The organism is Arsenophonus nasoniae (genome assembly GCF_004768525.1).
In the GTDB taxonomy this organism is placed as follows: Bacteria; Pseudomonadota; Gammaproteobacteria; order Enterobacterales; family Enterobacteriaceae; genus Arsenophonus; species Arsenophonus nasoniae.
In genome coordinates this window covers 1669128-1782924 of sequence record NZ_CP038613.1, presented here as the reverse complement: position 1 = coordinate 1782924, position 113797 = coordinate 1669128, and the positions used below count along the sequence as shown (strand labels likewise).

Annotated in this window: 130 protein-coding genes and 6 pseudogenes (1 of these 136 running past the window's edge); 47 read left to right on the top strand and 89 right to left on the bottom strand. The window is 38.1% G+C overall.

Features of this window, described 5'->3' with window-relative positions; genetic code table 11:
* The first annotated feature begins 177 nt into the window (after positions 1-177).
* On the top strand, positions 178-1521 hold the full coding sequence (locus ArsFIN_RS08825; protein ID WP_051297054.1) for a basic amino acid/polyamine antiporter: 1344 nt from the start codon (positions 178-180) through the stop codon (positions 1519-1521).
* Between the two features lie 380 nt (positions 1522-1901).
* Here the strand turns inward: ArsFIN_RS08825 and ArsFIN_RS08820 are convergent, their stop codons facing one another.
* Positions 1902-2855: an NADP-dependent oxidoreductase gene (locus tag ArsFIN_RS08820; RefSeq protein ID WP_026823210.1), complete on the bottom strand. Its 954-nt coding sequence runs from the start codon at positions 2853-2855 to the stop codon at positions 1902-1904.
* A gap of 191 nt (positions 2856-3046) precedes the next feature.
* On the opposite strand from ArsFIN_RS08820, the gene ArsFIN_RS08815 reads away from it, so the two are divergent.
* From ArsFIN_RS08815 to ArsFIN_RS08790, 6 genes are all read left to right on the top strand, one after another.
* Positions 3047-3490 carry a MarR family transcriptional regulator gene (locus tag ArsFIN_RS08815; RefSeq protein ID WP_026823211.1) on the top strand — a complete coding sequence of 148 codons (444 nt, stop codon included), beginning with the start codon at positions 3047-3049 and terminating at the stop codon, positions 3488-3490.
* A 1238-nt stretch (positions 3491-4728) separates the two neighbouring features.
* Complete coding sequence (locus tag ArsFIN_RS08810) at positions 4729-5172, top strand: fimbrial protein (protein WP_135677644.1); 444 nt, start codon at positions 4729-4731, stop codon at positions 5170-5172.
* 441 nt (positions 5173-5613) lie between these two features.
* Entirely contained in the window at positions 5614-6132 is a 519-nt protein-coding gene (locus ArsFIN_RS08805) for a fimbrial protein (protein ID WP_026823212.1), read from the top strand.
* A gap of 61 nt (positions 6133-6193) precedes the next feature.
* Complete coding sequence (locus tag ArsFIN_RS08800) at positions 6194-6883, top strand: fimbrial biogenesis chaperone (RefSeq protein WP_034249799.1); 690 nt, start codon at positions 6194-6196, stop codon at positions 6881-6883.
* Between the two features lie 91 nt (positions 6884-6974).
* Positions 6975-9272 carry a fimbria/pilus outer membrane usher protein gene (locus tag ArsFIN_RS08795; protein ID WP_167876676.1) on the top strand — a complete coding sequence of 766 codons (2298 nt, stop codon included), beginning with the start codon at positions 6975-6977 and terminating at the stop codon, positions 9270-9272.
* Positions 9273-9283: 11 nt separating this feature from the next.
* Positions 9284-10252: a fimbrial protein gene (locus tag ArsFIN_RS08790; RefSeq protein WP_026823213.1), complete on the top strand. Its 969-nt coding sequence runs from the start codon at positions 9284-9286 to the stop codon at positions 10250-10252.
* A 30-nt stretch (positions 10253-10282) separates the two neighbouring features.
* Here ArsFIN_RS08790 and hrpA read toward each other — a convergent pair whose 3' ends face one another.
* Both hrpA and ArsFIN_RS08780 read right to left on the bottom strand, forming a co-directional pair.
* Positions 10283-14182, bottom strand: coding sequence for an ATP-dependent RNA helicase HrpA (gene hrpA / locus ArsFIN_RS08785; RefSeq protein ID WP_026823214.1), 3900 nt, complete (start codon positions 14180-14182; stop codon positions 10283-10285).
* A 107-nt stretch (positions 14183-14289) separates the two neighbouring features.
* Positions 14290-14556 carry a YdbL family protein gene (locus ArsFIN_RS08780; RefSeq protein ID WP_051297053.1) on the bottom strand — a complete coding sequence of 89 codons (267 nt, stop codon included), beginning with the start codon at positions 14554-14556 and terminating at the stop codon, positions 14290-14292.
* Positions 14557-14637: 81 nt separating this feature from the next.
* Between ArsFIN_RS08780 and ArsFIN_RS28175 the strand changes: the two genes are divergently transcribed.
* Positions 14638-14763 (top strand): hypothetical protein, encoded by a 126-nt coding sequence (locus ArsFIN_RS28175; protein ID WP_276489419.1) that lies wholly within the window; start codon positions 14638-14640, stop codon positions 14761-14763.
* A gap of 29 nt (positions 14764-14792) precedes the next feature.
* Here ArsFIN_RS28175 and istB (ArsFIN_RS08775) read toward each other — a convergent pair.
* Positions 14793-15552 (bottom strand): annotated as a pseudogene (gene istB / locus ArsFIN_RS08775) (IS21-like element helper ATPase IstB).
* Positions 15539-16574: pseudogene (gene istA, locus ArsFIN_RS08770) on the bottom strand (IS21 family transposase). The pseudogenes istB (ArsFIN_RS08775) and istA (ArsFIN_RS08770) overlap by 14 nt, the downstream one beginning before the upstream one ends.
* Positions 16575-16661: 87 nt before the next feature.
* On the opposite strand from istA (ArsFIN_RS08770), the pseudogene ArsFIN_RS08765 reads away from it, so the two are divergent.
* A pseudogene (locus ArsFIN_RS08765) lies at positions 16662-17775 on the top strand (IS91 family transposase); the annotation flags it as partial.
* A gap of 239 nt (positions 17776-18014) precedes the next feature.
* Here the strand turns inward: ArsFIN_RS08765 and ArsFIN_RS08760 are convergent.
* Complete coding sequence (locus ArsFIN_RS08760; RefSeq protein ID WP_026822565.1) at positions 18015-18209, bottom strand: YnbE family lipoprotein; 195 nt, start codon at positions 18207-18209, stop codon at positions 18015-18017.
* Entirely contained in the window at positions 18209-20830 is a 2622-nt protein-coding gene (locus ArsFIN_RS08755; protein WP_026822564.1) for a YdbH family protein, read from the bottom strand. Before ArsFIN_RS08755 ends, ArsFIN_RS08760 begins: the two co-directional genes overlap by 1 nt.
* A gap of 220 nt (positions 20831-21050) precedes the next feature.
* Between ArsFIN_RS08755 and ArsFIN_RS08750 the strand changes: the two genes are divergently transcribed.
* Positions 21051-22049 (top strand): 2-hydroxyacid dehydrogenase, encoded by a 999-nt coding sequence (locus ArsFIN_RS08750; RefSeq protein WP_026822563.1) that lies wholly within the window; start codon positions 21051-21053, stop codon positions 22047-22049.
* A gap of 71 nt (positions 22050-22120) precedes the next feature.
* Here the strand turns inward: ArsFIN_RS08750 and ArsFIN_RS26980 are convergent, their stop codons facing one another.
* From ArsFIN_RS26980 to ArsFIN_RS08720, 8 genes are all read right to left on the bottom strand, one after another.
* Entirely contained in the window at positions 22121-22693 is a 573-nt protein-coding gene (locus ArsFIN_RS26980) for an MFS transporter (protein ID WP_246067426.1), read from the bottom strand.
* Complete coding sequence (locus ArsFIN_RS26975) at positions 22683-23459, bottom strand: MFS transporter (RefSeq protein ID WP_210409107.1); 777 nt, start codon at positions 23457-23459, stop codon at positions 22683-22685. The genes ArsFIN_RS26980 and ArsFIN_RS26975 overlap by 11 nt, the downstream gene beginning before the upstream one ends.
* 325 nt (positions 23460-23784) lie before the next feature.
* Positions 23785-24129 carry a GNAT family N-acetyltransferase gene (locus ArsFIN_RS08740; protein WP_210409106.1) on the bottom strand — a complete coding sequence of 115 codons (345 nt, stop codon included), beginning with the start codon at positions 24127-24129 and terminating at the stop codon, positions 23785-23787.
* 13 nt (positions 24130-24142) lie between these two features.
* Positions 24143-24574, bottom strand: a complete 432-nt coding sequence (locus tag ArsFIN_RS08735; protein WP_026822562.1) for a YcgN family cysteine cluster protein — start codon at positions 24572-24574, stop codon at positions 24143-24145.
* Positions 24575-24594: 20 nt separating this feature from the next.
* A complete protein-coding gene (locus ArsFIN_RS08730; RefSeq protein ID WP_246067401.1) occupies positions 24595-25200 on the bottom strand; it encodes a fumarylacetoacetate hydrolase family protein in 606 nt (201 codons plus the stop codon).
* 92 nt (positions 25201-25292) lie between these two features.
* Positions 25293-26096 carry a lytic murein transglycosylase gene (locus tag ArsFIN_RS08725; protein ID WP_338023351.1) on the bottom strand — a complete coding sequence of 268 codons (804 nt, stop codon included), beginning with the start codon at positions 26094-26096 and terminating at the stop codon, positions 25293-25295.
* 60 nt (positions 26097-26156) lie between these two features.
* Positions 26157-26348 carry a hypothetical protein gene (locus ArsFIN_RS27400; RefSeq protein ID WP_246067397.1) on the bottom strand — a complete coding sequence of 64 codons (192 nt, stop codon included), beginning with the start codon at positions 26346-26348 and terminating at the stop codon, positions 26157-26159.
* A gap of 37 nt (positions 26349-26385) precedes the next feature.
* The gene (locus tag ArsFIN_RS08720; RefSeq protein ID WP_026822561.1) at positions 26386-26688 is read right to left on the bottom strand and encodes a YcgL domain-containing protein; all 303 of its coding nucleotides are present in this window, start codon (positions 26686-26688) and stop codon (positions 26386-26388) included.
* Positions 26689-26822: 134 nt separating this feature from the next.
* On the opposite strand from ArsFIN_RS08720, the gene minC reads away from it, so the two are divergent.
* Genes minC through minE form a run of 3 tightly spaced genes read left to right on the top strand, consistent with a single transcriptional unit; the run spans position 26823 to position 28614 of the window.
* The gene (minC, locus tag ArsFIN_RS08715; RefSeq protein WP_026822560.1) at positions 26823-27509 is read left to right on the top strand and encodes a septum site-determining protein MinC; all 687 of its coding nucleotides are present in this window, start codon (positions 26823-26825) and stop codon (positions 27507-27509) included.
* A 22-nt stretch (positions 27510-27531) separates the two neighbouring features.
* Positions 27532-28344: a septum site-determining protein MinD gene (gene minD, locus ArsFIN_RS08710; protein ID WP_026822559.1), complete on the top strand. Its 813-nt coding sequence runs from the start codon at positions 27532-27534 to the stop codon at positions 28342-28344.
* Positions 28345-28347: 3 nt separating this feature from the next.
* Entirely contained in the window at positions 28348-28614 is a 267-nt protein-coding gene (gene minE, locus ArsFIN_RS08705) for a cell division topological specificity factor MinE (protein ID WP_026822558.1), read from the top strand.
* Between the two features lie 299 nt (positions 28615-28913).
* Here the strand turns inward: minE and ArsFIN_RS08700 are convergent, their stop codons facing one another.
* From ArsFIN_RS08700 to ArsFIN_RS08670, 7 genes and pseudogenes are all read right to left on the bottom strand, one after another.
* Positions 28914-29528, bottom strand: coding sequence for a filamentous hemagglutinin N-terminal domain-containing protein (locus tag ArsFIN_RS08700; protein WP_026822557.1), 615 nt, complete (start codon positions 29526-29528; stop codon positions 28914-28916).
* On the bottom strand, positions 29519-29839 hold the full coding sequence (locus tag ArsFIN_RS08695) for a hypothetical protein (RefSeq protein WP_026822556.1): 321 nt from the start codon (positions 29837-29839) through the stop codon (positions 29519-29521). Before ArsFIN_RS08695 ends, ArsFIN_RS08700 begins: the two co-directional genes overlap by 10 nt.
* A gap of 222 nt (positions 29840-30061) precedes the next feature.
* Entirely contained in the window at positions 30062-31186 is a 1125-nt protein-coding gene (gene rnd, locus ArsFIN_RS08690; RefSeq protein WP_026822555.1) for a ribonuclease D, read from the bottom strand.
* Between the two features lie 107 nt (positions 31187-31293).
* Positions 31294-32992 (bottom strand): annotated as a pseudogene (fadD, locus tag ArsFIN_RS08685) (long-chain-fatty-acid--CoA ligase FadD).
* A 391-nt stretch (positions 32993-33383) separates the two neighbouring features.
* Positions 33384-33986, bottom strand: coding sequence for a Slp family lipoprotein (locus ArsFIN_RS08680; RefSeq protein ID WP_026822554.1), 603 nt, complete (start codon positions 33984-33986; stop codon positions 33384-33386).
* A 40-nt stretch (positions 33987-34026) separates the two neighbouring features.
* Positions 34027-34722, bottom strand: a complete 696-nt coding sequence (gene tsaB, locus ArsFIN_RS08675) for a tRNA (adenosine(37)-N6)-threonylcarbamoyltransferase complex dimerization subunit type 1 TsaB (protein ID WP_026822553.1) — start codon at positions 34720-34722, stop codon at positions 34027-34029.
* Between the two features lie 110 nt (positions 34723-34832).
* A pseudogene (locus ArsFIN_RS08670) lies at positions 34833-36746 on the bottom strand (ATP-dependent DNA helicase).
* Between the two features lie 168 nt (positions 36747-36914).
* Here ArsFIN_RS08670 and ArsFIN_RS08665 point away from each other — a divergent pair.
* Positions 36915-37268, top strand: coding sequence for a RidA family protein (locus ArsFIN_RS08665; protein WP_026822552.1), 354 nt, complete (start codon positions 36915-36917; stop codon positions 37266-37268).
* A 163-nt stretch (positions 37269-37431) separates the two neighbouring features.
* Here the strand turns inward: ArsFIN_RS08665 and ArsFIN_RS08660 are convergent, their stop codons facing one another.
* The 6 genes from ArsFIN_RS08660 to zwf form a co-directional block, all read right to left on the bottom strand.
* Entirely contained in the window at positions 37432-39084 is a 1653-nt protein-coding gene (locus ArsFIN_RS08660; protein ID WP_051296990.1) for a M10 family metallopeptidase C-terminal domain-containing protein, read from the bottom strand.
* 558 nt (positions 39085-39642) lie between these two features.
* Positions 39643-40683 (bottom strand): lytic polysaccharide monooxygenase, encoded by a 1041-nt coding sequence (locus ArsFIN_RS08655; RefSeq protein ID WP_071846858.1) that lies wholly within the window; start codon positions 40681-40683, stop codon positions 39643-39645.
* 576 nt (positions 40684-41259) lie between these two features.
* Entirely contained in the window at positions 41260-41706 is a 447-nt protein-coding gene (locus ArsFIN_RS08650) for a hypothetical protein (RefSeq protein ID WP_026822550.1), read from the bottom strand.
* Positions 41707-42391: 685 nt separating this feature from the next.
* Complete coding sequence (gene mdtI, locus ArsFIN_RS08645) at positions 42392-42724, bottom strand: multidrug/spermidine efflux SMR transporter subunit MdtI (RefSeq protein ID WP_026822549.1); 333 nt, start codon at positions 42722-42724, stop codon at positions 42392-42394.
* A 1-nt stretch (position 42725) separates the two neighbouring features.
* Positions 42726-43136, bottom strand: a complete 411-nt coding sequence (gene mdtJ, locus ArsFIN_RS08640; RefSeq protein ID WP_026822548.1) for a multidrug/spermidine efflux SMR transporter subunit MdtJ — start codon at positions 43134-43136, stop codon at positions 42726-42728.
* A 424-nt stretch (positions 43137-43560) separates the two neighbouring features.
* Positions 43561-45036 carry a glucose-6-phosphate dehydrogenase gene (zwf, locus tag ArsFIN_RS08635; protein ID WP_026822547.1) on the bottom strand — a complete coding sequence of 492 codons (1476 nt, stop codon included), beginning with the start codon at positions 45034-45036 and terminating at the stop codon, positions 43561-43563.
* A gap of 341 nt (positions 45037-45377) precedes the next feature.
* Between zwf and ArsFIN_RS08630 the strand changes: the two genes are divergently transcribed.
* The 4 genes from ArsFIN_RS08630 to ArsFIN_RS08615 all read left to right on the top strand — a co-directional run bounded on the left by ArsFIN_RS08630 (position 45378) and on the right by ArsFIN_RS08615 (position 50278).
* Positions 45378-45959 carry a MurR/RpiR family transcriptional regulator gene (locus ArsFIN_RS08630; protein ID WP_026822546.1) on the top strand — a complete coding sequence of 194 codons (582 nt, stop codon included), beginning with the start codon at positions 45378-45380 and terminating at the stop codon, positions 45957-45959.
* Between the two features lie 190 nt (positions 45960-46149).
* Positions 46150-47592, top strand: a complete 1443-nt coding sequence (gene pyk, locus ArsFIN_RS08625; RefSeq protein WP_026822545.1) for a pyruvate kinase — start codon at positions 46150-46152, stop codon at positions 47590-47592.
* 276 nt (positions 47593-47868) lie between these two features.
* Positions 47869-48975 (top strand): two-partner secretion domain-containing protein, encoded by a 1107-nt coding sequence (locus ArsFIN_RS08620; protein ID WP_026822544.1) that lies wholly within the window; start codon positions 47869-47871, stop codon positions 48973-48975.
* 250 nt (positions 48976-49225) lie between these two features.
* Entirely contained in the window at positions 49226-50278 is a 1053-nt protein-coding gene (locus ArsFIN_RS08615) for a two-partner secretion domain-containing protein (RefSeq protein WP_026822543.1), read from the top strand.
* A gap of 44 nt (positions 50279-50322) precedes the next feature.
* Here the strand turns inward: ArsFIN_RS08615 and lpxM are convergent, their stop codons facing one another.
* From lpxM to znuA, 3 genes are all read right to left on the bottom strand, one after another.
* Positions 50323-51297: a lauroyl-Kdo(2)-lipid IV(A) myristoyltransferase gene (lpxM, locus tag ArsFIN_RS08610; protein WP_026822542.1), complete on the bottom strand. Its 975-nt coding sequence runs from the start codon at positions 51295-51297 to the stop codon at positions 50323-50325.
* Between the two features lie 136 nt (positions 51298-51433).
* Positions 51434-52789 carry a murein DD-endopeptidase MepM gene (gene mepM, locus ArsFIN_RS08605; RefSeq protein WP_026822541.1) on the bottom strand — a complete coding sequence of 452 codons (1356 nt, stop codon included), beginning with the start codon at positions 52787-52789 and terminating at the stop codon, positions 51434-51436.
* Positions 52790-52803: 14 nt separating this feature from the next.
* Positions 52804-53778 carry a zinc ABC transporter substrate-binding protein ZnuA gene (gene znuA, locus ArsFIN_RS08600; RefSeq protein WP_026822540.1) on the bottom strand — a complete coding sequence of 325 codons (975 nt, stop codon included), beginning with the start codon at positions 53776-53778 and terminating at the stop codon, positions 52804-52806.
* Positions 53779-53852: 74 nt separating this feature from the next.
* On the opposite strand from znuA, the gene znuC reads away from it, so the two are divergent.
* Both znuC and znuB read left to right on the top strand, forming a co-directional pair.
* Entirely contained in the window at positions 53853-54617 is a 765-nt protein-coding gene (gene znuC, locus ArsFIN_RS08595; protein WP_026822539.1) for a zinc ABC transporter ATP-binding protein ZnuC, read from the top strand.
* Positions 54610-55395, top strand: a complete 786-nt coding sequence (gene znuB / locus ArsFIN_RS08590) for a zinc ABC transporter permease subunit ZnuB (protein ID WP_026822538.1) — start codon at positions 54610-54612, stop codon at positions 55393-55395. Before znuC ends, znuB begins: the two co-directional genes overlap by 8 nt.
* A gap of 93 nt (positions 55396-55488) precedes the next feature.
* Here the strand turns inward: znuB and ArsFIN_RS08585 are convergent, their stop codons facing one another.
* Positions 55489-56049 (bottom strand): Ail/Lom family outer membrane beta-barrel protein, encoded by a 561-nt coding sequence (locus ArsFIN_RS08585; RefSeq protein ID WP_026822537.1) that lies wholly within the window; start codon positions 56047-56049, stop codon positions 55489-55491.
* A 284-nt stretch (positions 56050-56333) separates the two neighbouring features.
* Positions 56334-56534 (bottom strand): annotated as a pseudogene (locus tag ArsFIN_RS08580) (lytic polysaccharide monooxygenase); the annotation flags it as partial.
* Between the two features lie 309 nt (positions 56535-56843).
* On the opposite strand from ArsFIN_RS08580, the gene ArsFIN_RS08575 reads away from it, so the two are divergent.
* Both ArsFIN_RS08575 and ArsFIN_RS08570 read left to right on the top strand, forming a co-directional pair.
* A complete protein-coding gene (locus ArsFIN_RS08575) occupies positions 56844-57032 on the top strand; it encodes a hypothetical protein (RefSeq protein WP_026822535.1) in 189 nt (62 codons plus the stop codon).
* A gap of 14 nt (positions 57033-57046) precedes the next feature.
* A complete protein-coding gene (locus ArsFIN_RS08570) occupies positions 57047-57820 on the top strand; it encodes a Rha family transcriptional regulator (RefSeq protein ID WP_026822534.1) in 774 nt (257 codons plus the stop codon).
* A gap of 21 nt (positions 57821-57841) precedes the next feature.
* On the opposite strand, the gene ArsFIN_RS27395 is transcribed toward ArsFIN_RS08570, so the two are convergent.
* The 10 genes from ArsFIN_RS27395 to ArsFIN_RS08520 all read right to left on the bottom strand — a co-directional run bounded on the left by ArsFIN_RS27395 (position 57842) and on the right by ArsFIN_RS08520 (position 67584).
* Positions 57842-59200, bottom strand: coding sequence for a phage tail fiber protein (locus tag ArsFIN_RS27395; RefSeq protein ID WP_246067396.1), 1359 nt, complete (start codon positions 59198-59200; stop codon positions 57842-57844).
* A gap of 36 nt (positions 59201-59236) precedes the next feature.
* Positions 59237-60322 (bottom strand): hypothetical protein, encoded by a 1086-nt coding sequence (locus tag ArsFIN_RS08560; protein ID WP_026823710.1) that lies wholly within the window; start codon positions 60320-60322, stop codon positions 59237-59239.
* Positions 60319-63495, bottom strand: a complete 3177-nt coding sequence (locus tag ArsFIN_RS08555; RefSeq protein WP_034250102.1) for a host specificity protein J — start codon at positions 63493-63495, stop codon at positions 60319-60321. Before ArsFIN_RS08555 ends, ArsFIN_RS08560 begins: the two co-directional genes overlap by 4 nt.
* Positions 63496-63547: 52 nt before the next feature.
* Positions 63548-64156, bottom strand: a complete 609-nt coding sequence (locus ArsFIN_RS08550; protein ID WP_026823711.1) for a tail assembly protein — start codon at positions 64154-64156, stop codon at positions 63548-63550.
* The gene (locus ArsFIN_RS08545; RefSeq protein WP_026823712.1) at positions 64153-64866 is read right to left on the bottom strand and encodes a C40 family peptidase; all 714 of its coding nucleotides are present in this window, start codon (positions 64864-64866) and stop codon (positions 64153-64155) included. The genes ArsFIN_RS08550 and ArsFIN_RS08545 overlap by 4 nt, the downstream gene beginning before the upstream one ends.
* On the bottom strand, positions 64863-65606 hold the full coding sequence (locus tag ArsFIN_RS08540) for a phage minor tail protein L (protein ID WP_026823713.1): 744 nt from the start codon (positions 65604-65606) through the stop codon (positions 64863-64865). Before ArsFIN_RS08540 ends, ArsFIN_RS08545 begins: the two co-directional genes overlap by 4 nt.
* Complete coding sequence (locus tag ArsFIN_RS08535; RefSeq protein WP_026823714.1) at positions 65603-65944, bottom strand: phage tail protein; 342 nt, start codon at positions 65942-65944, stop codon at positions 65603-65605. Before ArsFIN_RS08535 ends, ArsFIN_RS08540 begins: the two co-directional genes overlap by 4 nt.
* A gap of 61 nt (positions 65945-66005) precedes the next feature.
* A complete protein-coding gene (locus ArsFIN_RS08530; RefSeq protein WP_051297132.1) occupies positions 66006-66569 on the bottom strand; it encodes a BRO-N domain-containing protein in 564 nt (187 codons plus the stop codon).
* On the bottom strand, positions 66566-67357 hold the full coding sequence (locus ArsFIN_RS08525; protein ID WP_081700698.1) for a phage antirepressor KilAC domain-containing protein: 792 nt from the start codon (positions 67355-67357) through the stop codon (positions 66566-66568). The genes ArsFIN_RS08530 and ArsFIN_RS08525 overlap by 4 nt, the downstream gene beginning before the upstream one ends.
* Positions 67358-67431: 74 nt before the next feature.
* Positions 67432-67584, bottom strand: coding sequence for an Arc family DNA-binding protein (locus ArsFIN_RS08520; RefSeq protein WP_026823716.1), 153 nt, complete (start codon positions 67582-67584; stop codon positions 67432-67434).
* 103 nt (positions 67585-67687) lie between these two features.
* Here ArsFIN_RS08520 and ArsFIN_RS08515 point away from each other — a divergent pair, with 103 nt between their 5' ends.
* Complete coding sequence (locus ArsFIN_RS08515; RefSeq protein WP_026823717.1) at positions 67688-67930, top strand: Arc family DNA-binding protein; 243 nt, start codon at positions 67688-67690, stop codon at positions 67928-67930.
* 99 nt (positions 67931-68029) lie between these two features.
* Positions 68030-68269, top strand: a complete 240-nt coding sequence (locus tag ArsFIN_RS08510; RefSeq protein ID WP_081700699.1) for an Arc family DNA-binding protein — start codon at positions 68030-68032, stop codon at positions 68267-68269.
* 176 nt (positions 68270-68445) lie between these two features.
* On the opposite strand, the gene istB (ArsFIN_RS08505) is transcribed toward ArsFIN_RS08510, so the two are convergent.
* Together istB (ArsFIN_RS08505) and istA (ArsFIN_RS08500) are read right to left on the bottom strand one after the other, a co-directional pair.
* Positions 68446-69207, bottom strand: coding sequence for an IS21-like element helper ATPase IstB (istB, locus tag ArsFIN_RS08505; protein WP_135677409.1), 762 nt, complete (start codon positions 69205-69207; stop codon positions 68446-68448).
* Positions 69194-70234: an IS21 family transposase gene (gene istA, locus ArsFIN_RS08500; protein ID WP_135677417.1), complete on the bottom strand. Its 1041-nt coding sequence runs from the start codon at positions 70232-70234 to the stop codon at positions 69194-69196. Before istA (ArsFIN_RS08500) ends, istB (ArsFIN_RS08505) begins: the two co-directional genes overlap by 14 nt.
* An 82-nt stretch (positions 70235-70316) precedes the next feature.
* Between istA (ArsFIN_RS08500) and ArsFIN_RS08495 the strand changes: the two genes are divergently transcribed.
* Entirely contained in the window at positions 70317-70523 is a 207-nt protein-coding gene (locus ArsFIN_RS08495) for an Arc family DNA-binding protein (protein ID WP_026823581.1), read from the top strand.
* 451 nt (positions 70524-70974) lie between these two features.
* Here the strand turns inward: ArsFIN_RS08495 and ArsFIN_RS08490 are convergent, their stop codons facing one another.
* From ArsFIN_RS08490 to ArsFIN_RS08340, 34 genes are all read right to left on the bottom strand, one after another.
* Positions 70975-71598 carry an Ail/Lom family outer membrane beta-barrel protein gene (locus ArsFIN_RS08490; protein WP_051297113.1) on the bottom strand — a complete coding sequence of 208 codons (624 nt, stop codon included), beginning with the start codon at positions 71596-71598 and terminating at the stop codon, positions 70975-70977.
* Positions 71599-71701: 103 nt separating this feature from the next.
* Complete coding sequence (locus ArsFIN_RS08485) at positions 71702-74665, bottom strand: phage tail tape measure protein (RefSeq protein ID WP_026823580.1); 2964 nt, start codon at positions 74663-74665, stop codon at positions 71702-71704.
* 54 nt (positions 74666-74719) lie between these two features.
* Complete coding sequence (locus ArsFIN_RS08480; RefSeq protein ID WP_246067395.1) at positions 74720-74992, bottom strand: DUF1799 domain-containing protein; 273 nt, start codon at positions 74990-74992, stop codon at positions 74720-74722.
* Positions 74993-75018: 26 nt separating this feature from the next.
* The gene (locus ArsFIN_RS08475; RefSeq protein ID WP_026823578.1) at positions 75019-75324 is read right to left on the bottom strand and encodes a phage tail assembly chaperone; all 306 of its coding nucleotides are present in this window, start codon (positions 75322-75324) and stop codon (positions 75019-75021) included.
* Positions 75325-75337: 13 nt separating this feature from the next.
* Complete coding sequence (locus ArsFIN_RS08470) at positions 75338-75988, bottom strand: phage tail tube protein (protein ID WP_026823577.1); 651 nt, start codon at positions 75986-75988, stop codon at positions 75338-75340.
* 49 nt (positions 75989-76037) lie between these two features.
* Entirely contained in the window at positions 76038-76439 is a 402-nt protein-coding gene (locus ArsFIN_RS08465; protein WP_026823576.1) for a phage tail terminator-like protein, read from the bottom strand.
* Positions 76436-76921: a hypothetical protein gene (locus tag ArsFIN_RS08460; protein ID WP_026823575.1), complete on the bottom strand. Its 486-nt coding sequence runs from the start codon at positions 76919-76921 to the stop codon at positions 76436-76438. Before ArsFIN_RS08460 ends, ArsFIN_RS08465 begins: the two co-directional genes overlap by 4 nt.
* 1 nt (position 76922) lies before the next feature.
* Positions 76923-77276, bottom strand: a complete 354-nt coding sequence (locus ArsFIN_RS08455) for a hypothetical protein (RefSeq protein WP_135677643.1) — start codon at positions 77274-77276, stop codon at positions 76923-76925.
* Complete coding sequence (locus tag ArsFIN_RS08450) at positions 77276-77761, bottom strand: DnaT-like ssDNA-binding protein (RefSeq protein WP_026823573.1); 486 nt, start codon at positions 77759-77761, stop codon at positions 77276-77278. Before ArsFIN_RS08450 ends, ArsFIN_RS08455 begins: the two co-directional genes overlap by 1 nt.
* 47 nt (positions 77762-77808) lie before the next feature.
* The gene (locus ArsFIN_RS08445; protein ID WP_071846895.1) at positions 77809-79026 is read right to left on the bottom strand and encodes a major capsid protein; all 1218 of its coding nucleotides are present in this window, start codon (positions 79024-79026) and stop codon (positions 77809-77811) included.
* A 12-nt stretch (positions 79027-79038) separates the two neighbouring features.
* A complete protein-coding gene (locus ArsFIN_RS08440; RefSeq protein WP_026823572.1) occupies positions 79039-79806 on the bottom strand; it encodes a hypothetical protein in 768 nt (255 codons plus the stop codon).
* A gap of 96 nt (positions 79807-79902) precedes the next feature.
* A complete protein-coding gene (locus ArsFIN_RS08435) occupies positions 79903-81024 on the bottom strand; it encodes a phage minor head protein (RefSeq protein WP_026823571.1) in 1122 nt (373 codons plus the stop codon).
* Entirely contained in the window at positions 81021-82391 is a 1371-nt protein-coding gene (locus tag ArsFIN_RS08430) for a DUF4055 domain-containing protein (RefSeq protein ID WP_026823570.1), read from the bottom strand. The genes ArsFIN_RS08435 and ArsFIN_RS08430 overlap by 4 nt, the downstream gene beginning before the upstream one ends.
* The gene (locus tag ArsFIN_RS08425) at positions 82391-83878 is read right to left on the bottom strand and encodes a terminase (protein WP_135677642.1); all 1488 of its coding nucleotides are present in this window, start codon (positions 83876-83878) and stop codon (positions 82391-82393) included. Before ArsFIN_RS08425 ends, ArsFIN_RS08430 begins: the two co-directional genes overlap by 1 nt.
* 2 nt (positions 83879-83880) lie before the next feature.
* The gene (locus ArsFIN_RS08420; protein WP_135677641.1) at positions 83881-84393 is read right to left on the bottom strand and encodes a terminase small subunit; all 513 of its coding nucleotides are present in this window, start codon (positions 84391-84393) and stop codon (positions 83881-83883) included.
* A gap of 21 nt (positions 84394-84414) precedes the next feature.
* Complete coding sequence (locus ArsFIN_RS08415) at positions 84415-84612, bottom strand: hypothetical protein (RefSeq protein WP_135677640.1); 198 nt, start codon at positions 84610-84612, stop codon at positions 84415-84417.
* A 14-nt stretch (positions 84613-84626) separates the two neighbouring features.
* Positions 84627-85043: a hypothetical protein gene (locus ArsFIN_RS08410; protein ID WP_135677639.1), complete on the bottom strand. Its 417-nt coding sequence runs from the start codon at positions 85041-85043 to the stop codon at positions 84627-84629.
* A 4-nt stretch (positions 85044-85047) separates the two neighbouring features.
* A complete protein-coding gene (locus ArsFIN_RS08405) occupies positions 85048-85581 on the bottom strand; it encodes a KilA-N domain-containing protein (RefSeq protein ID WP_135677638.1) in 534 nt (177 codons plus the stop codon).
* 173 nt (positions 85582-85754) lie between these two features.
* The gene (locus ArsFIN_RS28795) at positions 85755-85820 is read right to left on the bottom strand and encodes a hypothetical protein (protein ID WP_407062037.1); all 66 of its coding nucleotides are present in this window, start codon (positions 85818-85820) and stop codon (positions 85755-85757) included.
* The gene (locus tag ArsFIN_RS08400; RefSeq protein WP_135677637.1) at positions 85810-86211 is read right to left on the bottom strand and encodes a hypothetical protein; all 402 of its coding nucleotides are present in this window, start codon (positions 86209-86211) and stop codon (positions 85810-85812) included. The genes ArsFIN_RS28795 and ArsFIN_RS08400 overlap by 11 nt, the downstream gene beginning before the upstream one ends.
* Positions 86212-86276: 65 nt before the next feature.
* The gene (gene lysC / locus ArsFIN_RS29140) at positions 86277-86501 is read right to left on the bottom strand and encodes an Rz1-like lysis system protein LysC (protein WP_425322476.1); all 225 of its coding nucleotides are present in this window, start codon (positions 86499-86501) and stop codon (positions 86277-86279) included.
* Positions 86416-86796 (bottom strand): hypothetical protein, encoded by a 381-nt coding sequence (locus tag ArsFIN_RS26290; protein WP_167876642.1) that lies wholly within the window; start codon positions 86794-86796, stop codon positions 86416-86418. The genes lysC and ArsFIN_RS26290 overlap by 86 nt, the downstream gene beginning before the upstream one ends.
* Positions 86766-87248, bottom strand: coding sequence for a lysozyme (locus ArsFIN_RS08390; RefSeq protein WP_135677635.1), 483 nt, complete (start codon positions 87246-87248; stop codon positions 86766-86768). Before ArsFIN_RS08390 ends, ArsFIN_RS26290 begins: the two co-directional genes overlap by 31 nt.
* Positions 87208-87462 (bottom strand): phage holin family protein, encoded by a 255-nt coding sequence (locus ArsFIN_RS08385; RefSeq protein WP_246067394.1) that lies wholly within the window; start codon positions 87460-87462, stop codon positions 87208-87210. The genes ArsFIN_RS08390 and ArsFIN_RS08385 overlap by 41 nt, the downstream gene beginning before the upstream one ends.
* Before the next feature lie 338 nt (positions 87463-87800).
* Positions 87801-88598: an ORF6N domain-containing protein gene (locus ArsFIN_RS27390; protein ID WP_246067393.1), complete on the bottom strand. Its 798-nt coding sequence runs from the start codon at positions 88596-88598 to the stop codon at positions 87801-87803.
* A gap of 245 nt (positions 88599-88843) precedes the next feature.
* Positions 88844-89191, bottom strand: a complete 348-nt coding sequence (locus ArsFIN_RS08375; RefSeq protein ID WP_135677634.1) for an antiterminator Q family protein — start codon at positions 89189-89191, stop codon at positions 88844-88846.
* A gap of 67 nt (positions 89192-89258) precedes the next feature.
* Positions 89259-89732, bottom strand: a complete 474-nt coding sequence (locus tag ArsFIN_RS08370) for a hypothetical protein (RefSeq protein ID WP_135677633.1) — start codon at positions 89730-89732, stop codon at positions 89259-89261.
* Entirely contained in the window at positions 89733-90176 is a 444-nt protein-coding gene (locus ArsFIN_RS08365) for a recombination protein NinB (RefSeq protein ID WP_135677632.1), read from the bottom strand.
* A gap of 16 nt (positions 90177-90192) precedes the next feature.
* Positions 90193-90435, bottom strand: coding sequence for a DUF1187 family protein (locus ArsFIN_RS08360; protein ID WP_135677505.1), 243 nt, complete (start codon positions 90433-90435; stop codon positions 90193-90195).
* Between the two features lie 39 nt (positions 90436-90474).
* Positions 90475-92364 (bottom strand): toprim domain-containing protein, encoded by a 1890-nt coding sequence (locus ArsFIN_RS08355; protein WP_407062029.1) that lies wholly within the window; start codon positions 92362-92364, stop codon positions 90475-90477.
* A 114-nt stretch (positions 92365-92478) separates the two neighbouring features.
* The gene (locus ArsFIN_RS08350; RefSeq protein ID WP_135677631.1) at positions 92479-93222 is read right to left on the bottom strand and encodes a helix-turn-helix domain-containing protein; all 744 of its coding nucleotides are present in this window, start codon (positions 93220-93222) and stop codon (positions 92479-92481) included.
* The gene (locus ArsFIN_RS26285) at positions 93215-93388 is read right to left on the bottom strand and encodes a hypothetical protein (RefSeq protein WP_167876675.1); all 174 of its coding nucleotides are present in this window, start codon (positions 93386-93388) and stop codon (positions 93215-93217) included. Before ArsFIN_RS26285 ends, ArsFIN_RS08350 begins: the two co-directional genes overlap by 8 nt.
* Before the next feature lie 73 nt (positions 93389-93461).
* Positions 93462-93827, bottom strand: a complete 366-nt coding sequence (locus tag ArsFIN_RS08345; protein ID WP_135677630.1) for a hypothetical protein — start codon at positions 93825-93827, stop codon at positions 93462-93464.
* Between the two features lie 106 nt (positions 93828-93933).
* A complete protein-coding gene (locus tag ArsFIN_RS08340; protein WP_026824218.1) occupies positions 93934-94170 on the bottom strand; it encodes a transcriptional regulator in 237 nt (78 codons plus the stop codon).
* A gap of 106 nt (positions 94171-94276) precedes the next feature.
* Between ArsFIN_RS08340 and ArsFIN_RS08335 the strand changes: the two genes are divergently transcribed.
* From ArsFIN_RS08335 to ArsFIN_RS08325, 3 genes are all read left to right on the top strand, one after another.
* Positions 94277-94684: a helix-turn-helix domain-containing protein gene (locus tag ArsFIN_RS08335; RefSeq protein WP_051297211.1), complete on the top strand. Its 408-nt coding sequence runs from the start codon at positions 94277-94279 to the stop codon at positions 94682-94684.
* A 418-nt stretch (positions 94685-95102) separates the two neighbouring features.
* On the top strand, positions 95103-95360 hold the full coding sequence (locus ArsFIN_RS08330) for a hypothetical protein (protein WP_135677628.1): 258 nt from the start codon (positions 95103-95105) through the stop codon (positions 95358-95360).
* 124 nt (positions 95361-95484) lie between these two features.
* Positions 95485-95901: a hypothetical protein gene (locus ArsFIN_RS08325; RefSeq protein WP_026824152.1), complete on the top strand. Its 417-nt coding sequence runs from the start codon at positions 95485-95487 to the stop codon at positions 95899-95901.
* A gap of 309 nt (positions 95902-96210) precedes the next feature.
* On the opposite strand, the gene ArsFIN_RS08320 is transcribed toward ArsFIN_RS08325, so the two are convergent.
* Positions 96211-96429, bottom strand: a complete 219-nt coding sequence (locus ArsFIN_RS08320; RefSeq protein ID WP_026824107.1) for a transcriptional regulator — start codon at positions 96427-96429, stop codon at positions 96211-96213.
* A gap of 129 nt (positions 96430-96558) precedes the next feature.
* On the opposite strand from ArsFIN_RS08320, the gene ArsFIN_RS08315 reads away from it, so the two are divergent.
* On the top strand, positions 96559-97260 hold the full coding sequence (locus tag ArsFIN_RS08315) for an XRE family transcriptional regulator (protein WP_026824108.1): 702 nt from the start codon (positions 96559-96561) through the stop codon (positions 97258-97260).
* A 408-nt stretch (positions 97261-97668) separates the two neighbouring features.
* On the opposite strand, the gene ArsFIN_RS08310 is transcribed toward ArsFIN_RS08315, so the two are convergent.
* On the bottom strand, positions 97669-98010 hold the full coding sequence (locus ArsFIN_RS08310) for a bssS family protein (protein WP_246067392.1): 342 nt from the start codon (positions 98008-98010) through the stop codon (positions 97669-97671).
* Between the two features lie 201 nt (positions 98011-98211).
* On the opposite strand from ArsFIN_RS08310, the gene ArsFIN_RS08305 reads away from it, so the two are divergent.
* The 4 genes from ArsFIN_RS08305 (at position 98212) to ArsFIN_RS08290 (ending at position 100496) form a co-directional block, all read left to right on the top strand.
* Positions 98212-98556, top strand: a complete 345-nt coding sequence (locus ArsFIN_RS08305; RefSeq protein WP_135677627.1) for a transcriptional antitermination N peptide — start codon at positions 98212-98214, stop codon at positions 98554-98556.
* A 56-nt stretch (positions 98557-98612) separates the two neighbouring features.
* Complete coding sequence (locus ArsFIN_RS08300; protein WP_167876674.1) at positions 98613-99095, top strand: protein kinase domain-containing protein; 483 nt, start codon at positions 98613-98615, stop codon at positions 99093-99095.
* A complete protein-coding gene (locus tag ArsFIN_RS08295; protein ID WP_135677625.1) occupies positions 99092-99829 on the top strand; it encodes a PP2C family protein-serine/threonine phosphatase in 738 nt (245 codons plus the stop codon). The genes ArsFIN_RS08300 and ArsFIN_RS08295 overlap by 4 nt, the downstream gene beginning before the upstream one ends.
* A gap of 409 nt (positions 99830-100238) precedes the next feature.
* Complete coding sequence (locus ArsFIN_RS08290) at positions 100239-100496, top strand: hypothetical protein (protein WP_135677624.1); 258 nt, start codon at positions 100239-100241, stop codon at positions 100494-100496.
* Positions 100497-100569: 73 nt separating this feature from the next.
* Here the strand turns inward: ArsFIN_RS08290 and ArsFIN_RS08285 are convergent, their stop codons facing one another.
* Positions 100570-100929 carry a CCDC90 family protein gene (locus ArsFIN_RS08285; RefSeq protein ID WP_026824221.1) on the bottom strand — a complete coding sequence of 120 codons (360 nt, stop codon included), beginning with the start codon at positions 100927-100929 and terminating at the stop codon, positions 100570-100572.
* A 101-nt stretch (positions 100930-101030) separates the two neighbouring features.
* On the opposite strand from ArsFIN_RS08285, the gene ArsFIN_RS27385 reads away from it, so the two are divergent.
* The 14 genes from ArsFIN_RS27385 (at position 101031) to ArsFIN_RS08220 (ending at position 107598) form a co-directional block, all read left to right on the top strand.
* Positions 101031-101828 (top strand): antA/AntB antirepressor family protein, encoded by a 798-nt coding sequence (locus ArsFIN_RS27385; RefSeq protein ID WP_246067391.1) that lies wholly within the window; start codon positions 101031-101033, stop codon positions 101826-101828.
* Between the two features lie 9 nt (positions 101829-101837).
* Positions 101838-101975 carry a hypothetical protein gene (locus ArsFIN_RS26280; RefSeq protein ID WP_155847027.1) on the top strand — a complete coding sequence of 46 codons (138 nt, stop codon included), beginning with the start codon at positions 101838-101840 and terminating at the stop codon, positions 101973-101975.
* Entirely contained in the window at positions 101965-102126 is a 162-nt protein-coding gene (locus ArsFIN_RS26275; protein WP_155847026.1) for a hypothetical protein, read from the top strand. The genes ArsFIN_RS26280 and ArsFIN_RS26275 overlap by 11 nt, the downstream gene beginning before the upstream one ends.
* Positions 102123-102371, top strand: coding sequence for a hypothetical protein (locus tag ArsFIN_RS08270; protein WP_026824022.1), 249 nt, complete (start codon positions 102123-102125; stop codon positions 102369-102371). The genes ArsFIN_RS26275 and ArsFIN_RS08270 overlap by 4 nt, the downstream gene beginning before the upstream one ends.
* Positions 102368-103099, top strand: a complete 732-nt coding sequence (locus ArsFIN_RS28580; protein ID WP_071846913.1) for a Sak single strand annealing protein — start codon at positions 102368-102370, stop codon at positions 103097-103099. Before ArsFIN_RS08270 ends, ArsFIN_RS28580 begins: the two co-directional genes overlap by 4 nt.
* Positions 103041-103391 carry a YqaJ viral recombinase family protein gene (locus tag ArsFIN_RS28575; RefSeq protein ID WP_338023343.1) on the top strand — a complete coding sequence of 117 codons (351 nt, stop codon included), beginning with the start codon at positions 103041-103043 and terminating at the stop codon, positions 103389-103391. The genes ArsFIN_RS28580 and ArsFIN_RS28575 overlap by 59 nt, the downstream gene beginning before the upstream one ends.
* A 36-nt stretch (positions 103392-103427) precedes the next feature.
* A complete protein-coding gene (locus ArsFIN_RS28570) occupies positions 103428-103625 on the top strand; it encodes a hypothetical protein (RefSeq protein ID WP_338023342.1) in 198 nt (65 codons plus the stop codon).
* The gene (locus ArsFIN_RS08255) at positions 103577-104011 is read left to right on the top strand and encodes a single-stranded DNA-binding protein (RefSeq protein ID WP_135677623.1); all 435 of its coding nucleotides are present in this window, start codon (positions 103577-103579) and stop codon (positions 104009-104011) included. Before ArsFIN_RS28570 ends, ArsFIN_RS08255 begins: the two co-directional genes overlap by 49 nt.
* A 17-nt stretch (positions 104012-104028) precedes the next feature.
* Complete coding sequence (locus ArsFIN_RS08250; protein ID WP_167876650.1) at positions 104029-104205, top strand: hypothetical protein; 177 nt, start codon at positions 104029-104031, stop codon at positions 104203-104205.
* A gap of 22 nt (positions 104206-104227) precedes the next feature.
* Entirely contained in the window at positions 104228-104473 is a 246-nt protein-coding gene (locus tag ArsFIN_RS08245) for a hypothetical protein (RefSeq protein WP_034250100.1), read from the top strand.
* An 86-nt stretch (positions 104474-104559) separates the two neighbouring features.
* Complete coding sequence (locus tag ArsFIN_RS27375; protein ID WP_246067207.1) at positions 104560-105336, top strand: KilA-N domain-containing protein; 777 nt, start codon at positions 104560-104562, stop codon at positions 105334-105336.
* Positions 105337-105727: 391 nt separating this feature from the next.
* The gene (locus tag ArsFIN_RS08230; RefSeq protein ID WP_135677601.1) at positions 105728-106339 is read left to right on the top strand and encodes an MT-A70 family methyltransferase; all 612 of its coding nucleotides are present in this window, start codon (positions 105728-105730) and stop codon (positions 106337-106339) included.
* Between the two features lie 16 nt (positions 106340-106355).
* On the top strand, positions 106356-106598 hold the full coding sequence (locus ArsFIN_RS08225; protein ID WP_051297073.1) for an excisionase: 243 nt from the start codon (positions 106356-106358) through the stop codon (positions 106596-106598).
* Positions 106555-107598: a tyrosine-type recombinase/integrase gene (locus tag ArsFIN_RS08220; RefSeq protein WP_026823380.1), complete on the top strand. Its 1044-nt coding sequence runs from the start codon at positions 106555-106557 to the stop codon at positions 107596-107598. The genes ArsFIN_RS08225 and ArsFIN_RS08220 overlap by 44 nt, the downstream gene beginning before the upstream one ends.
* Positions 107599-107654: 56 nt before the next feature.
* Here the strand turns inward: ArsFIN_RS08220 and ArsFIN_RS08215 are convergent, their stop codons facing one another.
* From ArsFIN_RS08215 to aspS, 7 genes are all read right to left on the bottom strand, one after another.
* Positions 107655-108098, bottom strand: coding sequence for a lytic polysaccharide monooxygenase (locus ArsFIN_RS08215; RefSeq protein ID WP_051297072.1), 444 nt, complete (start codon positions 108096-108098; stop codon positions 107655-107657).
* Between the two features lie 400 nt (positions 108099-108498).
* Complete coding sequence (gene ruvB, locus ArsFIN_RS08210; protein ID WP_026823379.1) at positions 108499-109515, bottom strand: Holliday junction branch migration DNA helicase RuvB; 1017 nt, start codon at positions 109513-109515, stop codon at positions 108499-108501.
* Between the two features lie 22 nt (positions 109516-109537).
* Positions 109538-110152, bottom strand: a complete 615-nt coding sequence (gene ruvA, locus ArsFIN_RS08205; protein WP_026823378.1) for a Holliday junction branch migration protein RuvA — start codon at positions 110150-110152, stop codon at positions 109538-109540.
* A gap of 71 nt (positions 110153-110223) precedes the next feature.
* Entirely contained in the window at positions 110224-110745 is a 522-nt protein-coding gene (gene ruvC, locus ArsFIN_RS08200; protein ID WP_026823377.1) for a crossover junction endodeoxyribonuclease RuvC, read from the bottom strand.
* Positions 110746-110834: 89 nt separating this feature from the next.
* A complete protein-coding gene (locus ArsFIN_RS08195) occupies positions 110835-111578 on the bottom strand; it encodes a YebC/PmpR family DNA-binding transcriptional regulator (RefSeq protein WP_026823376.1) in 744 nt (247 codons plus the stop codon).
* Between the two features lie 30 nt (positions 111579-111608).
* On the bottom strand, positions 111609-112046 hold the full coding sequence (gene nudB / locus ArsFIN_RS08190) for a dihydroneopterin triphosphate diphosphatase (RefSeq protein ID WP_026823375.1): 438 nt from the start codon (positions 112044-112046) through the stop codon (positions 111609-111611).
* A 5-nt stretch (positions 112047-112051) separates the two neighbouring features.
* Positions 112052-113797, bottom strand: partial view of an aspartate--tRNA ligase gene (gene aspS, locus ArsFIN_RS08185; protein ID WP_026823374.1) — the 3' portion only. The gene runs 18 nt beyond the window's last position; only the last 1746 of its 1764 coding nucleotides appear in the window; its start codon lies beyond the right edge, outside the window; its stop codon occupies positions 112052-112054.

The window sequence follows — 113797 nt, the reverse complement described above, 5'->3', positions numbered from 1 at the left end:
GTAAAATTCTGCTAAATTTTCTCTTTCTATCTAATTCAAGCCAGTTTGGTTTTTTACTATCGAAACAAATTGTTATTAACGGCATAAACCAAATTATGGCAAATAGATTTTAGGATATTTTCTTTGAAAAATAAAAAATTAAATCTGACCGCTTTAACCGCATTAGTTTTAAGCTCAATGGTTGGAGCGGGTGTTTTTAGTCTGCCGCAAAATATGGCTGAAGTCGCTAGCCCCTTAGCACTTATGATAGGTTGGAGTATCACAGGTATTGGCATTTTATTTCTTGCCATATCTTTGCTGTTACTTTCTCGCATTAGACCTGATCTAGATGGAGGAATTTACACTTACGCTAAAGAGGGTTTTGGCGAACTTGTTGGTTTCTGTTCCGCCTGGGGCTATTGGCTATGTGCTGTTATCGCTAATGTTTCCTATTTGGTCATCGTCTTTGCCGCCCTGAGTTTTTTTACTGATCACTCAGATAATATTATTTTTGGTGATGGGAATACTTGGCAATCTTTGATTGGTGAATCTATCTTACTTTGGATCATTCACTGGTTAGTATTAAGAGGTACACAGACTGCCGCCGGTATCAATAAATTAGCAACTTTCGCTAAATTGATTCCTCTTAGCCTGTTTATCATTCTAGCGATTTTTGCGTTTAAGATAGATATCTTTCAATTTGATTTTAGTGGCGTTGAAATAGGCAAACCCATTTGGCAACAAGTCAAAAATACTATGTTAATTACGCTATGGGTATTTATTGGTATTGAAGGGGCTGTGGTTGTTTCAGCGCGTGCTCAAAGACGTAAAGATGTTGGTTTGGCAACGTTACTTGCTGTAATTTCTGCCTTAAGTATTTATATATTAGTTACCTTGCTCTCCTTAGGCATAGTTCCTAGAGCTGAACTTGCTGAAATGAAAAATCCCTCGATGGCATCACTTATGATCAATATGATGGGAAATTATGGCGAGATTATCATTGCAGCTGGTTTAATTCTTTCTGTTTGCGGTGCTTATTTGAGCTGGACAATTATGGCGACAGAAATTCCTTATATTGCTTCACTACATGGCTCATTTCCTAAAATATTTAAATATCAAAATAAAAATAACGCCCCCTCTTCATCTCTTTGGCTTACAAACGGCGCTGTACAATTATCATTAATATTAATTTGGTTGAGTGGTAGCAACTACAATATGTTATTAACCATAGCCTCTGAAATGATTTTAGTGCCTTATTTTCTAGTGGGTGCTTTCCTAATCAAAATCTCTTTTGAGCGCAATAACAAAGGATTACTGATTATCGGTACAGTAACCAGTTTATATGGTTTATGGCTTCTTTATGCTTCAGGAACCATCAACCTGCTTTTATCTGTTATTCTTTACATGCCTGGTTTATTTATCTTTCTCTATGCTCAAAAGCAAAATAATAATAAAAAATCACTTAGCCGCTTAGAAAAAAGTGCAATAGTAATAATTATTTTCTCTTCTATTCCTGCATTTTGGTATTTACTTCATATTTAATCAAAGAAATTTAATGATAATCAACATAATCACCTAGTTGTAATTATGTTGATTATTGCCATTTAAATAACAAATTTTCTACTTAGAAAAAATCTATCTCGTTGCTTATTAAGATAGGTTTTAGTTTTACCAATAAAAGCATGTTGTAACTAAAATGCAGTTTGCCTTATGATTTGGAATAGATGGAATTCATTTGGAAAACGGAAAAACTGTTTTCATACAGAGTTGGATCAGTTGCCTATATCGATCAATACTTGTCAGAACAAAAAACCAGAAACTCTTTTGGCCTCTATTCTTTAATAGCAATTATCAGATATGTAGTCTTCAAACATCTAACATTTTTATGTTTACATTTCTTAGCATCTAAATGTATGAGTAGTTTAAAAAGAACTAAGATCCATGACAATCTTACCGAAGCGTTCATTTTCCTGAAGTGTCTTTAGTGCTGTTTTGTAGTCTTCCACACTAAACACACTCTCAACTGCCGGCTTAATTTCACCAGTGGTTACTTTATCAATAATTTGGTTTAGTATTGTCGATGAACCGTGAGCAACAAATAAGTATGGAACGTGTTTATCTGATACTTTAGCTTGAGCTTCTGAGTCAATATCTAATTGCGGATTACTATTAACAAATACACCATTATTATTAAGCAAATGAATTGCCTGTTCAAACTTAAGTACTTTCGCTAAGTCAAATATAATGTCAAAGGAATCATTAAGTTCAAATACACTTTTTTCTCTGTAAGAATAAATTTTATCTGCACCCAACTCTTTTAAAAATGGGACAGCAGATGGCCCCCCAATAGCAGTGACTTTTGCTCCCGCATTTTTTGCTATCTGAACCGCATAAGAACCGACTCCTCCATTTGCTCCTATAATCAAGACATTATCACCGTTTTTAATTTTAGCTAGCTCAACCAGTCCTTTATAAGCAGTTTCACTTCCGATCGGCAATGACGCTCCATTTGTGAACTTAATAGATTCTGGCAAAATTGATAAATAATCCTCATTTGCCGCAACTAATTCTGCCATTGCTTTTTCATCTTTTGTAAAGTCTATACTGCCGGCTACACGATCACCCTTTTTAAATTTCTTACCGTCCGTTAAAACCACTCCTGAGAACTCCAGACCAAGATAGATATTGCATCCTTTAATGTACTCCTTTAGGCTTAGCTGATCATTATTCCTAATAAAATCCAATTCCCATGCACTTAAAGGCACAGCCATAACCTTAATCAGAACTTCTCCTGCTTTTACGACTGGATCTGGTACTTCTCCAATCATAAATTTCTCCACGCCTTTCTTATTAAAATCAATTACAAAACCTTTCATTAAAGAGATCCTCATAATTCATATGTGAACATAACAGAGGGTTATATTTCCCAGGACACAAAGTAACACCACGAAAAATAGTTGTCAAATGATAACTATTATTTGACACTTATTGCCCTTATAGCCATGCTACATCAAAAAGACGCTTATCTTTTTTTATGTTAATGTATAGGCTATTTTAAGGAGTACCCATGCATCATCTTTACAAACAGTTTATGCTTTTTACCACCTCTTTTTATGAGGTTATAGATGTACTTACACGTGATCTTGAGCTGGACGGTATGACGAGGGTTCAGTTTAATATTTTGCAACAAATTGCTCTTGAACAACCAATTACATTAAGTCAAATTAGCTATTGCCAAAATATGTCATTACCTAATGTAAGTCGTGAAATTAGAAAATTTATCAAAAATGGATGGGTTTACAAATTTAAAGATAATCAAGATAAACGAAAAACATTTTTGATGCTTGATCAGGCTGGAATAAAAATTACCAAAATTATTTTCTCTCAAATGGAAAAACGATTTTTAACCACTATAGATAAGAGATGTGATACTAATCAGATTAATATCTCAAACTCAATTGATAATATATCTGAACTTCTTTTTAAACCAATCATATCCTCGAAAAAATAAATTAAACGTAATTTGTAGGAGGAGCTCACAATTGTTTTAATTTATGACTTTCACTCTGAGAATGGTTTATGGTGTAGTGTTAAATTCTCTGACTATTGCGCTAATGCTTGTGGCCGAATTAATACGCTCTATAACGCTTGCTGCTATTCTGGATTAAAAACTGGACGATGATTTAAAACGTTTTCATATTACTTATACCCTCACGAATCCAGAATGTCTGCATTCATGCAGCAGATCGCGTTCAAATTCAGTGACTGCAGCTCATTTTCTCCTCTAGTCTGGTAAGAACTACGCTTCTAATAGCCAGAAAATACACGCAAATTTCTAAATCTAAAGTCACAAGTTGCTGAACCGTTTTTCTTATGTCTAGCGCATGACGCCCAAAACGTTAAAAATTCGTTATGATTAGTAAATTTTCTGATCAATATTTTTCATCGTGGCATAAATACTTCCCTCAAATATAGTTTTTCTTAGTTACGATCTTTACACTGAACGAAACCGACCGGTTTTGTACATGCTTTCGTACAGAAAATAACACTAGCAAATAACAGAGTAGGACAGTAAAGCCTAAACGATTTGTAGGTCGTAAACCCAGCATTATGCAAAAACTCGTGACATGGACCAAGATTCTTGCTGACAAAAACAATACTTCTCACAAGGTCATAGTACCCAGAGTAGCTTTCTGATTAAGGATTGAAGCTGATTTATGGTATGAATATGCATTCAGTTAATAAACTGGCTGGGAACGTATTAATCTAAGAAAAATTATATCTGACGTAATAACTTCTTAACTGGGATTAGTAAAATACTGTCCATTACGCGCTGTCGACATCGTTCTGTACAAAAATAGTCTTGACGTGAAATATTGTCAGATTTCCAACTGAACCACAGATTAATTGCTATCTTTCATATTTTATAAAATAACTATCATTCAATATGACAGGATAATTATTTTATAGTAAGGAAATTAGTTTTTAATTCTATGCATTTAATATTATTTTCAATACCTTATATTACTTTATTTCACTTATATTAAAGAAAAGATAATTGTTATTTTTTTGTTAAAAATACCTCTTATCTTAAATAAAAATAGCAGTATTCTTACAATTTAAAATAGTAATAATATTCGTTGTTCAATTCCAAAAATAAAGGTAAAACTTATGTATAACTTATTGATGGCAAGCTTATTGTTAATGTTTTCTTTGTTTCAATTTTCTGTTCATGCCTAGGATGGAAATATTAAATTTACCGGTGAAATTATTCAGTCATCTTGTACATTTAAAGCACTTACTAAAGATCAGACAGTATCATTAGGTACGGTGGCAACCAATAGTTTTAAAAAAGCACATGACACTGCCTCACCAACCGCTTTTAATATTGAAATCAACAATTGCCCGCATAATAGTCAAGAGGTTTTTGTCATATTTGATGGTGTTAAAGATGAAATAAATAATGAGTTGTTAGCTATTAAAGAAGGTAATGGTTATGCGACAGGCGTTGCAATTGGTATCTATAATAATGATAGTGAACGCCATATCCCAATAAATAATAAAACCAATGTTTATTCTATTACTGATAAGCTAGCTAGCCTAAAATTTATTGCAAAATATGTAGCGACAGAAAATATTGTTTTACCTGGAAGAGTAGAAGCTAATGCTCATTTTACATTAGTCTATAATTAAATAGGAAAAAATTTTCTATTTTTCTGCACTATTTATTTTCTAATTAAATAAAATCATTAGATAGAAATAGGATTACTTTACCATCTAAATATTTTTATTATTTGATTTAGTCTAATATGAATAAATTCATTAATTCAACAAACAAATAATATTTATAATTAAATTAATATGCAAAAATTTATTTATAATAAAAATTTAACGCTCCCTTATTTGTCATTTCATTTGCACTAATTATATTTGTTTATAAAAAATAACATTAATCATTAAATAAAATTTGTTATCTATTAAAAAATACCTATTGTTTTTTTAAAAAAAAGTATTAATATTCTCCTGGCTGAAAATAGTATGTTAATTTTTTATAAAATTAGCTGGTTTTATAATTTTATAATATAAATCATTTGATTAAATTATGTTTTTATTAAATTAAGGATTAGTAATAATATGCGTAAGTTATTAATGGCATTATCATTGTCAGTGACTTTTTTGTCTCAATTTTCTGCTTATGGCAGTAGTGGCTCGATCATTTTAAATGGACAACTTATTGGTTCTACCTGCCAAGTCACCGCAAATACGAAAAATCAAACCGTTATCTTAGACACATTATCAATAAACAATTTTCAGAAGAAAAATGATACATCAATTGGCAAATCTTTCAATATTGCATTATCGCAATGCCAACCGACAGATAATATCAGCGTTGTTTTCCATGATGCTAAAAATGGTCTTACAGAGGATGGATTAATAGCTAATCAAACTGGTAATGATTATGCAAAAGGTATCGCAATTGGCATTTATGATAATGATAATAACCCCATTAAAATGAATGAAAAAATAGCGGTAGATGTAGATAATAACAATAGTACCCGCAATTTAGCACTTATCGCAAAATACGTCGCTACAGGAAATGAAGTTGAAGCAGGAAAAGTGACTTCAACGGTTAACTTTACCATAACTTATTAACTAGCTAATAGCAGGAACAATAGAAAATTTGTTATTGTTCCTATCTTGCCGAGATAAGAAAATGCAATATCTTTTATTATCATTAATTATAGTTATATTTTCTTCGTCATCACTTGCTAATGTGATTATCGGAGGCACCCGCGTTATTTATCCTTCAGATAAACGTGAGGTTTCGATTGCGATAAACAATTTAGACAAAGAGAATTTATTTTTAATTCAATCATGGATTGAAGACAAAGATGGTAATAAAGTTGATGATTTTATTATAACGCCACCCTTATTCAAATTATTGCCAAAAAAAGAAAATAAAATAAGAATCATTAATTCAACAAATCAATTACCAAATGATAGAGAGACTGTTTATTGGTTAAATATAAAATCAATTCCGGCATTGAAAAAAAGTGATGAGAACCGCTTAAACATTATATTAAAATCAAGGCTTAAACTTTTTTATCGGCCCAAAGAAATAATTAACGAATCAACTGAAATATATAAAAAAATAGAATTCAAACAACTAAATAAACAACTTGTTGTTCATAATCCAACAGCTTTTTATATTAATTTTAATTCGATAAAAATAGGAAAATTTAAAATAGAATCCCATGGTATGTTACCACCATATAGTCAGAAGAAATGGCAAATTAAGCCAAGTACAAATAACAAAATAGACTGGTCATTTATTAATGATTACGGTGCCATTGTAGAAACAATTAGCCTATTAAATGATAATAACAATGAACAAAAAAAATAAAATCAGATATTATACCTCTCCCATATATTTTAGTTTATTATTTAATATTTCCTCTAATTTATACGCTAAGAATGATGATTACTATTTTGATGTGGAAGCAATTGAACATGATAAAAAATCATCCATTAACCTTGCTTATTTTCTAACAGATAATAATCAGTTAGCGGGCGTATATAGAGTAGATATTTTTATTAACAACAAAAACGTGGCCACCCAGGATATTACTTTTATCAATGATGAACAAGGCAAGCTTTATCCTATCGTCAATAGCAATCTATTAAATAATTGGGGAATTGATGAGAATTTTATTAAGCAAAAAATTATTAATCAATTAGCTGCCGATACGATAATTGATTTCTGGCAACAAAATAAATTAGCTATTAGCGCTGAATTTGATTTTAATCAGCAAAGTTTATATCTCACTTTTCCACAAATAGCGTTAAGAAAAAATCAACAAATATTAGCATGGCAATCAGGGGTGCCGGCGTTTTTTGTTAATTATCGTTATCAAGGTGCCAATACTTGGATAAAAAATAGTTCTGATAAGCAAAATCATTTTATGGGTTTACTGATAGGCGCTAACTGGCAAGCCTGGCGATTACGCCATTATGGTAGCTATTCTTCCCACTATCACTGGCAAAACTATCGCACCACACTTTCGCGTGATATTCATGCAATCCATAGCCAATTAAGTTTAGGTGAAAATTATACTTCTTCAATACTGTTTGAGCGTTTTCAATTTAAAGGCTTACAATTACAAAGTGACGATAGCATGCTACCCGACAATGCCAAAGGCTACGCTCCAATAATCCAGGCTATTGCCGAAACCTACGCAACTGTCACTGTATTACAAAATAATATTCCCATCTATCAAACCTATGTGCCGCCGGGTCGTTTTGTGATTAACGATCTGCTTCCATCTTATTCTAATGATAGACTTAAGATAATTATTGATGAAAGTAATGGTAAACAACGAATAATTTATCAACCATACACGACTTTACCCAATATGTTACGGGTCGGTCGTTTCCGTTATGCGCTTAATCTTGGTCAATATTCCCCTTCAACTATCAGTGCCTATAAAGCCAAATTTATTCAGTTTGATTATCAATATGGTTTAACAAATTACCTAACGCATTATGGTGGAATAATTATTGCCAACAATTATTATTCGAATGCGTTAGGATTTGGGGGTAATGTAGGTGAATTGGGTGCGGTTACTTTCGATGCTATCTATGCAAAGGCAAAAGAAGTAAAAAAATCCTATGACGGCGGTTACGCCTATCGTTTTCAATATGGCAAATATTTTTCTACCACCAATACCCAATTAACATTAGCAGGCTACCGATATAGCCAAAAAGATTTCTTAACATTTAGTCAGGCTAATAAACTTAAAAATAGCCCTTTTCCGCACTTTTACTACGCTAAGAAAAGTCAGTTGCAACTTAATATTAGGCAACATTTAGCTAGCTGGGGCGCTATCTACTTATCCGCTTATCAGAAAAACTATTGGAATTATGATGATACAGAGGAAAGCTACGCGGTTAATTATAGTTCGAGGATCTGGGATTTAGATTATACGATTAACTATAGCTATACAAAATCTAGGCGCGAACAATCAGCGGATCAAATTCTGTCTATCAACTTACAAATTCCCTTTAAGCGATGGTTAAAACGAACCTGGGGAAGCTATGGTATACAAAATAGCTTTGATCAACGCCTTATTCAGCAAATTAATATTCACCACTCTCCATTTGCTGACGAAAGTTTATTTTTAACGCTGCAGCAAAACTATGAACGACACTATAAAAATCATACTAACGCTATCAGTGGGGCACTTTATAGCCAATATCGAAATCAATATACAACCTTTAATTTAGGCTACAATCACGACCCCTATCAAAACCAATTAAATTATGGTCTACAAGGCAGCCTGGTTGCTCATCCTTATGGATTAACCTTAGCACAACCTATAGGTGAAACAGCAGCATTAGTGATCGCGAAAAATGCGGTTGGGGTAAAACTAGAAAATCATTCGGGTATAAAAACTGACTATCAAGGTATTGCCATCATTCCCAATATTAGTAGTTATCGAACAAACCAAATTGCGTTGGCAACTGAAACCCTGCCTGATGGTGTTGATATTGAATCTAATATACAAACAGTAACTCCCACTCGTGGCGCAATGGCAACTTTAACCGATAAAACCACAATTACCACCTCTGGGATCGTTGATGATCAACAGCAACTTTATTTAACTGGGGTGCCTGTTCAAGGTGAATTCCTCATCACAGCCGGAAACAACCATAACAATTATTGCTGCACATATGCACTACCTCATGACGCGATACTAGCTAAAGTTCACAAAATTACTGCCGTCTGTCAATAAAAGGAGTGAAAATGACAAGCCTTTTAGCTAAAACAATAAGTCTGTTTTTTTTACTGCTTGGCTTATTTTCTTTAACCGCTCATGCTTCCAACTGTAACTACATGCCAGGTTCACAACCAATACAGGTTTTTATTCCCTTGCCAAATGAAATTGAGGTCTCGCCCACCTTACCTGTAGGCAGTATTATTAAGAAAGCTTATGGATCACTTACAAGAGGCAATTATGAAGGTTTTATCATTTGCCAATCAGAGCAAATCAAACACCAATGGAGAAATAGTCATCAATACGCAATATTGCCGTCATCAGATGATATTTACCCAACAAATTTAAAGGGAATCGGATTAAAAATTATTTATCATGCGGGCAACATACAACCTTATGTTGCACCCTGTTATAACCAGTCTACCAATAAAGTATTTTGCGGAGAAACATTCTATCAAATCGAATTACAATTGATAAAAACAGCTGAGCAGATAGAAACAGGTAATATTTCTCAACAACAATTAACTGAAGCAACGATTGGTGATTTACCTATAGTAAATTTCAACTTAACAAATACACAAATTATTGTTCCTAAATTAAGCTGTTTTATCAATAATAACGCATTAGAGATCAATTTAGGTCGTCTAAAAACCACTGTTTTTAATGGCATATATAGTACAGCAGGCAAAAAAGGATTTTATCTAGAATTAAATTGTAGTCATCCCTCAACGGTAGAAATGAAAATGGATGGAGATACATTACCATCAAGCGATGATAGAATTTTAGCCTTAAATAAATATAATGCTGCACAGGGTATCGGTTTACAGATTTTGTATAAAAATAACCCTATCAAATTCAACGACTGGTTTATATTAAAAAAAGTGCCTGGCACTGAAAGTATTCAACTATTTTTTTACGCGCAATATATTCAAGTGGCAGAACAAGTAACACCAGGGCAAGCGAATGCCCTTGTCACTTATCATATTAAATATCATTAAAATGGCGGTGGTAACACCGCTTTTTTAGTCTTACTCTGACGGTAATGAAATTTGTGTCATGGCTTGTAAAATACGTTTATCGGAAATAGGATATAGTGTGCCCAACTGTTGAGCAAATAGGCTTACCCGTAACTCTTCTATCATCCAGTATATTGCTTGTACTTCAGGTAGTTGTCTTTGTACGATTGGCAACCTAGCTAGCCAATTCTGCCATTGCTGTTTAATATGCTCAATACGTACCATATGCGCCCGATCACGGTTAGGATCAATAACTAACTTCTCCAAACGACGCTCTATCGCATTGAGATAACGAATAATATCAGCCAGTTTTTGCCAGCCATGAGAGGTAACAAAACCTTTAAATATTAATCCGCTAAGTTGGGTTTTAATATCAGAAAACGGCAGTGCCAAATGAATATCTACCCGCCCCCTTAAACGCTTATTAATTGCAAATGCGCGAGTTAAAATTATTTCAACCTGTTTGGCAATCTCAACTACGACATCATTAAGCTCAGCACGAACATAAATTTGCAAGCGCTGATAGTCTTCTGCTGTCCATACTAGACCACCAAATTGAGCAATTAATTTATCGACCCCGCAGCTGATACAATCATCTATTAGTTCAAGAACTTTACCAAAAGGATTGAAATAGAGTCCCAGTTTAGATTTATTTGGCAATTTTTCATGTAGGTATTTTATTGGTGAAGGAATATTGAGCAATAGTAGTCGCCTTAACCCTTTACGCATAGCCTGTTGTTGCTCTAATTGGGTTTCAAACATGCGGATTGCAACACTATTTTTTTCATCTACCAGCGCCGGATAAGCTTTAACTAGATAACTCCCACGTTTTTGCTCATAAAGCTGAGGTAGATCACCGAAACTCCATATATCTAATCCACTTTGCTCTATGCTATTATTAATAACCGCAGATAATGTTTGTTGAACTTGTTGTTTTAATTGTATTTTTAATGCTGTTAAATCACGGCTTTCGGCAATAGTCTGGTTATTTTCATCGACAATGCGATAGGTCATTTTCAGATGAGAAGGCAATTGATCCCACGGCCAGGCATCAGCGTCAATACTAACCCCCGTCATAAGTCGCAACTCTCTCGTTAGGCAATCTAACAATTTGCCCTGTGGAGTAGGTAGCCGTTGTAAAAATGCTTGTGCATAATTTGGCGCCGGCACAAAGTTACGCCGTAACGATTTAGGTAATGATTTAATCAACGCTATAATTAGTTCTTCGCGTAATCCCGGTATTTGCCAGTCAAAACCCTCCTCTTTCACTTGATTAAGTAGCGATAATGGAATATGAACGGTTACACCGTCTGCCGCACTGCCAGGTTCAAACTGATAGGTTAACGGCAATTTAAGTGCTTCTTGTTGCCAATAATTGGGATATTCTGCTAGGGTAACGTTATTAGTCGTTTCCCTCATTAGCATATCTTTATTGAATGTCAGTAAGTCAGGCTGTACTTTACTAACCTGTCTCCACCAGCGATCAAAATGACGAGATGAGACAACCTGACTGCCAATTCGTTGTTCATAAAAATCAAAGAGCGCATCATCGTCAACCACGATATCGCGGCGGCGAGATTTATGCTCTAGCTCTTCCACCTCAGCTAATAATGTTAAGTTTTGTTGGTAAAAAGTGTGGCGGGTTCGCCAGTCCCCCTCAACGAGTGCATGGCGAATAAAAAACTCACGGCATAATAATGGGTCAATCTTACTATAATTAACTTGTCGGCCCGCCACGATAGGTAAACCCAATAGAGTGACACTTTCCGACGCCATAACAGCACCTTGCTTTTTTGACCAATGTGGCTCGCTATAATGATATTTCACTAAATGCCCGGCCAGTGGTTCTACCCAGTCAGGTTCGATTATCGCCGCAATACGAGCCCAAAGTTTATTGGTTTCAACTAATTCTGCCACCATGACCCATTTAGGTGGTTTTTTAAATAAACCGGAAGCGGGAAAAATCATAAATCGTGCATTGCGAACGCCCAAAAAGTCAGCTTTATCCGTCCCTTTTTGACCGATGTGAGAAAGCAGACCAGCAAGTAGCGAAATATGAATAGCTTGATAATCAGCGGGTTCGCTGTTGATAGCGATACCTAATTCTTTAACAACCTGGCGCAACTGGCTATAAATGTCCTGCCACTCCCTTAAGCGCATAAAATTAAGCAGCTCTTGTTTACATTGCTTACGAAATTGCGCATTGGATAAAATAGTTTGTTGCTGTTTAACAAAATCCCATAAATTTAGGTACGCTAGAAAATCCGAACCTTTATCGATAAAACGATGATGCTTCTCATCGGCAATTTGTTGTTTATCTAATGGCCTTTCGCGAGGATCCTGGATAGAAAGTGCAGAACTGATCACCATTATCTCACGTACACAGCCATGTTTTCTCGCCTCTAAAATCATACGACCTAACCGCGGATCGAGCGGCAGTTGTGCCAGTTGACGGCCAATTTGAGTCAGTTGATAATCGCCATTAACGCTTTTATTGGCAATGGCGTTTAGTTCCTCGAGTAAGCGAATACCATCTTGAATATTGCGCTTATCAGGCATTTCAATAAAAGGAAATTGATTGATATCACCTAATCCGACAGCCATCATCTGTAAAATAACCGAAGCAAGATTAGTACGTAAAATTTCAGGATCGGTATACATTGGTCGTGCTAAAAAATCTTCTTCCGAGTACAAGCGGATACAGATCCCAGCAGAAACACGGCCACATCGTCCTTTACGTTGTTCAGCAGAAGCTTGTGAAATCGGTTCGATCGGCAAACGCTGTACTTTTGTACGATAACTATAACGGCTAATACGCACATAACCGGTATCAATCACATATTTAATACCAGGAACGGTTAATGAAGTTTCTGCTACGTTAGTCGCTAATACGATCCTTCTGCCTGAATGAGATTGAAAAATACGGTTTTGTTCATTGTTAGATAAACGAGCAAAAAGCGGTAATATTTCTGTATGCTTTAAATTCAGTTTATTAAGTGCTTCGGCCGTATCTCGGATCTCACGCTCACCACTCATAAAAATCAAAATATCGCCGATAGCTTGTTGACTTAATTCATCAACCGCATCAATTATGCCATCAATTTGATCGCGACTACTATCGTTGCTCTCGCCAATAATTGGCCGATATCTAACTTCTACTGGATAAGTTCTTCCTGATACCTCAACGATCGGCGCGCGAGCAAAATGTTGGGAAAAACGCTCGGGATCGATGGTCGCGGATGTGATAATAACTTTTAAATCAGGGCGTTTAGGTAACAATTGACGCAAATAACCCAAAATAAAATCAATATTTAAGCTACGTTCATGCGCCTCATCGATAATTATCGTGTCATATTGCAGTAATAATTTATCATTATGTAATTCTGCTAATAAAATTCCATCTGTCATTAATTTAATGAACGTATTATCGCCTATCTGATCATTAAAACGAACTTTATAACCAACAGCACTACCTAATGGGACATTAAGCTCTTCAGCAATCCTGTTAGCCACTGAGCGAGCAGCTAATCTGCGCGGTTGGGTATGGCCAATTAAGCCTTTTACTCCTCGGCCTAGTTCTAGACAAATTTTTGGGAGCTGAGTTGTTTTGCCCGACCCCGTTTCACCAGCAATAATGACGACTTGATGATCACGAATCGCCTGATAAATTGCCTGTTTTTTCTCAATAACAGGTAGATTATCTGGATAAATAATTGTTGGACGAGCCCTTTGCCGATTGGCAATTTTTTTTTGCCCAGTGACAATATCCGTTTTAACTAATTCAATAATCGATTGGCGGGATTTTTCATTTTTTATCTTCTTTATCCCGGCTAAGCGCTTTCTTAATAACAATTGATCACGCAATAATAGCTGATCAATATCAGCATATAGTGCTGTTAAATCAGATTTCACTTTTAATAAGACCTTACTGAAGGGGCTTTTTTGCTGAGTTGACCATCAAAACACGACATAACTAACACTTACTCATCTTTGCCCAAATAATAGGGCGCTATAGTAACTTATTTTTGTGTCCAGCGGCCATTTATACCTAATACATATTCACCCTTTTTTGCCCCATCGATTAATTTTTCGCCAGCGATTTTTGCCACTTGCTCCGTCTTAAGTTGGTTACTTTGCGCAATTTCAGCGTACTTTTGTTCACGAGCCTGATTAATACTCTTGACCAATGAGTTCACTTCAGCATTATCTTTTACCACGGCTGCCAGATAACCACTTAGTGTTTCACCAACCAGCCCACGCTGCTTAGCCTCACTAATTGAGAACATAAGCACGCCTTTGGCGTGAGCATCGCGGCAAAGGCGCTCTATTTCTAGGCAATTCCCTTCTCGTCTTTTATACTCTGCTCTATGTACATCCCCAGACCTGCAAAACTGCTATTTCAATACGATGACGGATGGAACCTTTTCATCGAAAATAATCACGTGGATGAATGGTGTCAACGATCACCGAAAACTGATCCACTTTTTATCTAAATCCGATCAATCAAAATTGATCCACTGTTTTACTCAGTTATTGCTCCTGAGCGCCGCTTATCTTTCAATCGGTAGCTTTCACCGCTTAATTGCAGTACATGCGAATGATGAAGTAAACGATCAAGCATAGCGGCAGTTAATGTTGCGTCATCAGCAAAAGCACTTGGCCATTGCCCAAATGATAGGTTACTCGTCAATATGACACTGCCATGCTCATAACGCTTGGCAATCACATTGAAAAACAGGTTTGCTTCTTCTCGCCCAAACGGCAGGTATCCAATCTCATCGATAATCAACAACTTCGGGGCCATCACCGAACGTGATAGATATTGTTTGAGCTTATTTTGTCGTTTGGCAGTTGAGAGTTGCAACATCAGTTCAGCTGCCGTGGTAAAGCGGGTTTTCTTCTTGGCCTGTACTGCTTTTAATCCTAACCCAATAGCTAAATGCGTTTTGCCTACACCGCTTGGGCCAAGCAACACGACATTTTCATTACGTTCAATAAACGTTAATGCGCTTAATTCCTGTATGTGTTGTTTGGGATCCCCGTTGCAAACTTAAAATCGAACGTATTAAGTTCTTTATGTGCTGGGAATCCTGCCATCCGACTCAAAAGATTACGAGTTCGTTCATCTCGTTGTTGTTGCTCACATTTTAACAGGGACAGTAAAACTCTCCGTAGCTTTTGTCTTGGGCAATGCATTTTTCGGCAAGTGATGACCAATGAGTCGGAATAGAATTTAATTTCAATGACTCACACAGGTGTTCAATTTGTTCATGCAATAACATGTTCACCTCCCAGTAATGCTTCGTATACGCTGATTGAGTGTTGCAAACTGACAGATTCAAGGGGCGGTACGATAGGGATATTAAGCGTATTAGTCTGTGGGATAGATTGGCAAACCCTGCTGGTAAGGGTAGAAGAGACTTAACTTCCTTAGCTAATCTATCTGCTGGCTTCTCTAACGTTGTTCCATGAATTCGCTGATGGGCAACGCGTTGTAACCATGGACCCACTTTTGCATTAGCTATTTCAATATCCAGTTCAAGATTATGAGCACGAAGGTCGGTGTTTAATGGCACGATAAAGCTGTTTTTAAATAGTGGTTAAAGCGCTCTACTTTCCTTTCGTTTTGCCCTGTAGGGCTTGCAAGCCTTCAATTTAAACCCGTAATCTTTCGACATTTGAAGCATTTCGACATGTAATTTATGCTCACCTTCTGCATAAGCATCCCGTTCGATGATGAGGGGTTTTGCGTTATCAAACAATACTTCCTATGGTACACCACCAAAGTAGTCGAAAGCTTCTTAAACCTTGCTGCCACGATTCTGCTCGTTCATTATCAAAGAACTTTACATAACTCGCACGCGAATAGCCTAGCGTTGCAACAAACGCTTTCAGCGATTTTTTTACCTCGCCGGATGCTGGTGAAGTCGATTTGCATTTGTTGACCTGGCTGTGTTTCAAAACGGACGACTACTTCGGGAACAATGCTTGGTTTAAATTGACAAACAAATCGGCGTAATTGAGCAATACCACCTTGATAGCCGTTTTCAACTACCTCATCAAATAAGACTGTTGCAGGGATCCAATCAGGTTTAGCCAGTTCAATTCGCTGAAGCAAATAAGGTTTAAAGGGGGATAATTTAGTCGGTTGTTGACTTCTTTTAGCATAAGTTGGCATTGTCTGTTGTTGTAAATGATGTTTTACGGTGTTACGGGATATACCCAACTCACTGGCAATTTTTCGAAGGCTTTGTCCTTGTGCAAAGCGAACATGAATATCCACAAATATCTCCTTGGTTAACATAAATTATCCGTACAAAAATGTGCGAATAATACCAAGTGGATCAGTTTTAGATGATCGTTAGTGGATCAGTTTTGCATGATCGGTGACAAATGGCAACTACTCTCTGTCGAAAAGATGCTCGCCTGCAGCACCTGCGCTATGGGCGTTCGCCGTTATTGCTGTTCTTCACCTGAATGCTCTCATTCACGCTTCTTTTGTCAAACCTGTAAATCCAAAGCCTGCAGTGCGTGTGGCCTCAAAGGCACCGAACAGTGGATTGCCCAGCAGCGCCATATTTTGCCGGATTGCGAATGGCAACATATTACCCTCACTATGCCTCACCTACTTTGGCCTTTTTTAACAATAACTGGTACTTGCTCAACCAACTCTTTCGCTGTAACCTGCGCCATGCTCAAAACGCCAAGCGCCAAGGCCTCGAAATTGGCATTTTTGTGCGCTGCATACTTACGGTCGCCAACTCAATCAACATCCGCATATTCATTTATCCGTCACGCGTGGGGGACTCACTCAATATGACACCTGGAAACCGATTTTCTTTAAAAAGAAAGACGTTGAAAAGGTCTGGCGCAGTGCGGTCATTCGACTCCTTAGGGATAACTATTTTCAGTTACAACCCAATAAATTGCCTGGCTTCGGGCACATTCGCAATTATCAGACCTGGTGCCGTTACCTCAATGCCCAGTTTCAACGTTATTGGAAAGTACATTTTGCCAAAAAGACACGCGGGGCCTGGCATAATGTGAAATATCTGGGCCGTTATCTTAAACGTCCCCCTATCTCCGCTTCTCAATTGAAACACTACAGCGGCGGCACCGTGGTTCATCATTACTATGACCACCACAGCCAACAATACAGACGACAGACCTTATCCCAAGAAGAAATGATACGGCGTTATGTCAGTCATATCCCTGCGCGACATTTTAAGATGATCCGTTATTACGGTTTTTTAGCCAATCGCAAACGCGGGGGCTTATTACCGAAGGTGTATGAGGCGTTAGACATGATATCTCCTAATGTGCCTGAAAAACCTGGGTTTGGGGCCCTTATCAAAGGTTTTTTAAATACTGACCCGTACCAATGTATTTTATGTGGAAACCGATTGCGGTTTATGAGTGCGGAAAAAGGAATACACGCCGTCACTTTACTGTCAGAAAGGCGGGATAAAATGGTCAAAAAACGATGGTTACAAACCGCAGCCTAGGAGCAGTGTGCCTATTATTAGGCTTTTAGATGATAATTTAACCGAATTACTGTTCTCATGGTTAATCAACGAGAAAACTGTCAGAATTTAATAGAAATATTGAGTTCAAAACACCTCCATTAATGCCTTACTGTATTGATTGAGATTCCTAACCATCAAGCTTAGCGCGGAAAAACTGACAATCACACTCATTAATATCAATAAAAAAGGTAAAATATATTTTTTCATCATATCATCTGTTATCCAAAAAGATCGCTATTATTTTTTAGTAATCCCTCAACCTGACGATCAACTTTAATTTTAATTTCATGTTCAATTTTGACATTCATATTAATATTTATTGGTTTATCCGGTGTTGCTACCTCTAACCGGACACAACTTGTTAATAAAAATGCTCCTGACAACATCAGCATATACCAAATTTGCGTTTTCATTACTGGTTTTCACCTTTTTTGATCGAAATATTTTTTTCTAACCAATCACCCAAATTATTACCAAACTGTAAACTGCGCCACAATTGAAAGATATTTTCTTGATGGCAATAATTTAAATGAACTTGCCGATTTTTGCTCTCTAAAGGATTAAAGCCATAAATTTGAGCATTGATGTTAATGTCCCCCAGATTACTCAGGCTAATTTTGGCTTGACTTCGATTTATTTCCAAATAACGTAACCATGCCATAGCAACTCTAGCAGATAAATTATTTTCACCGATAGAATCCACTAACTCTTTTCCTAATCTTAAAGTAATATTGCCTGAATTTGCTAACCACCCTTCTTTCACGATCCAATCGGGATTATCCAGAAAGAAAGGTAATTGGCCACTTATTTTTCCTGACATCGCAACCTGAGAAGAGGTTCTAAGGCGAGTTAATAGTTGACTTAAATCTATCCGATCAATAGTCAGTATGGCTGGTGCTATTTGTGGCCAACGCAACTTAGCCAATCGAACAGCACCGCCTAACAGATCAATGTTAACTTGCCGTAGCTCTAGGGGAAATTGTGCCGTTGCCGGATAATAACCATACAGATCGGCCGCTATATTTTGCATATCAAACAGACTCTTAATCTGTTTGATCCTAATTTTTACTGGCAATTTCGTGCCCAACTGCCAGCGACTATTTTGTAAACGCCACGGTAAAATAAAATCAATCCCATTAATACTCCCCTCTTTTAACCATAATCCAGCATTAGCAACCGACCAATGTCCACCAGCAATCACTCCTTGACCTCGTGCTACCGAAAACGCCGCTTGAGCATAAAAATTACCTTCTCGCAAAGTGATAGCCAAATCTGGCGGGATCAAAGATTGAAAAGCTAAGACACTCTGCTTTTGCCAACGGGCATTTCCGCGTAATCTCACGCCATCCCAACGAATAAAAAATGGAATCGGACCGATTTGTTGTGCTGAGAGTGCACCGGTTAATTGAAAATCAGCTGGATTGTGGCCAATTAATTTAGCTGAGATTGTTGAGGCAGGCAAAAAGCTCTCATTACCAAACTGTATTCTATCAGTATGTAAAATAAGTTCACCGGCAAAGTTAGCTTGTTTAGCATCGCGTTGCCATTTCAATGGTTTTAAAAGTGTTAAACGGGGTTGAATCATATTGAGCGTGCCATACTGAATTTTATCAAATCCGGTATTCAATCTGTTTACAACCAGTAAAGAGTTAATCCAGTAACCATCACCACTAAGATCCCAATTAGCTTTAAGGGGATGCAATTGGGCATTTCCCCAATAATGCCATCGCCATTGACCTTGGTCTGGTTTAAAATTATTGGCTTGACCATCAAAATGTAATTTTACTTTACCCCAATAACTATCTGTTGTCGTTGCAATTGCTTGCAAACGACCTGTTACGCCTTCCGCCGTCAAATAAGTACCCGCTAGTGGCAAACGTAGTTCGTTAAGAGTTAATGTTTTATTTATCTCGCCATACATTCGGATTAACGATGATGGTAAAAAAGTAATACGCGGCGAGAGCAATGGTCCAGAAACTAAGCTTGGTACTCGCATATCAATAATCAGATCATTAATCTTAATCTGTCCCATTAAATGAAATGGAATATGACTATTTAGCCAATCTAATTTACCCTGCTCAACAACAAGCACTAAATTAGCTTTGCCTTTTCCCCCGGTTGTCAGCATATTAGCGCGACCACTAATACGCATATTGGTTAAACTGTCACGCCAATTAGCTAGCTGAAAATCAATTTTTCCTGATAATAATTGATCACCATTTTGCCAACGCCACTTTCCTTCCTTAATAGTCAAATTCTGATCATCTAATTGCCAAGGCAGATCGAGCAATGGCCTTTGCGACTGTTGTTCTGTTAATTGCAAAGTGCCTGAGCCATTTGACCAACTTAACTGCCCAACTAGCGGTTTAGCGTAGTGATTAGTGATTAAAGTTGCGTCAATTTTTCCATGTTCTGGTATTAATGTTGCATTCAATGGTAGCGCGACATTACCGGTTAAATTAACCGTATCTCCATTCAATCGAAGAAAAAAATGCGTTATATTGAAATAATCTGCCGCTGTTGTTCGTGCGACAAGTTGTATATTTTCACCTTGATAATTGATATCTAACCGATGACTTGGGCTTACTTGTAACTGAAGTTTTCCAGCTAAAAATGGCCAAGGCTGTAAAACGAATTGCTCAATAGTTAATTCTAATGCCGGAATTGCTGTTAGGATCTGTTTTATATCTATTTCAGCTGGAGCGGTTTGATTATCTTTTAACTGGGATAAGCAATTATTATCACTCACTAAAGATTGAGTATGAATTATCCATTTTGTTGGCCATTTAGCCCTAGTAGAAGCGGTTAATTGATTTACCTTGATCCATTCACAGTTGCCTAATGTGACTTTAATATCGGCCACCACAATTCCTTTACCTGTGATTTTTGGTACAGACAATGACAGTATTGCACCTTTAGGTAGCCATAGTTGACTGACTCTAGGTAGCCAATGAGGTATTGAAAGCCAGCTGATAAGAGTAATAAAAAGTAAGGTAATGAATAGCAAAATAATATATTTTATTAATTTAGGCATTCTACTATTCCTTTGTTTAGCTCAAGCTTACTAAAACCATAATAATGGATTTTTAATATTCATCCATCATATTGATACTTGATCACCTGCGTTAAGCATAATATCAACAAATTTTTATCCATCAATTCATATTATTCTCTATTTGTGCCATTCTATTAACAGCCAGCATATTTATCGCTACAGGTGCAAAAGTGATACTCATTTTATATTGGAGCCTGCAATGAAAGTCGTTTCTTATAGTACAAAACAATACGACCGCATCCATTTCGATCAAATCAATAAACAGGGTAATTTTAATTTTGATATTGAGTACTTTGATTTTCCACTCACACCACAAACCGCTAAAAATGCCGCTGGCGCTGATGCTGTTTGTATATTTGTTAATGATGATGCCAGTCGCGCAGTCCTAAAAGAGCTGGCGAAGCTGGAAGTCAAAATTTTAGCTTTACGTTGCGCCGGATTTAATAACGTCGATTTAGCGGCAGCAAAAAAACTGGCTATTCAAGTCGTGCGCGTACCCGCCTATTCTCCCGAGGCTGTTGCTGAACATACGGTGGGTTTGATGCTTTGTCTAAATAGACGTATTCACCGTGCTTACCAACGTACTCGAGATGCCAATTTTTCACTGGAAGGATTAACCGGTTTTAACATGCATAATCGTACCGCTGGCATTATCGGTACAGGTAAAATCGGTTTAGCGACATTACGTATTCTTAAGGGTTTTGGTATGAAATTACTAGCCTATGACCCCTATCCAAGTGAGGCAGCATTAAAACTTGGTGCTAAATATGTTGATTTAGATGCTTTATTAAAGCATTCAGATATTATTAGCCTTCATTGTCCATTAACAAAGGAAAATCATCATTTACTTAACGAACAATCCTTCAATAAAATGAAAGACGGGGTTATGGTGATTAATACCAGCCGCGGCGGTTTAATTGATTCTAATGCTGCTATAGAAGCGCTAAAAAAACAAAAAGTTGGCGCCTTAGGTATGGATGTATACGAAAATGAACGTGAGCTATTTTTCGAAGATAAATCGAATGATGTGATCCAGGATGACGTTTTTCGTCGTTTATCTGCCTGCAACAATGTTCTATTTACTGGCCACCAAGCTTTTTTAACCGAAGAAGCACTCAATAATATTAGCGAAACAACCCTACAAAATATCAAACAAATCGCGAAAGGAAAGCCGTGTGCTAACAAAATTGAAGCTTAATTTTTTACCGTAGATTATTGGCAAATGACGGCTTAATCGCACTCATTTGCCGATAATAACAGCATAAGTTCTTAACATAAATTTTGCGATACTTGTTTAGCACTTTTTTTATTAGCTAGCGCTTTTACTATAAATATTTTTAAACAACATGAAACTAATAATCCGATAAACATGATCACCGCAAAAATCATCATCATTGTTATATAACTTCCCGTTTTACTATGTAACAAAGATGCCAACGAAGAACCGGTTATACCTGCAATCGCCCAAGAGGTTAAGATATAACCATGGATTGCACTAACTTGTCGCGTACCAAATAAATCACCAATATAGGCGGGTAACGTAGCATAACCACCACCGTAACAGCTGGCAATAAAATATAATATACATTGAAATATTACGATACTGTTTATTGCAGGTAAAAAATAAAAAGCAATAATTTGACCAATAAAAAATAGGATATAAGTACTAGGCCGACCAATAAGATCCGAAAAATATGCCCAACCAATTCGTCCTAAACCATTAAACAATCCAAATATGCCAACAATACCACCTGCAACCACTGCCGATACTCCCGTAATTTCCTGCGTCATAGGGGATATCACCGAAATTAAGGCGATACCACACAGAATATTAATAAACATCATTAACCATAATCCGTAAAAATGGCCATGTTTTAACCGCTTCATTGGCCATCATTGGAAAAAGTCCATTACGTAATTTGTTTTTAGGTTGCTTACCCATTTTTAATTCTGTTTGCAAAAATTTGCCATCATTGGCAGGTACTTCTAGATACAATGCAGAAAATAACATAACCACCGCGCAAATAATGGCTAGCACTGCGAACGTTGCTGAAACACCTAATGTTGGTATGGTAAATGGTAGTATAAGGTCAAAATTAAGAATTGAAATAATTTGCCCGCCACTTATCATAATGGCCATAATTGGCGCCCCCAAGAACGCACCCAATCCGAATCCCATTATTGCTAAACCCGTTGCCAATCCTCGCCGATCTGGAAACCATTTCATCAATGTTGCTACTGGTGTCACATAACCAGTTCCTAAACCTATTCCACCAATAATGCAAAATAGATAAACAAGCCACATGCGTAATGTATTGTCAGCAATAAAATCTGAGGTTACCAAACTAATTCCACCCTGACCTATTGCCCATAAAACACATGCTACTAAACCGGAAAAACGCGGTCCTCTTTTCTCAACAACATGTCCTATCATAGCGGCAGAAATGCCCAAACAAAAAATCGACAAACCAAAAGGAATGCCAGCCTGAAACTCACTCCAACCAAATTCATCCATGAAAGGGGCTTTAAATACACTCCAAGCATAAATAATACCTAAAGAAGCATGAATACCAACAGCAGAAAGCGCAATACCCCAACGATTTTTCATTTCATTCCTTATTATCATAATTAATAATGAAATTATCTTACCGCGTTACTATAAACATAAGATGATCTAACTCATTAAAAATGATAATGATTTTTGCAATGTAATATTTTAATTCCTAGATTGCCCTAATAGTTAGACATTGATAATTAATGGCTTATTTTTACGGCAAAAATGAGTGGAAATGTGAGGTTGCTGATAAGATAATGTAATAAAAAATATTAATGAATTAATTTTTCAAGCCGTATTTCTCCATTTTGTAAATTTTCAACCGGCATCCAACCCAGTTTTTGATAAAAACCACAGGCACGGCTTGCCGCATCAGTCGTTAACCAAATTTTTTGTGTTGTTGAAAAAGAAATGTTTCCGCTTTGATCAATAAAGTTTTACCAAAACCTTGCCCTGCAAACTCAGGACGAACAAATAAAGCAAAAATACTGCCTTGCTGCCTATCGGCCATAGAAAAGCCGATAGGATTGCCAGCCATTTCAGCAATCCAAGCACAAGGAGCCGCCAGCAAAATATCGCGTAATGTGTCAGGCGTAATTCCTTTATCAGTAAGTTGTTTTCTTGAAAGATGATTTTCTTTTACACTGGTTCGAATAGCAAAAAGTGACGCAATATCATTAACATTAGCTAATCTTACAAATTGCTCTAAATTATGGTTTGTCATTTTTTCTCTAACATCAAAGGGTATTGATAATATGCTCTTCCCAATCCATCACTTCAATTTCTCTAACCGCAATATGCCGAACGGATATTTTGGCCTGATGCATGGCTAATTTTGAACCGGTTTTTAATGGATGCCAGGCTGGCAACGATTTTCCTTCAGCAATTAAACGATAGGCACAAGTGAGCGGTAACCAACGAAAGGTAGCCAAATTATCCCGTGTTAGTTTGATACAATCGGGTTCATAACGAAATCTTTCTGCATAGTGTTTGCACTGACAGGTTTTAAGATTTAATTGTTCACATGCCACGTTGGTGAAATAAATTTCATCAGTATCTGCATCCAGTAATTTATGCATACAGCATTGCCCACAACCGTCACATAATGATTCCCACTCTTCATCGCTCATCTGTTCTAAGGTTTTGCGCTGCCAAAAAGGTTGAGACATATAAAATAAAAATCCTCTTATTAGATAACACGTGTTTTTAATACACGATCGTTTAAATGAAGGGTAAGTTCGTCATTAACTTTTAATGGGCCAACACCTTTAGGTGTGCCAGTTAAAATAACATCACCTGGGCGTAAAGTAAAAAAACGCGATATATAACTGATCAAAGGTAATATGGCTGTCAGCATATCAGCGGTATTTCCTTCCTGCCGTATTTGGTTATTAACCAATAAACTTAAACGCGCTTTTTGAGGGTCATCAAACTCATGAGCAGCAATAAATCCAGATATTGGACACGCGCCATCGAAGGCTTTAGATTTTTCCCATGGCTGGCCAGATGCTTTTAATGTTTGCTGTAAATCACGTAAGGTCAAATCAAGTGCTACCGCAAACCCTTTAATTGCTGTTTTAATTCTCTCTAGATCATTTTCCTGCTTTAATGTTGTACCAATCAAAACGGCTAACTCGATTTCATGATGTACCGTCCCTAGCCCTTTTGGCAGCAAAATGGGTTGTGCGATATCACAAAGCGCAGTTTCCGGCTTAATAAAAATGACCGGCTCTTTATGCTGCTTCCCGCTCATTTCTTGCACATGTTCAGCATAATTACTACCTACACAAACCACTTTATTAGCCGATACATCAAGTAAAGCTCCCTGCCAATCATGATGCTAATACATAAACTTACTCCTATTTATTGTTCGCTATACTCAATTTATTATATTTGTTGAGCAATACCGTCAGCCATTAAACAAACAGATAATGAAAAATAGTAAGAGCGATTCCAATGCATGATAGTACGAAAATTATCTGTCACCAGATAGATCCTGCCTTGTGGATCTTTTGGAATAATTAACCAAGTCGGTGTAGTTGACGCTAAATTAGCCATCACAGGAACTTCCACGCCAAGTTTTTTCCATTGCTCAATGGATTTACCGTTTTTCTTTACCCCTGCCAAACCAATATCGAAACCTGCTGGTAACTTAACCTGGGTACCCCAAGGTAAATAGGTTTGCCAGCCTTCATATTTAAGATAATTGGCAATTGAAGCAAAAACATCTGCTTTGTTGTGCCAGATATCAATCTGACCATTACCACTACCATCTATAGCATATAGTAGAAAAGAAGCAGGCATAAATTGCGTTTGTCCCATTGCACCGGCCCAAGAACCTTTTAAACGACGGTTTTTCGGCACATACCCATTGTCCATAATTTTCAGTGCAGCCATCAGTTGTTTACTAAAAAAACGTTCTCGACGGCCATCAAAAGATAGCGTTACTAATGCGAAAATGACATCTTCTTGTCCTTGAATTTGACCAAATTTACTCTCTAATCCCCAAAGCGCAACAATATATTGCACTGGAATACCAAACCGCTTACTCGTTATATCCAATTGATGCTTATTATTATGGTATTGCTGTACTGCCATGCTGATACGTGATGATGGTAAAACTTTTTGTAAATAATTTTCTAAATTGACGCTAGCACGCCTTTCCGGTTGTCTACGATCTGCGGCCACTATTCGCTGAACAAAATAAATATTGGCAAAAGCCCTTGCAATCGTTGCTTCACTTATGCCTCGCTACCTTGCCATTTGCTTTAAATAGGCAACATAAGCTGGAAATTGAGCCAGGCTACGTTTTTTTTCACTGGATGGCGCAGCTATTACTTGCGGTACTGATATTAATAAAACCACTTTAGGCAGCATTGCTATGAGCAAATCACCTATCAATAAGAAACTACCAATAACTACATAAATAAGTTTGAGTCTCATACAGATAATCCTCAAAAATTTTTAATTCAGTATTATCTTATTTTTGCTCTGCCAGTAGTTGAGTTTCCAATTTATCAATTAGGTAGCCATAATCTTCCATCATATTTTCAACTGGAGGCGGAAACTGGAGATAATAACCAACCTCGATGAGTTCCCTTTTAACCCTGTCAATATCAGCATTGGCTAATTTTTGGCGTTCTGTCAAACAGAGGGTCATGACAAATCGGGGAGTACCAAATTGCTCTAATAATGGTTTAGGAACTCGTGAAAAATTGTCTTTTTTTTCTACAAAAAGATAAGTTTGTTCTTTTTTTGCACTACAATAAACTACACAAAACATTCAATTTAGCTCTTTTTTATTAACATGTTTGACTTGCCGGACTAACTAAGTAACTATAACATAATATTGTATTTCCTAATATCATCATCCAAAATTCCACTATGGATCAGTTCAATATGCTGAGTCGAATTCAGATGGCACAATCATCAATCGAACTAAAAGGCAGTAGCTTCACTCTCACCGTTCTTCATATTCATGATGAAGATCCTGAGGCTATTAAAAAAGCAATTCAGGAAAAAATTGACCAAGCGCCTGAGTTTTTGAGAAATGCCCCTGTTGTTTTCAATGTTACTGGTCTATTAAATGCAAATACTATTTTATCTTGCTATAAAATTATTAGTGAGGCAGGTTTAAAGATAGTTGGTGTCAGTGGATGTACCAATACCAAATTGCGCCAAGCGATTACTGATATTGGTCTACCTTTACTTAGTGAAGGCCAAAATCAAAAAACACAAAATAAAAAAACTGCCAATATAGCTCCCACTGAACATGGCAAGACCCGTATTATTACCACCCACGTTCGTTCAGGGCAACGCATATATGCCGCTAATTGTGATTTGATTGTTAACGCTAATGTTAGTGCTGGTGCTGAATTGATTGCTGATGGCAATATACATATTTATGGAATGATGCGAGGTAGAGTTCTTGCCGGCGCATCTGGCGATAATAATTGTCAAATTTACTGTACCCACTTACAAGCTGAATTAGTTTCTATTGCTGACCAATTTTGGTTAAGTGAACAAATTCCTGCTGATTTTATAGGGAAAGCAGCTAGACTTTGTTTGGTAAATAATGAATTGACGATTGATAATATCATTTAGACCTTATTACAGGAATGACTCCATGGCACGCATTATTGTTATAACCTCGGGTAAAGGTGGCGTAGGTAAAACCACATCCAGCGCAGCCATTGCTACCGGCCTGGCCCAGAGAGGGAAAAAAACCGTTGTGATCGATTTTGATATTGGTCTGCGTAACCTCGATTTAATTATGGGATGCGAACGCCGCGTAGTATATGATTTTGTAAACGTGATCCAAGGTGATGCTACGCTCAATCAAGCACTTATTAAAGATAAACGGACTGAAAATCTTCATATACTTCCCGCTTCACAAACGCGTGATAAAGATGCATTAACACGCGAAGGGGTTGAAAAAGTGCTAAATGGACTGAAAAAATTAGATTTTGAATTCATTATCTGCGATTCGCCCGCAGGCATTGAAAGTGGTGCATTGATGGCACTTTATTTCGCCGATGAAGCAATTATTACCACCAACCCTGAAGTCTCTTCTGTTCGTGATTCAGATCGCATTCTTGGTATCATCGCTTCTAAATCACGCCGTGCAGAAAGTGGCGAAGAACCCATCAAGGAGCAACTTTTGCTTACCCGTTATAATCCAGGTCGTGTCACCCATGGTGATATGCTGAGTATGGAAGACGTACTTGAAATTCTCTGTATCCCACTTATTGGTGTGATCCCTGAAGATCAATCCGTATTACGTTCTTCTAACCAAGGAGAACCTGTTATTCTTGATCCTAAATCCGATGCAGGTAAAGCATACAGTGACTGCGTTGACCGAATTTTAGGTAAAAATCGCCCTATTCGTTTTATTGAAGAAGAAAAAAAAGGCTTCTTAAAGCGCTTGTTTGGAGGATAAAACATGGCCTTATTAGATTTTTTCCTGTCGAAAAAAAAATCAACGGCCAATATTGCCAAGGAAAGGCTACAAATTATTGTTGCCGAACGCCGACGTAATGACTGTGGGCCGGCTTACCTACCCGCAATGAAACGTGATATTTTAAAGGTAATCTGCAAATATGTCCAAATTGATCCGGAAATGCTTACGGTACAATTTGAACAAAAAGATGATGATATCTCGGTTTTAGAGTTAAATGTAACTTTACCGGAAATGGACGAAAAAAAATAAATTTGCCAGTTTTTAACACCAAAGTGCCCATCAATAGTGATGGGCATGTAATATAATAATTTAAAAATAAATATCTTTTCACTTGATTATTATCGTTCCACTACCTGCGTTTATCATTTCGTTAGTAAAAAAATTTCCGTTAATAAAATCATCTGCCATTATTTTTCCTCTATTAACGATGCCATAATTTTTTTTTGGCTTGCCTTAAAATCTCAGATTGACTTACTACCTTATTATTAAACTGATAATCTTTTGTTATACGATGAATGACTTCGCCAATATGTCTTATTTTATAAACATTAAAATAAGGAATTAATATCTATCTCACCTTCATTTCTAAATGAGCCAACCGTTACATAAATATTTATTTCATTGGCACTTATTTGGCTACCTTTTTTTACTTGAAATTTTGAATAACCAAAATCATCAACTAACCAAGGTTTGAAATACGCTAAATTATTGTGTGTATTTTTATTATTGATATGATCATATTTTATAAAAAATGGCATGCTACCAGTTCGATAAGTTATGCTGTTTGCTTTAATTTGCGTATTAGCATTAATAATATTATTATAGGCTAATACTTCAACATCCTTAATATTTTTAAAATTAATATTTCCCGAAAAACGCATTGATTTATTCATTGATTGAATTAATTTAATATCACCTATTTTTTGATATTGCTCACTATTAATTTTTCCTACAGCAAGAGTAACACGGTCAGTACCGGAAAATGAACAACTTATACAATTAATTCCTACTGGGTTTGCAATAATAATAGCAGCTTTTGAGCCTAAAATAGCTAATTCGCCAAAAAGCCGAGTTTTTTCTTTACTAGCAATTTCAGCAATAATTAGCTTAGCGCTATGTTCAATATTATTATTGAAGTAAATGCCCTTTTTACCTATATCCATTTTGTTAAAAAAATATGTGATACCCCTATATTATCAACAGGATTAATATTAATAACGGGTTTTAGCTTATTAGCACAATCAGGTAATAAATTATTTAATTTACTATAATCTTTATATTTTGTAATATTGGCGGTAGAATTTTTTATATTATTTTTATCAATAATTATATATGTTCCCTCATTTCTGTATTTATTATTATTTTTTGATTTTTTATCTTCAATTACTAGTTTTGATTTTACAAGATAAAATTGATCTGCATAAATATCAAAAGCCATAATGACCATTATTATAAATATTAATGTTTTTTTCATTGCATCCTCTTCATTAAGATAGTGATGATAAAATAATATTATTTATATTTTTATAAAAATTTATTTTAATTAATAGAAAGAGAAATACAGAAAGGAAAGATATTTTATCTCTAATATTTCAAGATATCGGTTTAAATTAATTACACGATATCTTATACAAATTTAATTCAATATTTATTACGGACTAATTAACCGATTTGTTCTTCAATGTATATCTACACGTTAACAATATAATGCTAATAATTGTTTCAAAGGGTTAGTTAATAGTTGACCACGCCATCCAGCAAGCAGATCGGGTGTATTATGGCTCTTTTTTAATCCCCAATGAATTGCCAATAACTGATTAATTTGACGTCGTGAGGCTAATAACTCAGTATTCAATTTTTGTTGCTCACTAATTTGTTTGGTTAATGTTTTAACTGCCATAAAAGCTTCTCGATATTTAGGGTGATCGATAAGATGATAAAGTGGCTGTGGACACGCTTTTTCTTCAAGGGCATGACACTGGGTAACGATTTGCAATAAATCCTGTCCATGGCATCGGATCTCTTGTCCTGTTAGCCCTATTGTCTGTAGTTCCGTTAAAGAGTTAGGTAAGTAACGCGCTATTTTCCACAGATGCTCTTCTCTAACAACAAAATTGATCGCCAGATCACGCCGACGAGCCTGGTTAAGACGCCAGGCAGCTAATTGCTTAAGACAAGCCAGCTGTTGAGCCCGCAGTTGCCAACTATTTTTGATACTTTTATATGCTTCTGCCGGGGTTAATATCTCTTGCCGACGTAATAAAATACGCTGGCATTCATCTGTTACAGCCGGTAGATAGCCTAATTTATCAACAAGCTGTTGTAGTTTTTCAGCTAAAGGCAATAAAAAAAACACATCAGCGGCCGCATATTGACACTGTTTATCACTCAACGGCCGAACAAGCCAGTCTGTACGTGATTCACTCTTATCTAATGCAATGGTTAAATACTTATTTACTAAGCTAGCAAATCCGCTTGAAATTGGATGGCCAACAAATGCTGCCATGATCTGTGTATCTAACATCGGTTGTGGCACACAAGCTAAATGATGAAAAAATACTTCTATATCCTCACTACCGGCATGTAAGATTTTAGTAACTTTGCCATCGGTTAATAAATTTTTAAACGGCTCCATGTTAGTAATGGCAATAGGATCAATTAATGAAAGTTGCTCACCATCATATAACTGAATGAGACTAAGCTGTGGATAATAAGTTTTTACCCGCACAAATTCTGTATCTAGTGCTATTTTGCTAGCTTTAGATGCTGCTTGACAAACTTCTTTAAGTTGAGCATCTGTCGTAATCAAGTGATAATTCAAAACGTCTTTCTCTTTATGATTTATTTTTAACAACATCGGTTTAGCTCACCACGCAACCGATGCTGTTTTTCTAATTAGCTAAATTAACTTTCAACTGTCTGTGTTATTTAATGATTTTCTGCGGAATTTTGATATTTTTTCTGCTCTTCTTCTCTTAATTGTCGCCGTAATATTTTACCTACATTTGATTTGGGTAATTCAGTACTACGAAATTCAAAAAATTTAGGTACCTTATAAGCGGTTAAATATTGACGACAAAATATTTTTAATATCATCGGCAGTCAGATTCGGATCACTTGCTACCACAAAGACTTTTACTGCTTCACCGGTATTTTCATCTATCACGCCAATTGCTGCATTTTCAATGACTTTGGGGTGATTAGAGATAACTTCTTCAATTTCACTTGGATAAAAATTAAAACCAGAAACCAAGATCATATCCTTTTTGCGATCAACAATTTTGATAAATCCTTTTTCATCGATTGTTGCAATATCACCGGTTGCTAACCAACCATCCTGCAGCACTTCGTCAGTCATAATAGGAGAGCGCCAGTAACCCTTCATGACTTGAGGACCACGCACCAACATCTCACCAGGCTGACCAATTGGAACTTCATTACCATTGTTATCAACAAACTTAACATCAGTAGAAGGCATAGGAAGACCAATACTACCATTATATCGATCTAAATTGTATGGATTAACTGTTACTAATGGCGAGCACTCAGTTAAGCCATAGCCCTCCAGTAAACACTTGCCCGTTATTTGTTGCCACTCTTCTGCCACCGCCTTTTGTACCGGCATTCCACCACCGATAGAAACATGCAAATGTGAAAAGTCAAGCTTTCTAAATTCTTCATTACGTAACCAGGCATTAAATAATGTATTAACGCCTGTAATGCCAGTAAAAGGATAACGGGCAAGTTCTTTGACCGTTGCTGCAATATCCCGCGGATTAGTAATTAGTAAATTTGTCCCACCAATCTTAACAAATAATAAACAATTTACGGTTAAGGCAAAAATATGATACAGCGGCAGCGCCGTCACAATAATTTCTTTACCTAACTGCATAGCTGGCAGGTAAGTTGCTCTGCCCTGCTCAACATTTGCCAACATATTATAATGGGTAAGCATCGCCCCTTTCGCTGCACCAGTAGTTCCACCGGTATACTGGAGAAAAGCCAAATCTTCGCCAGAAATTTCAGGTTTGACATATTGCATACGATATCCCAATTGCATAACACGGCGAAAAGAGATCGCTTGTGGCAAATAATATTTAGGTATCAAACGTTTTATATATTTAACAACAAAATCAACAATAGTTGCTTTTGGCCGAGAAAGTTGATCGCCTAAACGTGTCAGAATGACATGTTTAACTTTTGTATTAAAAACCACTTTTTCTAATGTATGGGCAAAATTTGATACGATGACAATTGCAATAGCCTCACTATCATTGAGTTGATGTTCTAATTCTCTTGGGGTATAAAGCGGATTAACATTAACGACAACCATACCTGCACGTAAAATACCAAAAAGTGCGACTGGATACTGTAATAAATTGGGTAGCATAAGCGCAATACGATCACCTTTTTGCAGACCTAAACCATTTTGTAAATAAGCCGCAAACGCTCGACTGCGTTCTTCCAACTTACGATAGGTCATTATTTCACCCATATTAATAAAAGCAGGGCGATCTGCATATTGAGTAACCATATTTTCTAATAAGTCTGCTAATGATGTTTCAGATACCGGTGCTATTTCTGCCGGAACATCTGATGGATAATTTTTTAGCCAGATTTTTTCCACTGTAATACTCCTGATTTGAAACTAAGTGAAGTAACCGACAAAAATTAATTTGTTAACAAAATACTAACTCAGCATACTAGTTTGAGAACCGTTCTATATTAATGCTGAGATATGTATCACTATTTAATTTCAAATCTCGAATAAGTTTAAGCTAAGCTAACTTATCAGTTGCTATGTTTTGATTAATTTTCAGTTAATTATAAAGGCTAGCAAAATAATTATATATAATATTAATTATAAACTGCTTGGCTTTTATCGAAAACCTAAATACCTTTTACCTTTTTTAGTGCCCAACAGCTCTGAGTAGCACGGCAAAATTTTACTCAACATAAAAACTAGTCAGGGTAAATATAACAAAATATTTACCCTGACTAATTAATAAAAATAACAGTTATTCGGTTAGATAAGTGCGTATTTCAGCCTCACCAACAGGATAACCCCAAGGCCCCCAATTCCAATAATAAGGCGAATTAGGATAATTTGGATACCATGGCGATCCATATCCCCAACCGGAAGGTGGTAATACAACTGATTGCATTTGATTCCAACGTTGATAACCTGACACCGAAATTTTGACATACTGATAGGAAACTAAATCAATTTTTCCTAATTCAATGCCAGTAATTGTCCCAACAACCGTAATATAGCGCCCATTAAAATCGGATGGCTCTAAAAAACGGCCGATATAGGCATATATACGTCCTACTGATGGTGTATTTAATCTTGGTGCAGCATCATATTTACTTAATGGCATCACTGCAATTTCAAGCCGAGTTTGGTTATTACTGTTTAAAACAGAGATCACCTTACCACCAAAGCGCCCTTCTTGACCAATATAAAGCTCAGGAGCCTCGCGCACTGCTGATAAATTTTCAACCGGTGTTGGCGTGGTTCCTTTAATTGAAGCAGGAATAGAGACACACCCAGTTAAGAAAACAACACCAGCCAACAGAGCAACCTTTGTGGCAACCTGGTAGTTTAACTTTATTTTCATAAACCACCTCTTTAAACGGCATAATAATTTAAAACAAGTATCAACGACCGGGTAATTTTTTCCAACTAACCTCATTACGTAAATAAACCGGCTGGGCCTCTTCAACCTTAACTGTTTTACCTTTTTGCCACGCTTGTAAGGCTAAAAGCAACATATCTTGCGCATCCGGTAGATAAATACTACTTTCCAATAAATTTAAATTTGTCGTTCTTAATATAGGATAGGCTGACCAACCTGTCCCGGCAATAGCCCACTGCCCACTTAAACCATTTATTTTAGTTAAAAACTGTTCTGGCTTAAGTACTGCTTCAGTCTCTTCACCCTGCCAAAACCCATCTGGTTTAAGTTGATAACAAGCAGAATAAATTTCTCCCATTCTTGCATCTATCGCGACTAATACTTTTTCTACGCCGGATTGACGATAAGCACCTTGCGCCATCGTTAACAGAGAAGAGATGCCGATCATTGGCAAATCAGCCCCAAATGCTAATCCCTGAGCAATACCGACAGCAATACGAACGCCGGTAAAACTACCTGGACCACGCCCAAAAGCTAAAACATCGATATGTTGTAAATTCAATTGTGCATTAATAAGACACTGTTCTACCATCGGCAATATTTTTCTGGTGTGCTCACGTGGTGAAACGGCATATTGAGTAAAAATTTCACCATCGCGCAACAATGCGACAGAACACGCTTCAGTGGCCGTATCAATCGCTAATATATGGGTTGCCATATTTTAGATCCTGGCTATTTTGATGACCAAATAATTGCTAATACTAACATATTTTGTTGAATAAAATGGTATCAGCAAGAAAAAAGCGGTATGTTATCGCCACTATTTATTTAATTAGTTGATGGCGTTTTTGCTAAAAAGTTAATTACCACTTGTAAACTACGCGTTCTAGGCGAAGGTGGTAAACTATTCAAAAAAACTTCACCATAAGGTCGCGAGACTAAGCGTTTATCACAAATAATAATCACTCCAGAATCATTAACATCACGAACTAACCTGCCAATCCCTTGCTTTAAATTAAGCACCGCATCAGGCAATTGAACATCATAAAACGCATTGCCACCATGTAGTTGGCAATCTTGCATACGCGCTCGCAATAATGGTTCATCTGGCGAAGTGAAAGGCAATCTATCAATAATGACACAAGAGAGAGCATCACCCTTAACATCAACCCCTTCCCAAAAACTGTTGGTTGCTATCAACAATGCATTACCTGCTGCGGTAAATTGTGACAACAATCGTGCTTTACTGGTTTCTCCCTGCATCAAAACAGGTAAGTTCAAACATTCACGAAACATGGCTGTTAATTCACGCATCATATGAAGTGACGTACATAAAAAGAAACAACGTCCTTGATTATGCTCAATAACTGGTTTTAGCATAACAACTAATTGCTCAGCAAAGTCAGCTTGATTTATGTCTGGCAAATAACGCGGTACACAAAGTAATGTTTGGCGTTGATAGTCAAATGGACTCGGTAAGATTAAACTATTGGCTTTTTCTAATCCTAAACGTTGGCTAAAATAACTTAGTTTATCACTGACTGCTAGCGTAGCAGAAGTAAAGATCCAGCTGCCTTTTTCCGTCGTTATCATATCATGAAATTTATCCGCCACCGTTAAGGGTGTTAATGCTAATAAAAAATGGCGACCAAAACTTTCAAACCAATAACTAAAACCAGGGATAGTTGTTTCTTTCAACCGATTTAAACGATTACAATAAGTCGTTGTTCGATCAAAAATAGCATCCAAAGCGGCAGAACGACCCAGCGATAGTTTTATCACTTCGTAGCTAAATTCCAACGCATCTTCAAGACGCTACAACGCACTACTAACTGACTGTTGATTAAGTAATTGTTGCAAATCCCCTCTAAATCCATTTTCACCTAACATTAATCGAAAATCTAAAGTAGCCTAGCTAATACTATCGGCACACTTTTGTAATTGTATCTGATCACGAATTTCAGTTCGGTAAACGAGGATAATATCACAAGCAAGGTCAAATAACTGACGGCTACTGAGCTGTTGGCCAAAGTATTGACTGGCAATATCAGGGATCTGATGCGCCTCATCAAAAATAATTACCTCCGCCGACGGAATTAACTCGCCAAATCCAGTATTTTTTACGACCTTATCCGCCATAAATAGATGGTGATTAACCACCACCACATCAGCTTCTAACGCTTTTTTGCGTGCCTTAAGCACAAAACAACGCTGATAATAGGGGCAATGGCTACCGATGCAATTATCATTAGTGCTGGTCACTAATGGCCAAACAGCGCTGTCCTCTGCTACCTGATGACAATGACTGATATCACCATCCTCCGTTTCTATTGCCCAACTACGTAGGCGAACAATCTCTGCAATCATTTCAGCAATAAGTTGTTCTCCCGCTAATGATTGCTGTTCAAGCCGCTCCAAACACAAATAATTAGCACGCCCTTTTAACAAAGCCACATGGCCTGAATAGGCTAAAGCGGCTTTAATAATCGGTAAATCACGATAATAAAGTTGATCCTGCAAAGTTTTTGAGCCTGTTAAGATCACGACTTTTTTATTAGAACGTAAGGCCGGTACTAAATAGGCATAAGTTTTACCCGTTCCTGTACCGGCTTCAACCACAAGCGTCTGTTGAGATTGAATTGCCGTCGTAATGGCGCGAGCCATTTCAATTTGCGCATCACGTGGTCGAAATCCAGGGATGGCATCAAACAGTGGGCCTTTAATAGAAAAATCGTCTAACACTTTAGTCTCATTATTTAAATTAGCGAAAATATTTTACTCATGCCTGGTTAGTGGTAATAAAAGCTCACTTTGTACGATTTATTATTAAATAAACGTATTACCATGACAAAAAATAGATTTTAGTAGACAATATAGCAATGACTTTATGTTTAAAAATCAGGAATAATGATGTCTATTCAATATATTGATCCAGAAAATCGCTGGTCAGAAGCGACCTTATTTAACAATACCCTCTATTACACCAGTGTTCCTGAAAATCTTGAGGGTGATATTATTCAACAAACAACTAGCGCGTTGCAGGCTATCGATAATATTTTAACCCGAGTTGGTTCAAATAAAAGTAAGATCCTTGATGCAACTATCTTTCTCGCTGATAAAGCTGATTTGGCGGGTATGAACCAAGCCTGGGATAGCTGGGTTGTACCGGGTAAAGCGCCTGTTCGCTGTACAGTGGAAGCTATTTTAATGAATCCTAAATATAAAATAGAGATCAAAATTGTTGCTGCAATCGCGGATAAATAATCTTAAAGGCCTTTAATAGAGCCTGCCAGCCGGCTCTATTGCTTAATAAATATAAATTAACATAATGTTAAATAGAGAAATAACTTTATCTTAGTTATGTTGATAAAAAAAAGAGTGAGCAAGTTGCTGATAACCGCCTTTTTCGCTATCACAAATAGGCGCTCTATTGATGTAAGATAAAGTCGGTGAAAGGATTAATATAACCATAAACATCAATAGCGAAATCAGCTATATCATCATTATTTACAGTTATCAGGACTCTACTCCATTGACTTACTGGCTCGTAAGTGATTTTTATTTGGCCCGGCTGGCCGTTAAATTGATTAACAAAAGTCAGGGAACTTTGGCCATTAGAGTTATCATACAAATTTTTATTTAGACAAGACAGGTCAATTTTATCTTCTCCTGTTTGAAAATCCATGATCCTATCAGATGCACCCACGGTTGAATCTTCAAATGACAGATAAACAAAAGTATTTCTTTCTACTGGGCCAGTTATCGATGGTAAGGAATGCGCTTGCTGGTCACTATTTTCTACGCTATTAGTATAATAACTGTAAAACGGAGGCAAATTGGAAGAACGATTATTTGTTGCTATCATCTGCCTTACTGTTTCATCTCTACCCCAAAGTATGTCTTGCCCTAAACCGCCATAAATAATATCTTCGCCAGCACCACCTTTAATTATATTATCAACACTATTACCAATTATAGTGTCTTGGCCATAACCACCGAACGCGTTTTCAATAACCGTATTTTTAGCAATTGAGACATTCTTTATCCATCCACCCACATTTGAAAAGGTACCCGCATTTAAATTAATTAGTTGAAGTTTAGAGTAACCAGAAAAGTCTAATGTATCATTACCGCCTGCATCCCATACTGAGAAAATACAACCGATACGTGGGTCGCTAATTGTGTACCAATCTTTATTGGTAGTAGAATTAAAACCATAGACATCATCACCGGTTCGTGTGCGCATATTCGCGCCATACAACGCTTGAACAGCAGCAATATCATCGATAAGTGGCGCGGATGCATAATGACCGTGAAAATTACCGCCAGTATGATATTCTGACCAATAACTCATGACACTAAACTGACGGCTATCTTCTTCATAAGGTGCATTGGCCGAATAACTCAGTGCACTATCTGTATTTCTAGTCCATTTAAGTGTCTGGGTTTGCTGATCAATTGATGCCCAATTGTAGTCGCCTGGGTGGGAAAGCCCTATTGCATGACCTATTTCATGTACCAGAACCAATCGACCGTAATTTCCCGGTTGAGGATCTAAATTTTCAGGGTGATCCTCGGCATTAAACCAACATTGTCCGGCCTGTGCTCCGCTCTGGGGTAAATATGCAAATGCCTGACCTTGCATGCTGTGAAAATTACCAAAATTAATATTTGTTGTTTGCGTGGCATCTTCAGTAAAAGTGATATTAGCCACATCAGCCCAGCTATCCAGTGCAATTCTTGCCTGTTGCTGCTGTTTTTCGGTTAGTTGGTGGTAACCAGTATAATATTCTTGCCATCGACTAAAGGAATAAGTAACGGCCGCAGGTTGCCCAATTTGCTGTTCACTATTCCAGGTGGCCTGTTGACGTATAATTTGTTGCCCGGCTTGATCAATATCATAAGAATCCTTCCACATGGTCTCTTTATCTTTGCCACGTTTATTTTCACGCAAAGCATTATTTACCCATTGCGATATATCTGAGACTTGAAAAGGTGGTAGGGTTTGAGACGATGATGATGATATTAATACCGTTCCATTCTGTTTAAAATAGGTATGTGACCCAGTTATTACCGTCATAATTATTCTGGCTCTTTAATAAATATTGAAAAAATAAATAATTAATTAAATTTATGCTTGTTTTTTTATTTTTCCAATTTTAGTTGTAATTTCTCGATTTTTTACATTAAGAGCGGCCGAATTAATTCGGGACAATAAATAGCTTTGGCCGTTAAGATTTAAGGTACAAAGGAACCAATCAACATCAAATACTTATCATGGCGACACTAAACAAATCAGCTACCTATATCATCAATGATCACCACATGAAAGGTAGCTATTTTGATACGTCATTAGACATTATTAACATGTTCCAAGCAATAATCTCGCCTCCTCACATGAAGTAACGAGGCAAGATATCTGTTTCATTATCATCAAATGTAAGAGCTGAATCAGTAGCCGTAGCTGATGCAACAGTTGGTATTGTATTCGCCACACTATTCAACAACGTATTGGAACCTTTACTCAGTGTGGTACTAGAACCTGTACTCAGCGTGGTACTTGTAGTATTAGAACCTGTACTCAGTGTGGTATTCGAACCTGTATTCAGTGTGGTAACTGTTTCAGTGGGTTGACTGGTTACTTTCTTGTCCGTAATAACCGGTTCACCCGGTTGGTTGGTTGCGTAACCACGGAGCCAGTTGCCGGCTTGGTGCCGGTTACCGTTGTATCCGTCACCACCGGTTCACCCGGTTGATTGGTTGCCGTTTCGGTTGGCTGCGTAACCACGGATCCGGTTGCCGGCTTGGTACCGGTTACCGTCGTATCCGTCACCACCGGTTCACCCGGTTGATTGGTTACCGTTTCGGTTGGCTGCGTAACCACGGATCCGGTTGCCGGCTTGGTACTGGTTACCGTTGTATCCGTCACCACCGGTTCACCCGGTTGATTGGTTGCCGTTTCGGTTGGCTGCGTAACCACGGATCCGGTTGCCGGCTTGGTACCGGTTACCGTTGTATCCGTCACCACCGGTTCACCCGGTTGATTGGTTACTGTTTCGGTTGGTTCTTTGATATCAGGTTCGGTAGGTTGCTTCTTATCATTATCAGGAAAAATTACATCTACCACTTGATAGAAACTATTACTCGTATCAGCAATCTGCCAAACACCATAAATGATATGATAACCAATACGATCAACAGGCACTTCACAAATTATGCTAACGTCTGCTTTGGGTATTGCCCCGCCATCATATTGGGTACAGAAAGGTTTTAAATCGAATGCTGCACGGGTTAATGGTACATTAGGATTCCAACCATTTTTGGTAATATAATAACGCCAATTAGCTGTACTGTGTCGAGCTGTAAGATACCAGGAAAAATTATTGTCTCCCACGTGCATCTGAGTTTTATGCCATCTATTTTCACCCGCTTCATCTAACTTAGCAAATCTTTGAATACCCCCACTGGCTAATTTACCATCTATTGGGAAATTCTTGTCAGGAAATCCGGAGCGTTGTTCTACACTTTGCGGTTCATATTTTATATCACCACAATCTTTATTTATTCCCTGTGCACATTTATATGCTCGGCTTGCTGGCGATTTTATATAGCCATGAGCCCATAGAGTTGAAGATGCCGTTAATATAATGCTCATTATAAAAATTTTTTTTAATTTCATAGGTTTTTCCTATTTAAACATTAAATTAGTTTTATATATTAATTAATAAAATTTTTTGCCAAAAATATTATCATTAACATATTTTCTTTAAAGTTTTTAAAGAAATCCCTATAAAACACACACCAATAAAAATCATTAATCTATGATAAAATTCCACCCTGAAATTTTATTTATTTTATAGAATAATTTTTCATTTAATAATAGTATAGCTCAATTATTTTAACACGAATAATTAATACTATTTTCCTAATAGAATATTTTTTGGTGATTAATTTACTACTGGACGATTGCTATTAGCATAATAAAAAAATATTTTTGATACAACTCATGTCAATCACACAAAGTTAAAAACATACTGATTTATTGTATTAAATTAATGTAGTTCATCCGCTGTATAATTAATAAAAAATCACAAACCATCTAAAATAAAAAAGCAATTTAATTTATTATTTATAATATGAAAAATCCTGACCATTATAATAACTTTATAGTCAGGATTAATTATGATACTGATTGGTATTTTATTTTGTTATAATAGTGCAGTTATTTTTATTTATTGATATTGAATTATATGCTTTAGCATGCAGTTATTGTCATTAAAAAATCCCAGCTAGGATTTTGATCACTACCTTCAAACAGTGGTTCTAAAAGCAATTTAAGTCCACTATTGGTGTTATATTTGAAATCAATAAGTTCAACTTTGCCCGTGTCTTTATTTTTTGCAGATGTATAGCTGCCGGTAATTAAGTCATTACCATTTGGATTATCTTGTGTACTGATTGCAAAATAGAAAGAGGCAGATTTACCGTCCTCTATGGTGTACAGCTTAAGTTGGATTGGGCCGTTATCTTTTTTGGGTTGCGCAATAAAATCGTGTCCAGGTTTATCACTTCCATCCCTATGTATTTTTACGTTAAACCCTTGCCAAATATTTAAAGCATGATCATAGACTGCCATACCTACATTATAGTGTTTAAAACTAATATTACTATTCTCTTTTGCTTGTATATATATTTTTTCCATCGGTAATGTCCTATTTAAAATTCATTTATTAGTAATTGCATACATAAGTCAAAATAATTCAAACCTTTCACATTAGTTTATTTTATTATTGAACTGACACATTTATTATATTATAAATAAAGAGTTACAAAACATATTATTACTTATTTTTAAGGAATATAAATAAAAAAGAGTAGCAATCTCATTTATAAAAAAAATAAACAAAGAAAAAATATTATAATAAAATGACATTATTATTTTTTATAAATATTAAGATATAAATCAATAGATAACCATTTGGAATGATATGTAATAACAAATAAAATAGTTGATAAATAGGCATGATAAATAACAATCCGATTTTTTATCCATTTAAAGTATGGAAAAAATATTTTGATTAAAAAATTGAGAATAAATAAAATTTATTAAATTACTAAATAATTGAAGTCTTGACCTTCCAATAAAAATCGGTTAGAGCAGAAAATAACTTGTTAAACCTGTGTAAATAATTGCTCTTCAATCACCTTCCCTCAGATGAATTTTAATACTAATTTTGCCTATCAAGTATTAATTAATATAAATAACCCCTCAATGATGGGGTTATTTATTATTAAAAAGGTCGATATATAGACAGCGATAAAAAATTCTTTAGCACACTCTATTGGCAATCACTAAACTATGTTCTGTCCTGGCAGGTGAAATAGGATTATGCCAGTTTGATAACAACCATCCCAGTGATTAATAAAATAATACCACCCCAACCTTTATAATTTAACCGTTGATTAAATAAAATCCAACCGGCGGCAACCGTGGCTACCACACCAAAAGCTCCCCAAAGTGCATAAGCAATGGAAAGTTCAATACCCTTTACCGCTACTGCTAATGCACTAAAGGCACCCAAAACGGCAATTAAAGATAAGACGCCAATCCAAAGTCGCTTAAATCCATTTGAAAACTTTAAAAAAATATTAGCTACTATTTCTAAAACAACGGCTAGAAACAGAAAGGCACCATGCCACCATTGATATTCTGCTAACATATTATGCCTCCTTTACGACTTTAGTCATTCTATTTAATGGCATTTTTGGCGTGATTTTTTTTTCCTGCTTGATCGCCTGTAATGAACTTGCTTTTTTTGTACCCGATTTTATAAGCGCTATCCCCACAATAAGTAACGCTAATCCAATAATTTTCATTGGCGATAATGATTCATTAAATAACAGAACACTAAATGCTGTTATAAAAATGACCCCAATACCTTCCCAGAGAGCGTAAGCCACTCCAAGAGCAACTTTTTTTACCGCCATCGCCAGTAATATATAAGATGACGCAATCATAAAATACATTACCAATAAACCAGTCAGATCACCGCTGACGCTGGAATGTTTCATTGATAAAGTACCAATAACTTCTGCGACAATTGCTAATGCTAAAAATATCCAATAAATCATTATATTCTCCTGTTATTGACAATCATCAAAGCAATAGATAAATACCTAACGTGGTAATAACTCAGTGATGATTTAAATTAAAAACCAATTATCGATAAAACCGATTAGCGACAGGAGACGCTACAAAGCACCACACCAGTGATGTTCACTAGAAATAATGGATATATTTGATAAGAAAAGATGATAGCTACTACGTTGATTTTTGACGCTTTTGGCGCTAGACATGATATTTTATTCATGCATCACACGGCCATCCGTATGATATACTATGAATCCTCACTATTGATAGAATAAATACTAAGCTATTTATATCATAACCATTGTATTTACTCAAATAATTATAATAAATTCCAGCTAAAATGCAAAAATCTTACCACTGTAAGGGTAATAAACCTCAGCATATTACCCTACAAATAGATTAAAACTATTCAAACGCATTCCATGAGCGGCCATCTTTGGTGATCATCACATCAGAAGCATCCGGTCCCCATGTACCAGCTTGATAGGGTTTAGGCGGTTCATTATCCTTTGCCCAAGCTTCCATAATAGAATCTACCCATTTCCATGCTTCCTCTACTTCATCTCGACGGACAAACAGTGCTTGGATGCCCCGCATAGCTTCTAGTAATAAGCGTTCATATGCATCAGCCAAGTGGATTTGATTAAATGTTTCAGAAAAACTCAGATCTAATTTTGTCGTCTGTAAATGATGTTTATGCTCAAGCCCCGGCGCTTTATTTAAAATTTCTATATCTATTCCTTCATCAGGCTGTAACCGAATAGTTAATTTATTTTGTGGTAGATCCTGATAAGAATCAGAAAAAATATTTAACGCCGGTTTTTTAAAATAAACCACTACTTCAGAACATTTTGCCGCTAACCGTTTGCCTGTTCTTAAATAAAATGGTACACTCGCCCACCGCCAATCATCTATATCAACCCGAATGGCCACAAAAGTTTCGGTTTTACTTGATGTATTTGCACCTTCCTCTGCAAGATAGCCGGCTACTTTTTTACCTTGAACAGAACCTGATGTATATTGACCTCGTACGGTTTTTTCACGCACATTACTATAATCAATGCGTCGTAATGAACGCAATACTTTAACTTTCTCATCCCGTATACGATCTGCAGTTAATTCCGCAGGCGGTGACATAGCAATCATCGTCAGGATTTGTAATAAATGATTTTGAACCATGTCACGCATCTGCCCAGCCTGATCAAAATAACCCCAACGTCCTTCGATACCAACTTCTTCAGCAACCGTGATCTGGACATGATCAATCGCTCGATAATCCCAATTATTAATAAATAAAGAGTTGGCAAAACGTAATGCTAATAAATTGAGTACTGTTTCTTTACCTAAATAGTGATCAATACGATAAATTTGGCTCTCTTTAAAATACTTAGCAACTTCATTATTTATTTCTTGGGAAGATGCAAGATCGCTGCCTAATGGTTTCTCCATAACAACCCGATTAGGCTTTTTATTAAGGCAGGCATGGCCTAAACCATGACAAACAGCACCAAAAGTCGTTGGTGGCATAGCAAAATAATATATAGCTGGTTTGCTATCGCCTTCAAGATATTTAGCTAATGAATTAAATTTGTTCAAATCCTGAACATCTAAATTAAAAAAATCAAGACGCTCACTTAATTTTTGCCATAAATCAGGCTCAATTTTCTCATTTAAAAAAGTTTTTAACGCTTCTCTAACTTCCTTCATATAGGCGGCAGCATCCCATTCAGCTCGGCCAATACCTATAATACGTGTATCAGGATGGATATAACCCGTTTTTTCCAATTGATAAAGGGAAGGCAATAATTTGCGGCGAGCCAAATCTCCTTTTGCGCCGAAAATAATTAAATTACATGCCTGGACAGCTTTATTAATCGCCATGATAGGGGATTCTCCTTAAACACCAATTTTATAGTGCTGTAATAGCTTCAATCGAGAAAATAAATGTACCTCTTTGACTCGATCAGGTAAACAAAACCACGATATTTTATTTTGCTTAAAAAATAATTCGCAACAAATTTGATTAGTTATATATAATTTTTACGTCTTCATATTTATTAAACTAAAATGCAAAGTAAATTAGACGCCCGTCATATTTTTAATAAAATCCAGTTAATAACTTTCTTTTTTTCATTACTGACCAAACAACGCGTAGTATATTTTGACTCAAGTAACAGGACTCCACTCTTTTGCAATATTAGTAAAACAGGTCGCTTTTTAGTATGAACATATTAGAACAAATAAATAATAGCTTTGAGAATCTCAATAAATCAGAAAAGAAAGTTGCCAATTTAATACTTGTAAACCCGCAAAATGCTATCCATCTTTGTATCGCAGCCCTAGTTAAATTGGCTAATGTGAGCGAAACTACTGTAAACCGTCTTTGTCGTAGAATGGATACTAAAGGTTTTCCTAATTTTAAATTACGATTAACAAAAAGCCTCCCCAATGGGGCATCTTACTTTAGCCGTCTGCTTGATCAAGATGTTACTGTCATTTCCTATAGGCAAAAAGTTTTTCAATCAGCTATCGCTGAATTAGGTATTGTAAAAGATAACCTAAATACCACAAGAATTAATCGTGCTATAGACTTATTAACCCAAATAAAAAAGATCGCTTTCTTTGGTATAGGTTTCCGAGCAGCATATGCCAATATTTACATGCTGATGGTATCACTACTAGCACAATTGACATTAATAGATATGTTAGCAACAGGCTTTATTTTACGTCGAAGGCAAAATTTTAGAGATAACTTAAAGCGCGTAAAAGATATATTACATAATACATATCTTGATAAGCTCTAGTGCTATTTACATTAAGTAAAGCAGATCAATATTAGTAAACTATAAATCTGTTCGTTTTATTACAAAAAATATTCTCTCTATCTAAGGCATTTAAATGATACAACAGCACACTTTAATAAAGGGATTAATTTCATTTCTGTGTAATAACCTATCTACCAACACCAATTTTAATAAGTCAACGGAGTTATAAATGTCGAGACGACTTAGAAGAACGAAAATTGTTACTACTCTCGGTCCCGCGACTGATCGTGATAATAATTTGGAAAAAGTGATTAAAGCCGGCGCAAACGTTGTTCGTCTAAACTTTTCTCATGGCTCAGCGGAAGATCACTTACAACGCGCAACAAAAGTACGTGAACTTGCAAAATCGTTAGTACAGCATGTCGCTATTCTTGGTGATTTACAAGGACCTAAAATTCGCGTTTCAACATTTAAAGAAGGAAAAATTTTTCTTCATATTGGTGATAAATTTACTTTAGATGCCAATTTAGCCAAGGGTGAAGGTAATCAAGAAAAAGTCGGCATTGACTATCAAGGTCTACCCAATGATGTGTCACCAGGCGATATTCTGTTACTTGATGATGGACGAGTTCAATTAAAGGTACTTACGGTAAAAGATCAACAGATTCTAACCGAAGTAACGGTTGGTGGACAACTATCAAATAATAAAGGGATCAACAAACTTGGTGGTGGCCTATCGGCAGAAGCATTAACAGAAAAAGACAAAGCCGATATCTTGACCGCAGCTCAGATTGGTGTCGATTATTTAGCGGTTTCTTTCCCCCGCTGTGCTGAAGACCTAAATTATGCTCGCCGCTTAGCTCGTGAAGCGGGTTGTGATTGTCAAATTGTGGCTAAAATAGAGCGAGCTGAAGCGGTTGCCAGTGATAAAGTTATTGACGAAATTATTTTAGCCTCCGATGTGGTCATGGTTGCTCGAGGCGATCTGGGCGTCGAGATCGGCGATCCGGAATTGGTCGGTGTACAAAAGAAACTGATACGGAGGGCACGCCAGCTAAACCGTATCGCCATCACTGCCACGCAAATGATGGAATCAATGATTACGAATCCGATGCCAACTCGGGCTGAAGTGATGGACGTTGCTAATGCTGTATTGGATGGGACTGACGCGGTTATGTTATCTGCTGAAACAGCGGCGGGCCAATATCCGGCTGAAACTGTTGAAGCTATGGCTAGGGTTTGCCTTGGCGCAGAAAAAATGGCTGACATCAATATTGCTAAACCTGACCTCGATGACCTATTTGACAACATTGAAGAAGCAATTGCTATGTCAGCTATGTACGCAGCCAATCATTTAAAAGGGGTGAAAGCGATTATAGCCATGACAGAATCAGGCCGTACAGCTTGTATGATGTCTCGGATCAGCTCAGGTTTACCCATCTTTTCTATTTCTTATCATGAAAAAACATTAAATCAGTGTGCCCTTTATCGTGGTGTAACACCAATTTATTGTAATAAGGAGACTAACACTATTAATGCCGTTAAAAATGCTATCCAATGCCTGCGGCAAAAAAATTATATTCAACCTGCTGATTTGGTCCTAGTCACACAAGGCGACCAAATGGGTCAGATTGGTAGCACCAATACCTGCCGGATATTAAAAGTCGAATAATTCCATGCTATTAATATATTTAACCCCGTTATATATACGGGGTTTTTATTACCTAAAGCTATAACTATCATTTTCTTTTATTATATTTTTATAATTTAGTCATTATTATTTTTTACCTATGAATTAGAAAAAAGATAATATAAAATAATTAAATATTAAATTAATTAAACTAATAAAATTTAGATTTTAATTGACAAAATAACTGAATTTTTTTACTTTTCTTCTCACTAAAGAAAAAGACTTTCTTTAGCATTTATTTATTAAAGGGATTTTAATATGCACAAAAAAAATAACTTCGCCTATTCCTTATTAGTTCTTAGTCTATTATCAACACCAACATTAGCAACCAATAAAGGAATAAGATATAACGGAATAATAATTGATTCTCTATCAGAAAAAAATAAATCAAATAAACTTATAATATCTAATCAAGGTGAAGTTAATATTGATATTAATGTGCCAGACAATAATGGCGTATCACATAATCAATTTCTACGATTTAATACGAGAAAAGGCATAACCGTGCAGCTTAATAATGATTCAAAGCAAAATAAAAATATGCTTACTCTAGGATCACAATCAGCGAAATTAATTATTAATCAAGTTAACTCCACCGAAAAAACAAATTTACATGGTTTGCTCGAAATAAAAGGATCACCAGCAAAAATTGTTATTGTTAATCCTAATGGCATCAGCTGCAACAATTGCCAATTTAGCAATACAACTGGCGTTGATTTAGTTGCCGGTAAAATGAACTATGCAAATAAAAAAATAAGTTATCAGACAGATAAAGGAAAAATAATCTTTACAGGTTTAGGTATATGGGGGAATGGACGTTCATCAATAGATGAAAAGAGCAAATTTTTATCCAATCTCACGGTATACGCAGGAAATGTTCGTTTTAATAATGGTGCCAAAGTTAATGTCGCTAAGCAATTTTATGTTATTGGTAATGTAAAAACTAAAATTGATGCTTTTAATAATTATAGTAATAGAAGAAGTTTAGGTTTAGCCGGCGAAAAAACAACATTTACACTTGAGAAAAACAGCCAAATTCACGCTAATCAACTAAGAATTTTTACTAGTGAAGGTACATATTTAAATAATAATGGTGCAATTACGGTTGCTGCTAATAAGGAGGATATAGGTGATCTATCAATTAAAGCAGATCATATCGCTAATAAACATATAATTGCAGCTTATGGCACTATTGAGAATAATAAAAATATCATTCCATCTTCAATAAACATTACGACTAAACATTTAATTAATCACCAAGATGCCGGCATTAAAGCATCTGAAGGTATCGTTACGCTTGAAACTTATAAGGGAAAAGGTTATTTTGATATAAATATAAAAAAGGTTTTTCCTAAAATTAATTAGTTGCTTAGCCATAATTTAATTGACTAAAAAAATATTTAATATTTTTTATCAGTAAGCCTTATTTCATCTATAAGGCTACTTTCCTTAATAATAGTTATAAAATTAAAAAAATAAATAGTGACAATATATTATAAATAATCTGTTATTACTATATTAAACACCTTGGTAAAATATTAAGTGGCATTTTTATCAATGAACTAAAACCCATTGATAACAAATTAAATACACTATACATTTAAAAGGATTTAATATGATAATTAAAAAGAATATGTTTATTTATTCTATTTTGACAATTAGTTTACTATCAACAACAGCATTCGCAAACAACGAAAGAATAAATTCATTACAAGATCAAAATAAAGCTAATAAAACTAGAATATATAATTTGCGTGAGAACAATATTGATATTAAAGCACCCGATAATTATGGTGTTTCACATAATAAATATCAGCACTTTAATATTGGAAAAGACTATATAACACACCTTAATAATGATGCGACCAGAAATCAAAATATGATTAATCAGAAAACAGGCCCAGCAAAAATTATTATTAATGAAATCACCCATGACGAAATAACCTATTTAAACGGTCAGTTAAATGTAAAAGGTACTCCAGCCAAGGTCGTTATTATCAATCCTAATGGTATTATCTGCAATGATTGCCAATTTACTAACGCAACTGAAGTCGATCTGGTTGCCGGACGAATGTTTTATATTGAAAAAACTATTAGCTATCATACAAATAAAGGAAAAATAATTTTTACTGGCAAAGGTATCCAGAGCAACGACAATTTTGTCAATCAAAAAAGTAATTTGCTAAGCAAACTATCTGTTTATGCCGGCCAACTACAATTAAAGAATAATGCTAATATTCATGTCGCTGAACAATATTATGCCGTTGGTAATTATAATAATTATTACTATCTTGATTTTGACAACAAGGGAATTATGGCGGGCGAAAAAATAGCAACAAAATTTACTATCGGCAAAGGCAGCCAAATTTATGCTAATAAACTGACTATTTTTAATGGTCAAGGATTAAATTTACATAATCAAGGCTCGATCATAACTCACAATATTATGAGTATAAATGCTGATCATATCGTTAATGAAGGTAACATTATGGCAAATACAGACATAGGTACATCCAGGCTATCAGGTATGTATATTTCCGCTAAGCATCTGGTCAATCATTATAATGGAAATATTAGCGCAACCAGAGGCGAAATCGGTTTTAAACAGACCTATTTGCCATTCGGTTATCAGGATAAAAATATAAAGATAACGAAATTAACATACTAAACCAACAACTATTTAACCGCTTGATAAACTATCAAGCGGTATCTTTATCGATAAAGATCATTACGACAATATGGCTCTATTTCACCGGCTTTGCGTGTTTTTAATAATTTTAATATCCAGGTATATTGCGCTAGATAAGGTTTAACTAAATATTCCAACTCTTCGTTCATACGCCTGGCAATATAGTGATTACTCTGTTGTGCAATATCAGCCATTGGTTCACGAATATAAATATGTAATTGATGAGTTTTATAATCATAAACCGGAAATAATGGCACAATCTCCGCTTGGCATACCTTCTTCAAACGCCCTACTGCCGGTAAGGTTGCCTTATAGGTTGCAAAAAAATCAACAAATTCACTATGTTCTTTACCATGATCTTGATCAGGTAAATAAAATCCCCAATAACCTTGCCTAACACTGGCAATAAACGGTTTGATACCCGCTTCGCGAGAATGTAAACGACCACCAAAATGATGACGGGCTTTATTCCATAAATAATCGGCCACTGGATCCTTTTGATGATGAAACATGGCCGCCATTTTTTGGCCTCGAGCCGCCAATAACATGGCCGGAATATCAACCGCCCAGCCATGTGGTACCATAAAAATAATATTACGTTGTTGTTCTTTCAGTCGTTCAATAATCTGCTCATTATGCCAATGTGTTCGCGCTAAAGTTTTATCTACGCCACGTAAAACTAATTCAGCCAATATAGCAAAAGATTGCGGTGCCACAGCAAACATTTCATCAACATATTTTTCTCTTTGTTGCTCTGTCAATTCAGGAAAACAATAGAGTAAATTAATTTTTGCCCGCCTACGCGAACCTGTTGCTAATCTACCAATTAGCTTACCTATTTTTGCCAGTAATGGATCGCGTAACTTAGTCGGTAAATAAGCTGTAATTGCTAATAGCAACGCACCACCCCACATCCCCCAATATTTGGGATGTAGGTAAATACGATGAAAAGTAGGAATATAACCAAGTTTACTATCTGTATCCTGTTCTTTATTCATTAGTACACTCAAATACAACGTATAAAAATCTAAAGTCTGAGACACATTATAATATTAACCTTATGATTTACATAAAAATAATTACGGCAGTAAATAAAATGCTGTTTCACAACCTAATTAGCTAACAAAAATTTTATTAATTGGTTACCAGTTTCGATTTATTTTCTTTCACGGACGCCAAAAAGAGTTGACGATCTTTCCCTGTTAATCCACCTGAGTGAGGTAAATTAGCTGTTAATGGATTGACTGCGCGTTGATTAAACCATAATTCATAATGAAGATGCGGGCCGGTAGTACGTCCAGTATTACCTGATAATGCAATGCGTTCACCTCTTTTTACTTTCTGACCTGGTTTAACCAATAATTTACGTAGATGCATATAGCGAGTGGTATACTGACGACCATGGCGAATAGCAATAAAATTACCGGCCGCTCCACTATATTTCGCCACAATAACTTCACCATCACCCACCGCTAGTATTGGCGTCCCAACGTGCATAGAAAAATCTACTCCCTGATGAGGAGCAGGACGTCCTGTTACTGGATTTACACGACGCAAACTAAAAGGAGAAGAGACTCTAAAAGTTTTAGCGGTAGGATAACGTAAGAAACCTCGCTCTAAGCCATTAGCTTCACTATCATAATAGCGGCCATTTTCTGCTCGAAAGGCATAGTAATTCTTACCATTAGTTAATAAATGAACACCTAATAAGCGACTTTGTTCACTGTGACCATCAAGCATTTCGCGACTTAGCAAGACCGAAAATTTATCGCCAGATTTTAATTTACGCAAATCAATCTGCCATTGTAGTGCTTTAGACACTTCACGTGCTTCGTTATAAGTTAAGCCTGCATTAACTGCACTAGAGGTAAAATTACCGTTTATTTTACCTTGGATAATTTTATCAGCCCAAACGCCTTGACGAATTTGTTTCTCTTCATTAAAAGTACTGGAGTTACCTTGGCGTATATAGACACGTGTTTCACGCTGCGAAATAATCCATGTTAGTGTCTGTAATTCTCCATCTTTATTCAATTCCCAGCTTAAAGTTTGCCCTATTTGCAAATTACGCAAAGCGCGGTGTTGATTAGAAAGTGCCGCAACATCGCCAGCATCTAAACCATACTGGGTTAAAATACTAGTCAGATTATCACCGTTTGAAACAACATGTTCATCGGGTGTATCAGCGCCTTTTTCATCAGTTACCCCTTCATCGGGTAACTGTTCGCTGCTATCGGTGATAATATCATCAGTATCTGAGCTATCTACCTGGCTGGAATCGGTTTCACTATTATCTTTGTTACCAAGAATTATACCCGATTTTATTGGCGATTCTTGTGAGACATTTTGATCTTTATCATCGGGCTGAATAACAACAGGCCGCCAAATTGCGACAGCCAATGTTGCTATAGTCAATGTGCCTAGCATAATTTTATGCGGTTTAGGCAGATTGCCATATACCTGAACGATAGTCTTCGCCATCTGCTGCACGTATTAAATTCCTTCTAGTTTTTATCCAGGCAGCTCTTAAATTGATTAGATAACGCTGTTAAAAATTCTACATAGCTATCCTTACTTAATCCGATGCCGCTCCCTAATGGATCTAATGTCCCCATTCGTACATCGGTATCTTTTATAACAGCTTTAATCACCGCTGGCCTAAATTGTGGTTCAGCAAAAACACAAACTGCTTTTTTCTGAGCCAACATTGTTCTTATTTGATAGAGTCTTTGGGCGCCAGGCTGAATGATAGGATTAATAGTAAAATAACCTAATGAGTCTAAATGATAACGTTTTTCAAAGTAACTATAAGCATCATGAAAAACAAAATATCGCTTATCTCCAACCGACTGTAACATCTTAGCAATATTTTTATCAGTTTGCGTCAATTTCTCATCGAATTTACGAAGGTTTACGTCCAACTGGTTTTTATACTTAGGATATAAAACCACTAATCGATGGTGGATAATGTTCGCGGCAATACGTGCAATGTCTGGTGACAACCAGATGTGCATATTATACTCACCATGTGAATGATGGTTATGAATTACATTATGATGGTGATCGTGATCATGAGCGCTTTTACTATTTACCGGTGTACCTTCATCACTACTTTTTAATAAGCGTGTTTTAATAGCCGGATCATTGGTTAATGCGATCCGTTTCTGAGTGGGTAACTGTGCTAATGGTTTCTCTAAAAAAGTTTCCATGTCTGATCCCACCCAAATGAAAAGATCAGCGGTCTTAATCTTTTCCAGATCAGAAGGTTTTAAAGAATAATCATGGGGTGAGGCACCGTCAGGCAATAATATTTTTACATCAGTGACACCATTAGTAATAGCTGCGGCAATAAAACCTAACGGACGAATTGAAGTAACAACATCAGCATGAGCAGTAGATAAAAAACTGAATAATAGTCCAGCAAGAATGCGTTTTTTTCCCATAATTTTTTGAACAATTTTTTTTGTTTTGTGTAACATAGGATAGTTTCCATAGACTAATTTTGATATTGTTATATTATAACATTTTAATCATCCTGCAAGAATTATTTATCATGCAAACGCTATTAAGCTTAAAAAATATTGCTGTTAGTTTTGGTCCACACCAAATTGTCGAAAACATCTCCTTTGATTTACATGCTGGAGAAATATTAACCCTCTTAGGGCCAAATGGCGCGGGTAAATCTACGCTAGCTAAAATAATCCTCGGTCTCATTACACCCAGTCAAGGAGAAATCATTTACCAGGAAAAATTACGCATCGGTTATGTACCGCAAAAATTGTCACTGGATATCACAATGCCTTTGACAGTTAAACGTTTTATGACATTAAAACCTGGGGTAAAAGCCACTCATATTATTCCGGCTTTAATACGCGTCGGTGCCGAGCATCTTATCGAACAACAAATGCAAAAATTATCGGGTGGTGAAACCCAACGTGTTCTACTTGCCCGTGCCCTACTTAATCAACCCCAATTAATCGTTTTAGATGAACCTACACAAGGCGTGGATATCAACGGTCAAGTCGCTTTATATAATCTAATTGACGATATTCGCAGCGAATTAAATTGCGCTGTTTTTATGATCTCACATGATCTCCATCTGGTAATGGCAAAAACTGATAAAGTATTCTGTATTAATAAACAAATATGCTGTTCTGGTCGACCTGAGGATGTGGCTTTAGATCCCGAATTTATTGTCATGTTCGGCCATCGTGGAGTAGAACAAATAGGTATCTATCGCCACCATCATCATAATCATCAATGTGATTTAAATAATGACATTGATGATAAATCTACAGGGAGCTGTCATCATGATTGAACTATTACTACCTGGCTGGTTAGCCGGTATGTTGCTGGCCATTGCCGCAGGGCCACTAGGCTCTTTCGTTGTCTGGCGGCGTATGTCATATTTTGGTGACACTCTCGCTCATGCTTCATTACTGGGCATCGCGTTTGGTTTATTACTCAATGTAAATCTGTTTTATGCTGTTATTGCTATCACACTTATTCTGGCAATTTTATTAGCCTGGCTAGAAAAGCGCCCACAACTGGCGATCGATACCCTATTAGGCATAATGGCACATAGTGCCCTATCACTTGGATTGGTAGTCGTTAGTTTAATGGCCAATGTTCGCATGGATTTGATGGCTTATTTATTTGGTGATCTGTTATCGGTAACGACGGAAGATGTTTTTTCAATTGCGATAGGTGTCACTATTGTATGCTCAATTATTGTCTGGCAATGGCGTAATTTACTGTCAATAACGGTTAATCAGGATTTAGCTTTTGTTGATGGGGTAAAAATACAGCAGCTTAAAGTACTATTAATGCTGGTTACTGCCCTTACCATAGGCATTGCCATGAAATTCGTTGGTGCTTTAATTATTACATCATTATTAATTATTCCTGCCGCTACTGGCAGACGATTTGCCAAAACACCAGAGCAAATGGCAGTAGCCGCTATAATAATCGGAATGTTTTCTGTGACGGCTGGATTGGCATTGTCTGCCTATTACGATACACCAGCTGGGCCTTCGGTTGTGATTTGTGCGAGTGTTTTATTTTTATTAAGTTTATTTGTTAAAATAAAAAACTAATCTATTAATGTGTTAAACCAATTTTAACCAACACTTTCTCACTATAAATCAATTAGTGATGACTTATAGTGAGTTTTTGTTTTGCTAACCAAATTAGAACCGGTAACCAACCCCAAGCATCCAGGTTCCAAATTTGATATCTTTTAAATTAGAATGTTCAAAAGATAATTTGCTGTATTCATAAGCAACGTCAAAAGCTATGTTTTTTACCGGATTGATTTGTAGACCAACCCTATAAACTAATTCAGTTTCAGTATCTTTAAAAGTAGAAACTCGTGGTGATTTTGCCTCAATTCTAGCACGCGCTGCACCAATTAAACCATAGATGCTAATATTTTTATTAAAACGATAGCTTGGACCAAAATTCAATGAAGAATAATATATATCTACGTCAGTGAGCTTAATATTATTTAGTTTTAAATAATCTTCTTGGTGGGTATAAGTCAATGAACCTATAAAGCCCCAGTGATTGTCAATTTCGTAACGATATTTAATATTAACACCCTTAGGTTTATCCTTAAATTCTTCATCTTTAAATTGCAAATGACTTTGTGCATAATCCAATGATAGAGTATTTTTTCCTGCAGCATTAGCACTAACAGTAATATTGGTAAAAATGCTGGCAACAACAGCAGAAACTAATATTTTTTTCATTTCTCTTCTATTCCCTGAAGCAATAATTATTTTTATTAAAATAAAATAACACTAACGCAATAATCGACGAATATAGAAAATAATTTGAGTGAGTGATATATAAAATCAAATGATTTTTTGTCAAATTTTATTTATCTAGCCAAAAAAATTATTTTTATAAAATAAATAAGCAAATATTCCCTGACATTTTTAACTGATAATAATATGGAGGCAAATTTTTACTTGCCTCCAACATGATTAACATTGTTGTTGAATCTGATGATATTTAGTTTTAGTAAAAATAACTAAGGTTTCATATTAGCATCTATCACTTGATAAAATGCATTTCCGGTATCGTAAATTGTCCATACACCTAGAATAACTTGATAACCTGTACGATACGGCACATCACAATCAATTGAGACTTCAAATGAAGGCATTTCACCACCATCTGTTCGGCTACAAAATGGTTGCAGATCAAATGAGCTGCGGGCTAAAGGCGCATTAGATGACTTTGAATACAATAAACTATTAATATCAATTACTTATAAAAATATATCTCATTTAATATACGCATTTACACGTAAAAACAAGTGATTTCACTCACTATAAATCAATTACTTACCGCTCATAGTGAGTTCTAATTTTACCAAATTTTGACTGAAATCTAAGTTTAAATTCACCCTCTTTTTTAACTCCCAAATAACCTTAGTCATTCGTTTAACTAAGAATATAAAATACCCATTGACGAAAGAAGAAATCATGCGCTATAGTTTATTTGCATCTGATAAATCAGGTGTCGGGTTTAGCACCCCGTGTTAGTAACCGCGACACATGCACGCCGCGAGCGTGTTTTTTATTGTCGCAAATCTAGCCACAAATTCTATGGTGGGCTGGATGGGGCAGCTGAAAAGCTGGCCGGCGGTTACTCCGGTAGTGCTAACCCTGTTCAGCTCACCACCAATATGAGCTTAGCACCTCTTGGTGGTGGTAAAATCAAGTAACCATCGGAGGTCTTATGACACTTCAATTATCCGCTATTAACCCTAAAGTTACTGTTCATAACGGCAAAGCTATTACCACGTCTCAAGACGTTGCTGATTACTTTGGAAAATTGCATAAACATGTTCTTGCAAAAATAGAATCTCTTGATTGTTCTAGAGAATTTAAGACGGCCAACTTTTCGGCCGTCGTAGTAAAGATTCAAGCTGGTTTCAATAAGCGTGATTCCAAAGCTTACGAAATGACCAAAGACGGTTTTTTATTCTTGGTAATGGGTTTTACAGGAAAGAAAGCAGCACAATTCAAGGAAGCCTACATTGCTGAATTCAACCGCATGGAATCAGAGCTACATTCTGCACCAAAATACCAACCCCAAACAGAAGCTCACGAAAAGTTCAGCAACAAAGATACGCAAAATCTCGCCCGTATCATTGCACTTATGACACAAAACTTTCGTTTCAGAGATGCATGGAATAATGCTATCTGGTATGCATTGAGAGAAGTCACCGGCATTCCCTCACCTTACCCAATGGAAGTCAGACTAGTCCCTTCTATCGCTTCTGAATGTGAGCGTATCTGGCATGTAACGGAAGCGCTTCAAGATGTGATAGCTGATGCAGAAAAAACGGCGATTAAACGAATTATTCGCAAACGTGAAAATGCTGACAAAGTTATCGATGAGATAGAAACTTTGTTATCTCAGACTACACAGGATAACCAGCTAATGCTAAATGGTGCGCTATCAAACTGGCATAAAGCGGAATTGACCCACTTCCTCCAACGCTGCTAATATGATGGGCCTGTGATGGGGCTATTCTTTTTGCGCTTGTTGCTGATTCCAGATTGAATCAACGGGCATCTCTACCCTCACATCTAGCCATGTTGAGGGTGGAATATCACACGGCTCACCATCGACATAATAAGTGGGTTTTCCATCAATAATTTCTTTAATCCGCCAGTTCTGAAAATCTTCTGGTAAATGGGGGTGTTGTCGGTGAAAAGTCTGGATTTCAATATTACCGTCAGATAATACTTTATCTTTGATATAAATAAGCTCTAACCCATTAATATCTTTAGGCACTGAAATACCTCCATTCACACCCCAAGCACCGTCTGCATTATACCCCAACACCCCATTAATTAAATATTTCCCTGTATCGATTCGTTGAACAATCGCACCTTCGGACTTATCATTTGTTTCAAAATGCCCATTAGGATAAATTTTAATAATCGGTGAGGCTTTTTTGATAAAACCATTACCATCAACCGTTGTGTTATTTTCACTCCATTGCTTTTTTAACTTAAAAGACTGTTTATCCGCCAAATGGATAGCTGTCCATGTGTTCCCATAACCATCTAGAAAGAGAAAATAAAAACTATTCTTATCATACTGGAGTCTAATTCCTGAACCCCATTTACCATCAAAGCGGTCATCATCATAACCAAGATTACTAAAAAAACCACAGCCTCCTGTTATCGATTCATTTCCTCTTTCATAAATAGTTGTACCGCCTAATCCAAAATCACCCATCTGTATCAAGGTACCATCCTTATCCTGAAAGGTATGGGACACAACCTTATCCCCGTGCTTTGAATTTATTTTTCCCGCATTTAATTGCACATTACCGTTAATTTCACCGCCCGTTTTATCAAATTTTTTATCTAACTTTTCGCTTATTTCTACAACATCTTTAGCATCTGCTTTGCCTTTTACTGTTTCCTTGATTTCATCGATAGCACTTGAGTCTGCTTTTCCTTCGACTAATTCTTGCAGTGCCTTGATTGACTCTAACTTAACCGTTTTGCCACTGGGTAGCGTAAGTTCAACGACACCGTTTTCCCCCATCCAGGTATCCATGTTTTGCAGAAAGTAGAGGATGTATGTGTTAGCAGCAACAAGTGCTCTTGCTGCATCACTGTTGTTATTTGGTTCAGTGAGATTAATGGTGTAAGTGGTGTCTGTTGCGCTAAAAGTCGGCTTATCTGCTAGCGTTAATTCAGTGTCGCTGTTAACGGCTAATATCATGTAAGGATAGTTAATATCGCCGTTTTTAATGAGCATTAACATGCCAGGTGATACCAACGGATTATTACTGTTCCATTTTGTGCCTGTGCCTTTGACAATAGAAGAGCCTGACACAACGGTTACGGTGCCATCTTTATAAATCATTTTTATTTCCCGTTATAAATAGAATAAGTGTTTTGATTAAAACTTAAAATAATCTTCTGCATCCAATACTAATATAGAATTTTTAGTTCTTGCTGTAGTATTATCTCCGTAGTATGCAGAGTTATACATAACTCTAAATCTACTCAAACTAAGACCTGTCTGATCATAATGACAAATATTTAAATTCTCTAAATATCCTCCATCTGTACGAAAAAAAAATTGACCTACTGCGCTTGGCGAATACATTGGTCTTCTGATGTTTTCAATTGTTCTTTTTTCTCCAGTAGACATTGATGTTCCAGTTATCATGATAGGTCTTGTTAATACATTATATTCTGAATTAAAAGTGATTTCACCTTTGGAGTTTCTAAGACGTAAGCCATGAGATCCAGTATCCAATTCTCCACCTTTAGCCAATCTGAATGCCACAACATAATATTCTGCTGAAGTATTTCCTCTACCATTTTTTTCTGTACTTATAAGAACTGGTCTACCTGGGTCATAAATGCTTTGTTGTACATAATCCGTTCTAATATACGCATTACTATTTAATGTATAAAAAAAATAAATAGCATTATCTATCGTTAAATCTGGTGAAATCATTGAAGGAATAAATTCGGCATTGATAGTTATTTTTTTTTTATAAAAAGCATAAGCATAACCAGTGGTAGGTATTTCATTTAAAAAAACTGCATTTCCTTTAATGCGCAAACCTAAATTTATAGGCAATGATGATTTTTTATAATCAGGATAAGCGATAATTTGTATTCTATTTTTAAACTTTCCGTCACCACTTAGTCTGCTAAGTCCTTTTAAAGTTACTTTTCCATCAGATCCCTGATTGTGCCAGAATGTTTCTTCTGTACCTGACACATACATACGTCCACCTATATCAGTAAATGTTATTCCAGCCATTGCCCCATGTCGCATAACATAAAAATTATATCCATCCGGAATAGCATTCGGACAAGTCCACTTATAAGATAACCATTCTCCGTCTGGTTCAAGAATATCTCCATAATCTTCAGATACTGCTCGCGTCCAGATGTTAGTCGCTGGCGCAGTAAATTCATTAAATAAAAAGAATGAACCATCAGGATTAGTTATCCTTAATCCAATCATATAAATTCTCCTAACTCAATAATTGGAGTATTACCTGAATAAACATAAAAACCTTTATTCGTTAATCTTGTCCGATATGTAGATGACACACCATTAACCTCAAAATTACCGTTAACCATATCTATTCGTGTTCCTCGTTGCCCAGGAATATAATTTTTAGATCTCAAGTCCATTCCAACTATTATATTTTCAATAGTGGCTTTACTTATTAGTGCATCATTAAAAATCACTTGGCCATTTTTGATAGCAAAAACTGGCTCTAACTTGCCATTGCTCGGATTGTAAACGATAAATGTTTGAGCACTAAAGCCAATTTGAGTCGTTACTTTGCCGTTTTTGAGCTCAGCCCCAATCACCAGGCCAGTGTCATAATCCACACCGTCATAATGAATCTTGACTAACGAATTCCACGTTGCAGAAGCCTCACCTTTTTTCATGTCATACTTAGCTTGTAGCGAATTCTGAGCGGCTGCCCATGACTTATCCGCTGTTGCCCTGACCTGATGGATAGACTCGGCTAAGGCTTTAGTCTCGGTTACCACATAATTGTCAACCCTGACGATTTCCGCCTTCATCTTGCCGTTTTGACGCATGAAGTACTGCGTATTGCCGTTGAGTCCCTTCGCGTTTTCCAGTATGGCTTCTGTGCTGCTATCTATTCCTTTTTTTAACTGCTTAATGGCTTCCGTATCATTAATTTTTTTGTCAATTTCATTAATGATACTGCTGGCATCAAATTCTGACTCACCCCGCACAAATTCTGTCCACGGTGACTGGTTACCGGATTTATCAACCAGTCTTGCGCGAAAATAAAAGACTGTCCCTGCGGCCAACCCTGACATTTCATGGCTTTTTGAGGGATAAGGTATATCAGCCAGTAACATCAAACCTTCACCGTCATTGGTTTCGCTGTACTGAATCTCTGTTTTTAACGTGTCTTCCGTATTTTCGTTAAATCCCCAGTCTAATTTTATCCCAAATACCAATGTGGAAGCCCTGAAGTTAACAGGTGCAGGAGGTTCGCCTTCCTTACCTTTCAGTATTGTCTCAGGAGCATTCGCCCAGATAGATGAGATATCCGATGAGTTTATGGCTCTTACTCTTACCTGATAGCGTCCGGCATATATCCCTTGAACTTCAAAACTCGGTGTTGACGTTCGAGGTATACTTACCCAGTTATTATTCCCTCTTCGCCATTGTGCCTCATAGGCAATCGCATTTTCTGTGGCATCCCAGTCAACTCTTAACGTTGTAACAGCAATCCCTTGATTGATATGGGTATATGCAGAGATATGTACGTTCTTTGGAGGTAATTGGACACCAGGGGGGATAACAGTAATGGGTCTTTTATCAATCCTGGCTCCAGCATCAATATGCTCATATTTATCTGGATTATGGAAAGTCCCCGTGATGGTATAGGTATTATCGGCATTGTCCTGAATGCTAATTACGCGATAAAGCTGAATTGCCAGGTCGTTGGCATCTATTGTCCAAACCGCATTTTTTTCAATGGGTTGAGAATAACGGGCTGTTACAGTGATAATATTGTCGTTAACCGTCTGGACTGTTCTTGCTTCTGATTTTCCATCAGGTAAGTTAATGATAAGTCTGTCACCCGATTTAATATCTGCCTTCCTGTCGAGCGTAATTTTTCTCTCATCAACAGATGAAATCCTGCCACCAATAATACGGCCAGCAAGATTTGCGTCTGCCACGCCAATAATCTGCCCAGGCGTTGGAATAGCACCTTCCAGCCCAGTTGAAAAGGTTATCGTCCTGTCATAAGCATTCGTTAATAATATCCAGCGTCCGCGTCGGTTTGCTTCTGATTGTCGAGTGCAACCAATCGCCGAAATATCCGTTTTACGCACACCATAACGACGCTGCAGTTTGCTATCAGAGACCGCCTCAATAGCATCATGACTGTGATTATCGGCATCCGAATAGGAAACCAGTACCTGCGTATAACGGTTTTGCTGACTACCGCCTGAATAGGTCACCTTTCCATCGACGATATTCGCTTGCGTGAAAATCCGAAAGATATCCGATGGCATATCAGCCACCGCTTTGACAGAATTATCCGCCCAAAACGTCATACCCCTAAAAATACCCGCAATATCACGCAATACCTGATAAGCCGATTCCTGAGACTGAATATAAATATCACATAAAAAACGAGGCTCTTTACCTGAACCACCCTGACCGTCAGGAACATTTTCATCGCAATACTGGGCTATCTGGTATAAATCCCACTTATCTATCTGTGTGCTATTAATCCGTTCTCCACAACCGTAACGGTTATTTAAAATCAGGTCATAAAAAATCCAGGCGGGATTGTTCGTCGCGGCCAGCTTGAAAGTTCCATTCCAGACACCCGAATAAGTTCGGTTTACAGGGTCATAGTTTGAGGGTACTTTTACCAGTAAACCACCTTTGGGGCGCAAGCTGACTTTGGGGATGCGATTATTAAATTGTCTTGCGTCAAAGGTGATAAACAATAAAGCAGTATTAGGATATCTTAATTTTGCGTCAATCACCTCAGTAACGGCTGCAACAACCACTTTATCGGCAATGCGCGCCGTATTTTTGTTAGGAGTGAGGCGACGAACACGCAATTGCCAGCCGGTTTTGGCTACAGGCAAATCGATACGGTGCGTTCGCTGATATTCGCTGGTTGTTTTACCATCAAAGGCAGCACGCAACACTTCTTTGTAGCCACTCCCATCCGCTGACAGGTCAATGGCATAATCAATACGGTAACCGGAGGTATCGCCATTATCGTGTTGTTCTAGAAGTTGTGGTACAGAGAAACGTAACCGAATAGCTGACAGCTGGATATTATTTATCGACCTGATATACGGTTTTTCATCTTTTAATTCCCTGCTTATGCTAATCTCATTGTCAACTGACGGAATGCCTTTGATGTATTCCTGTTGCTCACTGCCCGGACGAAAATCCCACGTCACGCCCTCAAAGTTTTTACTGCCATCAGCATTACCAATAGGCGTACCATCCAGAAAAATACGGGTAGCATCTAGTCCGCCAGCAATTTCTCCCTCAGAGATAGCAAAGAGTAATTTTGCGGTTGATTCTGATAGCAAGCTATCGGGTGACTCTACAGGTTTATGCCCACCGCCATCACCCCCTTTTGCCCCGAAAATAAGATTTGTCATATTTCACCCACAAAAAAAAGCCGCCTCAGCGACTCAAAGTTCATCATTAATGCTATCTTTGGTCTTCGGTGTAAATCCCCGCGGATATAATTGCCCCACCTATCTCTTTTCTATCCAAGGTATACAGCAACGGCACTGGATTACCCTGTGCCGTCGTATTCACTGCACCACCAAACGCATAAGACGGTTTATTATCGGCGTCCTGACGAACCGAAGCTCCTGGCGGTTGCGGTGACAACATTTGTGCTATACCGCCTAATGCCATTGATGCCCCACCTAACGCTAAAGCACCACCCATAAACCCGCCAGCCCCAAAGGCTGCCCACCCAACAGGCCCCAACATCATTGCTGCGCCTATCATGGCTACCCCTAATATAGTTTGGAACAGTCCTCCGTTTTTGCTTCCCTTAATTATCGGGGCAATACGAATATCCTGTGTTGTATCAAGGTGAAACTCATCTTCGCCGATATTATGCTTTCCCTTGAAGACCGCAAACTCGACGCCTCTCAAATGCGCATCAGCCAGATAACGTGCAAAGCCTGAGTAAAGCACACATAATGCTTTAATGGCTTCTTTTGGGGAGCTAATGGCCAGTTGATGGACGCGGCCAAATTTTGTGCCCAGTTTTCCATATAACCTGACTGTTCTCAGTTCACTCATGCCCATTCTTTCCTTCTGACAACCTTGACGGTTCGGTCACGCCAGTAATCACTGTAGGGCGTGACACGGCTTAATTGCCCGTACAGATGATGCAGTAGCATGCCGTTATCCAGCAAAATACCTGCATGATTGGCGACATCAGCCTGAACCTGCATAATGACCACATCACCCACTTCAGACACACCATTAATTTCAACAAAACCTTCTTTGGTGAAATTCTCCATATAACGGTTTTCACCTTGCTCCCACCATGGATAAGTGACACTATAATTATTCAATGTAATACCGTGTTCTTGCCGAAAATAATCAACAATCAGCGTCCAGCAATCGGAGTAACCCAAAACAAACGTTCTTCCCGTTAATTCACGCTCACCTCTTGGTTGAATTATACGCAAATCCCCCTCAGGCCACGACACAATTACCCACGGTAATTCACTGGCATCGCATTGCAGATTATCTATTTCACTTGGGTGTGTTGTCACGCCATCGCCACAATGAGAATGGACGATAGCAACAGGCAGTCCCCAGTCTTCCGCATTGGCATAGTCTTCCGGTGATAATTCGAATTGTTCAGTGGGATTTGCAGCAAGATTACGGCAAGGAAAATAGCGTTTCACACGGCTCTTTTGGCAAATAACCCCGCAGGCTTCTTGCGGAAATACCCTTTTAACGTGATTAAATATTGCTTCGGTAAGACTTTTTGTTATCATCGTATTAACCCTGCCGCAGGAAATCCGCCAAAATCCAAGGGCACATTTTCACCAAATCGCTTTTTACAATCGCTCATCAGACCACCACAAACATCTAAGGCGGGGTCATCCACCGAATTGCCTTTCTCATCAAAATAGCGTTTACCATTATAGGCGCACCCATTCCCTGAACGATACCAACCCCGCATGCACCAGTAACAGAGATGATGAATTTGACGTACTGGCAACATAACGCCTTGTAAATCAAACGGGCAAGCCAGTTCAAACTGAATAATTCCCCCCGCTTCTTCATGACTTTTTCGGTCAACATAAAATACTTGCTTAAAGCATTCATCAGGATTCTCAGTAGGATTATTATCAGGAAAATTTTTGCTATCCAGATAATGCGAAAAAGTCTCATAAATGGTTACTTTTGCCTGAACCATATCATCAAATTCCAGGCACAGTGATGATATCAGACTATCAATATTACCCACTTTCAGTATCGGTCTGGCTTGGCTGCCTTCACTACTTTTTGATAAACCCGAAATTTCATAAGGCCATGCGCCATATTCGTTACCTTGCCACCAGATAGGCTTCGGTTTTAATTTATCTTCTGCCTTTTCAATTTCCTCGGGGGTGTAACGAAGGTTGTAAGCATGAAAACGCAAAACCGGGCCACCAAATGCACTGCCATCTACTTCCACCAACTGAATTTTTTCACCCGGTTCTAATTTTTGCACATCTGAATGGATTATCATGCTGAGAAAGCCTCCTCAAACGTGGCTGATATTTTCATGACATCACGCGCAACCGGAGTCATCTTGATCGAATCGACTTTAACCCGATACACTCCCTTAACACCAAAAGGGGGAATCCAGATAAAAGACTTTATAGTGTGTTGGCGAATAAAATCAAAGATAGGCATCACTTCGGCTTTTTTGCCTAAATAAGAGAAAGGCCAGGATTGCGATTCGGGATGGATCCCATCGGCAGACACCTGCTTGTAGCCATCACCAAATTCCACTTCTTTGATTCGATGCCTGAACTCGCCCGTTGGGCTGTCTTGTATCTGGGTTCGCCATCTAAATTCATCCATTAACTTGACTCCATAAATAAAAAAAGCCACGATTAAGTGACTTTTTTGTTTTTTAATAAAATTAATTTATCAATTTTACCGTTGAATGCATTTCAAGGTGTCTTAAAGAACTAAACACCGAACCATGTAGATCTGCTAATCTTCCTGTTAACTCCGCATCTATTTTTGTATTTAATCTTCTCAATGATGGAGAAAGAGATTGATTCCATATCGTCCTAATGCTGCTAATGTGAGTAAATGCTGTTGTGATATTTCTAAACAGCAAATGCTCATCCAAATTACTTCCATCAAGTTCTCTATCCAAAATGTCTAGTACCCATTTACGAAATAGTTTGGCTATTGGAGTCGTTGCAAACATCGCAATCAAATGAGCACCTCGAAGTGAAAATAACCGCACCAACATATCAATTTCACCTGTTTTTCTAACGACCGTCATATTGACGGTCATTGTCATTGAATCAGTAAATTCATCTGCATTACGCGAATAAACCCGACTGACATTATCTGTTCTGCTATAACCCAATGCTTGTGCAAGCTCAGTAGACGTAAGCCAAATTTGACCACTATCAACAACAGGATTAAAGGTAAAATTCTGAAAAGTTAGCGTAGAGAGAGCGTTATTCATGCTGCCACCTCCACGCTTAACAGTTTTGCCAATTTAGCAATCCCTTTTGGTGTGATACGAACCTGTGTTTTTGTTTCATTAATGCCATCAGTTCGAGTAATCGTTGTCACTTTATGCTCAATCAGCCCCTGTTGAATCTTGTCCTGATAACCAATCCACGGGCTGCCTAATCGTCTGTAAATCCATTTATTTTCACTTAAGAAATCAAACAGCGCTTTGGGACGTATTTGTAGTTGCTTGGCTGTATCAGTCACACACATAGCACCATCTGACTTAGCTATGCGCTCTAAGGCGGCTACATCGGGCTTCATTTCTGCTATTTGATGGTCACGATCAAGGATTTTTTCACTATAATTTAGCAACAAGCCTCTCATTACAGCCGGATCATTTAATGCAACCATAGGGTCTATCACAACAGGCGCTAATTTACCCGCTTTAAAATCTAAGAATGTTTGGTTAACTGTTAATCTAAATTTTGGCGAAATCCAGCCAGCATACTCTATCGCTAAAAGTTCATGAGCAAATGTACCTGGTGATGAACCGCCATTAACGGTATTGACCACTTTATAAGCAGAGCAAGAATTTCTGCTTTGGTTGTTTTTCAATAAGTTAGCTTCTAATTCTGCAATTAATTCTTTAGTTTGTTTGTTTTGTAACCATAGAGAGGGTCGCTTTGCATTGTCACCACCACTCGCTTTGTGTAATGCGTTCAGGTTGAAACGATCTTCTGAGTCTTTGGTAATTTCAATTCCTGCAATGACAGGAAGATTTTTATTTGGTATATTCATACTGTTAATCTCTTTGCTTATGATTGACAATTTAGAAACCCTGACTGCTCGTCCAGTTGGGGTTTTGCTGTTTTTTATGCATTAATTAAACCATCTTCTTTTAAAGTGCGGCGCACCCGACTTACTATCTCCTTGCTGTAAGACCTATCACTCTTATTCGCTAACTTCCTTAACAAGGTTTCTATCTCGTCAGGGAAACGAACAGATGAAGGTTTTGATACTTTCATGTTTTCTCCTTTTTGTATGTGGTATGCATACATATTAAATAGGTACGTATTGATAGTCAATAGATACCCACATATTCTGTAAATAAAACTTACGGATTAGAATATGTCAGAAAGAAAATACAAAAACCCACAGGTTAATTTAAGATTACCTGTGGAGCTAAAAAATAGAATTAATGAGTTAGCTAACGTTAATGGGAGATCGGCCAATCAGGAAATGGTTGCCGCGATAGAAGCTTGGGTGAAACAAAACAAAAATGTTCAAGAATTGACTATCTCTGATTTAACTAATCGCATTATAGCGCTAGAGAATCAAATCCAAACACTGAAAAATAATCTCGAAAAATAGTAATCCCTTAGATGCTTCTTAAATTAATAGTTTCGAACATTCTTAATAATTTTTTTAGTACTTATTTTCAATTAAAACTCTTTACATATAATTAAACATATGAAAATAGGAGATATAGCACCATTTGGCGTAAGAATGACTACCGAATTAAAAGATCGCTTACATGAAGAAGCGAGAAGAAATACCCGTTCATTAAACTCAGAAATCGTGAAGCGCCTTGAAGATTCTTTATCTAAAGAGAACCAGCAGTTATCTGAAAATAAAGATGATTTTGAAAATAGAATTAGTATGCTTGAAGATATGATTGAGAAGTTAAAAAAAGAAATCCAAATGAACTAATCATTTATATTTTTTCCAAAGAACAATTATAGGGTTGACTAATGACAAAGAAATACCCAAGCCAAGAAATGGATAGATTTAACATTAGGATGCCTGCTGGAATGAGAGTGTCAACGATCACCGAAAACTGATCCACTTTTTATCTAAATCCGATCAATCAAAATTGATCCACTGTTTTACTCAGTTATTGCTCCTGAGCGCCGCTTATCTTTCAATCGGTAGCTTTCACCGCTTAATTGCAGTACATGCGAATGATGAAGTAAACGATCAAGCATAGCGGCAGTTAATGTTGCGTCATCAGCAAAAGCACTTGGCCATTGCCCAAATGATAGGTTACTCGTCAATATGACACTGCCATGCTCATAACGCTTGGCAATCACATTGAAAAACAGGTTTGCTTCTTCTCGCCCAAACGGCAGGTATCCAATCTCATCGATAATCAACAACTTCGGGGCCATCACCGAACGTGATAGATATTGTTTGAGCTTATTTTGTCGTTTGGCAGTTGAGAGTTGCAACATCAGTTCAGCTGCCGTGGTAAAGCGGGTTTTCTTCTTGGCCTGTACTGCTTTTAATCCTAACCCAATAGCTAAATGCGTTTTGCCTACACCGCTTGGGCCAAGCAACACGACATTTTCATTACGTTCAATAAACGTTAATGCGCTTAATTCCTGTATGTGTTGTTTGGGGATCCCCGTTGCAAACTTAAAATCGAACGTATTAAGTTCTTTATGTGCTGGGAATCCTGCCATCCGACTCAAAAGATTACGAGTTCGTTCATCTCGTTGTTGTTGCTCACATTTTAACAGGGACAGTAAAAACTCTCCGTAGCTTTTGTCTTGGGCAATGCATTTTTCGGCAAGTGATGACCAATGAGTCGGAATAGAATTTAATTTCAATGACTCACACAGGTGTTCAATTTGTTCATGCAATAACATGTTCACCTCCCAGTAATGCTTCGTATACGCTGATTGAGTGTTGCAAACTGACAGATTCAAGGGGCGGTACGATAGGGATATTAAGCGTATTAGTCTGTGGGATAGATTGGCAAACCCTTGCTGGTAAGGGTAGAAGAGACTTAACTTCCTTAGCTAATCTATCTGCTGGCTTCTCTAACGTTGTTCCATGAATTCGCTGATGGGCAACGCGTTGTAACCATGGACCCACTTTTGCATTAGCTATTTCAATATCCAGTTCAAGATTATGAGCACGAAGGTCGGTGTTTAATGGCACGATAAAGCTGTTTTTTAAATAGTGGTTAAAGCGCTCTACTTTCCCTTTCGTTTTTGCCCTGTAGGGCTTGCAAGCCTTCAATTTAAACCCGTAATCTTTCGACATTTGAAGCATTTCGACATGTAATTTATGATCACCTTCTGCATAAGCATCCCGTTCGATGATGAGGGATTTTGCGTTATCACACAATACTTCCTGTGGTACACCACCAAAGTAGTCGAAAGCTTCTCTTAAACCTTGCTGCCACGATTCTGCTCGTTCATTATCAAAGAACTTTACATAACTCGCACGCGAATAGCCTAGCGTTGCAACAAACGCTTTCAGCGATTTTTTACCTCGCCGGATGCTGGTGAAGTCGATTTGCATTTGTTGACCTGGCTGTGTTTCAAAACGGACGACTACTTCGGGAACAATGCTTGGTTTAAATTGACAAACAAATCGGCGTAATTGAGCAATACCACCTTGATAGCCGTTTTCAACTACCTCATCAAATAAGACTGTTGCAGGGATCCAATCAGGTTTAGCCAGTTCAATTCGCTGAAGCAAATAAGGTTTAAAGGGGGATAATTTAGTCGGTTGTTGACTTCTTTTAGCATAAGTTGGCATTGTCTGTTGTTGTAAATGATGTTTTACGGTGTTACGGGATATACCCAACTCACTGGCAATTTTTCGAAGGCTTTGTCCTTGTGCAAAGCGAACATGAATATCCACAAATATCTCCTTGGTTAACATAAATTATCCGTACAAAAATGTGCGAATAATACCAAGTGGATCAGTTTTAGATGATCGTTAGTGGATCAGTTTTGCATGATCGGTGACAAGAGAAGCGATAGCTGATATTGCTGAACAAAATGGGCGCTCCATGAACACAGAAATAGTTATGATTCTTCAGGAAGCTATAAATAGAAATAAGGAGGTCAATTGTACAAATTCTGGAATACCAAATATCGCAATGGATTTATTAACTGAAATTAAAGAATTAAAATCAATTATAATAAAACAGAATAAACATTCAAAGTAATTACGCGGGCGTTTCTCAAGGGCTAGTTAGAATGTTTTCTCTTTATCTGCAAATATACAGGCCCGATTTCCTCAATGGAATCGTCGATATCCAACTTGCGCCTACTCACTTCATCAATTTGGCGACCAACAATAAGGACGGATACCGAATCAGGCTGACTTTCCGTGCATATGGAAACGGGGATGCTGAAGCATGGGAAAATCTTCTGACCGTTTTCAATGGTATCTGGAAATCCACAGAAAGATGTAGTAGTGCTATGACGGAAGGAGCATCTCCCACTTTCCCTTAATGGAATTGTGTCTAAAATATCCTCAAATTTCATATAAAATTCACCAAGATGAAATGTTGTTGCTAAAAAATAAAAATTCGGTGGGCAAAACTTATAATGTAGGTATGAGTCTACCTGACAGTTATCACAGTAATAGCGAATAACTGTCAGGTTAACTACAGCTTAAAACTTATATCCTAAACCAACCGTGAATGCGTCTGTTTTCCATTCGCCACTGCCTGAGCGTTCATAGCCTACATCAACGGTAACGCCCTCGTAAACATTCACTTGCATACCAACGCCGTAGGCTAAGCTAGTGCTGCTTTTTGAAAACGTTTTTTTACCATATTTGGTGACATCTAAATCAAAGTTTACATTGCTATATCCCAAGCCTACTAATCCATAAACACTTACGTATTCATTGATCCTATAAGTTGGGCCAGCCATTAAAGACATATAGTCTCCTTTAATATCCGAAGTATGTTTAGATGTATTTTTATCAACATTCAAAGTAATCGGTGTGCTATAATCTGTTTTCGAATAAGCAAATGAACTGATAATTCCCCAATCATCACTAAATTCATAGCGATAACGCACAAATGCGCCCCCTGCTTTTGAATAACCATCAGCATAAACTGTTGCAATTCCCTCAGGATCTGGTTTTGTTCTATCCGCTTTCTCAGTTAATTTTTTCTCTCCACCAGACTTTACATTCAAATACCCAAAAGAAAGCGTACTTTCACCAGACTTTGCGATTACAGCACCAGAAAATAGTGTTGGAATTAAAAACAGTAACGTTTTTTTCATTGTTTTTCCTTTGATTTTACGTTTGGCCAATAGTGACTGAATCTAAATTGATGCCAAGCATAACAAAAGTGAAATTTTTTTCTATCAAAAATGCGCTCATCGATTAATAACCCCGCCCATTGACTGCCTTGATAATTTTGTTTAAATCACCTCCATCTCGACTTTCTGCCACTAAAACAGATTTGATTTTCTGGGTTAAGGATTGCTCGGCTGCGCGCATATCGACATTGGAAGGGCTTGTCTGCGACGGTTGACCGTCAACATGAATACCGCCTAAATTGACATTAACACCGCTTGCTACGGGTTGCATGCCGTACATGGGCGTTGAAGAGGTGCCCACATATCCACCAGACGCATAACCTCGCTTACTTCCATCCATCAGGCGATACAGGTTAGCAATACCTAACCGCTGAGTCGCTTCTTTGGTAAATACAAATTCCCCACCATGAACGATACCTTTCGGGTCATATTTACCCCCACCACCCACATATCCGCCTGATGAAAAACCTAAAATACCCGCCACTGCCCCGCGCCAGCCTTCTGTTTGCCCACCAAAAGCCGCTTTCATCGCCTGAAGCATCGCCATTTGCGTCATTATCTTCACAATCATCTCAAGTAATGATTTAGTGAAATCAGCAAAATTAGCTTTGCCGGTCATCAAAAAATCAGTCAGTGATTGACTCATTCCTTCAAAGGCAAACCTGGTAACATTGGCGACATTGCCATAAGCATCAGTCGCTTGTTGTTCGAAATTTGTAAATCCTTGCTTAACCCCTGCTTCCCAGTTTTTCCGCAATGACTCCTCATTTTTGTATTTCTCATCAATCAGTGAAAGTCCTCGACCATACTCAGGGTTTTCTTGCTCAATCCCTTTACGGGCCATTTCTTCACGGTATTTCTTCAGTTCCTGCTCTTTCGCTATTTGAATCTCGGTTTTGCCAATACTCTCCAGCCTGAGTCTTATTTCTTCTTGCAATCCATCATTCGATAACCGCAAGGCATTGAGTTGTTTTTGTTTCTCAATTTTATCGCCTATCTGTGCAGCTTCACGCTTCTCAGAGAGAATGGCTTCTTTTTTTAATAATAATGACCGCTCATCTTCACTCAGACGGCGTTTGTTTGTGCCACTTTTGGCCTCTTCAAGAATGACTAGCTGGTTTTCTGTTTTGAAAAGCTCCCTGCGTTGCTGGCTGATAATCCCAACATATTGACTTTCATCCTGTAATGTTCGTAATTCTGCCTGCAGTGCTCTGTTTCTGGCTTGCGCTTCTTCTTCCCAACGTGTGCCTAAAGATGGGCGGTATGCATCAGCTTTTGAGTCTGAACTTGATTTTTCTTTCGCATAACGGGCATTTTCACGCCTTATCGCTTCATCGATAACGGATTTTGAACCACCCGAATTTCTTATTCTTTCAAGCTCACTTTGATGCTTTTCTTCCGCATTTTCATATTTGTGTTTGAGCTCCTGGTCAACCCTAAAACGTGCTTTCTCTGCCTCTTGAGCCCTTACCGCCGCTTGTTTTCTCTGATTTTCAATATCCTGTTGATATTTTTTCTCTTTCAGTAAATCAAGTTCACGCCTTAAATCTGTCGCTGTTTTCCCTGAGGCATTATAATAATTTAATCTTGCAACCGGATTTACCTGGAATGCAACTAATTTTTCCTCGTAATCACGTATCTTCTGGTCTAATGTGTGTTCACGACCAATATCTAACATGCTATCCCAAGCAAGTCTTGCTTTATCTTTAACCGCTGCCCAGGCTGACTCAAGGTAACCTAAATTCGCTTTTATCTGCTGGGTTCTATTATTCGTTGCAGTCGCATAGGCTTCCATGGCAACTTTAGCGGCTTCGTGCTTTCTTCCCTGTTCCTCTAATGTCGATATTTGCGCTAGTTGTGTTGCAGTCAGAAAATGCAGACTTTTGTCAAGTTCGTTAATCGCTTTAACTGGGTCATCTTTGATGCGCTGGAACTGTTTTATTGTTTCATCAACAGATTGACCCACCAATTTTTCCATTCTGGCAGCGACATTGGCAATATTATCAATTTCATTGCCAGAAAATGAACCTGACCCCACAACTTTAGTTATTACATCCGCCATTCCACCTTGTGTTATGCCATCTGCTGACAACTGTTTGGCCAACCTATCAAGTTGCCCAGCCGTTTTCCCTGCATACCCACCCGTTAAAATGAGTTGCTTGTTAAATTCACTAAACTCTTGTGAGCCTTTATAAGCGGCGATGGCAACAGCTGCCGTAACACCTGCCAATCCTCCCATCAACAATCGGGTAGGGGTTAATATTGAGCCTATTGCTTTAAAGGCATTACCAACACCACCAAACGAGTCTTTAATCTGTCCACCTTGCTGCACCAATACCATCCAGGCCGGCATACCGGAAGCCAATGAGGTCACCACATCGGTCATCTGCATAGGTAACATACGCATTGCATGACGATATTGCCCCATCGTTACCGCGCCATTCATAAACGCTTTTTCTTGTTCTTTTAATTTGGCAATCATCGGCGCTGCCTGTTGAGAAATGCCCATCTGCGCCGCTTTTAGTTCAAGAACTTCAGTTCGCGTCTTGCCTATCGTGTCTGATTGCTGTTTTAATGTGTTTAGAAAATTATCAGCGGCTAACTTCGCTCGTTTTGAAGCTTCTTCCTGTGCAAGTAGCGCTCTCCCTTCTGCGGTCAGCGCCAGATTCATCCGGCTTAGCTTATCTCTCGACTCTTCCAGTATCGTGTTGTAATCAATAAACTGGTCAAGGGGGAGTAAACCTTTTTGATGTGAAGCGGCGAGCTTACGGCTAATTTTATCCAGTTCATCAAACGCTTTATTGGTGGGATTAATTCGATTTAACAGGTCATTAAGTTCACTTTTTTGCGTCTTAATGGTTTCTGCATTTCTCAGTGAGGCTAAGCTAACTTTTTTTAATCCGCCCTCCAGATTTGAGGAAGCCTTTTCAACCTTTTCCGCTGTTCCCTGAAATGACTTTAACTTCTGTTCACCTCTTTCCAAATCCGCCGTGTTTACTTTTAATGAAATCGTGGCGATATCAGTCATTATATTTTCCTTCGAACAACTAAACATTTAAAGCCTGTGATAAAAATATCCGCCTTATTGGTGCATTATCGCTAAGGCTTTCGCTTCCATCACCCGTATATCATTAAATAAAGCGCCTTTATCCTGATTAATACCCAAATAATCGATGACGTGGGATAAAACGCTGTAATCCAACCCTGTGGGGCCATTCGCCCCCATTCGCCACTGAGTACGCAGGGCATTAAAAGTAAGATAAGCCTCCCAGACATCTGGCCAGACTTCAACCTCGCTGTCTTCCGGCGTAAAACCAAAGGCGGCTTCAAAGTTGCGGATATCAGTCTCGGTCATGCCGCCATACATGGCCTCAACGACCGCTAGGAGTTTTTTTCGCGTTGGCCTAATAGTTCGCTATAATACGTTGTACTAATGGCGCTGGCAGCTGAGGGATAGTTGTCAAATAGCAGCTTCAAATTATCAGCGTGATAAGGCTCTTCAATCGCCCAGTCAGCAATAATCTGCTGGTAGAACTCATCAATCGGCATTTCACGCATGGTTTCCAGTTCACTCATGGCTTTGTGATTAAAGGTGAAGGTCACCACCTCTGGCTCTTTTTTGCCTGCCACCGGAATGAGGACATTGGCTTTAAACGTTGGCTTGGGTATCAATGTAAATTTTGCCATGCTACATCCTTAATTATACTGCATAGATTTGCATATCAGATTTAAGTGAGAAACGGGCTACCACGTTTTCAACCTCGTTGATAGCTGTATTGGGCACGCGCTGGAAAGAGACCGAAGCAGTAAAATAACGATCCTCACTGGCACGTTTATTGAAAAAACGCATTGCCGTAATTTGCTTGCTGTCATCGAGTTTCATCAATAACGTACGAATAGGTAATTTTGCATCATGTGCAAAGGTATAAACCTGCGTGATACCATTTTTAAAGGTATCAACGGTTTCTGCCTGTTCATCTTCCAAAAACTGAATTTCCTGCGTTTGCTGCTCACCGCCCTCCGTCGATAATGTCATGACTTGCGGCATCGCCTCCCATTCTTCCACTTTCTTCAAGCTTCCTTTAGCACCACCAACGGGAAAAACGGCTTTATCGGTGGTATCGATTGATTCCAGTGTAATACTGGTATCAGCTGCTTTTTTCACTTTAAAAGCGCCTGACATTTTTTTCCAGCCACAATCAATCTGGACAATATTGCCCGTTTTAATGCTGCCAATCGAATTGACAGTTAATACCGCCTCTGTCGCATTGGTAGCCGCCGTAATTGTTATCTCATCCGCATATTTACTAGCTACATAAACACGCGAACCATTAGGAATATTATATGCCATGATAAAACCTCATTATTGGCTGTTGAAAAACCACCATGTGGCGGCAATGTTAAATTGTAGAGTGACAACGATAAGCAACGCTGACGGGGAGAATATAATTAACCTGATCACAGATTGCTGGAAATAAACATGGCTCACCGTTTAAAAAAAGATTATCGGTCAACGAAAAGCCGTTTGTTAGATAATTTATTAAACGATTAGCGACATTCATGACCAATGTGTCGCCCGTTCCTGCTTTGCCAACTACATTTATCTGTATGACACCGCTAAATACAGGCATATCGAGCGATAAACTCAAATTTTTAGTTGTCGCTGGCATGATGTGTAGTTGTAAATAGGGTTCATTGATATCATCGAATTCACAATTTGGCCAGGCAACCTTGATATTTTCAGACTCAGCAAATTGGGCAATATGTGCCCGTATCGCGGTATTAATGGTTAATGGGTTCATCCTTTACGCTCTGCGATAGCCTGATGAAAAAACTGCTGAAATTCTTGTGCCGTGATCCGTACCATACCTTTCGGTGCCTGTTTTGAATGCCCCATCTCAAGTCGATAAGCATAAGGAACCACATTGGAAAAATAGACTGACTTCATGCCCACTTTAAACTGACCGATAACATGATTGCCCTCAGCTTGTGTTACTTCGCCACTTTTATCTATTCGTCCCGTTTCTTTCATTGGTACTTCATCAAACGTCACTTGCCAGTTGCCACGAAATCTTCCCCCCGTATACCCTGCAGGCTTCCTTTCATTTCCTTTTCCCTTTCCGGCTATTTTAGCATTCACTTGCCAGATAGAAGGATTACCGACAGGCGACATCATGACTAACCTTGCAAGTATCTTAATGAATGTCACCTTGGTAACCACTTCCATTTTTTCTTCTGCTTTACTGACAAACGCATTAATGGCGGCTGTAAAATTGTTTGTCATATCAAGCTCTCAATTGTGCAATGAAACAAATAGTTTGGCGTTGGGGCTTTAACTCTTTTACAGCAATCACTCGATGATTTCTGTTATCGATGATAATGATATCCCCCTGTTGAATATTACTCTTTGCATGCGCAATGAATTTAATATCACTGGTTAAAACGAGGGAATTGTCCACTTCATTGATAGCAAACTGTGTCTTTACTCCTACCACCTTTAATACCATATCGGGTTCGATAATCTCCTGACCCTTTTTATCAACATAAAATTTACCTTTTCTTTTTAAGACATAGTCCATGCCGTACTGCTTTATCAAGCGCTCAGTCGTTTTACCCATTCGAGTATAAAGATTCATCATCACCTCACCGAAAAGGTGTTGATGGCAAATCCAGAACGTATATCTAACAAGCCATTAAGCAAACCATTTAACCAGGGAAATTTGGGTAAACCCGAATTTGTCCCCGAGGCATATTGGACCGTGATAGCCCCCTCAATACGTTCTGTGGTCACTTCGCCCCCTAACGTTGGCTGTAAATCCTCGTTCTCTGAATCAATCGCCAGCCGACACTGGGCCATAATGAGTTGCTTAGGGATGGCGTCATTCTCAATAGGCACGCCGTCATAAAATAACCCTGTGCGTGGGAAGGATAGCGGTTGGGTTAAGTGGGTTCGTTTTCCTAACCATGGCTGTGACGCTAAATAGTCCATCGCAGTCACCAGCATCGACTCAATATGTGAGTCATCAGTGGGTATATCAATTCCTCTTTCACGGGCATAGCGCTTTAGATCCTCAACGCTGGCATAACTATTAAATGTTGGCGAATTTTTATCCGAATCAATCATATTCACCTCAAAAAAAGGGACAAAAGTCCCCTTAACTTTATTTTTCTTTATGAAAAAGTGATACTTTCTGTGGTGCGCATCTCACCATCCACTGTCGCAGTGACGGTAAGTTGTCCTGCTGTACTGGCGGTTAATTTGACGCTGGACTTACCCTTTGCATCGGTTTTAGTCGCCGCTTTACTCAATTTTCCACCTGTGCTTGACCACTCAACATTGCCACCCTGGACAGGTTGATTATCTTTTGAGTAATCAAGTGAAATGGTCACCGCATCGCTGTTATTGGCTGTCGCGGTGGTTTTATCCACAGATAAATTCAAACTCGCTTCATGCTTCAATTTTATCATTACGCCTGCCGTTAATTTGTTACTGGTGAAATGTTTCTTCCAGTTGCCAGCTGTGCCCAATTTTGTCAGATCAGGATTAGTTCCTTTTGATTCATCCCAGCTGTAACCGAGCACGCCCACATTTACCACGCCTTCACCTCGATAGCCAACGCCTAAATTTTCCTGATCGTTGATTTCATAAGAGCGAAAATGAGGTTCCTGGGATTCCGTGATAGTGATAGCCCCTGGGACTAAACCAAATATAGCATCAACAGGTGCAGTATCGGTGACTAATACGGGTTTACCTAGCGTTCCAGGTTGGCCGCCGTAAATTACCACGCCTGCTTCTTCATAAACCTTGTTATCAATCGCCTGATCAACAATGTCAAAATAAGTTGTTGAGTGCATGACAAACAAATTGACACGGTTGAATTTATCCCCGTATTTGCGCAACCCCTTAGTGAGGGTCTTCTTGCCATCGGTAGCAATATTAGCCGTGACCATCATATCCGTATTAGCGCCAATCGCAGCCCTCAATGCTGCCAGGGAATACTTGATATAGCCTTCAAGCGAAGCATCAGCAGCATCCGTACCCACAAGCTCAGAAAATTCTGAAACATCCCTGCCACGTCGTTTAAATGACTCTTCGGTGATTTCATAGGGGCCATATTTCCAAGGGGCTTTAACGTCAACGGATTCTCCCGCCCCAATTTTCTTACCGGTAACTTTATCCGTAGAATTCACGTCACGATGTTCAATCGAACCACTTATCTGATAAAATGCCCGTTTACGTAAATCGCCTTCAATAAAAACATTATCTAGTACAATTGCGCCATTAGATGCCTGATTAAACACCTCAAGATTATCTTGTCTGCGCTCTAAAAATGCGGTTTGAGCCAAATCATTATAAATAATTAAATCACTATTAACCGTCGTTGCCATTATATTAATTCCTTACTTTGGTAATCCCAGATAAGCTTCACGACCGAATCGCCGGATATATGCGGCCTTATCAGCTGAAGACATCTGAGAACGTTTAAAATGTGCGCCCCCTGACTTACTATCCCCTGAACCTGTACCGGATGCAGAAGGAAACAAATGGGGGGCACTTTCTTTTAGCGAATCAATCCACTCAGCGGGGGTTAAAGGTGTACGGCCATCTTTACCCATAATCGGATTGTTTTCCTCATCAACAGCGACGGCCTGACCTTCGTCATTGATTTTAAATATGCCCTTGGCACGTAATATCAAATCTTCCTGAGCACTGGCTAACGCGCCGGATTGACTTGCAGCTGCACGAATTTCATCGCCTAAAACCCGACTGCGGAATTTATTGGCAAATTCTTCTGCCTTTTCCGCCCTTCGCTTCTCAGATTGTAGTTTTTTTTCTACATCATGGCGCAATCGTTCCGTGCGCTTATTGATAACCTCGTCAATCTTGCCTTCGGCAAGCAACTTCGCTTCTTCATCATTGTCAAAGCGTTGCAAAATGCCTTTGACCTGTTCAGGATCGATTCCTTCAAAGCGTTTTAGATTCTCGTTTTGTTCTTTGAGTTTACCGAGTAATTCACTGTTTTTGGCTTTCAGTCCCACCACTTGCTCATTAACCTGCTTATCGATAATGGCTTGTAGTTCAGGCGTGATTTGCGAACCACTGCCGCTACCACCATTAGGATCATCGGCTGGTGAGTGGTATTTACGATCGATATTGATAAAACTCATGATTTCCCCTTGGGATTTGTCTATGCGCCTTGCGCGTTAAATTTAGTAAATAAAAAAACCCGCTTATCCGCGGGCTTGATGTTAATTAATGCAGTATTAGCCTAATTCAGCAGCAATGAAGGCTTGTTTATCTATTTCTTTCAATTTATCCAGTGTAATAAACTCACCTTTATCGCTATAAAACTGGGCCGGATGCATGCCACCCTCTTTCATAAGCCGGTAACGGACTTCACCAAATACCTGCTTTTGTCGCCAAGCAGGTTGTCGTTGTATCCATTGAAGAAAGGTTGTCTCGGCAAGTATTTGTCCATCCATCGAGGCCCGAGTGCTTTCGTCCATTTCATCAACATCAATCCCCAATTGACGCCATGATTTAGTGATCAATGTTTCAGTCGAACGACAATTCCAGTGAATTTTTCCTGGTCCTTGCAAATAGGGCACTTTATGGCCGATTGGCTTACCTTCAAGGGTATATTTCAATTGATCGCGAATAATACAAGCGGGCGACGTTTTATTATCCAGGGTAGATAACCACTGTTTGCCCGCCAGAATGTCTCTATTCGCTTCAGCAAAATGATTTCTGGCAGTTGCCTGCAGATGATTGATTGCCGTTTTGGCAATAGTTGTAGCATTAGCCCGACTAATTTGTAGCGCACCGTCTTTATAACCTTGCTTGGCGTGACCACGGATGTTACGACCAATTTGCACAGCACTATCCCCATTTAGATAGCCATTGCGAATGGTATTATTAATGCGCATCATGCGGTCTTTTTCCAGCCCCTCAGCCCACTCAGATAACAGTTTTCCCTGCAATGGGCGCGCCATCACCGCTGCATAGAGCATATCTGTGGTGAGACTCATCAATGGATATTGACGAAGAACAACCCCTGGCATTAGAAAATCAAATAAAGCGGGATAATAATCTACCTCATAGTGTGCATGCGCTTTCATCTCGGCGCTTAACAGAGAAAACGCGCTGGCTACCGCATTTTTATTAATAGCCTTAACACTGGCGAGCAAAGATTCTAATCGCCTAACAGTAAAACTATCAGCATCAATATTGGCGTCATCTAGTGCCACAATTAAGGATGCACTAAGCTGGGCATCAAATGCATTGAGGGCGTTGACCATTCTCTTTGCTACACCGCTGGCATAACGACTGGAAAACAGCGAGTGAGCAAGTAACTCATCCATCAGGCGCTCATTCACCGTTCTCATCGCTCACCTATCATAGTGGGTTGCTGATTGTTAAGTTCATCAATGACATCATCAACCTCATCAGCCGGATTGATAATGTCAAATTTTTGCAAGTTACGCACCAAGTCAGACTGACGGATGGCGCTAGATTGCCAGGCTGACACTATCTCACGTATCATCGTGCTATCGGCAATGTGATTGACCAAGTCCCTATTAATTTCAAAAGCGCATTTATCAGGTTCAGCACCCGCATATTCAGCGCACCACTTTAACCCTTTAGTTAAACCTTCTGAGACATTCGCGCAACAGATACTCAGGACAGATGTTTGTGCACTTAATTCACCCACTGATTGAATAACGGTTTTCACTTTACTATCAGCGGAAACTAATTGAGCGCCCAGCCCCACCATATAATCACGCTTGCTGTCCATCGCTTCTTTCGCTAGCATGTTAGGCTGTGCTTGAATGTAACCACAGGAACCTTGCTCAGGTAACAAAATGGGTGAGCGGGAGCCGACTAATATACCCTTTTTCTCTAACCAGTCACGCCATTCATCTTTCAAGCCGCTAATATAGGGTTGCACCTGACCACAGAAAAAAACCGAATCTTCATAATCGGCGGAATTTCGATAATGACCCAAATTGATTTTGGCGAGTCCGAGTAACGGCGCTTCATCAATAGTGTGATCATTATTTTGAGCACCAATAAAGGTAAACGGGATCTCCTCCCAAGCACCTGAGCCACCGCGATCAGGGATATATTCAACATCTATTTGGTAAACACTGTTTCCTGCGGGTTTTCGATAAACGCGACAGATAAATTTCCCTTCTTCAATAGCCAGAACACGATATTGAATGGCATCCTTGAATCCAAAACCGTCTTGTTCTTCTACTGTTTCACGTAATACCACCAGAGTTAAGCGATTACGACCATTAATGCGTTGCATTCGCCAGTTGATAATATCTTCGGCTTTGTATTGAAAAAAATAGACTTGCTTTGACTCGTTGTTATAATCGACATATAAGCCATGTCGCCCCACTTCCAAGACGGATTCCAATGACGATTGGGCTAACTGATAAAGACTTGAACCCGCTCCATCAGCATCCTCTTTCAGATAAGCCAGTCTTTCGTCAATCTCAACCAGCGGATCTTTTTTAAAAGCCATTCCTATCATCCCATTACGGGTATGACCGGTTATCGGATAAAACACCGCACGATCTTGATAATCGCTATTACGTTTCCTTTTGCGTTCTTTATTCGATTCTTCTAATATCGGCAGATAGCTTTTTACTGAATCATCTCCTTTACAAACTGTCCGAACTAATGCCCATTGCAACACAAACAATTTATATTCAGGACGGGTAAAATCAACATTAGACATACTCATTAGAATGTGGTTCCTAAATTAATCTCAAAGGCGGGACGCTGTTTATTTTTTCGGCTAACCGCAAAATATCGAAATGCATCAGCATCATGTGACGTAAAATCATGTAGGGGTTTATCTTTCCAGCAACCCAGCTTGTCATCCCACTCTTTGCGATAAGCTTCTAAATGAGCAACTCCATCGGCACATCGATGTTCATCAAATACACAATTTGGCAATATTTCACGTACCGCCTCAATACCTTCATCAATTGAAAGTTTTGGCACTACATCAAATCGTATTGCGTATTTCTGCCCATCTATTTCATAACCTTCTCTTGCGATTTCACGCCTGGATTTTGCGTCAGAACCAAATTCACGATTATCAATATCATGAGGTGCATTGTGACTGGCGTAGGTATAGCCTTTATCTTTCAGTATCTTCATGTAATGCCGCAACCCTTCACCACTATTTGAGTAGTGATCAATGATATGAAATTCAATTCCCACTTCACGTACAAACCAGATTGACGTTGAATCACCAACCCCAATATCCCAATATGTATGTACTGGCAAATGTGAATTATCAGGCAATGTGCCAATGCGTTTATTTTGATAAAGATAACGAAACTGCCTGGCATAGTAGGCGCCTTCTACTGACTGTTGGAAAGCTTCAGCGGGAAGTGAGGGATATTCCCGCTTCATATCATAACCAAGCGTTTTCTCTTTTGCGTAATACCAGGCTTTCTGTTTGTCGGTTAACCGAATGCCATGTTTGCCGGACAGCTCAGTGAAATAATCAATTAGCCGCTTTGGAATGGGCTCCACCGGATCAATTGCATAATTATTGTTTTCCCACCATGGGAAGAAAAAGAATTTCCAATCGAGCTGTGAAAGTTTTTTTACTTGAAGTTGTGCTTTTTCAGCAGACTGACAATAATCATAAAAGTAACCAGATCTTCCCTCGCCCGTGCTTTCTATAGTGACAAAGCAATCACTGGATACCGCTTCAAAAGCACCAGTTACAATTTCACGTGCCTTATCGGGATATTTTGCACAAATCTTGCCAAATTCAGAAACATGCAGATAACGCAATGTACCACCGCGAAATGAAGTACTAATGTAAAGTGAACCCCCTTTATGGAATACCAGTTCACCCGCTGAATCATTACTGGCTGGGTTAGCCGCTTTTATTTCAGCCGGTAGTCGCTCATAAGCGTATTTGGTTTTTTCTCTGAATAATCGCCTAGCATCATTAAGAGTATGCGCAATTAATGCACACCTGGCAGATTCAAATAACGCCGCATCAAGCTGAATAATACACACTTCAGTCGTAAACCCTAGCTGACGCGCCTTTAGAATGATGTTTCTGGTATGCATTCCTTCAAAATAGAATAACTGCTCAGGGGTCATGTCAAATCGAATTGGTTTTCCGGTTTTATCCGTTATCCAATAAAGATGATTTAGTCGCCAAAGCTTATCGCGCAATAAAGCTAAATGTTGTGGCTTCATAGTTATTTTTGTGAAAGTTCGTCCATAAGATTAGATAACATTCCGACCACATCATGCTCATTTTTTACTTGTTCTCTAAAAGCCTGTACTGAGACATGCTTGCCAAGTAACTCAAGGTTTTTAACTTTATCTGGCCACTTTATTTTTTTGAGCAATGCTTCTGCGCCATCAACTCGTATGGCTGCAATATCTAAACCGCTTAATGTTGTCCGCCAGACTTTAGGCCAATCTTTGATCGGTCTTAAATCGCCAGAATCGGTCAGAATATCGAGTACATCCATTTGGTCGATCTCAACCAGTCGCTTAAGCACGTAGTCAGCATTGATATCAATACGATTCTTGCGCGCTTCCATAAGCGCTTGAATGCGTTTCTGAATGTCTGGTTTTGTTACGTTCTCACAACCTGTTTTACGTGCTGTTTTTTCGCTATAGCCGGCTCTTATTGCCGCCTGCGTCGCGTTCAAATCAATCAGGTACTCGCGACAAAAGGCTTCCTGTTTGTCTGTGAGAGTCATAACATCTACCTCAGTTGATAATTATCTTGTTTTTGTCAATCTCGCCCATCGTTTAGCCTGATTGAGACAATCTTCTAGCATCTTGCCTCGTTTACTCGCTGGCTGTTTGCGGTAATAGCGGATAGCTTCACTTGTGGCTAAGCTGGCGACAGAGTTAGAAAAACCGAGCTTCATTAACTCGGCCTTGACATTGGTTTCGATGAACTGTTCGTGGTTCATGGTAACGATCTACGTTATTCAAATGAGATATGGGTGAATTTCAGGTTTGCCCATTCACTTTCTGTTGGAAAAATAAGCATTCCTCTATCATCTTTAACACCAATATCCAAGAGCATATTGCCAAATTCATGAAGCAATGCGTTCATATACTTGATACCACGACGGTTTAACTGTGGAACTTTGCCAGCGCAAATTATTGCTCGTGGATCTGCTTTTTCGCTGAGTGGTGTCATCAATTTCACATAAAACCTCGCTCTCCATTCCGGCGATTTTCTGTCCCCGAGATAACCATCAAGCAAAGGCATTAAAAAATGACGACTGACTTCGATATCCCCCGTTTCATAGCGGTAGACGGGGCGACGATTCGTTGCCATCAGGTAATACATATAAGCCTCGGCTACTCGCCAGCAAAAGAATTCATGTGTAGTCATTTAATTAAGCCTCTATCAGTCCAGGTATGGTCATTTGCATTTCTTTGATCAACCTTTCTCTTTCTGATTCAAGCTTATGCTTTTCTCCACCAAGACCCCATTGATTCATAATCTTTGCAGCACTACTTACATTACTTTTTTTATTTTGATAGTGAAGTTCTAATCGATTTGCCTGAGCAAACTTATCTAAATGACCGAGAATCGCCGCACGAAATGTTTGATAAACTTTAACTTCAAATGCAGGAGACAACCAGGCAGCATATCTTAATGCAATCAATTCATGAGACCATGTTCCCTTCTCATTTCCACCATTAAATACAGTAAGTATTTGATTTTGTTCCAGAGTGTTTTTTAGCACTCTGGTCACTTCTTCAACAAATTCCTTAATTCCATCAGATTGTAAGAATTGACTCGGTACTTGCCATTTTTTGGCTAAACCACCTGCAATAGCTGCTTTGTGCAAATCATTAAGGTTATAAGTCCCATGCTCATTGCTGCGAACATGAATATTTTCGATATCAATAACCGAGTATTTCATATGATGCTAACCTTTCAAAAAAGAGACCTCAGCTCACACAGAACGCACAGCCCCCGAACGCATCATGATTGACTGACGTTCTCTGAGGTCTATTTTGTGAATTGTCTCGGGTTTATTTAAATGCGCGGTGAGGGCGCGGTGATTGTTAAGATTTGAACGTGCCAATTAACGATTCATTGACACTGTGTTTTGATATAACTCTGTAAGTATTCCGTCTGCTTCTCATTCTCAATTATCATCGCTGGGAGATAAAAACTTAACAGACATTTTCATCACAAAAATAGTGATAAAAAAAATAATTCCTGTCGCTATCCAACCACAATAAGCCAAACTGACGAACTCAATGCAAATCAGAACTTTATTCAGCATTTTGCTAAAATTTGTTTGATTGTTAATTCTTTTTGCATAGTTAATAAATCCTTCTCTAGCTTCACCTCTAGACAAATTAAGTATTTTGACAAAATTAATGTTCAAGGTTGACATTGCTACCGCCAATACAACAAAACACCAAACCAGCGCAACCCCAACGTTAAAAAACGGATTGTTTTTAAAAACAACACCGGAAAAAATCAACATAGTGAGAATGCAATGCACCCAACTTTCCTTAACGCTATCTATTATTTTTTTCACTTATTTTTTCCTATTGACACTGTGATTTGATGTACTGCTGTAGATATTCCGTCTGCTTTTCGTTATCAACTATCATTTCTCTGCTCTTCAATTCGCCTTATCGCCTGTTTGTCAAGATTACACTGCTCAATCACTGTCAGTAACTGCTCATTGAGTATCAGGCTATCACGCCATGTGATACTCGTGATTGTTGGCGGTAAGCAATCAGCGAGTAGGTGAGGGGGTATCGGAATGTGAGGAGCCTGAACGTATTCGGTTCGTGTGCTGCTGCAACTCGACAACAGCCCCATGAGGGATAATGCGATTGGCACAATCCTGATTGGCGACATGCGTTTTAATTGCTGCTTGTGTTGCCTCAGAGTCAACTGCTTTACGCTGACGGGTCTCACTATTAATTCGTGCAATATCATTGATTACCTTCATTGACTGAAAAGCATTAGTCGTAATGGCTATCTGTTTATCGAGGTCAACGGTGAGTTTTTTATTCAATGACCTGACTTCGTTTAAGGATGTCAACAACCAGGATGCCCATAAGATTAATCCTGCAATAATCACTACGACAAATGGGTAAGGTCGCCATAACATATTACACTCTCTATTTCTCGACGGGTCATTAACCCTTTCCAGACTTCACCTTTCACATAAACCCATCGCTTCATCTCATCACAAGCGCCCGTTCGGTCATCAGCGTTGAGCTTTTTGAGTAACGTGGATTTAGCGAAATTCCCCACACCCACGTTGTATGCAAATGAGTAAAGGGCTGCCTGAGTGAGTGTATTGATATTGACCTTAACCAGCGGGTCAACGTAACGTTTTACCGCTTTTAAATCGTCATCAAGCCATTTATCGCAGTCTTTTTGCGTGTACGTCCGGTTACGCTCAATATCGTTACCTGTGTGCCCATAACAGACAGAAAGCACACCGCCACCGTCAAAATAGGGCTTAAGTCTCAACCCTTCGAAATGCGTTATCATGCTTGATGCCAGAAACAACGCGCTACCGCCTGTTGCCATCAATATTTTTTTCGGTATCTTCATACTGACGCTCTTTGAGTTTGTACTCCTTTTTGCGGTAGTACACGTTGATTAAAAATGTCCCTATCGTGCAGCCGATACCCATCACCGCAACCCACTGGTCAAGGGTTAAAAAATCAAAAATCGTTGTTGTAACGCCACCGATGGTGGTCATGATGCCCCACAGATAGGCAGCGGGTGTTGAGTATTTTTCTGACATGCGCATATACCCTCCCATTGAGGGTTCCATTGCTTTGGATTAAAAAGGGAGCCAACCGCCTTACTCGTTTAGGCTATTGAACTGTCTTTTGCGGTGGCGTAAATGAAAGGCCCCACGCTTTCACATGGGGCTATGCACTACTGCCTTATTTACCTATATGTACCATACGAGCTTACAAAAGTAGTGCGTTGATAAGATATTATTATTTGGTTAATAACACAATAAAAAAACCCCGCAAAAAGCGAGGTTCTGATAATATGTTTAAGCGCTAACTCAACAGCTTTGCGCTACTATAGCATATAATACTGTACGGATGTACGGACAGTCAAGTATTTTACTGATGATTTGATCAGTATTTAACAACGCTGCAAAAATTGCTGTATCTCTGCTTGTTGCCAGCGTGCTAATGTATCGGTCAAAACAAAGGTATGCTCCTGATTACTCTCTTCAAGTAATTGTTTCATCTCAGCTAACACCTTGTCTGCGTCCTCACGTTTGCGTAGTACTCGCCTTACTGCCTGTTTCTCCGCTTCATAGATCGCTTCTTTAACGCCATTGGTGAAGTTATAAATCTTTTCGCATTCTTTTGCGATTATCGGTATCTGATTAACTTCAAAATTTTGTGGTGACTCTACACCTGTTGCATGACGTAGCGCATACCAGATACCTTGCGTCCACGAACGCTCAAATCGGAAGCCGTTAGCCATCGTCCAAATTAAACGAGAAAGATGTGAGGTATCATCAGCAGTTAATAGTTCTCTCGCTTCTGGATGGTGTTTAGGTGTATTAAATGTTCTTTCTGCATGAAAATAGTAATCTTCTAATTGCTCGAAGACTTCCCATGCTTGATCGGTTTCAAGCATTTTAGCGTGTCTTGCTGCGCCGCGTTCTGTCCAGAGCATGAGGCTACGAACATTAGGTGCAATTTTCACAGAGTTACTTTGAGTAACCTTGTGCTTAAATTCTCGTAATTCTGAGCCTTCCAATTTGAAATAATGTTTTCCTTCAACAAATCTATCTGAATTACGCGAATGATTAACTTTGATATTGTTTGTTTCTGTACCATAGAGCCAAGCCAAAAGTTCAGTTGTCATAACTGGAATCTCATTATGAGTCATGGCGGGGATAGTTTCTACGGTGATTTGAGTAGCCATATTCGGCCTCCACATTAGTTTAGTCAAAATACGCCAGTTAGTAGTGGCGATCGGGTGTTAACTGAGCCTAATGTGAAGCTCTGGGCATATTCCCCTTTTGGGTTTTGTATTACGCCTCTCCACCCGATCATTATTTGGATGCAATTATGCCGTATTGCGGGCATAAAAAAGCCGCATTGCTATCGGGTGCGGTTTGCCGCACATTAGTTCAGTACGGTCAGCATACGATAGTCGATACGGTGTTGTCAATTTGTTGCTTTAAGGAGTGTGTGAACAGTGCCAGCTATGTAGGATTCAGCCCTACCCATGTAAGCGGTGATATAATCGGGTCTTTTCTTCCAGTTTTTAGCTATCATCCGGCATGAAATATGATGCTGATAATGTAAGCAAATAATGTTATATCCATCGATGTCATATTTTTTTAATCCTGCTACGGCCTTATCAACAATTTCGCCTTCCTCATCACTTAGCCAAGGTCTGTCATCATCGAATTTAATAGGAGCAATGGTAGACATACCTTTGTACTCGGTTCCAATGCGGCTCATACTCCAGTTTCCCCATGCTTCCAGTAAATCTTTTACGTGCCTACTCATCTCCCCTCCGGCAAAAATAGAAATAGGGGCATGGTTTCAATGCCCTGCGTTGAATAGTTATGGTGGTTTAAAGTGTGTTGGCTTTTTCTTCGCCCATTCGAAAGGTGATACCTGCCTGATACCAATCCGGTAAGAAAAACTCAATTCGCCCTAAAAAACCTTGAAGTCGCATCATTTTCATTCTTTTTAGCTCACTTTTCATTTGCCGGTAGATTTCATCCATTTCACCCACCTTGAGCCTTACAGGGGTATTTGCTAGCATCGCTATTTTGGCAATGGTCATCTCACCGTAGGTAATTTCTGCATGCGCGGTAAACTCGTAAGGGTCTTCGCCTAACTTACGATGACAGCCTACGCAGTGCGAAAAACTATTACAGGGGTGATAACGGGTGGCTTTATGTCGCCTTGATTTGAAGTGTGAGCAGTGTAGTTTAGCGCGTTCATGCTGAAAATGTCGTGCGCAATAATCGCATATCCAGTTGGTTCTTTCTCGGACTAATTCAGAGAAAACGGCATCGTATTTATCCCTTTTAAGTGCCATTTAAGTTTCCTGTGCCTGTTTTAATTTCATATACTCCGAACTCTCCGGTATCGTCACGAAACAACGTATGCCAATCGCCCAGCATTCCACTTTTTGCATAAAAACATGCATCTCACCCGTATCAAGTTTTGATGTCCTCCTGAGCGTTCTGACGCGCTCTGGCTGCTGTGTGGTCACATCGATACGCTCTACAACTTCATAACCTAAGAATGTATGTTTCAACATTTCCTTCACCTGCTCAGCGGTATAATTAGCGTTGTTAGCACACAGATATTTGCTTATCTCAGATGTCCACAAATGAAAAAGTGAATTTTGCGATAGGCTTCGAGTCTGCTTGAAAGGCTTGATAATAAGTTGATGCGGTTGGTTTGTTGCGAGAACAGCTTTTAAGGTTTGCCAGACGGATTGTTTCGTTGATTCGTGGAAGAGTAATTTGTCTTCCAAATGCGCCTCCTGCCTATTATTTTATTTTTATACAACTGAAATTCTTTATTAACACTTTTGGCAATTTGTCACATTTTCCAGCCTTGCCACTGCCAACAGTCCAGTAGTAATCCAGCTCTCTAAATTGCATTTTGAACATGGACGGCTGGGATAACATTTTCAGGCAATCTTTTTCTGATAGTGCTTTGTCGCTAAAGCGCTGCCAATGCACAGGTTCGCCGCCATCCTTAACAAGGGTTGCTTCGATTTGGTATTTCATTGGGGGTGTCCTGATTATTTGAAGATGTTAAATCTGAGTTTAATCTCTAGATACATTGTTGTTCATCCAAACCTGGTCATAGTCACTGTTTGGCATGTTGGCGATGTAATTATAAGGGCTTGTATTTTCTTCTGCTAAAAATTGATGCGCCTGTTTATCCAGATACAATGAGATTTTTCCTTCCCACCCCTCAGCATTGCGCTGTTTTTCTAAACACAATATGGAAGCGGGCTCTTTTAGATATTCCTGCTCTTTTTCAGTTAATAGTTGACTGGCCTCTAGCTTCTGTAGCGCTCGCTCTCTGCGTTTATTTCGCCAAATAATGAAAAGGTTATCGGCAAGGTCGGTGATTGAACCTGAGCCTTTTACGTCCATTTTCCCTGTGGGCTTCTCTTCGCTTTCCGATTTACGGCTGTGTGTCACTAAAATAACATGACTTGAAGTTTTGTTTTTGAAATCACATAATGCATCCATGAAGGATTTTTGCCCGTTGTAATCATCATCTGCAAGCCCACACTTCATCAGGCTGTCAATGATAAACAGATTGATACCATATCGGCGGTTTGCATATCTGAAGATTTCCAATAATCGAGATGACTTCGCTGTCCCTGTTAAGCCAAATAACCAGAGCCTATCATCATAAAACTTAAAAGCGGACTCAATTTCTAATTGTGAGGGTAATTTAGCACATGTCGCCTGACGGGTCAGACGCTTTAAAAACGTTGCGGGTTTTAACTCAAACGAAGCAACACAGGCTCTCATTCCCTGACGCATTGCTTCACACAGAACATGCCCTAAAATTTCACTCTTACCGTGCCCATTGACTCCATTAAGTAGCGTTAACTCAGATTCACGATAACTGAAATGCCGATTTAATGACTCCCAAGGTGTCTTGAACAAATATTCCTCTTTGCCGTAAAATGCATCAAGCGTGCTCTGATAGAAATCTCGCGCTGTACAGAGTTCTTCAGGGTCAAAATAAGCTGCTGTTTCAAGGTAGTGTACAGTTTCCTGTTGCGTCATACCAGCCTGTAAACATTCGTTGATGTCCTTGTGGGGCAGTTTAACCAAACGACACCGATATTCTCCTAATCGACGGGCAATTTCCAGGGCTGCCTGTTGTCCCACTTCGTCATTGTCCATCGACAACCAGATTTCAGTAAAGCGGTCAAGGTTGTGAAATTCATATTCAATCCACTGTTGTTTGGCTCCGCCGCCACCACCAAAAGGAACCGACAATGCACTCAACCCATACTGGTGATAACTCATGCAGTCAATTTCACCCTCGCACAATATGACTGCACGGGTTGCTTTGGGTAGCGCTTGCCAGCCGAACAAACACGGTTCACAATCCGCTTCAACTGAAATAACTTTCTTCCCATCAGGTCTTGCTGTGCTAATGCGTTTAACCTGTATCAGCTCGCCATCTCGCTTGTAAGGGAACGCGATAGCGGGTAATTCCCTGTTATCTTCAGGTGACCAGACAATCCCATCACTGACCTGAAATTCTTTTGCCGTTTTGCGGTCTATGCCTCGTGATTGAAGATATTCGTAACAGTCTTGTGGTTTACGGACGGTTTTTTTCAGTGATGCGGGTTGTGGACGTTTAAACTGTTTTTTCCTTTTTGCTTCAAATGTACCCGATTCATCCGCTATCCCTAGAAACTGCTTTGCTTCCGCCATCGCCTGATGCAAACTACAGCCCCTGACCTGAACCCACAAATCGAGTAAATCGCCCCCTGTCCCTTCAGAAAAATCTGACCAAACCTTTTTGCCAGAGAGATTAACCTTCAAACTTTTACCCTGCTCACCATGCACAGAGCCAGCCACCCACTCCTGACCCTCTTTTTTGCCTTCAGGTAAGAGATATTTAGCCACTCTGACAACATCAAGCCACAACCGCTCAGATAATTCCGTAATGCTAATCATGCTTCCCTCAGATTAAATTTGTCAAACCCGTATTGTACAATGCCCGCGCTCAGCCAGCCGTGGTTGTACCCACGGATGAGTATTGATTTGATAATTGGTTTCATAATGATTTTGTTAGAAAAATACCAGGCCGTTTTTAGCAATGGTTATTGTTGATTGATTGGTTACAGGTTGTCTTTGCTGCTTGCGTTTGCGTGCCGTCTCGTTTTGATAATTCAGTTTTGCGCTCAGTGCTGAAAACCAGTTTTTAGGTTTTTCTTTGCTGAATTCAACATCAAACCGTTTCAATTCCTGCAATAAATCAATATCTGAAAATATCGACGCCCATTGTTCAAAATCTTTTTGGTTGAGTCGAATCACTTCACCTTCAAACGCATAACGAGATATTTTTATCGGGTTTTTTTCAATCGGGTTTTGGGTGTTAAGATCTTTAGATTCTATGTTAGGTTCTACTGATAGATTCTGAGTACCGTTTTTGGGATCCTTCAAAGTACCGTTTTTGGTACTGTTCAAAGTACCGTTTTTGGGATCGTTACCAATTTCGGTACTGTTCCCATTTTGGTACTGTTTATCATCCCGTTTTTGGTACTCTTCTTCGGTTATATTTAATCGTAAAACTTTAACTTGTTTTGTTGCTCCTTTTCTCTCTCCAGTATCGATTATTAACCCTTCAGCTATCATTTGGTTAATTTGTCGGCAAATAGTTTTTCTATCTAACCCAGTATCATTTGATAGCCTCTGAATACTGGGATAGCAACAATGATGTTCATCAGCTCTGTCAGCTAGAGCTAGTAATAACAACTTCTGAGAAGCTTTTAAATTAATTTTCCATACCCAATTTGTTGCTATTCTACTCATACTGATTACCTCTAATGGATTCTTCGCGATGTTCAAGCCTTAATTTTGCATCTTCCAATGCGGCTTTTAGCTTTTTGGCGGCTAACTCTGTGAAAGAGCGATTGACTCTCTCTCTAATAATGTTTTTATGAATATTTGACTGGTAAAATCGGCGTTTTTTTGGCATAATGACCTCGCTGAAATTGAAAGAAAAAAGGGAAATTCGCCGTTTCCCTTCTCCTTGAAATACTTAACTAAACTCAACGTTCGATATGATATTTGCAGGCTCCATTGTTTTTTAACTCTGGAGCTTCTTTTTTTGGCAATCTCAAATGCTCTAGCATGTCTATCAGCTTACGTATCTCTTCACCTGAGATATTTGTGATAAGAACCTCCTGTGTCGATGAATCAGGCACACTCACCACATGCCTTGGCAAGCCGTATTCTGAAACGACCTGACAGGCTAATTTAAATATTCTGGTTTTATCCCGACTCGCTGTTGATGGGTGTATCCCGAGTGACTTAGCAAACCCGTTATTGCCGCCTTCTGATGCCATCTTCTGGTAGAAGTAAGATTCTAAATGCTCAGGTTTGCAGGTGATTTTGATAGTATTTGAATATTCCATGGTTATAATCCTTAAGTAATAAAATTCCCTTCCTCGATATTCCTATGAGGTGGTGGTGGCTCCAAGAAAGCCTAGAGCGAGTCAAAATGTTAAAGAACGGTGTTACTCAGATAGTATTTTGCTTATCAGCAGGGATACCATCTGTTGGGTTTGGGTAAATATCAGGGCGTAACTCGTGGGGAGTTATTCCTGTTAATTCGTAAATTGCTAAAACACGATCGACAGGCACACGACCTTTATACTTATTTTTCCATTGACTAACTGTCATATTTGAAACACCTAATGCAGCAGCTAAACGAGTAGCAGTGCCTGTTACGTTAATAACTTTCTTTAGGGCAGACATGATTGTTCCTCCTTTAGTCTTTATTTAAATAAAAAACTTAATAAAAGTCAACTTTAAACTTATTCCATTATTTAAACTTTAAGTTTAAAATTAATATATGAACAAAATGATAAATAAAAACACAAACAACCCTTTATCAGAAAGGCTCAATAAACTTATTGAGGTAAAATCAATTACAAAATCAGACATGGCAAAAATTTGCGGAGTCACTCCTCAATCTGTTAATGGTTGGTATATAAGGGGAAGCATAGGAAAAGAATCTGCTATAAAATTAGCGGATCATTTAAATGTTTCTGTGGCTTGGATCTTAGGTGAAGGTGATGCTTCAATTGATGACTTAGACCTCCCGAAACCTGAATTATCAGAAAAAGAAAAATTATTATTAAAACTATTCAATGAATTACCAGAAAGTGAATCTAACGAACTTTTAAAAACTTTGACTGAAAAAAAATATTATTACGACAAACTATTAAAAGAACTTTTACAAAAGAAAAACATAAACAAATCCTTGTAAAGGTAAAATTTTAATAAAATCCTCGTCTTTTCCCTCATAAAAAAGCAAAAACCCTCTATCAATCAATTCTAAATTTATTTTTTAAATAAAATCATATTGTTAATCTAACTGATAAGTTTAAAACTTACCTTTAATTAAATTTAATATTGACTTAAATTTAAGTTTCATATTTAATAATTCCATCAACTCACTGCAACAGGCAAAAGTCAGATAATACTCCGAGTTATCTGAAACTGTGCCAGACGTTGCTAAGTAGCCAGCCTGAGGCGTATGAACATGAAGGTAAGTGACGTCATCAGTAACTAAGTATTATTGCTCTTTAACATCTTAGAACGGATTCAGGCACTCTTGAATCAACCATCATTGAGTGAGTTTTGGTGTGGCTATACCACAGCTAAAACTTACTTTGGAGGTCAATATGACACAAATTACCGTCATTAAACGCAGTAACTACGCACAACGTAGATATGAACGTAGAGCTGCATTTCTCGCTAAAAAACGTCAGGAAGCAGAACAAAAATGCCAAGTCCGTTCTACAGAGCAAATCCTTGATTCCATATTTAACAAGCAAGATGACACCGTTAATACCATTGCATCACTCACTCTCAATCTAAAAGACAAAAGCCTCAGCCTTCATTTGATAACTGTTGTTTGCCTAAATCAACTTTGTATTTAGTCAAAAATAAATATCGACAACCTATTCTGGAATCAAGAGACTTAACAGCAAGAGTTTGATAATGCATAATACCTAACTTTTACTAAGCGAATTAACTTGGAAAATAAAATAAGGTGATTATTTAATGCATAAACTAGCTATAGCACTTTCATTGATTTACATAACATTCCTTAGTGGTTGTGCAACTATAGTAGGCGAAAAAACGCAAAGAATACAAATTGAAAGTAATCCAACTGATGCTGAATTTACTATTAAAGACGAAAGAGGAGCCATCATTTCTCATGGCAAAACCCCACAAGGAGTAACTTTAGAAAAGTCTGACGGTAGTTATTTTGGAAAAAAAAGCTACGAAATAACCTTAACAAAGGATGGATTCAACCAAGTTACTCTACCACTAAAAAATAGTGCTAATGGATGGTATATTGGAGGTAATATAGTCTTTGGTGGATTAATTGGTTGGTTAGTCGTTGATCCATTTAATGGAGGAATGTATACCATTCATCCCAAAGAAATTAATGCTGTTCTACCAATTAAACCTTGATAAACTTCGTAAAATTTTTTGTGTAAACCCTCACTTGAGGGTTTTATTAACTCCATTTGATAACTGTTGCTTACCTAATACTTATCTCTATTCTGCAAGAAAATACTCAAAAACCCGCAAATCAAATAGCATACAGACAAAATGATTTGATAGTCTTTGCAGCAATTCTGTTCTACACTTAATTCCATAAGTTTCAGATAATAGTATTCCCTCCCGATGGGCTGGGAATTTATAAATCTCCCAATTTCAGGGAGGCCAGGTTGTTAAAGAGCGGTGGTACTAAAAATTGTAATTATTTATTATTCACTTTCAGTGATGAGGGAATAACTTTGGTAAATCAGGTCTAAAACGATAAGCTGGAACTGTACCTCCCGTGACTTCAACTAAATCAGGTACAGATTTGGGAGATACTGGTTTTTTACCATTTAACCAATCACAAATAGTCGATTGAGCCAATCCGCATTTTTTTGCTAATGCCTTCTGACTTCCGGCTATTTTAATAGCAGCTTCTATTCCATAATTTTTCATTAATCGAATCTCCTATAGATAAAACCGATTATAAGAATCAATTAATAAACTGTCAATCGTATTTGCTATTTTGCGTATATATCGTTAATGCGATATTATTTGATCAAATATCTTCGTGGGGTTATTTAGGTGAGCTTTTCAGAGAGACTCAAGCAAGCAATGCAAGAAAAAGGATTCAGTCAAGGCGCTTTAGCTAAAGCTGTTGGAATGGCTCAATCAAGCGTATGGCGACTGACGAGTGGCGGCGCATTAGGAACAAAAAAACTAATAAAAATAGCAAAAGTTTTAGATGTTAATCCTGAATGGCTTTCAGATGGTATTGGAACGATGAAAGCTCACGGTATTAAATCTAATAATCAATTAATTATTGATTCTGTATCGCATTACACGGACAAGAGTAAAACTGATGAAAAAGATAATAATGTTGTCAAACTAAAATTATATAACCGCATTGAGTGGGTGCTTTCCCCTAGCGTTAGGGGTGAAAAGGACACTTATTCTATGTTTTTAATACCTAAAAATATAGTTGAAGAAACCAGAAGCTCAATTAAAGATTCAATATCAATAATTGCACCTGATGACAGCATGTCACCGATTATTCAAGAAAACTCTACCGTTGCACTGGATACGAGCATAAAAGATATTAAAAATGGTAAGATTTATTTAGTATCTTATGGTGGTGTATTTATGATACGCGGACTTTACAGTTTGCCCGAAAATAAAATCAAATTAAAAAATTATAAATCTGATGATTACCCAGAATTGATCGTTTCTGCATCAGAGCTGTTAATAATAGGGAAAGTCTATTATGTAGCAAGTAAAATCGATTAAACACATAACCAGCCCGCTATCCAAGTGGGCATTTAGTAGTCTTCAACCAATTTATACATTCCAAATCTACTTTTCATTTCAAAATTAACAGCAATCGTTTTTTAGATAAAAAACACTATATTATTATTTAGTTATTTAAATTCATTACTTTTAATCGTTTTTACGATTGACAATTAAAATAGAAAAGACTATTATCCTGTCCATCAACTCACTGCAACAGGCAAACGCCAGACAATACTCCGAGTTATCTGAAACTTTGCCAGACGTTGCTAAGTAGCCAGCCTGAGGCGTATGAACATGAAGGCAAGTGACGACAGTAATTCATAAGGATTTAAAATATGACGAATGTAAAAAGCACCTATGAAGTTAGGCGCTTTGAACAAAAAGCTGTTAGTACTGTGTTTTTAGTTAGTGGGTATCTCCTTGAGGAGATTGAATGGCAGACTTTTCCAAGGTGTCAATATGTTTGGTTAGATCAGCAATTAGTGTTCGAGCCATCTGTGGATTAATAATAAAGAACTGAGTTTCCTGAGCTTCATTAATTGACTGCATAGGCGACGAAAGAAATTGAAATTTCAACGCCAGCGCATCGTAACCCGGTAAAGGACCGATTTTCCAACCAGCAATAGGAAACGTGGGAATATCATTTTTTTTAGACATAATTTTTTCTTCTTTGTTGTTGTAGAGAACAACAAGGATACCACCGAGCCTGATGTGGTGAAAAGACAGGCGCAATAAATTTAAATGCAATTAAGCAGTACCGCTCTTTAACACTCTTTCGCTGAAAAAGCGTAACCACAAAACACCCAAACAGTCGGTTTTGGGGTGTGTGAAATAACAAAAATACAGTCGCTAAGTTAAAAACCAACACCAGGGTACTACCAATATGACTGTAAATCTAATCCGGATACCTCCGGCACACACCACCAAAACCCATTGTCAGGAGGTAATATGTGTAACTTTCATGGTTATGATAATGCTCGCCGTCGGAGACAGGAGCGGAGAAGAGCTAAACAAGCAGCCTATCTCTATAACAAAGCACTTAATATGGCACTGAAAGCAGCCTTAAATCCAAGCAAACCCTCTCAGCAACAAACAACGCTAAACACTAAACGCCCTGTCCTTTCACTAAAAAGAAAAGTGATTAATCGTGTAGAAAAAGCAATATCAATTCGTCCTACTAAAGTTTATGACTTTTTTGATAATTGCTGTTTGCCTAAAGTGGCTTTGTATTCAGTAAAGACGAAGATTCGTCACCCTATTCTCACATCTGGAGATGTGACGGCAAGATTTTGAAATAATTAATTGGTTACTCATTAATTTAAATGGAAATTGACAATCCTTGGTTCGTCATGGAACTTTCTCAAACAGATCTCAGAAAAGAACTTTCTGAAAATACATTAGATATAAATAAAAAAATGGAAATAACAAAAATGATTTTAAATGGAGTCAGTTATGTTCATCAGAAAGAATATCTTCACAGAGATCTAAAACCCGCTAATATTCTAAAATTTAACAATGATGTTTATAAAATATCAGATTTTGGCTTAATAAAAAACTCAAATAACGAATCTGAATCAGAGGTATTAACAAAGATTCAAGTTGCGTTAGGGACTGTAGATTATATGTCACCTGAAGCGAAGAGGGGAGAATATAGTATACAGTCAGATATCTACGCACTTGGCGTTATAATGGATGAAATCGGCATCGCAGAGATTGACGGGATTGATGAAATTATACGTAAAAGTACTCATCTAAGACCTAAAGATAGATATGGATCCGTTTCAGAAATGTTAGTTGCTTTTAACAAAGTAATTGAAAGGAGGGAGCAATGATAGAGCTGTTAAACTGTGGTTTCTTCTCCTATGGCAAAGACGATACCAAGGAAAATCAGGATTCTATTTTGCCTCCTTCAAAAATAGGTAACGGCTATATCTTTGCCATAGCTGACGGTGTGGGTTCATATAAAGGTGCTAAACTAGCCTCTCAAATAGCTATTAATCACCTATCAAAAATGGTTCTAGACCATAATATAGATATAGATTTTATATTCAGCGCTATCAAAGATGAGATTTTTAAAATTTCAAATGAAAATCCTGATTTATATCATTCCGCAACAACCCTAACTTTTTGTTATGTTAACAACGATAATGTCCACATAGGACATATTGGTGATACAAGAATTTATGTAAAAAATAAAAATAAACTAATCCAATTATCTAAAGATCATACAGTACATCAAAGTCTATTAGATGAAAAAATATATACAAAAAAAGAGTTAAAAAATATTAAAGGAAAAAATAAACTCACAACGGCTATATCGAGAATCGTTGAGCTTCAATACCAGAAGCTATGTTATCCAGTTTCTGAACTTACTGAAAATGATGGGCTTTTGAATTTGTACATCATGTCAGATGGTGCTCATCATTTTTGGGAGAAGCGCCCCAGATTTTCTATTGAAACACTAAACAATCCTATACGCTTCGCTTCCAGCTTACAAAGAAGAATAAATAAAAATACTAGTATTGATGATTATTCTCTAATTGCAGTAACTTTCTTGGTCAAATAGTAGGTCGTTTAATCCCTTATCGAATATTACTTAAAATATCCTCCTTATTTAGAGGCTGTCGCAAAAGAGGTAATATCATGTTTTTAATGATTTCAATATTTTAATTTTAAAGAAAAAATTAAATTATTTTTATTATAAATCCCCCTTTTGCGACAGCCTCTTTATAGGGAGGGTAAAATAAAATTAGTGTATTAATAAATTTGCATTATTTTTAACCCACAATCAATTTCAGGATGTGTGAATGCGGCTCTGCGCTCGTGGGACAGTCAACACACTATAAATTATCTATTTATATAGCTAAATATAGTTTGATTGCGTTTACCCGTCCGTGATGACTGTAATCGGACACCAAGAGGCACTTGGGCACACGTCCTAACTTTTCAGCAAATGTTAACAAGGAGTATACATAATGAGACTGGACAATCCACGCATTGTAACGGCAAAACATCCCAATATGGGTAATCTGGTTGGCGTGACTAATGGTAGCAGTGATTTGAGCGATTCAATATACTTAAGCAGTATTGATATTCGTGATGATGATGACAGAGAAGTACGCACTTTTAAGACAATCATACAGTGCTTAACAAATGAAAATGATCGTCTTAAGAAAGAGAATCACAGACTGATGAAGATATACAGTGAAATTGGCGGACTGTGCAAGATTTGAACCTACAACCAAAGAATTAAATCCTCTGCTATACCATTAAGCTCACAACCCAATGGTAATTATAGTACAAGAATTAAAAGAATTTTATTATTGCTGTTGCAGCACTAATAGTCAAAACTATCACACTACCGAGCTTTAAAAGCAGTCCAGTAGCAATATGTTCAACATCTTTGCGAATTAAGGCTATGTCAGAAGATAAATCTTTGCGGACTAATTCCATATCTTTGCGAACATCAGCGATTTCAGCAGATAAGTCTTTACGAACATCAGCAATATTGCGATTTACTTCTGCAATATCTTGCTTGGTGGCTACATCAGCAACCTCATGTGACTTACGTACAGCAATAGAAATGGCTTTTGCCTGCTCTTTTGGCAAACCTGCATTCTCTAATGTTTCGACAAATTCTTGTGTATCAAATGCAACCTGACCCATAGGGGATCCTCCTTTTGGTTAAGTATAACGGGTTTAGGGTTCGATCTGCAAAATCTTTCACGTTAATAGCTTAATTAGTTTAACTACGGAGAAATATTTTTATGTCTAAATTACATCAACTAATCACTATCGAAACAAAAAACATCAACGGCGAATTAATCCAGACGGTAAATGCTCGTGATCTACATGCGTTTTTGGAAAGTAAACAGAAGTTTGCAGACTGGATAAAAGATCGCATTCAACAATACGCTTTTATTGAGAGTCAGGACTTTATCGTAATTTTAGGAAAAACCCCAAATGGCGGGCGTCCAGCAAAGGAATACCACATTTCCCTCGATATGGCGAAAGAGCTATCAATGGTAGAGCGTAACGAAAAAGGCAAACATGCCAGACAGTATTTTATTGAATGTGAGAGACAGGCAAAAACGGCTACACATGTTATTCCACAAACACTTCCTGATGCACTACGGCTTGCTGCTGAAATGGCAGAGAAAGTTCAACATTTGTCATTAGTTAACAAAGAGCAAAAAACAGAAATTGATTGCTTAAAAAATCTATTCCAAGTTGGTATGACACCCGTTCAGTTTTGCAAGCAGCTTAATGGCGTAAATATTAACCAAGTCAATTTATTTCTAGAATCGCGGCATTTTCTCTACGATGCAGAAAAGGATATCAGCAAGGCTCATGTCTGGCGTGTGCATTCCTATGCGAGAGATACGTATCTAACCGAATCCCCCTTCATCATGACAAACGATTATGGGCAACGTCAGTGTTACAAAATCGTGCTACTAAAAAAGGGAGCTTCATGGCTATATAACCAATACCTCAAAAGTAAGCTACCGATGAAGAAAGACTGGAATGGTGAATTCACTCACGACAAATATAGTCAGGTGGCATAAGGAGTAACGATGAACAAAGACAATATCTTGCTAGCACTGGCAAGACAGGCTGCAAAGTTAGCGATTGATACCCATCGACAAGATATATGGCTCATCGCTTTATCATTGCAACTAAAGGCTTATGGGAAAAATCATCATGCCACTTAAATCAGAAACAGTGAAGAAACGCCATCTTAAAGAAAAAATTACCATCCTGCTACTGGATTCATCCTTTTCACAAAATGAAATCGAGTTATTACTCGAAGAGATTAAAGCCAGAAAAAACAGGATGCTATTCCAGCTCAAGGAGGTCAAATGAATCCTTACGCCATGCAAGATTACTGGTACGAACAACAGCAAGAAATTGCTTATTGGGAAGACAGGCTGGACGATGAAATCAGCGAACTAGTCCAGCCTATTTATGACTGCCTACCTTCCTCAGTGATGCGAAAACTTAATCACGAGGATTTTGACGATATCTGGAAGGCACTGTTTGACCATTTCAAAAATGAGAACATCCATCAGTACAAAGCACTTCGAGCGCCTAAGAGGAAATATCTATGAGCGAAACACAACATACCGAAAATGAAAAAAGTTTTCAACAACAGGTTTGGGAAACGCTGTCGGCGATTAACGTTAACGATAAAGTTGAAAAGAAACTCGGCCTCTCTTATCTCTCATGGGCTTGGGCGTGGGGCGTATTGATGGCGCACTACCCAGAATCCTACTATGTCATTGATGCCGTTAGCTACAACAATGATGGCAGTGCCATGGTCTCATTAACACTCACGGTTAAACAAGGCGATAACGAATTTCCCCGCAAAATGTGGCTACCGGTGATGGATAAAAGAAATCAGGCCATTTCTAGCCCTAACGCCTTTGATATCAACAAAGCACTGATGCGCTGTCTGACTAAAGCGATTTCGATGTTTGGATTAGGGTTTTATATCTATGCAGGTGAAGATTTGCCCGAACAGGAAAAAGTTGTGATACAGCAAGAACAAGCACAACAAAAAGCCCGTTATGAGCAGTTAATTCGTGATTTAAAAACCGCAGCAAAAGGTGGCATTGAATCAATGAAATCCCATTGGGAACAGTTAACACCAGAAGAGAAAGGAATTATTGGCGAAGAAAATAAAGATTTAATTAAAAACGAGGTTAATCATGAAGCAGAAAACGGACGAGTGGTTTCAGGCAAGACTTGGGAAAGTCACCGCCAGCAATTTACACAAGGTGTTATCCAAAGGCAGGGGAACAACGCAACGAAACTACCTCATGCAGTTAGTCTGTGAAACACTTACCGGACAAAGGGAAGACATAAAAACTAATCAGGCCATTGAACGAGGCATTGCCCTTGAACCACAAGCCAGAGCGCGATATTGCCTCAATGAGTTTGATGTCACGGTCACCGAAGTGGGCTTTATTCCCCACCCGTCTATTGCGCTATTTGGGGCAAGTCCTGATGGCTTGGTTAATGATGATGGACTTATCGAAATAAAATGCCCTAACACCACTACCCACATTGAAACCATTCTCACAGGGAAACCCAAATATGAATACCTGTTACAAATGCATGGGCAATGATGTGTACAGGCAGAAATTGGTGCGATTTTGTCAGCTATGATGACAGACTTCCCTAACCTTGCCTACTATAAAATCCGAATTATCAAGGATGATGATTTAGTTAACGAAATTGAACAAGCCGTTCAAGTATTTATCGAAAAGCTGAAATCAGAAATCAACAAAATTAATCAATATGTGGAGACCCCATGGCAAACCAGAACCAGTGTAACTTTACCGGACGCATCGGCAAATTAGAAATCCGCTATACCCAAGATAAAATTCCCATCACGGCATTCTCAATCGCTATCAGCAAATCAAGAAAAGACAACAGCGGTCAATGGATTGATGACACAACATGGATAAACTGCAAGGCATTTAAGCAAATAGCGGAATATATCAATAATTATGCACAAAAAGGTACTTTTGTTCGTATTACTGCTGCCTATCAGGAAAATAAATGGACAGACAAATCCGGTCAGCAAAGGATATCACCGGAATTTCTGGTCAATGACGTTGAAATATTGGGAAATAGGAAAGAGAGAAACCGCAGGAAAGCCAGGGTAAACTCAATATGCCAACGACAAGCCAGCCAAACAATAACCCTGTTATTGAGCCTGATTTTGATGATGACATCCCTTTAGACACAGGAGAAACCAGCATGTGGATTTTAATCTTGGCCATGTACGCCAGCCCTTACGCATCAAGTAACTTTGCAAGTGTTCATACTCAAGAATTTGACACTGAAAATATGTGCCAATTCGCCGCTAAGCAGTTTGAGCGTGAGTTTGAAACGTTCAAGGATATCAACGCCAAAGCGATTTGCGTTAAGAAATAAGCCAATTTTAAAAGGTTCAACCATGAAACTTAACATCATCAAACTATTAATCACGACATTATTGTTTATCAGTGCAGCATTTGCTTTCGAACTGATAGTTGGTCACATTGCGCACGCCGATACCGTCATTGACCCACAAATCAGGTTTAAACGTGGCGAATTAGGCAATATTCAATTAGGCGGACAAGAGCTACTGGTTATTGGCATCATGCTAGTGCCAGCTCTTATGGTTTATTTGGGGGTATTCCTCGACACATTGAAGAAATAGTTACAGAACAAGAAGTCCATTACCCACCTAATCTATTCCACTTAATTAATACCCATTCATCAATTTTAATATTGAAGGATAACTATATGCGAAATTTAACAAATGAACATTACCCTATCATTGCTGGCGTAGAAATCACGACAGACTCAGATGGTCGTTTCAACCTGAATGCGTTACATAAAGCCAGTGGCGGCAAAGATGCTAAACGCCCTAAAACATGGCTTGAGACAAAACAAGCCAAAGAGTTAATTGAAGAGCTAAGGCAGAATTCCGCCTTAGGTCAAGAAGTAATCAAAGTTCAAAAAGGCGGCATAAATCCAGGCACTTTTGCTCATGAGCTGTTAGCCATTGAGTATGCTGGCTGGATTTCGCCAAGATTCAGATTGATGGTTAATCAAACCTTCCTGGATTACAAAACAGGAAAATTAGCTCCTGTCACCCCAACAACAGACTGGTTAGATAATCCTGCACAATTACGAAAAGTGCTGATTAGCTATACCGAGCAAGTGGAAAAAATAAGCAGTGAGCGTGATGAAGCTATTAGAACAAAATCACAAATCAGCCGCACTCGTGAAGCTTCTGCAATGGGTAAACTCAGCGTTGCTACCCGTAAAAATCGGGAACTGACAGAACGATTGGGAGAAAGTGTTAAACATGCCACCATCACAGCTGTAAAGAATGCCACAGGGAAAGAATACAAATTTGCCCCACTTCGCAGATGGTGCCGTGAGAACCAGATGGAAGCAACCGAAGTGCCTGATATTCGTTATGGTCAGGTTAAGTCATGGCCAGCTGAATCATGGCTACAGGTATACGGTATCAATCTGAAATCGTTATTTGCTAATAGCCAACGTATTCACTAGAGATTGACCACTATTTGGTATTTCTGAATCACTCAAAAAAAGACCAGCGCAAGGCTGGCAATATTAGGGAAATATTAGGGAAATGTTGTGGTTACGAACACACAACGGCATGAATATATCATAATTAACTGAAGTTGATCAAATTTTGATCAGAATGGTAATCATTTGATTGGTAATGGGAGTAACTGTATGAATAACATCCATGAATACCGAACAACGTTACACCATGTCAAAGTAGGGATGCAGGTTATTTATCATGGTGAAAGGATGAAAATAATTAGATTGAAGGAGAAAACGGAACATTAACCGGAAATGGCGGTAATAAAATCACTGTGTTAGAAAAAATAGACGACTTGCATAAAAGTAAAAGCGGGTATGTTTAGGAGATGACGTGAAGTATGACCTGATACTCGCAGACCCACCCTGGCAATACCAAAACAAAGCATCAAACGGCGCAGCACACAATCACTACAACACCACTGACTTTTACTCCCTTACTCGACTACCTATAGAAACCATCGTTAATGATAACTCCGTACTCTGCATGTGGTATACGGGTAACTTTGCGCTGGAAGCTATCCGGTTGGCGGAAGCATGGGGATTTAAAGTCAAAACCATGAAGGGATTTACCTGGGTCAAGCTCAATAAGTTAGCCAAAGAGCGGATCTCCAAAGCTATCAAAAAAGCTGAGCTATCTGATGCTGATGACTTTCTGACATTACTCAATGCTGAAACACGCATGAATGGCGGTAACTACACCCGCAGTAATTCAGAAGATTGCTTAATTGCCATCAAGGGAAAAGGACTAGAACGCAAGGACGCTTCCATCAAACAAGTTATCTACGCCTGTCTCGGTGAACATAGCCAAAAACCAAAAGAAGTCCATTACCGATTAGAGAAACTTTACGGTGAGGTGAAACGTATCGAACTTTTTGCTCGTGACAAAGTGCAGGGCTGGGATCTATGGGGCAATGAAGCGCCTGAGAATAGTGTGAGTTTTTGAATGAGGATAAATAAACATGATTACTTTAGCGGAATGGAATTCAAGGAGGGATAGGCCAAGAAGAATGGACACTGTCAGGGGATGGGTTAGAAATGGGTTAATCCAGCCTCCCCCGATCAAGGATGGCAGGGAATATTTAGTTGAAGAGTATGCAATCAAAGTTAACGGCGTTAACCAGGTTAGTCATAAAAGTATGTTGTTGCAAAGGATAGGTCATGACCAGAATCAGAAAAATAAAAAATCGGGATTTGCCCCCTAACCTATACAAAAGAAACGGGTATTATTCCTATAGAGACCCACGTACTCGTAAAGAATACGGTTTGGGTAGAAACAAAGCCTATGCAATTAACGAGGCTATCAGTGCTAATCAATTATTACTTAATACAGAGAAAGTTAAGCCACTGACAGAAAGGATAGATGGACAAGGAAGTGTCTATTTCCATGAGTTTTTAGATAGATATGAAGAAATATTGAAAACAAGAGGATTAAGAGAGAAAACATTAAAAGACTATAAGCAAAGAATAGGTGTGATCAGAAAAGGATTTGTTAATGCGCCGATTCAAAACATAACCACAAAAGAGATTGCGGATTTTCTTCAGTTATCAATTAATGAAGAAAGAATAACAACTGCGAAACTAATGCGCAGTTTATTAAATGATTGTTTTAGAGAAGCAATATCATTAGGACTAATACAAATAAATCCAGTGACATCAACAAAGACGCCAAAAATAAAAATTCAAAGAGCAAGATTATCTTTAGAAGATTTTAATACTATTTTAGGTTTAATAAATAATGGCCATCATTGGTTAACTCATGCTATGAAATTAGCGCTTGTTACAGGGCAAAGAGTATCTGATGTCTCTAAAATAAAATATAAAGATATTCATGATGGGAAATTATGGATAATCCAACAAAAAACAGGATCAAAAATAGCAATCCCTCTTGATATTGAACTTTACGGAATTAAATTATCAAAGACTATTGCAGATTGTGTAAATAATTCAGAGTTTGTCATTAATAATAATGGAAATAAAATTACTGTAGAAAGAATATCAAAAGAATTTAGAAGGTTCAGAGATATTTCTCAATTAAATTGGGTAGGTGAGCCACCCTCTTTTCATGAAATTAGAAGCTTATCTGCTAGACTCTACACTGAAACAATGGGTAGCAATTTTGCGCAAAAGCTACTAGGACATAAGTCGGCCACAATGACAGCAAAATATCAAGATGATAGAAATAATAGTTGGATTGAGATTTAAATTTTAATGGATGAATAGTGACTTATAGTGATAATTTTGTTTTATCACATTGATTTTTAATGATAATTAATAATGGCAACTAAAGGCGCATTAGGATCCCAATCTTGTTTAGTGATGAAATACTCCCAACCCGTCGTTCTATGCGGCGCAGTCAACGTCCAATGAAAGGTATTTTTACCGGGTGAAACATCAACCTTAGTCCAACGAGTTGCACTCTGCTCATCTAACTCACCAAACCAACGATGTCCAGCACTTGCGATTTTTCCATCAGCGGGTCCACGGCGAGGAAAACCTTTCCGACCTTCTACCGATTGTGGTTCAACCATAACCTGACCACAATTACCGTTTTTACCTAATGAACAAAGATAAGCGCGGCTCGAAGGAAAATCGATATAACCATGCATAGGATTGGGGAGAGTATTAGCGTTAGCAAAACTTATAACACTAATTAATACTAATATTGCTAGTGATAACATTGCAAATGATAATTTTATTTTCATTCTGTTTATTCCGTAATTAGCTAATTTTATTTATTAAAAAATAGTTAGTAGACATAATGAAAACTACCGTAAAATTATCATTTAATAACGACTATAATATCAATAAAAATAATATAATTAATTAATAAAAAATAATTAATTATAAATTACATTGATGTTAAATAGTTTCTATCACTTGAGAATTAAATATCACTAATTTATATTAATAATACTTTAATTAAATAACCAATTCATTGAAAATAAAAATAATTCATCAAAATAAAAATGATAATTAGCAATAAATTATCTTTTAGTTGTTTATTATTAATAACAGCTTTACCAAAGGTTAAGCTGCTTTAAAAATAATTAGCATAATTATATTAAAAAGTTCCAAGCCACAAATTTATACTCATTAATAATCCTAGCCAACATCATCATGATCTTTATTAAGCCCAAAATGGCGATAAGCATGATCAGTCGCTATTCGACCACGGGGAGTACGCTGAATAAATCCTTGTTGAATAAGAAAAGGTTCAAGAACATCCTCTATAGTTTCCCTCTCTTCTCCAATTGCGGCAGCCACGTTGTCTAATCCTACCGGCCCCCCCATAAATTTATCAATAATCGCTATCAATAATTTACGATCAAGATAGTCAAAACCAGCGGTATCAACATTAAGCATATCTAATGCCTGTGCAGCGATTGTGCCGTCGATAATACCATTGCCTTTTACTTGAGCAAAATCTCTTACTCGCCGCAACAAACGATTAGTTATTCGTGGCGTTCCTCGTGAGCGCATCGCAATTTGTCTCGCGCCGGCATCAGAGATTTCTAACCCCATAAAACCAGCGCTACGTAAGACAATCGTTTGTAAATCATCAACATTATAAAATTCTAGCCGCTGGACAATACCAAAACGATCTCTAAGCGGAGAAGTCAATGAACCAGCTCGGGTTGTTGCACCTACTAGTGTGAAGGGCGGTAAATCGATTTTAATCGAACGAGCAGCAGGTCCTTCTCCAATCATGATATCTAATTGGTAATCTTCCATTGCCGGGTAAAGAATTTCTTCAACAACCGGTGATAACCGGTGAATTTCATCAATAAACAGTACATCATTCGGCTCTAAATTGGTTAACATTGCCGCCAAGTCGCCCGCTTTTTCCAACACCGGGCCAGAAGTGGTGCGTAAATTAGAGCCCAATTCATTTGCTACAATACCGGCTAATGTCGTTTTACCAAGCCCTGGTGGGCCAAAAATCAGCAAATGATCAAGCGCTTCAGCGCGTAATTTAGCTGCCTGAATAAAGATTTCCATCTGTTGGCATACCTGAGGCTGGCCGACATATTCAGTAAGTAATTTTGGCCTAATAGCGCGATCAATCACTTCTTCATCAGGTAAATTTTCAGCAGAAACTAAACGATCAGCCTCAATCATAGATTTGTCCCTTACTTATCATTTATAATGCGGCTCGCAATGCTTCACGGATCAATGCTTCACAGTTTGTAGCCCCATTAGCAACTCTACCAATCATACGGCTCGCATCTTGTGGTTTATAGCCTAAAGAAATTAATGCAGAAACTGCCTCTGCTTCAATATCATGACTATTTTGTTTTGCGGCTGACGAGCCGGGTAAATCTATTGCACTTTGTTTAAATAGATCGCCATTAAGTCCTTTAAAACGGTCTTTCATTTCAACCACCAGCCGTTCTGCGGTTTTTTTGCCAACACCCGGTAATTTTACCAAGCTAGCAATCGCTTCTTGTTCTATCGCTGAAACAAATTGATAAGCCGACATACCGGATAAAATGGCCAGGGCTAATTTAGGACCTACCCCATTCACCTTAATTAATTCACGAAATAATGCCCTTTCTTGCTTATCATTGAAGCCATAGAGAAGCTGCGCATCTTCACGCACAATAAATTGAGTCAACAAAACCACTTCCTGGCCAATTTCAGGTAATTCATAAAAACAGGTCATTGGCATATGAACTTCATAACCTACACCATTTAGTTCGAGTAAAACAATAGGCGGTTGTTTTTCCAAAATAGTGCCTCGCAAGCGACCAATCACATCGATTTCCTCTTTTAGGTTATTCTGTTAATGCTTATATTATAAAAAAATACTGGATTTATATCCAGTTATTAACGCAATCGTCCTTTGGCCAATAATAGACGAGGATCACCCATTCGAACCAAATTTTGATTAAAATGACAATGCGTAATCGCAATAGCTAAAGCATCAGCAGCATCCGCTTGAGGATGCGATGACAATTTTAATACTGAACATACCATATGCTGAACCTGTTTTTTTTCAGCTGCTCCAGTGCCTACAACAGATTGTTTTACTTGTCTGGCCGCATATTCAAAGACTGGCAATTGGTTATTAACTGCAGCTAAAATTGCCACTCCTCTTGCTTGACCTAATTTTAGAGCAGAATCGGCATTTTTTGCCATAAACACCTGTTCGACAGCAAAACTATCCGGTTGATACTGAGTAATAATTTCAATAATACCAGCATAAATACGTTGTAAGCGGGTTGGCAGATCGTCAACCTGGGTACGTATACAACCACTACCTAAATAGATCAATTGTCGACCTTGTTGACGAACAACACCATAACCGGTAATACGAGAACCAGGATCGATCCCAAGAATAATCGCCATATTCTTGACTCACTGAGTAGGTTAAACATGCAAAGAAAAAGCATACTGATAATCAGCATGCTATCTCTTAATATAAAAAGTTGATTTAATTATAGCTGAGCCGCAACTTCATCTGAAATTTCCCCATTATGATACACTTCTTGTACATCATCAGAATCTTCCAGCATATCAATTAAACGCAGAAGTTTAGGCGCAGTGTCAGCATCTAAATTTGCTTTGGTTGACGGGATCATGGTCACTTCAGCAGCTTCAGCCTTAAAACCTGTCGCATCTAAAGCATCTTTTACGCTACCAAAGTTTTCCAGCGTCGTATAAATATCGATTGCACCATCATCATAAGATTCGACGTCATCTGCACCAGCTTCTAATGCCGCTTCCATCAAGCTATCTTCATCAATGCCTGGCGCATAAGAGATCACGCCGCGTTTGGTAAATAAATAAGCCACAGAGCCATCGGTACCTAAATTACCACCGCATTTAGTAAAAGCATGGCGTACGTCAGAAACAGTACGATTACGATTATCGCTTAAGCATTCAACCATAACAGCCGTACCGCCTGGGCCATAGCCTTCATAAATAATCGTTTCCAGATTATCATTTTCATCACTACCGACACCACGTGCGATTGCTCGATTTAAGGTATCTCGCGTCATATTATTAGATAACGCCTTATCAATCGCCGCACGCAATCGTGGATTTGATGCAGCATCACCACCACCTAAACGAGCCGCTGTTACCAGTTCACGAATAATTTTAGTAAAAATTTTACCACGTTTAGCGTCTTGCGCCGCTTTGCGGTGTTTGGTATTGGCCCATTTACTATGACCTGCCATGAAATATCTCCCAAAATACGTCAATAAAAATCATTTTAGAACAAATTCTTCAATCGCCCGACGGTTACTCCATGACTTGGTCAATGCCGCAGCTTCGGCAGCAGGTAACCAACGAAAAGCCAAATGTTCTATCAATAAAAAATCTTGCTCTTGCGGCAAAGCCAAAGAAAACCAATGCTCTTTACATTGGGTTACACCCGGCGCATAACGATGGCGAAATTTTAAAAAAATATCAAAATAGAGACTGCGTTGCAGATCAACTAACAATAAATGCTGTTTAATAATATCAATACCTATCTCTTCTTTAACTTCACGTAATGCTGCTTCTCTTGGTGTTTCGTTATCCTCTAGACTACCGGTAACAGATTGCCAAAAATCAGGATCATCACGCCGCTGTAGCATCAGTACTTGGCGACTTGATTGCACATAAATGACAACTAATACTGATTCCGGCCGTTTATATTGCATAATATTTATTTAATTTTCTCGACAACCGTTATCGCCAATTCCGCTAATGCGGCCGGATTCGCCTTACTGGGCGCATCGGTCATTAAACAGGCTGCTGCGGTGGTTTTAGGAAACGCAATTACATCGCGAATATTTTCTGTTCCCGTTAACAACATAACCAGCCTATCTAAACCGAATGCTAAACCAGCGTGTGGTGGCGTTCCATATTGCAATGCCTCCAATAAGAAACCAAATTTGTCTTGCTGATCTGTTTGGCTAATATTGAGAATTTCGAAAACAGCTTGTTGCATCTTATTATGGTGAATACGCACTGAGCCACCACCTACTTCATAACCATTAATGACCATATCGTAGGCATTAGCAACCGCCGCTAGAGGATTAGCTTGCAATTGTTCAGGTGTAAAATCTTTTGGTGCAGTAAAAGGATGATGCATGGCATTAAGTTCTCCATGTTCATCTTCTTCAAACATGGGGAAATCAATAATCCATAATGGTTTCCAACTGTTATTTTGGGTAATTGCTAAATCACGCCCTACTTTCAACCGTAACGCTCCCATCGCATCATTGACCACATTTTGTTTGCCGGCGCCAAATAGCAAAATATCACCTGCTTTAGCTTGGGTACGTGCTAACAAATTATCAATTACATGTTGTGGCAAAAACTTAGCTATCGGGCTTTGAATATCTGCCTGATTTTCAGCTAGTGAATTGACTTTCATCCAGGCTAACCCTTTTGCGCCATAGATAGCTACAAATTCAGCATAACCATCCAGTTGTTTACGCGTTAGCGTCGCTCCGCCTGGAACGCAAAGGGCAGCAACACGCCCTTTCGGATCATTGGCAGCCTCTGCAAATACTTTAAATTCGACTAGGTTAACCAAATCAGCAATATCAATTAATTCTAAAGGATTACGTAAGTCTGGTTTATCTGAACCATAACGCTGCATGGCCTCAGCAAAAGTCATGACTGGAAAAGTACCTAATTCAATACCTTTATTTTTCTGCCATAAATTACGGATCAAACGCTCCATGACTTCACGAACTTGCTCAGCGGTCATAAAAGAGGTTTCTACGTCTATCTGAGTAAATTCAGGTTGGCGATCAGCACGTAAGTCTTCATCACGAAAACATTTCACTATTTGATAATAACGATCAAAGCCGGACATCATCAATAATTGTTTAAAAAGTTGTGGTGATTGCGGCAGAGCATAAAATTCGCCTTTATGAACACGGCTTGGGACAAGATAATCACGCGCCCCCTCCGGTGTTGCTTTCGTCAAAATAGGCGTTTCAATATCAACAAAACCTTCCGCATCCATAAAACGACGCACAAAACTGGTAATCTTTGCACGCTCTCTCAAGCGCGTTGCCATTTCCGGCCGACGTAAATCAAGATAACGATATTTTAATCTAATTTCCTCGGAATTTTGTTGATTGCTATCTATCGGTAACGGTTCAGAACGATTAATGATTGTTAATGCTTCTGCAACAATTTCAATCTCACCAGTCGGGATTTCTTTATTAATTTGTTCACGTTTTCGTACCATACCGGTAATTTGGATACAAAATTCGTTACGTAATTGTGACGCTTGAGTAAAAAGTTCGGCATGCTTTTCCTGCAGAAAAACAACTTGAACTAAACCTTCGCGATCTCTCATATCGACAAAAATTAATTTACCTAAATTGCGCTGGCGATTCACCCAGCCACAGAGAGTAACCTTTTGTCCGACGTGAGCAACACCTAATTGCCC

Bases quoted from the DNA above. Each gene is read 5' to 3' on its own strand.
- ArsFIN_RS08825 (WP_051297054.1), top strand. From the start codon at position 178: ATGGTTGGAGCGGGTGTTTTTAGTCTGCCGCAAAATATGGCTGAAGTC.
- ArsFIN_RS08820 (WP_026823210.1), bottom strand. From the start codon at position 2,855: ATGAAAGGTTTTGTAATTGATTTTAATAAGAAAGGCGTGGAGAAATTT.
- ArsFIN_RS08815 (WP_026823211.1), top strand. From the start codon at position 3,047: ATGCATCATCTTTACAAACAGTTTATGCTTTTTACCACCTCTTTTTAT.
- ArsFIN_RS08805 (WP_026823212.1), top strand. From the start codon at position 5,614: ATGCGTAAGTTATTAATGGCATTATCATTGTCAGTGACTTTTTTGTCT.
- ArsFIN_RS08800 (WP_034249799.1), top strand. From the start codon at position 6,194: ATGCAATATCTTTTATTATCATTAATTATAGTTATATTTTCTTCGTCA.
- ArsFIN_RS08790 (WP_026823213.1), top strand. From the start codon at position 9,284: ATGACAAGCCTTTTAGCTAAAACAATAAGTCTGTTTTTTTTACTGCTT.
- ArsFIN_RS08780 (WP_051297053.1), bottom strand. From the start codon at position 14,556: ATGTTCTCAATTAGTGAGGCTAAGCAGCGTGGGCTGGTTGGTGAAACA.
- ArsFIN_RS28175 (WP_276489419.1), top strand. From the start codon at position 14,638: ATGTACATCCCCAGACCTGCAAAACTGCTATTTCAATACGATGACGGA.
- ArsFIN_RS08760 (WP_026822565.1), bottom strand. From the start codon at position 18,209: ATGAAAACGCAAATTTGGTATATGCTGATGTTGTCAGGAGCATTTTTA.
- ArsFIN_RS08755 (WP_026822564.1), bottom strand. From the start codon at position 20,830: ATGCCTAAATTAATAAAATATATTATTTTGCTATTCATTACCTTACTT.
- ArsFIN_RS08750 (WP_026822563.1), top strand. From the start codon at position 21,051: ATGAAAGTCGTTTCTTATAGTACAAAACAATACGACCGCATCCATTTC.
- ArsFIN_RS26980 (WP_246067426.1), bottom strand. From the start codon at position 22,693: ATGTTTATTAATATTCTGTGTGGTATCGCCTTAATTTCGGTGATATCC.
- ArsFIN_RS26975 (WP_210409107.1), bottom strand. From the start codon at position 23,459: ATGAAAAATCGTTGGGGTATTGCGCTTTCTGCTGTTGGTATTCATGCT.
- ArsFIN_RS08740 (WP_210409106.1), bottom strand. From the start codon at position 24,129: ATGACAAACCATAATTTAGAGCAATTTGTAAGATTAGCTAATGTTAAT.
- ArsFIN_RS08735 (WP_026822562.1), bottom strand. From the start codon at position 24,574: ATGTCTCAACCTTTTTGGCAGCGCAAAACCTTAGAACAGATGAGCGAT.
- ArsFIN_RS27400 (WP_246067397.1), bottom strand. From the start codon at position 26,348: ATGAGACTCAAACTTATTTATGTAGTTATTGGTAGTTTCTTATTGATA.
- ArsFIN_RS08720 (WP_026822561.1), bottom strand. From the start codon at position 26,688: ATGTTTTGTGTAGTTTATTGTAGTGCAAAAAAAGAACAAACTTATCTT.
- minC (WP_026822560.1), top strand. From the start codon at position 26,823: ATGGCACAATCATCAATCGAACTAAAAGGCAGTAGCTTCACTCTCACC.
- minD (WP_026822559.1), top strand. From the start codon at position 27,532: ATGGCACGCATTATTGTTATAACCTCGGGTAAAGGTGGCGTAGGTAAA.
- minE (WP_026822558.1), top strand. From the start codon at position 28,348: ATGGCCTTATTAGATTTTTTCCTGTCGAAAAAAAAATCAACGGCCAAT.
- ArsFIN_RS08700 (WP_026822557.1), bottom strand. From the start codon at position 29,528: ATGGATATAGGTAAAAAGGGCATTTACTTCAATAATAATATTGAACAT.
- ArsFIN_RS08695 (WP_026822556.1), bottom strand. From the start codon at position 29,839: ATGAAAAAAACATTAATATTTATAATAATGGTCATTATGGCTTTTGAT.
- ArsFIN_RS08680 (WP_026822554.1), bottom strand. From the start codon at position 33,986: ATGAAAATAAAGTTAAACTACCAGGTTGCCACAAAGGTTGCTCTGTTG.
- tsaB (WP_026822553.1), bottom strand. From the start codon at position 34,722: ATGGCAACCCATATATTAGCGATTGATACGGCCACTGAAGCGTGTTCT.
- ArsFIN_RS08665 (WP_026822552.1), top strand. From the start codon at position 36,915: ATGTCTATTCAATATATTGATCCAGAAAATCGCTGGTCAGAAGCGACC.
- ArsFIN_RS08660 (WP_051296990.1), bottom strand. From the start codon at position 39,084: ATGACGGTAATAACTGGGTCACATACCTATTTTAAACAGAATGGAACG.
- ArsFIN_RS08655 (WP_071846858.1), bottom strand. From the start codon at position 40,683: ATGAAATTAAAAAAAATTTTTATAATGAGCATTATATTAACGGCATCT.
- ArsFIN_RS08650 (WP_026822550.1), bottom strand. From the start codon at position 41,706: ATGGAAAAAATATATATACAAGCAAAAGAGAATAGTAATATTAGTTTT.
- mdtI (WP_026822549.1), bottom strand. From the start codon at position 42,724: ATGTTAGCAGAATATCAATGGTGGCATGGTGCCTTTCTGTTTCTAGCC.
- mdtJ (WP_026822548.1), bottom strand. From the start codon at position 43,136: ATGATTTATTGGATATTTTTAGCATTAGCAATTGTCGCAGAAGTTATT.
- zwf (WP_026822547.1), bottom strand. From the start codon at position 45,036: ATGGCGATTAATAAAGCTGTCCAGGCATGTAATTTAATTATTTTCGGC.
- ArsFIN_RS08630 (WP_026822546.1), top strand. From the start codon at position 45,378: ATGAACATATTAGAACAAATAAATAATAGCTTTGAGAATCTCAATAAA.
- pyk (WP_026822545.1), top strand. From the start codon at position 46,150: ATGTCGAGACGACTTAGAAGAACGAAAATTGTTACTACTCTCGGTCCC.
- ArsFIN_RS08620 (WP_026822544.1), top strand. From the start codon at position 47,869: ATGCACAAAAAAAATAACTTCGCCTATTCCTTATTAGTTCTTAGTCTA.
- ArsFIN_RS08615 (WP_026822543.1), top strand. From the start codon at position 49,226: ATGATAATTAAAAAGAATATGTTTATTTATTCTATTTTGACAATTAGT.
- lpxM (WP_026822542.1), bottom strand. From the start codon at position 51,297: ATGAATAAAGAACAGGATACAGATAGTAAACTTGGTTATATTCCTACT.
- znuA (WP_026822540.1), bottom strand. From the start codon at position 53,778: ATGTTACACAAAACAAAAAAAATTGTTCAAAAAATTATGGGAAAAAAA.
- znuC (WP_026822539.1), top strand. From the start codon at position 53,853: ATGCAAACGCTATTAAGCTTAAAAAATATTGCTGTTAGTTTTGGTCCA.
- znuB (WP_026822538.1), top strand. From the start codon at position 54,610: ATGATTGAACTATTACTACCTGGCTGGTTAGCCGGTATGTTGCTGGCC.
- ArsFIN_RS08585 (WP_026822537.1), bottom strand. From the start codon at position 56,049: ATGAAAAAAATATTAGTTTCTGCTGTTGTTGCCAGCATTTTTACCAAT.
- ArsFIN_RS08570 (WP_026822534.1), top strand. From the start codon at position 57,047: ATGACACTTCAATTATCCGCTATTAACCCTAAAGTTACTGTTCATAAC.
- ArsFIN_RS27395 (WP_246067396.1), bottom strand. From the start codon at position 59,200: ATGATTTATAAAGATGGCACCGTAACCGTTGTGTCAGGCTCTTCTATT.
- ArsFIN_RS08560 (WP_026823710.1), bottom strand. From the start codon at position 60,322: ATGATTGGATTAAGGATAACTAATCCTGATGGTTCATTCTTTTTATTT.
- ArsFIN_RS08555 (WP_034250102.1), bottom strand. From the start codon at position 63,495: ATGACAAATCTTATTTTCGGGGCAAAAGGGGGTGATGGCGGTGGGCAT.
- ArsFIN_RS08550 (WP_026823711.1), bottom strand. From the start codon at position 64,156: ATGAGTGAACTGAGAACAGTCAGGTTATATGGAAAACTGGGCACAAAA.
- ArsFIN_RS08545 (WP_026823712.1), bottom strand. From the start codon at position 64,866: ATGATAACAAAAAGTCTTACCGAAGCAATATTTAATCACGTTAAAAGG.
- ArsFIN_RS08540 (WP_026823713.1), bottom strand. From the start codon at position 65,606: ATGATAATCCATTCAGATGTGCAAAAATTAGAACCGGGTGAAAAAATT.
- ArsFIN_RS08535 (WP_026823714.1), bottom strand. From the start codon at position 65,944: ATGGATGAATTTAGATGGCGAACCCAGATACAAGACAGCCCAACGGGC.
- ArsFIN_RS08530 (WP_051297132.1), bottom strand. From the start codon at position 66,569: ATGAATAACGCTCTCTCTACGCTAACTTTTCAGAATTTTACCTTTAAT.
- ArsFIN_RS08525 (WP_081700698.1), bottom strand. From the start codon at position 67,357: ATGAATATACCAAATAAAAATCTTCCTGTCATTGCAGGAATTGAAATT.
- ArsFIN_RS08520 (WP_026823716.1), bottom strand. From the start codon at position 67,584: ATGAAAGTATCAAAACCTTCATCTGTTCGTTTCCCTGACGAGATAGAA.
- ArsFIN_RS08515 (WP_026823717.1), top strand. From the start codon at position 67,688: ATGTCAGAAAGAAAATACAAAAACCCACAGGTTAATTTAAGATTACCT.
- ArsFIN_RS08510 (WP_081700699.1), top strand. From the start codon at position 68,030: ATGAAAATAGGAGATATAGCACCATTTGGCGTAAGAATGACTACCGAA.
- istB (WP_135677409.1), bottom strand. From the start codon at position 69,207: ATGTTATTGCATGAACAAATTGAACACCTGTGTGAGTCATTGAAATTA.
- istA (WP_135677417.1), bottom strand. From the start codon at position 70,234: ATGTTAACCAAGGAGATATTTGTGGATATTCATGTTCGCTTTGCACAA.
- ArsFIN_RS08490 (WP_051297113.1), bottom strand. From the start codon at position 71,598: ATGAAAAAAACGTTACTGTTTTTAATTCCAACACTATTTTCTGGTGCT.
- ArsFIN_RS08485 (WP_026823580.1), bottom strand. From the start codon at position 74,665: ATGACTGATATCGCCACGATTTCATTAAAAGTAAACACGGCGGATTTG.
- ArsFIN_RS08480 (WP_246067395.1), bottom strand. From the start codon at position 74,992: ATGACCGAGACTGATATCCGCAACTTTGAAGCCGCCTTTGGTTTTACG.
- ArsFIN_RS08475 (WP_026823578.1), bottom strand. From the start codon at position 75,324: ATGGCAAAATTTACATTGATACCCAAGCCAACGTTTAAAGCCAATGTC.
- ArsFIN_RS08470 (WP_026823577.1), bottom strand. From the start codon at position 75,988: ATGGCATATAATATTCCTAATGGTTCGCGTGTTTATGTAGCTAGTAAA.
- ArsFIN_RS08465 (WP_026823576.1), bottom strand. From the start codon at position 76,439: ATGAACCCATTAACCATTAATACCGCGATACGGGCACATATTGCCCAA.
- ArsFIN_RS08460 (WP_026823575.1), bottom strand. From the start codon at position 76,921: ATGACAAACAATTTTACAGCCGCCATTAATGCGTTTGTCAGTAAAGCA.
- ArsFIN_RS08455 (WP_135677643.1), bottom strand. From the start codon at position 77,276: ATGATGAATCTTTATACTCGAATGGGTAAAACGACTGAGCGCTTGATA.
- ArsFIN_RS08450 (WP_026823573.1), bottom strand. From the start codon at position 77,761: ATGATTGATTCGGATAAAAATTCGCCAACATTTAATAGTTATGCCAGC.
- ArsFIN_RS08445 (WP_071846895.1), bottom strand. From the start codon at position 79,026: ATGGCAACGACGGTTAATAGTGATTTAATTATTTATAATGATTTGGCT.
- ArsFIN_RS08440 (WP_026823572.1), bottom strand. From the start codon at position 79,806: ATGAGTTTTATCAATATCGATCGTAAATACCACTCACCAGCCGATGAT.
- ArsFIN_RS08435 (WP_026823571.1), bottom strand. From the start codon at position 81,024: ATGAGAACGGTGAATGAGCGCCTGATGGATGAGTTACTTGCTCACTCG.
- ArsFIN_RS08430 (WP_026823570.1), bottom strand. From the start codon at position 82,391: ATGAGTATGTCTAATGTTGATTTTACCCGTCCTGAATATAAATTGTTT.
- ArsFIN_RS08425 (WP_135677642.1), bottom strand. From the start codon at position 83,878: ATGAAGCCACAACATTTAGCTTTATTGCGCGATAAGCTTTGGCGACTA.
- ArsFIN_RS08420 (WP_135677641.1), bottom strand. From the start codon at position 84,393: ATGACTCTCACAGACAAACAGGAAGCCTTTTGTCGCGAGTACCTGATT.
- ArsFIN_RS08415 (WP_135677640.1), bottom strand. From the start codon at position 84,612: ATGAACCACGAACAGTTCATCGAAACCAATGTCAAGGCCGAGTTAATG.
- ArsFIN_RS08410 (WP_135677639.1), bottom strand. From the start codon at position 85,043: ATGACTACACATGAATTCTTTTGCTGGCGAGTAGCCGAGGCTTATATG.
- ArsFIN_RS08405 (WP_135677638.1), bottom strand. From the start codon at position 85,581: ATGAAATACTCGGTTATTGATATCGAAAATATTCATGTTCGCAGCAAT.
- lysC (WP_425322476.1), bottom strand. From the start codon at position 86,501: ATGGGGCTGTTGTCGAGTTGCAGCAGCACACGAACCGAATACGTTCAG.
- ArsFIN_RS26290 (WP_167876642.1), bottom strand. From the start codon at position 86,796: ATGTTATGGCGACCTTACCCATTTGTCGTAGTGATTATTGCAGGATTA.
- ArsFIN_RS08390 (WP_135677635.1), bottom strand. From the start codon at position 87,248: ATGAAGATACCGAAAAAAATATTGATGGCAACAGGCGGTAGCGCGTTG.
- ArsFIN_RS08385 (WP_246067394.1), bottom strand. From the start codon at position 87,462: ATGGGAGGGTATATGCGCATGTCAGAAAAATACTCAACACCCGCTGCC.
- ArsFIN_RS27390 (WP_246067393.1), bottom strand. From the start codon at position 88,598: ATGGCTACTCAAATCACCGTAGAAACTATCCCCGCCATGACTCATAAT.
- ArsFIN_RS08375 (WP_135677634.1), bottom strand. From the start codon at position 89,191: ATGAGTAGGCACGTAAAAGATTTACTGGAAGCATGGGGAAACTGGAGT.
- ArsFIN_RS08370 (WP_135677633.1), bottom strand. From the start codon at position 89,732: ATGGCACTTAAAAGGGATAAATACGATGCCGTTTTCTCTGAATTAGTC.
- ArsFIN_RS08360 (WP_135677505.1), bottom strand. From the start codon at position 90,435: ATGAAATACCAAATCGAAGCAACCCTTGTTAAGGATGGCGGCGAACCT.
- ArsFIN_RS08355 (WP_407062029.1), bottom strand. From the start codon at position 92,364: ATGATTAGCATTACGGAATTATCTGAGCGGTTGTGGCTTGATGTTGTC.
- ArsFIN_RS08350 (WP_135677631.1), bottom strand. From the start codon at position 93,222: ATGAGTAGAATAGCAACAAATTGGGTATGGAAAATTAATTTAAAAGCT.
- ArsFIN_RS26285 (WP_167876675.1), bottom strand. From the start codon at position 93,388: ATGCCAAAAAAACGCCGATTTTACCAGTCAAATATTCATAAAAACATT.
- ArsFIN_RS08345 (WP_135677630.1), bottom strand. From the start codon at position 93,827: ATGGAATATTCAAATACTATCAAAATCACCTGCAAACCTGAGCATTTA.
- ArsFIN_RS08340 (WP_026824218.1), bottom strand. From the start codon at position 94,170: ATGTCTGCCCTAAAGAAAGTTATTAACGTAACAGGCACTGCTACTCGT.
- ArsFIN_RS08335 (WP_051297211.1), top strand. From the start codon at position 94,277: ATGATAAATAAAAACACAAACAACCCTTTATCAGAAAGGCTCAATAAA.
- ArsFIN_RS08330 (WP_135677628.1), top strand. From the start codon at position 95,103: ATGACACAAATTACCGTCATTAAACGCAGTAACTACGCACAACGTAGA.
- ArsFIN_RS08325 (WP_026824152.1), top strand. From the start codon at position 95,485: ATGCATAAACTAGCTATAGCACTTTCATTGATTTACATAACATTCCTT.
- ArsFIN_RS08320 (WP_026824107.1), bottom strand. From the start codon at position 96,429: ATGAAAAATTATGGAATAGAAGCTGCTATTAAAATAGCCGGAAGTCAG.
- ArsFIN_RS08305 (WP_135677627.1), top strand. From the start codon at position 98,212: ATGTGTAACTTTCATGGTTATGATAATGCTCGCCGTCGGAGACAGGAG.
- ArsFIN_RS08300 (WP_167876674.1), top strand. From the start codon at position 98,613: ATGGAACTTTCTCAAACAGATCTCAGAAAAGAACTTTCTGAAAATACA.
- ArsFIN_RS08295 (WP_135677625.1), top strand. From the start codon at position 99,092: ATGATAGAGCTGTTAAACTGTGGTTTCTTCTCCTATGGCAAAGACGAT.
- ArsFIN_RS08290 (WP_135677624.1), top strand. From the start codon at position 100,239: ATGAGACTGGACAATCCACGCATTGTAACGGCAAAACATCCCAATATG.
- ArsFIN_RS08285 (WP_026824221.1), bottom strand. From the start codon at position 100,929: ATGGGTCAGGTTGCATTTGATACACAAGAATTTGTCGAAACATTAGAG.
- ArsFIN_RS27385 (WP_246067391.1), top strand. From the start codon at position 101,031: ATGTCTAAATTACATCAACTAATCACTATCGAAACAAAAAACATCAAC.
- ArsFIN_RS26280 (WP_155847027.1), top strand. From the start codon at position 101,838: ATGAACAAAGACAATATCTTGCTAGCACTGGCAAGACAGGCTGCAAAG.
- ArsFIN_RS26275 (WP_155847026.1), top strand. From the start codon at position 101,965: ATGCCACTTAAATCAGAAACAGTGAAGAAACGCCATCTTAAAGAAAAA.
- ArsFIN_RS08270 (WP_026824022.1), top strand. From the start codon at position 102,123: ATGAATCCTTACGCCATGCAAGATTACTGGTACGAACAACAGCAAGAA.
- ArsFIN_RS28580 (WP_071846913.1), top strand. From the start codon at position 102,368: ATGAGCGAAACACAACATACCGAAAATGAAAAAAGTTTTCAACAACAG.
- ArsFIN_RS28570 (WP_338023342.1), top strand. From the start codon at position 103,428: ATGATGACAGACTTCCCTAACCTTGCCTACTATAAAATCCGAATTATC.
- ArsFIN_RS08255 (WP_135677623.1), top strand. From the start codon at position 103,577: ATGGCAAACCAGAACCAGTGTAACTTTACCGGACGCATCGGCAAATTA.
- ArsFIN_RS08250 (WP_167876650.1), top strand. From the start codon at position 104,029: ATGTGGATTTTAATCTTGGCCATGTACGCCAGCCCTTACGCATCAAGT.
- ArsFIN_RS08245 (WP_034250100.1), top strand. From the start codon at position 104,228: ATGAAACTTAACATCATCAAACTATTAATCACGACATTATTGTTTATC.
- ArsFIN_RS27375 (WP_246067207.1), top strand. From the start codon at position 104,560: ATGCGAAATTTAACAAATGAACATTACCCTATCATTGCTGGCGTAGAA.
- ArsFIN_RS08225 (WP_051297073.1), top strand. From the start codon at position 106,356: ATGATTACTTTAGCGGAATGGAATTCAAGGAGGGATAGGCCAAGAAGA.
- ArsFIN_RS08220 (WP_026823380.1), top strand. From the start codon at position 106,555: ATGACCAGAATCAGAAAAATAAAAAATCGGGATTTGCCCCCTAACCTA.
- ArsFIN_RS08215 (WP_051297072.1), bottom strand. From the start codon at position 108,098: ATGAAAATAAAATTATCATTTGCAATGTTATCACTAGCAATATTAGTA.
- ruvB (WP_026823379.1), bottom strand. From the start codon at position 109,515: ATGATTGAGGCTGATCGTTTAGTTTCTGCTGAAAATTTACCTGATGAA.
- ruvC (WP_026823377.1), bottom strand. From the start codon at position 110,745: ATGGCGATTATTCTTGGGATCGATCCTGGTTCTCGTATTACCGGTTAT.
- ArsFIN_RS08195 (WP_026823376.1), bottom strand. From the start codon at position 111,578: ATGGCAGGTCATAGTAAATGGGCCAATACCAAACACCGCAAAGCGGCG.
- nudB (WP_026823375.1), bottom strand. From the start codon at position 112,046: ATGCAATATAAACGGCCGGAATCAGTATTAGTTGTCATTTATGTGCAA.